This is a genomic window from Modestobacter sp. VKM Ac-2983 (assembly GCF_026967885.1).
In the GTDB taxonomy this organism is placed as follows: Bacteria; Actinomycetota; Actinomycetes; order Mycobacteriales; family Geodermatophilaceae; genus Modestobacter.
Map to the genome: position 1 here is coordinate 1 of NZ_JAPVBK010000003.1, position 113681 is coordinate 113681.

General features: G+C 73.8%; 106 protein-coding genes and 1 pseudogene (1 of these 107 running past the window's edge). 43 read left to right on the forward strand and 64 right to left on the reverse strand.

The window, feature by feature from the left end; translation table 11 throughout:
* Positions 1–467 precede the first annotated feature (467 nt).
* The 8 genes from O2W18_RS11825 (at position 468) to O2W18_RS11860 (ending at position 6895) form a co-directional block, all read left to right on the forward strand.
* Positions 468–2027 (forward strand): methyl-accepting chemotaxis protein, encoded by a 1560-nt coding sequence (locus tag O2W18_RS11825; RefSeq protein WP_442929145.1) that lies wholly within the window; start codon positions 468–470, stop codon positions 2025–2027.
* 153 nt (positions 2028–2180) lie between these two features.
* Complete coding sequence (locus tag O2W18_RS11830) at positions 2181–3089, forward strand: hypothetical protein (RefSeq protein WP_269187725.1); 909 nt, start codon at positions 2181–2183, stop codon at positions 3087–3089.
* A gap of 109 nt (positions 3090–3198) precedes the next feature.
* Positions 3199–4338: a protein-glutamate methylesterase/protein-glutamine glutaminase gene (locus O2W18_RS11835; protein WP_269187726.1), complete on the forward strand. Its 1140-nt coding sequence runs from the start codon at positions 3199–3201 to the stop codon at positions 4336–4338.
* Positions 4335–5159, forward strand: a complete 825-nt coding sequence (locus tag O2W18_RS11840; protein WP_269187727.1) for a CheR family methyltransferase — start codon at positions 4335–4337, stop codon at positions 5157–5159. Before O2W18_RS11835 ends, O2W18_RS11840 begins: the two co-directional genes overlap by 4 nt.
* A 2-nt stretch (positions 5160–5161) precedes the next feature.
* Entirely contained in the window at positions 5162–5557 is a 396-nt protein-coding gene (locus O2W18_RS11845) for a response regulator (protein ID WP_269187728.1), read from the forward strand.
* Positions 5554–6054 carry a chemotaxis protein CheX gene (locus tag O2W18_RS11850; protein ID WP_269187729.1) on the forward strand — a complete coding sequence of 167 codons (501 nt, stop codon included), beginning with the start codon at positions 5554–5556 and terminating at the stop codon, positions 6052–6054. The genes O2W18_RS11845 and O2W18_RS11850 overlap by 4 nt, the downstream gene beginning before the upstream one ends.
* On the forward strand, positions 6051–6413 hold the full coding sequence (locus tag O2W18_RS11855) for a response regulator (RefSeq protein WP_269170007.1): 363 nt from the start codon (positions 6051–6053) through the stop codon (positions 6411–6413). The genes O2W18_RS11850 and O2W18_RS11855 overlap by 4 nt, the downstream gene beginning before the upstream one ends.
* The gene (locus O2W18_RS11860; protein ID WP_269187730.1) at positions 6410–6895 is read left to right on the forward strand and encodes a hypothetical protein; all 486 of its coding nucleotides are present in this window, start codon (positions 6410–6412) and stop codon (positions 6893–6895) included. Before O2W18_RS11855 ends, O2W18_RS11860 begins: the two co-directional genes overlap by 4 nt.
* Before the next feature lie 88 nt (positions 6896–6983).
* Here the strand turns inward: O2W18_RS11860 and O2W18_RS11865 are convergent, their stop codons facing one another.
* Together O2W18_RS11865 and O2W18_RS11870 are read right to left on the reverse strand one after the other, a co-directional pair.
* Positions 6984–7685 (reverse strand): response regulator, encoded by a 702-nt coding sequence (locus O2W18_RS11865; protein WP_269187731.1) that lies wholly within the window; start codon positions 7683–7685, stop codon positions 6984–6986.
* A complete protein-coding gene (locus O2W18_RS11870; protein ID WP_269187732.1) occupies positions 7682–9346 on the reverse strand; it encodes a sensor histidine kinase in 1665 nt (554 codons plus the stop codon). Before O2W18_RS11870 ends, O2W18_RS11865 begins: the two co-directional genes overlap by 4 nt.
* 155 nt (positions 9347–9501) lie before the next feature.
* Here O2W18_RS11870 and O2W18_RS11875 point away from each other — a divergent pair, with 155 nt between their 5' ends.
* Positions 9502–10929, forward strand: a complete 1428-nt coding sequence (locus tag O2W18_RS11875) for a cation:dicarboxylate symporter family transporter (RefSeq protein ID WP_269187733.1) — start codon at positions 9502–9504, stop codon at positions 10927–10929.
* Between the two features lie 63 nt (positions 10930–10992).
* Here O2W18_RS11875 and O2W18_RS11880 read toward each other — a convergent pair whose 3' ends face one another.
* The 3 genes from O2W18_RS11880 to O2W18_RS11890 all read right to left on the reverse strand — a co-directional run bounded on the left by O2W18_RS11880 (position 10993) and on the right by O2W18_RS11890 (position 14103).
* Entirely contained in the window at positions 10993–11928 is a 936-nt protein-coding gene (locus O2W18_RS11880) for an alpha/beta fold hydrolase (protein ID WP_269187734.1), read from the reverse strand.
* Between the two features lie 59 nt (positions 11929–11987).
* A complete protein-coding gene (locus O2W18_RS11885; RefSeq protein WP_269187735.1) occupies positions 11988–13178 on the reverse strand; it encodes an ATP-binding protein in 1191 nt (396 codons plus the stop codon).
* A gap of 193 nt (positions 13179–13371) precedes the next feature.
* Positions 13372–14103 carry a TVP38/TMEM64 family protein gene (locus O2W18_RS11890; RefSeq protein ID WP_269187736.1) on the reverse strand — a complete coding sequence of 244 codons (732 nt, stop codon included), beginning with the start codon at positions 14101–14103 and terminating at the stop codon, positions 13372–13374.
* 297 nt (positions 14104–14400) lie between these two features.
* On the opposite strand from O2W18_RS11890, the gene O2W18_RS11895 reads away from it, so the two are divergent.
* The 3 genes from O2W18_RS11895 to O2W18_RS11905 all read left to right on the forward strand — a co-directional run bounded on the left by O2W18_RS11895 (position 14401) and on the right by O2W18_RS11905 (position 20355).
* A complete protein-coding gene (locus O2W18_RS11895; protein WP_269187737.1) occupies positions 14401–14790 on the forward strand; it encodes a phage holin family protein in 390 nt (129 codons plus the stop codon).
* An 11-nt stretch (positions 14791–14801) separates the two neighbouring features.
* Positions 14802–19832 carry an NAD-glutamate dehydrogenase gene (locus O2W18_RS11900; protein WP_269187738.1) on the forward strand — a complete coding sequence of 1677 codons (5031 nt, stop codon included), beginning with the start codon at positions 14802–14804 and terminating at the stop codon, positions 19830–19832.
* A 70-nt stretch (positions 19833–19902) separates the two neighbouring features.
* Positions 19903–20355 (forward strand): PGPGW domain-containing protein, encoded by a 453-nt coding sequence (locus tag O2W18_RS11905; protein WP_269187739.1) that lies wholly within the window; start codon positions 19903–19905, stop codon positions 20353–20355.
* A gap of 100 nt (positions 20356–20455) precedes the next feature.
* Here O2W18_RS11905 and O2W18_RS11910 read toward each other — a convergent pair whose 3' ends face one another.
* Together O2W18_RS11910 and yaaA are read right to left on the reverse strand one after the other, a co-directional pair.
* A complete protein-coding gene (locus O2W18_RS11910) occupies positions 20456–21874 on the reverse strand; it encodes an amidase (protein ID WP_269187740.1) in 1419 nt (472 codons plus the stop codon).
* 42 nt (positions 21875–21916) lie between these two features.
* Positions 21917–22675, reverse strand: coding sequence for a peroxide stress protein YaaA (gene yaaA, locus O2W18_RS11915; RefSeq protein WP_269187741.1), 759 nt, complete (start codon positions 22673–22675; stop codon positions 21917–21919).
* Between the two features lie 129 nt (positions 22676–22804).
* On the opposite strand from yaaA, the gene O2W18_RS11920 reads away from it, so the two are divergent.
* Positions 22805–23656: a PP2C family protein-serine/threonine phosphatase gene (locus O2W18_RS11920; protein ID WP_269187742.1), complete on the forward strand. Its 852-nt coding sequence runs from the start codon at positions 22805–22807 to the stop codon at positions 23654–23656.
* Position 23657: 1 nt separating this feature from the next.
* Here O2W18_RS11920 and O2W18_RS21630 read toward each other — a convergent pair whose 3' ends face one another.
* From O2W18_RS21630 to O2W18_RS11940, 4 genes are all read right to left on the reverse strand, one after another.
* Positions 23658–24008 (reverse strand): spore photoproduct lyase family protein, encoded by a 351-nt coding sequence (locus O2W18_RS21630; RefSeq protein WP_331254079.1) that lies wholly within the window; start codon positions 24006–24008, stop codon positions 23658–23660.
* A complete protein-coding gene (locus tag O2W18_RS11930) occupies positions 23977–25428 on the reverse strand; it encodes an HNH endonuclease signature motif containing protein (RefSeq protein WP_269187744.1) in 1452 nt (483 codons plus the stop codon). The genes O2W18_RS21630 and O2W18_RS11930 overlap by 32 nt, the downstream gene beginning before the upstream one ends.
* Before the next feature lie 184 nt (positions 25429–25612).
* The gene (locus O2W18_RS11935) at positions 25613–26416 is read right to left on the reverse strand and encodes an exodeoxyribonuclease III (RefSeq protein WP_269187745.1); all 804 of its coding nucleotides are present in this window, start codon (positions 26414–26416) and stop codon (positions 25613–25615) included.
* Positions 26417–26444: 28 nt separating this feature from the next.
* Entirely contained in the window at positions 26445–27407 is a 963-nt protein-coding gene (locus O2W18_RS11940) for an acyl-ACP desaturase (protein WP_269170020.1), read from the reverse strand.
* A 244-nt stretch (positions 27408–27651) separates the two neighbouring features.
* Between O2W18_RS11940 and O2W18_RS11945 the strand changes: the two genes are divergently transcribed.
* On the forward strand, positions 27652–29244 hold the full coding sequence (locus tag O2W18_RS11945; protein WP_269187746.1) for an LCP family protein: 1593 nt from the start codon (positions 27652–27654) through the stop codon (positions 29242–29244).
* A gap of 5 nt (positions 29245–29249) precedes the next feature.
* Here the strand turns inward: O2W18_RS11945 and O2W18_RS11950 are convergent, their stop codons facing one another.
* Genes O2W18_RS11950 through O2W18_RS11965 form a run of 4 tightly spaced genes read right to left on the reverse strand, consistent with a single transcriptional unit; the run spans position 29250 to position 33239 of the window.
* On the reverse strand, positions 29250–29882 hold the full coding sequence (locus O2W18_RS11950) for a LutC/YkgG family protein (RefSeq protein ID WP_269187747.1): 633 nt from the start codon (positions 29880–29882) through the stop codon (positions 29250–29252).
* Positions 29883–29937: 55 nt separating this feature from the next.
* Complete coding sequence (locus O2W18_RS11955; protein WP_269187748.1) at positions 29938–31419, reverse strand: LutB/LldF family L-lactate oxidation iron-sulfur protein; 1482 nt, start codon at positions 31417–31419, stop codon at positions 29938–29940.
* Positions 31416–32189 carry a (Fe-S)-binding protein gene (locus O2W18_RS11960; protein ID WP_269187749.1) on the reverse strand — a complete coding sequence of 258 codons (774 nt, stop codon included), beginning with the start codon at positions 32187–32189 and terminating at the stop codon, positions 31416–31418. The genes O2W18_RS11955 and O2W18_RS11960 overlap by 4 nt, the downstream gene beginning before the upstream one ends.
* Positions 32190–32204: 15 nt before the next feature.
* The gene (locus tag O2W18_RS11965; RefSeq protein ID WP_269188650.1) at positions 32205–33239 is read right to left on the reverse strand and encodes a LacI family DNA-binding transcriptional regulator; all 1035 of its coding nucleotides are present in this window, start codon (positions 33237–33239) and stop codon (positions 32205–32207) included.
* A 99-nt stretch (positions 33240–33338) separates the two neighbouring features.
* Between O2W18_RS11965 and O2W18_RS11970 the strand changes: the two genes are divergently transcribed.
* Genes O2W18_RS11970 through O2W18_RS11985 form a run of 4 tightly spaced genes read left to right on the forward strand, consistent with a single transcriptional unit; the run spans position 33339 to position 38424 of the window.
* A complete protein-coding gene (locus O2W18_RS11970) occupies positions 33339–33698 on the forward strand; it encodes an L-rhamnose mutarotase (protein WP_269187750.1) in 360 nt (119 codons plus the stop codon).
* Positions 33695–34864: an L-rhamnose isomerase gene (gene rhaI, locus O2W18_RS11975; protein ID WP_269187751.1), complete on the forward strand. Its 1170-nt coding sequence runs from the start codon at positions 33695–33697 to the stop codon at positions 34862–34864. The genes O2W18_RS11970 and rhaI overlap by 4 nt, the downstream gene beginning before the upstream one ends.
* Before the next feature lie 19 nt (positions 34865–34883).
* Positions 34884–36920: a bifunctional aldolase/short-chain dehydrogenase gene (locus O2W18_RS11980; protein WP_269187752.1), complete on the forward strand. Its 2037-nt coding sequence runs from the start codon at positions 34884–34886 to the stop codon at positions 36918–36920.
* A 22-nt stretch (positions 36921–36942) separates the two neighbouring features.
* Complete coding sequence (locus O2W18_RS11985; RefSeq protein ID WP_269187753.1) at positions 36943–38424, forward strand: rhamnulokinase; 1482 nt, start codon at positions 36943–36945, stop codon at positions 38422–38424.
* A 14-nt stretch (positions 38425–38438) separates the two neighbouring features.
* On the opposite strand, the gene O2W18_RS11990 is transcribed toward O2W18_RS11985, so the two are convergent.
* From O2W18_RS11990 to O2W18_RS12050, 13 genes are all read right to left on the reverse strand, one after another.
* Complete coding sequence (locus tag O2W18_RS11990) at positions 38439–39326, reverse strand: sugar phosphate isomerase/epimerase family protein (RefSeq protein ID WP_269187754.1); 888 nt, start codon at positions 39324–39326, stop codon at positions 38439–38441.
* 62 nt (positions 39327–39388) lie between these two features.
* Positions 39389–40501 (reverse strand): ABC transporter permease, encoded by a 1113-nt coding sequence (locus tag O2W18_RS11995; protein ID WP_269187755.1) that lies wholly within the window; start codon positions 40499–40501, stop codon positions 39389–39391.
* A complete protein-coding gene (locus O2W18_RS12000) occupies positions 40498–41544 on the reverse strand; it encodes an ABC transporter permease (protein WP_269187756.1) in 1047 nt (348 codons plus the stop codon). Before O2W18_RS12000 ends, O2W18_RS11995 begins: the two co-directional genes overlap by 4 nt.
* Positions 41541–43094, reverse strand: coding sequence for a sugar ABC transporter ATP-binding protein (locus O2W18_RS12005; protein WP_269187757.1), 1554 nt, complete (start codon positions 43092–43094; stop codon positions 41541–41543). The genes O2W18_RS12000 and O2W18_RS12005 overlap by 4 nt, the downstream gene beginning before the upstream one ends.
* A gap of 87 nt (positions 43095–43181) precedes the next feature.
* Entirely contained in the window at positions 43182–44222 is a 1041-nt protein-coding gene (locus O2W18_RS12010; RefSeq protein ID WP_269187758.1) for an autoinducer 2 ABC transporter substrate-binding protein, read from the reverse strand.
* 134 nt (positions 44223–44356) lie between these two features.
* Positions 44357–45133, reverse strand: coding sequence for a DeoR/GlpR family DNA-binding transcription regulator (locus O2W18_RS12015; RefSeq protein WP_269187759.1), 777 nt, complete (start codon positions 45131–45133; stop codon positions 44357–44359).
* Positions 45134–45335: 202 nt separating this feature from the next.
* Positions 45336–46328 (reverse strand): Bug family tripartite tricarboxylate transporter substrate binding protein, encoded by a 993-nt coding sequence (locus O2W18_RS12020; protein WP_269187760.1) that lies wholly within the window; start codon positions 46326–46328, stop codon positions 45336–45338.
* A 28-nt stretch (positions 46329–46356) separates the two neighbouring features.
* A complete protein-coding gene (locus tag O2W18_RS12025; protein ID WP_269187761.1) occupies positions 46357–47025 on the reverse strand; it encodes a 3-oxoacid CoA-transferase subunit B in 669 nt (222 codons plus the stop codon).
* A complete protein-coding gene (locus O2W18_RS12030; RefSeq protein ID WP_269170042.1) occupies positions 47022–47690 on the reverse strand; it encodes a 3-oxoacid CoA-transferase subunit A in 669 nt (222 codons plus the stop codon). Before O2W18_RS12030 ends, O2W18_RS12025 begins: the two co-directional genes overlap by 4 nt.
* Entirely contained in the window at positions 47687–49366 is a 1680-nt protein-coding gene (locus tag O2W18_RS12035) for a thiamine pyrophosphate-binding protein (protein WP_269187762.1), read from the reverse strand. The genes O2W18_RS12030 and O2W18_RS12035 overlap by 4 nt, the downstream gene beginning before the upstream one ends.
* Complete coding sequence (locus O2W18_RS12040; RefSeq protein WP_269187763.1) at positions 49350–50333, reverse strand: Bug family tripartite tricarboxylate transporter substrate binding protein; 984 nt, start codon at positions 50331–50333, stop codon at positions 49350–49352. The genes O2W18_RS12035 and O2W18_RS12040 overlap by 17 nt, the downstream gene beginning before the upstream one ends.
* Positions 50330–51961: a tripartite tricarboxylate transporter permease gene (locus O2W18_RS12045; RefSeq protein ID WP_269187764.1), complete on the reverse strand. Its 1632-nt coding sequence runs from the start codon at positions 51959–51961 to the stop codon at positions 50330–50332. Before O2W18_RS12045 ends, O2W18_RS12040 begins: the two co-directional genes overlap by 4 nt.
* A 1-nt stretch (position 51962) precedes the next feature.
* Complete coding sequence (locus tag O2W18_RS12050; RefSeq protein ID WP_269187765.1) at positions 51963–52475, reverse strand: tripartite tricarboxylate transporter TctB family protein; 513 nt, start codon at positions 52473–52475, stop codon at positions 51963–51965.
* A 124-nt stretch (positions 52476–52599) separates the two neighbouring features.
* Here O2W18_RS12050 and O2W18_RS12055 point away from each other — a divergent pair, with 124 nt between their 5' ends.
* The gene (locus tag O2W18_RS12055) at positions 52600–53508 is read left to right on the forward strand and encodes a LysR family transcriptional regulator (RefSeq protein WP_269187766.1); all 909 of its coding nucleotides are present in this window, start codon (positions 52600–52602) and stop codon (positions 53506–53508) included.
* Between the two features lie 43 nt (positions 53509–53551).
* On the opposite strand, the gene O2W18_RS12060 is transcribed toward O2W18_RS12055, so the two are convergent.
* Positions 53552–54556 carry a tripartite tricarboxylate transporter substrate binding protein gene (locus tag O2W18_RS12060; RefSeq protein WP_269187767.1) on the reverse strand — a complete coding sequence of 335 codons (1005 nt, stop codon included), beginning with the start codon at positions 54554–54556 and terminating at the stop codon, positions 53552–53554.
* A gap of 172 nt (positions 54557–54728) precedes the next feature.
* Here O2W18_RS12060 and O2W18_RS12065 point away from each other — a divergent pair, with 172 nt between their 5' ends.
* Positions 54729–56294 (forward strand): aldehyde dehydrogenase family protein, encoded by a 1566-nt coding sequence (locus tag O2W18_RS12065; RefSeq protein WP_269187768.1) that lies wholly within the window; start codon positions 54729–54731, stop codon positions 56292–56294.
* 17 nt (positions 56295–56311) lie between these two features.
* Here the strand turns inward: O2W18_RS12065 and O2W18_RS12070 are convergent, their stop codons facing one another.
* Positions 56312–57313 carry a LacI family DNA-binding transcriptional regulator gene (locus O2W18_RS12070; RefSeq protein ID WP_269187769.1) on the reverse strand — a complete coding sequence of 334 codons (1002 nt, stop codon included), beginning with the start codon at positions 57311–57313 and terminating at the stop codon, positions 56312–56314.
* Between the two features lie 77 nt (positions 57314–57390).
* Between O2W18_RS12070 and O2W18_RS12075 the strand changes: the two genes are divergently transcribed.
* Positions 57391–57588, forward strand: coding sequence for a hypothetical protein (locus O2W18_RS12075; RefSeq protein WP_269187770.1), 198 nt, complete (start codon positions 57391–57393; stop codon positions 57586–57588).
* 65 nt (positions 57589–57653) lie between these two features.
* Here the strand turns inward: O2W18_RS12075 and O2W18_RS12080 are convergent, their stop codons facing one another.
* Together O2W18_RS12080 and O2W18_RS12085 are read right to left on the reverse strand one after the other, a co-directional pair.
* The gene (locus tag O2W18_RS12080) at positions 57654–59000 is read right to left on the reverse strand and encodes a hypothetical protein (protein ID WP_269187771.1); all 1347 of its coding nucleotides are present in this window, start codon (positions 58998–59000) and stop codon (positions 57654–57656) included.
* A 1-nt stretch (position 59001) separates the two neighbouring features.
* Positions 59002–59502, reverse strand: a complete 501-nt coding sequence (locus O2W18_RS12085; protein ID WP_269187772.1) for a SigE family RNA polymerase sigma factor — start codon at positions 59500–59502, stop codon at positions 59002–59004.
* Between the two features lie 139 nt (positions 59503–59641).
* Between O2W18_RS12085 and O2W18_RS12090 the strand changes: the two genes are divergently transcribed.
* On the forward strand, positions 59642–59842 hold the full coding sequence (locus O2W18_RS12090; RefSeq protein ID WP_164700673.1) for a hypothetical protein: 201 nt from the start codon (positions 59642–59644) through the stop codon (positions 59840–59842).
* A 371-nt stretch (positions 59843–60213) separates the two neighbouring features.
* Here O2W18_RS12090 and O2W18_RS12095 read toward each other — a convergent pair whose 3' ends face one another.
* The 3 genes from O2W18_RS12095 to O2W18_RS12105 all read right to left on the reverse strand — a co-directional run bounded on the left by O2W18_RS12095 (position 60214) and on the right by O2W18_RS12105 (position 63792).
* The gene (locus O2W18_RS12095; RefSeq protein WP_269187773.1) at positions 60214–61425 is read right to left on the reverse strand and encodes an acyl-CoA dehydrogenase family protein; all 1212 of its coding nucleotides are present in this window, start codon (positions 61423–61425) and stop codon (positions 60214–60216) included.
* A gap of 133 nt (positions 61426–61558) precedes the next feature.
* On the reverse strand, positions 61559–62020 hold the full coding sequence (locus O2W18_RS12100; protein ID WP_269187774.1) for a DUF4383 domain-containing protein: 462 nt from the start codon (positions 62018–62020) through the stop codon (positions 61559–61561).
* 122 nt (positions 62021–62142) lie between these two features.
* Positions 62143–63792, reverse strand: coding sequence for a carbamoyltransferase family protein (locus O2W18_RS12105; RefSeq protein ID WP_269187775.1), 1650 nt, complete (start codon positions 63790–63792; stop codon positions 62143–62145).
* Between the two features lie 180 nt (positions 63793–63972).
* Here O2W18_RS12105 and O2W18_RS12110 point away from each other — a divergent pair, with 180 nt between their 5' ends.
* Together O2W18_RS12110 and O2W18_RS12115 are read left to right on the forward strand one after the other, a co-directional pair.
* Positions 63973–64623 carry a flagellar brake protein gene (locus tag O2W18_RS12110; protein ID WP_269187776.1) on the forward strand — a complete coding sequence of 217 codons (651 nt, stop codon included), beginning with the start codon at positions 63973–63975 and terminating at the stop codon, positions 64621–64623.
* A gap of 63 nt (positions 64624–64686) precedes the next feature.
* Positions 64687–67551 (forward strand): PAS domain S-box protein, encoded by a 2865-nt coding sequence (locus O2W18_RS12115; protein WP_269187777.1) that lies wholly within the window; start codon positions 64687–64689, stop codon positions 67549–67551.
* Here O2W18_RS12115 and O2W18_RS12120 read toward each other — a convergent pair.
* From O2W18_RS12120 to O2W18_RS12130, 3 genes are all read right to left on the reverse strand, one after another.
* On the reverse strand, positions 67548–69260 hold the full coding sequence (locus tag O2W18_RS12120) for a RecQ family ATP-dependent DNA helicase (RefSeq protein ID WP_269187778.1): 1713 nt from the start codon (positions 69258–69260) through the stop codon (positions 67548–67550). The genes O2W18_RS12115 and O2W18_RS12120 overlap by 4 nt on opposite strands.
* 103 nt (positions 69261–69363) lie before the next feature.
* A complete protein-coding gene (locus tag O2W18_RS12125; RefSeq protein WP_269187779.1) occupies positions 69364–70737 on the reverse strand; it encodes a phospholipid carrier-dependent glycosyltransferase in 1374 nt (457 codons plus the stop codon).
* 109 nt (positions 70738–70846) lie between these two features.
* The gene (locus tag O2W18_RS12130) at positions 70847–71131 is read right to left on the reverse strand and encodes a hypothetical protein (RefSeq protein WP_269187780.1); all 285 of its coding nucleotides are present in this window, start codon (positions 71129–71131) and stop codon (positions 70847–70849) included.
* A gap of 210 nt (positions 71132–71341) precedes the next feature.
* On the opposite strand from O2W18_RS12130, the gene O2W18_RS12135 reads away from it, so the two are divergent.
* From O2W18_RS12135 to O2W18_RS21755, 6 genes and pseudogenes are all read left to right on the forward strand, one after another.
* Positions 71342–72121 (forward strand): polyprenol monophosphomannose synthase, encoded by a 780-nt coding sequence (locus tag O2W18_RS12135; RefSeq protein ID WP_269187781.1) that lies wholly within the window; start codon positions 71342–71344, stop codon positions 72119–72121.
* Positions 72122–72191: 70 nt separating this feature from the next.
* On the forward strand, positions 72192–72584 hold the full coding sequence (locus O2W18_RS12140) for a TOBE domain-containing protein (RefSeq protein ID WP_269187782.1): 393 nt from the start codon (positions 72192–72194) through the stop codon (positions 72582–72584).
* On the forward strand, positions 72581–73342 hold the full coding sequence (gene modA / locus O2W18_RS12145) for a molybdate ABC transporter substrate-binding protein (RefSeq protein WP_269187783.1): 762 nt from the start codon (positions 72581–72583) through the stop codon (positions 73340–73342). The genes O2W18_RS12140 and modA overlap by 4 nt, the downstream gene beginning before the upstream one ends.
* Positions 73343–73395: 53 nt before the next feature.
* The gene (locus O2W18_RS12150) at positions 73396–74175 is read left to right on the forward strand and encodes an ABC transporter permease (protein ID WP_269187784.1); all 780 of its coding nucleotides are present in this window, start codon (positions 73396–73398) and stop codon (positions 74173–74175) included.
* Positions 74176–74222: 47 nt separating this feature from the next.
* A pseudogene (locus tag O2W18_RS21750) lies at positions 74223–74645 on the forward strand (ATP-binding cassette domain-containing protein); the annotation flags it as partial.
* A gap of 120 nt (positions 74646–74765) precedes the next feature.
* Entirely contained in the window at positions 74766–75221 is a 456-nt protein-coding gene (locus tag O2W18_RS21755; RefSeq protein WP_442929146.1) for a TOBE domain-containing protein, read from the forward strand.
* 10 nt (positions 75222–75231) lie between these two features.
* On the opposite strand, the gene O2W18_RS12160 is transcribed toward O2W18_RS21755, so the two are convergent.
* Entirely contained in the window at positions 75232–76431 is a 1200-nt protein-coding gene (locus O2W18_RS12160) for an epoxide hydrolase family protein (protein ID WP_269187786.1), read from the reverse strand.
* A 91-nt stretch (positions 76432–76522) separates the two neighbouring features.
* Between O2W18_RS12160 and O2W18_RS12165 the strand changes: the two genes are divergently transcribed.
* From O2W18_RS12165 to O2W18_RS12180, 4 genes are all read left to right on the forward strand, one after another.
* Positions 76523–77029, forward strand: a complete 507-nt coding sequence (locus O2W18_RS12165) for a MarR family winged helix-turn-helix transcriptional regulator (protein WP_269187787.1) — start codon at positions 76523–76525, stop codon at positions 77027–77029.
* Entirely contained in the window at positions 77026–77604 is a 579-nt protein-coding gene (locus O2W18_RS12170; protein ID WP_269187788.1) for a nucleotidyltransferase family protein, read from the forward strand. Before O2W18_RS12165 ends, O2W18_RS12170 begins: the two co-directional genes overlap by 4 nt.
* 85 nt (positions 77605–77689) lie before the next feature.
* The gene (locus tag O2W18_RS12175) at positions 77690–78109 is read left to right on the forward strand and encodes a molybdenum cofactor biosynthesis protein MoaE (protein ID WP_269187789.1); all 420 of its coding nucleotides are present in this window, start codon (positions 77690–77692) and stop codon (positions 78107–78109) included.
* A gap of 135 nt (positions 78110–78244) precedes the next feature.
* Complete coding sequence (locus tag O2W18_RS12180; protein ID WP_269187790.1) at positions 78245–79834, forward strand: SpoIIE family protein phosphatase; 1590 nt, start codon at positions 78245–78247, stop codon at positions 79832–79834.
* Between the two features lie 19 nt (positions 79835–79853).
* Here O2W18_RS12180 and O2W18_RS12185 read toward each other — a convergent pair whose 3' ends face one another.
* The 3 genes from O2W18_RS12185 to moaA are packed head-to-tail and all read right to left on the reverse strand — an operon-like array spanning position 79854 to position 81370.
* On the reverse strand, positions 79854–80057 hold the full coding sequence (locus O2W18_RS12185; RefSeq protein WP_269187791.1) for a hypothetical protein: 204 nt from the start codon (positions 80055–80057) through the stop codon (positions 79854–79856).
* A 10-nt stretch (positions 80058–80067) separates the two neighbouring features.
* Positions 80068–80319 (reverse strand): MoaD/ThiS family protein, encoded by a 252-nt coding sequence (locus O2W18_RS12190; protein WP_269187792.1) that lies wholly within the window; start codon positions 80317–80319, stop codon positions 80068–80070.
* Between the two features lies 1 nt (position 80320).
* Positions 80321–81370: a GTP 3',8-cyclase MoaA gene (gene moaA, locus O2W18_RS12195; protein ID WP_269187793.1), complete on the reverse strand. Its 1050-nt coding sequence runs from the start codon at positions 81368–81370 to the stop codon at positions 80321–80323.
* A 149-nt stretch (positions 81371–81519) separates the two neighbouring features.
* Between moaA and O2W18_RS12200 the strand changes: the two genes are divergently transcribed.
* From O2W18_RS12200 to O2W18_RS12215, 4 genes are all read left to right on the forward strand, one after another.
* Complete coding sequence (locus O2W18_RS12200) at positions 81520–82761, forward strand: MFS transporter (protein WP_269187794.1); 1242 nt, start codon at positions 81520–81522, stop codon at positions 82759–82761.
* Between the two features lie 70 nt (positions 82762–82831).
* Positions 82832–84454 carry a peptide chain release factor 3 gene (locus tag O2W18_RS12205; RefSeq protein ID WP_269187795.1) on the forward strand — a complete coding sequence of 541 codons (1623 nt, stop codon included), beginning with the start codon at positions 82832–82834 and terminating at the stop codon, positions 84452–84454.
* A 17-nt stretch (positions 84455–84471) separates the two neighbouring features.
* Complete coding sequence (locus O2W18_RS12210) at positions 84472–85359, forward strand: tryptophan 2,3-dioxygenase (RefSeq protein WP_269187796.1); 888 nt, start codon at positions 84472–84474, stop codon at positions 85357–85359.
* 132 nt (positions 85360–85491) lie between these two features.
* On the forward strand, positions 85492–86334 hold the full coding sequence (locus O2W18_RS12215; protein WP_269187797.1) for an aldo/keto reductase: 843 nt from the start codon (positions 85492–85494) through the stop codon (positions 86332–86334).
* A 168-nt stretch (positions 86335–86502) separates the two neighbouring features.
* Here the strand turns inward: O2W18_RS12215 and O2W18_RS12220 are convergent, their stop codons facing one another.
* The 3 genes from O2W18_RS12220 to O2W18_RS12230 form a co-directional block, all read right to left on the reverse strand.
* The gene (locus tag O2W18_RS12220) at positions 86503–86886 is read right to left on the reverse strand and encodes a GntR family transcriptional regulator (RefSeq protein ID WP_269187798.1); all 384 of its coding nucleotides are present in this window, start codon (positions 86884–86886) and stop codon (positions 86503–86505) included.
* A gap of 5 nt (positions 86887–86891) precedes the next feature.
* Positions 86892–87764 carry a hypothetical protein gene (locus tag O2W18_RS12225; protein WP_269187799.1) on the reverse strand — a complete coding sequence of 291 codons (873 nt, stop codon included), beginning with the start codon at positions 87762–87764 and terminating at the stop codon, positions 86892–86894.
* Positions 87765–87845: 81 nt separating this feature from the next.
* Positions 87846–88655 carry a DUF3097 domain-containing protein gene (locus O2W18_RS12230; protein ID WP_269170081.1) on the reverse strand — a complete coding sequence of 270 codons (810 nt, stop codon included), beginning with the start codon at positions 88653–88655 and terminating at the stop codon, positions 87846–87848.
* 268 nt (positions 88656–88923) lie between these two features.
* Between O2W18_RS12230 and O2W18_RS12235 the strand changes: the two genes are divergently transcribed.
* Positions 88924–89709 (forward strand): PRC and DUF2382 domain-containing protein, encoded by a 786-nt coding sequence (locus O2W18_RS12235; RefSeq protein ID WP_269187800.1) that lies wholly within the window; start codon positions 88924–88926, stop codon positions 89707–89709.
* 144 nt (positions 89710–89853) lie between these two features.
* Here the strand turns inward: O2W18_RS12235 and ppk2 are convergent, their stop codons facing one another.
* The 12 genes from ppk2 to O2W18_RS12295 form a co-directional block, all read right to left on the reverse strand.
* Entirely contained in the window at positions 89854–90843 is a 990-nt protein-coding gene (gene ppk2, locus O2W18_RS12240; RefSeq protein ID WP_269187801.1) for a polyphosphate kinase 2, read from the reverse strand.
* Positions 90844–90932: 89 nt separating this feature from the next.
* Positions 90933–92135 carry a glycosyltransferase family 4 protein gene (locus tag O2W18_RS12245; protein ID WP_269187802.1) on the reverse strand — a complete coding sequence of 401 codons (1203 nt, stop codon included), beginning with the start codon at positions 92133–92135 and terminating at the stop codon, positions 90933–90935.
* Positions 92128–92994 (reverse strand): lysophospholipid acyltransferase family protein, encoded by an 867-nt coding sequence (locus O2W18_RS12250; RefSeq protein ID WP_269187803.1) that lies wholly within the window; start codon positions 92992–92994, stop codon positions 92128–92130. Before O2W18_RS12250 ends, O2W18_RS12245 begins: the two co-directional genes overlap by 8 nt.
* 305 nt (positions 92995–93299) lie before the next feature.
* Positions 93300–93947 carry an FMN-dependent NADH-azoreductase gene (locus O2W18_RS12255; protein WP_269187804.1) on the reverse strand — a complete coding sequence of 216 codons (648 nt, stop codon included), beginning with the start codon at positions 93945–93947 and terminating at the stop codon, positions 93300–93302.
* A gap of 110 nt (positions 93948–94057) precedes the next feature.
* The gene (locus O2W18_RS12260) at positions 94058–94444 is read right to left on the reverse strand and encodes a YchJ family protein (protein ID WP_269187805.1); all 387 of its coding nucleotides are present in this window, start codon (positions 94442–94444) and stop codon (positions 94058–94060) included.
* A 72-nt stretch (positions 94445–94516) separates the two neighbouring features.
* Positions 94517–95965 carry an argininosuccinate synthase gene (argG, locus tag O2W18_RS12265; protein WP_269187806.1) on the reverse strand — a complete coding sequence of 483 codons (1449 nt, stop codon included), beginning with the start codon at positions 95963–95965 and terminating at the stop codon, positions 94517–94519.
* A gap of 64 nt (positions 95966–96029) precedes the next feature.
* Positions 96030–96401 carry a MerR family transcriptional regulator gene (locus O2W18_RS12270; RefSeq protein WP_269187807.1) on the reverse strand — a complete coding sequence of 124 codons (372 nt, stop codon included), beginning with the start codon at positions 96399–96401 and terminating at the stop codon, positions 96030–96032.
* A gap of 19 nt (positions 96402–96420) precedes the next feature.
* Entirely contained in the window at positions 96421–97902 is a 1482-nt protein-coding gene (locus O2W18_RS12275) for a SulP family inorganic anion transporter (RefSeq protein WP_269187808.1), read from the reverse strand.
* A gap of 246 nt (positions 97903–98148) precedes the next feature.
* The gene (locus tag O2W18_RS12280) at positions 98149–99492 is read right to left on the reverse strand and encodes an MFS transporter (protein ID WP_269187809.1); all 1344 of its coding nucleotides are present in this window, start codon (positions 99490–99492) and stop codon (positions 98149–98151) included.
* 191 nt (positions 99493–99683) lie between these two features.
* Positions 99684–101333: a peptide chain release factor 3 gene (locus O2W18_RS12285; protein ID WP_269187810.1), complete on the reverse strand. Its 1650-nt coding sequence runs from the start codon at positions 101331–101333 to the stop codon at positions 99684–99686.
* Entirely contained in the window at positions 101330–101752 is a 423-nt protein-coding gene (locus O2W18_RS12290) for a MerR family transcriptional regulator (RefSeq protein WP_269187811.1), read from the reverse strand. Before O2W18_RS12290 ends, O2W18_RS12285 begins: the two co-directional genes overlap by 4 nt.
* 174 nt (positions 101753–101926) lie before the next feature.
* The gene (locus O2W18_RS12295; RefSeq protein WP_269187812.1) at positions 101927–103417 is read right to left on the reverse strand and encodes a SulP family inorganic anion transporter; all 1491 of its coding nucleotides are present in this window, start codon (positions 103415–103417) and stop codon (positions 101927–101929) included.
* Positions 103418–103816: 399 nt separating this feature from the next.
* Here O2W18_RS12295 and O2W18_RS12300 point away from each other — a divergent pair, with 399 nt between their 5' ends.
* Genes O2W18_RS12300 through O2W18_RS12310 form a run of 3 tightly spaced genes read left to right on the forward strand, consistent with a single transcriptional unit; the run spans position 103817 to position 105322 of the window.
* Positions 103817–104155, forward strand: a complete 339-nt coding sequence (locus O2W18_RS12300; RefSeq protein WP_269187813.1) for a hypothetical protein — start codon at positions 103817–103819, stop codon at positions 104153–104155.
* 31 nt (positions 104156–104186) lie between these two features.
* Positions 104187–104585: a hypothetical protein gene (locus O2W18_RS12305; RefSeq protein ID WP_269187814.1), complete on the forward strand. Its 399-nt coding sequence runs from the start codon at positions 104187–104189 to the stop codon at positions 104583–104585.
* Entirely contained in the window at positions 104582–105322 is a 741-nt protein-coding gene (locus O2W18_RS12310; RefSeq protein WP_269187815.1) for a GGDEF domain-containing protein, read from the forward strand. Before O2W18_RS12305 ends, O2W18_RS12310 begins: the two co-directional genes overlap by 4 nt.
* A gap of 50 nt (positions 105323–105372) precedes the next feature.
* On the opposite strand, the gene O2W18_RS12315 is transcribed toward O2W18_RS12310, so the two are convergent.
* Positions 105373–107058 carry a ribonuclease J gene (locus O2W18_RS12315; protein WP_269187816.1) on the reverse strand — a complete coding sequence of 562 codons (1686 nt, stop codon included), beginning with the start codon at positions 107056–107058 and terminating at the stop codon, positions 105373–105375.
* A gap of 150 nt (positions 107059–107208) precedes the next feature.
* On the opposite strand from O2W18_RS12315, the gene O2W18_RS12320 reads away from it, so the two are divergent.
* Positions 107209–107400, forward strand: coding sequence for a hypothetical protein (locus tag O2W18_RS12320; protein ID WP_269157842.1), 192 nt, complete (start codon positions 107209–107211; stop codon positions 107398–107400).
* Between the two features lie 6 nt (positions 107401–107406).
* On the opposite strand, the gene O2W18_RS12325 is transcribed toward O2W18_RS12320, so the two are convergent.
* From O2W18_RS12325 to O2W18_RS12350, 6 genes are all read right to left on the reverse strand, one after another.
* Positions 107407–108765: a glucose-6-phosphate dehydrogenase gene (locus O2W18_RS12325; RefSeq protein WP_269187817.1), complete on the reverse strand. Its 1359-nt coding sequence runs from the start codon at positions 108763–108765 to the stop codon at positions 107407–107409.
* 94 nt (positions 108766–108859) lie between these two features.
* Complete coding sequence (locus tag O2W18_RS12330; protein WP_269187818.1) at positions 108860–109552, reverse strand: ABC transporter ATP-binding protein; 693 nt, start codon at positions 109550–109552, stop codon at positions 108860–108862.
* Positions 109546–110541: an ABC transporter ATP-binding protein gene (locus O2W18_RS12335; protein ID WP_269187819.1), complete on the reverse strand. Its 996-nt coding sequence runs from the start codon at positions 110539–110541 to the stop codon at positions 109546–109548. The genes O2W18_RS12330 and O2W18_RS12335 overlap by 7 nt, the downstream gene beginning before the upstream one ends.
* On the reverse strand, positions 110538–111359 hold the full coding sequence (locus tag O2W18_RS12340) for an ABC transporter permease (RefSeq protein ID WP_269187820.1): 822 nt from the start codon (positions 111357–111359) through the stop codon (positions 110538–110540). The genes O2W18_RS12335 and O2W18_RS12340 overlap by 4 nt, the downstream gene beginning before the upstream one ends.
* Entirely contained in the window at positions 111352–112401 is a 1050-nt protein-coding gene (locus O2W18_RS12345; protein WP_269187821.1) for an ABC transporter permease, read from the reverse strand. The genes O2W18_RS12340 and O2W18_RS12345 overlap by 8 nt, the downstream gene beginning before the upstream one ends.
* Positions 112398–113681: the 3' portion of an ABC transporter substrate-binding protein gene (locus O2W18_RS12350; RefSeq protein WP_269187822.1), read on the reverse strand. It continues 306 nt past the right edge of the window; 1284 of the gene's 1590 nt are visible here — the last part of the coding sequence; its start codon lies beyond the right edge, outside the window — the gene reads right to left on this strand; its stop codon occupies positions 112398–112400. The genes O2W18_RS12345 and O2W18_RS12350 overlap by 4 nt, the downstream gene beginning before the upstream one ends.

The following is a 113681-nucleotide window of genomic DNA, read 5'->3' on the forward strand; positions in this document are numbered from 1 at the left end:
ACCGGGGTCTCGGCGGCGGCCACCTCCACCACGCAGGCGCTGGGGCAGACCCGGCAGGCCGTCGACGAGCTCTCCCGCATGGCGAGTGACCTGCGGGGGAGCGTGTCCCGCTTCAGCTTCTGATCCGCCGCTCCACCGATCAGCAGGGCCGCACGGACTTCGGGTCCGTGCGGCCCTGCTGCGTTCCCGGCCCCGGTCACCCGTGCGGCATGTCGACTCCTCGTCCCTGGTCGACGGTCATCGGCCTTTCTGCAGGTCAGTGGCGCGACACGCCACGGTGATCAGCGCCTGGGGCGATCGTGGGCCCGACGATCTGCCGGACGAGACCGAGTCACATGCGCCCCACGGGGCCCACGCGTGACCGGCCGCCACGTCACCGACCGACGGACCGGTCGGACCAGCTCGAGCCCAGGAGGCCCTTCGTGAGCGCACAACCCGTCCTCGGCCGGTTCCGGCTGCACGGGATCATGGCCAAGATCGTCGCCGCCGTGGGTCTGGCCGTCGCCGTCGCCGTCGGGGTCGGCCTGGTGGGGCTGGGCAGCCTGGGGGAGTCGGCGGACACCACCGAGGCCATGTACCAGGACGAGCTGGTCGGCACCGTCGACGTCGAGGCCGTGCGGGGCGAGCTCTACGCGCTGCGGCTGTCGGCCGTGAACTACGCCGTCGCGACCGACCCGATGGAGAAGCAGGGCTACATGGGCGACCGGCAGGCCGCCTACCAGGGCCTGGCCAGGGCGGCGTCGCACTACCTGGCGACGCACCCGACCGCCCGGAGCCGCGAGCTGATCGACCACGCGCTGGCCGAGGTGAACGAGTTCAAGGCCGTGATGCCCGGTCTCGACGAGCTGGCCGACGCGGGTGACCTGGGGGTGTGGTCCCAGGCCCGCTCCACGCAGGCCGACCCGATCGCCGAGTCCATCCTGGCCGACCTGGACGAGCTCGCGACGCTGCGCCAGGAGAACGCGGCAGCGAGCGCGGCCGACGCGCGGGCCTCCTTCCAGGAGACGCGCTGGGTGCTGATCGGCGTGATCGTGGCCGGAGCCGCCGCGGCACTGGCGATCGGGGTGCTGGTGGCCCGCCGGATCACGGCCGGACTGCGCCGGGTGCAGCACGCCGCCGAGGGCCTCGCGGCCGGCGACCTGACCCGCAGCGCCGACGTGACCTCCCGGGACGAGGTGGGCCGGACGGCGGTGGCGCTGGACGGCGCGATGACCCAGCTGCGGTCGGTGATGGCCTCGGTGGTCGCGTCGGCTGATGCGGTGGCGGCCTCGTCGGAAGAGCTGTCGGCGTCCTCGGCGCAGATCTCGTCCTCGGCGGAGGAGACCTCGGCGCAGTCCGGGGTGGTCTCGGCGGCGGCGGAGGAGGTCAGTCGGAACGTGGCGACGGTGGCTGCGGGTGCCGAGCAGATGGGGGCGTCGATCCGGGAGATCTCCCAGAACGCGAACGAGGCGGCTCGGGTGGCGGCGTCGGCGGTGAGCGAGGCGGAGGCGACGACGGCGACGATCACGAAGCTGGGGATCTCCTCCAAGGAGATCGGGGCGGTGGTGAAGACGATCACCTCGATCGCGGAGCAGACGAACCTGCTGGCGCTGAACGCCACGATCGAGGCGGCGCGGGCCGGTGAGGCGGGCAAGGGGTTCGCGGTGGTCGCGAACGAGGTGAAGGAGCTGGCGCAGGAGACGGCGCGGGCCACGGAGGACATCGCCCGGCGGGTGGAGGCGATCCAGGGCGACACCGGCAAGGCGATCGAGGCCATCGGTGGGATCAGTGCGGTGATCGGGTCGATCAACGACTTCCAGCTGACCATCGCCAGTGCGGTGGAGGAGCAGACGGCGACGACGAACGAGATGTCCCGGTCGGTGCAGGAGGCCGCCGGCGGCTCCACCGAGATCGCCACCAACATCACCGGGGTCTCGGCGGCGGCCAGCTCGACGACCCAGGCGCTGGGGCAGACCCGGCAGGCCGTGGACGAGCTGTCCCGGATGGCCAGCGACCTGCGGGGGAGCGTGGCCCGCTTCACGTACTGAGGAACGTGTTTGAGCAGAGCGTGACGGGGCACTGACCGTGCGGCAGCAACGCGCGGAGGTTGCCTGCTCGCTGTCCTGCGAGCGGGTGATCTCCGCGTGGCGCTGTGGCCCGGGCTGCCAGCACGATGGCCTGACCACTTCCCTGGAGGCGACGTGCCCTACTCCCTGGTCAGCGCTGCGACGCTCGGCTTCGACCTCGTCCGTCTGCCCGCCGGTGGCCAGGTCGCCGACGTCCTGGTGACCGGCATCGGTGCCGATGCCGCCACCCTGCACCGGATCGCCGCGGCACACCCCGCCGCCGGCCGCCCCGACGACGAGCGCGCGGCCCTCGCCGTCCGCGCCCGCCGGGCCCACGAGCTGGCCGCCGGCGGCGTCCCCCAGCTGCGGGACCTGACCGCCCCGGCCGGCGAGGACCGGTCCGCCCGCCTGGTCGCCCTGCTGGAACGCGGCACGATCGGCAACACCCCCGCCCTGGAGCGGCTGGTGCGCGACGACGTCCTCGGCCCGGAGCACCCCGTCGTGGCCGACCTCGACCCGGCGGTGACGACCCAGGCCGCCGACGTGCTGGCCGATGCCGCCACCGGCTGGTGGGCCTCGGACGCACTCGACGCACCGACCCGGGCCGAGCTCACCGGCCCGTTCGCGACCGCGACCGCCTGGGAGCCCGGTCCGCGACCGGACCTCGGGCCGGCCGCTCCCGGTGTCGCTGCCTTCTTCGAGGAGCTGCGCGGGCTGGACGAGCCCGGTCGCCGGCGGTGGCGGCTGGCCGTCGACGCCGGGCGCGCCCAGCGCCGTCCCTGGGCCGCGGCGATGCACGGCGCCGCCTGGGCCGCGCACGTCTCCGGCCGCACCCGCACCCTGGCCGCCGTCCAGCTCATGACCGTCGGGGTCTTCGCCGACGCCGGCTTCTCCCCCCGGGACGGCGCCGAGGGCGTCTGGAACGCACTGGCCGGCTGCGTGCAGGGCCTGGCGATGGCCGACCTGCTGGACGAGGAGTCCCTCGCCGTGCTGGGTGGCCCGTGGGCCGCGGTGACCGGGAGGTCCCTCCCCCTCGAGGGGTGAATCCCGCTCGATCTGCAGGACGCGTCTGAATCCGCTCAAGCCCCGGCACGGGATGCCGATACAGGTCTGGAGCGGCCCACCGGCCGGCACATCGGCTGCGGGGGAACGCGTGGAACAGATCAGGGTGATGGTCGTCGACGACTCCGTCGTCGTCCGCAAGATCGTGACGGACGTGCTGTCCGAGGACCCGATGATCACCGTCGTCGGCACGGCGCCGAACGGCCGGCTGGCCGTGGCCAAGCTCGAGCAGCTCAAGCCCGACCTGGTCACGATGGACATCGAGATGCCGGAGATGAACGGCATCGAGGCGGTGCGCGCCATCCGCAGCCGGGCCGGCGGTCAGACGTACAGCCGGGTCCCGATCATCATGTTCAGCACGCTGACCGAGCGCGGCGCCTCCGCGACCCTGGACGCGCTGTCCGCCGGTGCCAACGAGTACGTGACCAAGCCGGCCAACGTCGGCAGCGTCGCCCAGTCGATGGAGAGCGTGCGTCAGCAGCTCATCCCCAAGATCAAGGCCCTGACCGGCCGGCCGCAGACCAGCGGCCCCGCGGCCGCCCCGGTCGCCGCGCCGGTCGCCGTCCGTCCGCCGGTGGCGCGCACCAGCGCCCCCAAGGAGCCGGCCGTCCTCGTGATCGGTTCCTCCACCGGGGGCCCCGAGGCGCTGACCAAGGTGCTGCCGCTGCTGCCCGCGTCCCTCCCGGTGCCCGTGCTGCTGGTGCAGCACATGCCCCCCGTCTTCACCCGCCAGTTCGCCCAGCGGCTGGACCGGCTGTGCCCGCTCACCGTGGTCGAGGCCACCGACGGCAGCCCGCTCGTGCCCGGCACCGTGCACATCGCCCCCGGTGACTTCCACCTGACCGTGGGCACCAGTGGCGCCAACAAGCGGACGGCGCTGAACCAGGCACCGCCGGAGAACTTCTGCCGGCCGGCCGTCGACGTCCTCTTCCGTTCGGCCGTGGCCGCCTACGGCGGCGCCGTGCTCGGCGTCGTGCTCACCGGCATGGGCTCGGACGGGCGCATCGGCGCCGGCCAGATCCGGGATGCCGGCGGCATGGTCGTCGCCCAGGACCAGGCCACCTCGGTGGTCTGGGGGATGCCCGGTGCGGTCGCCCAGGCCGGCTTCGCCGACGAGGTGCTGCCACTGGGCCGGGTCGCCGAGGCGATCGTCCGGCTCCTCCCGACCCCACGTCCGGCCGCCAGCTTCGCCGCTGCCCGGGCCGCTGCCCCGATGGGAGGCCGACGATGACCCTCACCGCCACGAGCTTCGACTGGGTGCGCCAGCTGGTGCACCGCGAGAGCGCGATCGTCCTGCAGCCCGGCAAGGAGTACCTGGTCGAGGCCCGGCTGCTGCCGATGGCCCAGCAGCGCGGCATGTCCGGGGTGAGCGAGCTCGTCGAGTCCGTCCGCAACCGGCCGGACCCGGCGACCACCCGGCGGATCGTCGAGGCGCTCACCACGAACGAGACCTCCTGGTTCCGTGACGGTGACCCGTTCACCGCGCTGACCAGCACCGTCCTGCCGCAGCTGCTGGCCGCCCGCCGGCCCGACGAGCGGCTGCAGATCTGGTCGGCGGCCTGCTCCAGCGGGCAGGAGGCCTACACGATCGCCATGCTGCTGGCCGACGCGCTGCCCAACGCCCCCACCCGGGTGTCGATCACCGCGACCGACCTCTCCCAGCAGATGGTGGAGCGCACCCGCGCCGGCCGATTCAGCCAGCTGGAGGTCAACCGGGGCCTGCCCGCCACGATGCTGGTGCGGCACTTCACCCGCAGCGGCAACGAGTGGGAGATCGCCCCGGCGCTGCGCCGGATGATCACCGCGAGCGAGTGCAACCTCGCCGCCCCGCTGCCCCGGATGGGCCCGTTCGACGTGGTCTACCTGCGCAACGTCCTCATCTACTTCGACCTGCCCACCAAGCAGGCGATCCTGACTCGGGTCCGTCAGCTCATGCGCCCCGACGGGTGGCTGTTCCTGGGTGCCGCGGAGACCACGCTCGGGGTCGACGACAACTGGGAGCGGGTCGTCCTCGGCCGCGGCTCCGCCTACCGCCCGCGAAAGGGAGCCTGACCGTGCGAGCTCTGGTGATCGACGATTCCCGCGCCATGCGGCGCATCGTCGGCAGCATCCTCAAGGACTTCGGCTTCGAGGTGCGTGAGGCCGGCGACGGCCAGCAGGCCCTCGACGCGCTGCACGAGGGGCAGGCCGAGGGCTGGGTCCCGGACCTCTGCTGCATCGACTGGAACATGCCGGTGATGGACGGGCTCCAGTTCGTGATGGCCACCCGCGCCAACCCGGCCTTCCGCCAGGTGACGCTGATGATGGTCACCACGGAGAGCGAGACCGGCCAGATCGTCAAGGCGCTGGCCGCCGGCGCACACGAGTACCTGATCAAGCCGTTCACCGCCGACGCGCTCCGCGACAAGCTGGCGCTGCTCGGCCTGCTCCCCGAGGGGGTGTCCGCGTGACCCTGCAGGAAGCCCAGCCGATCACCGCGCTGCTGGACCCGGAGACGGTGCAGAGCATCGCCGACGAGATCTGGCCGGCGCTCGTCGGTGACGGCGAGGCGTTCGTCCCCGTCCCGGTCGCACCGCCGGCCGAGGTGGTCAGCGCGTGGGTGACGATCAGCGGCCCGTGGAACGGCGCCGTCGTCCTCACCTGTGCGCCGGCCACCGCCGAGGCGCTCGCCGAGAGCGTCCTGATGACCCGGCCGCCCACGGTCGTGGACGACGAGGACGTCGCCGACGCGCTCGGCGAACTCGCCAACGTGCTGGGCGGCAACATCAAGTCCGTCCTGCCGGGGCCCTCGAGCCTCGGCCTCCCCCAGATCGGTTCCGCGCCCACCACCGGGCGGCTGGACGACGTCTGCCGCGTCAACGGTCAGTGGCGCGGACAGAGCCTGACCATCACCGTGCAGGGCGCCACCGAGGCGCTGCACCCGAGCGGAACTGAGGTGCCGCAGTGAAGATCCTGGTGACCGACGACAGCCGTGTCATGCGGCAGATCGTGATCCGCACCCTCCGTCAGGCGGGCTACGACGACCACGACATCGTCGAGGCCGTCGACGGACGCGACGCGTTCGAGAAGGTCGGGTCGGAGAAGCCCGACCTGGTCCTCTCGGACTGGAACATGCCCGAGATGACCGGCATCGAGTGCCTGGAGGCGCTGCGCGCCTCCGGTTCGCAGGTCGCCTTCGGCTTCGTGACCTCGGAGGGCTCGCCGGAGATGCGGGAGAAGGCGGCCAACGCCGGCGCCCTCTTCCTCATCGCCAAGCCGTTCAACGAGGACACGTTCAAGGACGCCCTGGACGGGGTGATCGCATGACCGCCCCCGCACCGGCGCTGCTGCCCAACCCCAAGGCCGTCCGCGACCTGCTGGAGGGGCTCTTCGGCAAGGACGTGACCGTCGCCCCGGGCGATCCGGTGTCGCTCAACGACAAGCCGGCCGTCGCCGTCTACGTGGACCCGACGATGGCGACCACCGCCCTCTGCCTGGTCGACATCCGGCTCGCCGCCTGGCTCGCCGGGGCCCTGGCCCTGCTGCCCAAGGGCGGGCTCGAGGACGCCATCGACGAGGGCGAGCTCTCCGAGATGCACCTGGAGGTCGTCTACGAGGTGGTGAACGTCGCCGCCGCGCTGTTCAACGGCGGGGGCGTCAACCACTCGAAGCTGCACAAGGTGCACGCACCGGGGGACCCGATCCCGGGGGACATCGCCGGCCTGGCCGCGGCGTTCAACCGGATCGACCTCAAGGTCGACGTCGCCGGCTACGGCTCGGGCAACATGTCCATCGTGATGGCGCACTGAGCGCCACGAACCACCAGCAGGACCCAGCGACCAGGGGAGCGGGACCGGTGCGAGCGCGCCGGACCCGCTCCCCTGGTCGCGTCTGCGTTCAGCGCCAGCGGTAGCCGACCTCCGGGCGCCCCGCCGACCCGTAGCGCGGGCTGCGGGTGACCAGCCCGGCCTCGGCGAGGTACTCGAGGTACCGGCGGGCGGTGATCCGCGACGCGCCGATCCGCTCGGCGGTCTCCGCGGCCGACAGCCCCTCGGCGGCGGACGTCCCCGCGGGGGAGCGGAGCGCGGTGACCACCGCCTCCAGGGTCTCCGGGGCCATCCCCTTGGGCAGCGGTGCCGGGCCCGACGCGCGGACCGCGCCGAGCACCCGGTCCACGTCGTCCTGGCCGCGGACGTCCCCGCTGCCGGCCAGCCGGGCCCGGTGGTCGGCGTAGGCGGTCAGCCGGTCGCGCAGCGCCGGGTAGGTGAACGGCTTGAGCAGGTAGCCGACCACCCCGGCCGACACCGCGGCCCGCACGGTGGCCAGCTCCCGGGCCGAGGTGACGGCCAGGACGTCGACGTCCTGGCCGGCGGCCCGCAGCCAGCGGACGACGTCCGTGCCGTGCGTGTCGGGCAGGTTCATGTCCAGCAGCACCAGGTCCACCCGGTGCCGGGCCAGGGCCTCCCGGGCGTGCGCCCCACTGGCGGCCACCGCCACGGTGGTGAACCCGGGGGTGCGGTCGACGTAGCGGCGGTGCGCCTCGGCGGCGATCGGCTCGTCCTCCACCACGAGCACCCGGACCGGCTGCGGCCCGCTCATCGCTGGGGCGCCTCCGCCCGCGTCTGGCCCCGTGCCTCCGCCCGCAGCGGCACGGTGACGGTGAACTCCGCCCCCGGACCGGGCCGGACGCCCACCGTGCCGCCGTGCCGGCGGACCGTCTGCGCCACCAGGGCCAGCCCGAGCCCGCGGCCGAGCCCCTGGCCGAGGCCGTCCTCGTGGCCGGCCGGGGCCGCCTTGGTGCTCCAGCCCTGGTCGAAGACGCGGTGCACGTGCTCCTCGGTCACGCCCGGTCCGGTGTCCTCGACCCGGATCTCCAGCGTGTCCCCCTCCGCCCGCAGCAGCAGGTGCACCTCGTGCGGCGGGGGACCGTCCAGCGCGGCGTCCACGGCGTTGTCGACCAGGTTGCCGACGATGGTGACCAGGTCGCCACCGGGCAGCCCGGTGGCGCCCACCGTCGACTCGGGGTCGATCACCAGGGCCACCCCGCGCTCGTGCGCCATCGCGGCCTTGCCCAGCAGCAGCGCCGCGAGCACCGGCTCCTCGACGGCGGTGACCACCTCGTCGGTGAGCCGCTGGGCCACGGCCAGCTCCGCGGTGGCGAAGTCGATCGCCTCCTGGGTGCGTCCCAGCTCCACCAGGGAGACCGTCGTGTGCAGCCGGTTGGCCGCCTCGTGCGACTGGGCCCGCAGCGACCGCGCGAACGCCCGGACGCTGTCCAGCTCCCCGGTCAGCGCCTGCAGCTCGGTGTGGTCCCGCAGGGTGACCACGGTGCCCGCCGACCGACCGCCCTGCGTGGCCGGTGCCTGGTTCACCACCAGCACTCGGGAGGGGGTGACCTGGACGGCGTCCACGGTGCGCTGCTGCCCGGTGAGGACCGCGGTGAGCTCGGCCGGCAGGCCCAGGTCGGTGACGTGCCGGCCGGCCGGGTCGTCGGGCAGGTCCAGCAGCCGGCGGGCCTCGTCGTTGGCCAGCTGCACCCGGCACCCGCCGTCCACGAGGAGCAGGCCCTCCCGGACGGCGTGCAGGACGGCGTCGTGGTACTCCAGCATCCGGGCCAGCGGCGCGGCGCCCAGGCCGTGCGTCTGCCGCCGCAGCCGGCGGCTGATCGCCCAGCTGCCCAGTCCGCCGACCGCCAGGGTGGCCAGCGCGGTCAGCCCGATGCCGGGCAGCGCCGCGGCCAGGTCGTCGCCGATGGCGGAGACGGTGATGCCGGCCGAGACGAGGGCGACCACCTCACCGCCGGCGTCCAGCACCGGCCCGGTGGCGCGCACCGAGGGCCCGAGGGTGCCGGTGTAGGTCTCGGTGAACGTCCGCCCGGCCAGCGCCGGGGCGATGGTGCCGCGGAACGGCCGGCCGATCTCCGCCAGGTCGGGGTGGGTGTAGCGGGTGCGGTCGGGGGCCATGACGGTGATGAACGAGGTGCCGGTGTCGGCCCGGATCCGCTCGACGTAGGGCTCCAGCACGGCGGTCGGGTCCGCCCCGGTGACGGCGGCCAGCACCAGCGGTGAGTTGGCCAGGCTCTCCACGATGCCGATCACCTCGGCCTCGGCGGTCTCCCGGACCGCGGACCGGGCCTGGGCGTAGGCCACCACGCTGGCCACCAGCACCACGATCGCCACGACGGTGGCCTGCAGGACCAGCAGGTCCCGCGCCAGGCTGCCGCGGTCCCGGCGTCTGCCCGGGACGGCTGGAGGGTGCACGCGCCGAGTGTCCACCGCCGCAGCGGGATCCGGTGAACGCTATGAACACATGGGTGACCGGCGTCACGGCGGGCGCGAGGGTGCTGACGTCGCCCGGTCCGGGTGACCTGATCCGGAGGCCAGGAGCCCCGGCCTCCGACTCCGCAGGAGCAGTCATGGCCACAGGTGCCGCACCCCCGACCGAGACGACCGCGCCCAGACGGCGCGACCGCACGCACTGGCTCTACATCGCGGTGATCGCCGCGGTGGTGCTGGGCATCACGGTCGGCTTCGTCTTCCCCGACTTCGCGACCGACCTGAAGTGGCTGGGGACCGCCTTCGTCGGCCTGATCCGGATGCTGATCGCGCCGGTCATCTTCTGCACGATCGTGCTGGGCATCGGAGCGATCCGGCAGGCGGCCAAGGTCGGCCGGATCGGCGGCCTCGCGCTGAGCTACTTCCTGCTGATGTCCACCGTCGCCCTGGCGATCGGCCTGGTCGTCGGCAACATCGTGCACCCCGGCGGCGGCCTGGAGCTCTCCGACGAACTGCGCGGTCAGGGCTCGGAGCTGGCCGCGGACGCGGAGGAGAGCGGCGGCACGGTCGACTTCCTGCTGGGGCTCATCCCCGAGACCCTGGTGTCGGCGCTGACCGACGGCTCGGTGCTGCAGGCGCTGCTGGTCGCCCTGCTGGTGGGCTTCGCGATCCAGGCCATGGGACCCAGCGGTGCGCCGCTGCTGCGCGGCATCGGCCACTTCCAGAAGCTGGTCTTCCGGGTGCTCGCGATGATCATGTGGGTCGCGCCGATCGGCGCCTTCGGTGCCATCGCCGCCGTGGTCGGCGAGACCGGGATCGATGCGCTGAAGAGCCTCGCGGTGATCATGCTGTCCTTCTACGCCACCTGCGCGCTCTTCGTCTTCGGCATCCTCGGCGTGCTGCTGCGGCTGGTCACCGGGATCAACGTGTTCGCCCTGTTCAAGTACCTGGGCCGGGAGTTCCTGCTGATCGTCTCCACGTCGTCGTCGGAGACGGCGCTGCCGCGGCTGATCGCCAAGATGGAGCACGCCGGGGTCTCCCAGCCCGTCGCCGGGATCGTGGTGCCGACCGGGTACTCGTTCAACCTCGACGGCACCGCGATCTACCTGACGATGGCCTCGCTGTTCATCGCCGAGGCGCTCGGTGACCCGCTGTCGGTCGGTGAGCAGATCGGGCTGCTCGCCTTCATGATCGTGGCCTCCAAGGGCGCGGCCGGCGTGACCGGTGCCGGACTGGCCACCCTCGCCGGCGGCCTGGCCGCGCACCGGCCGGAGCTGCTGGACGGCGTCGGCCTGATCGTCGGCATCGACCGGTTCATGTCCGAGGCCCGCGCGGTCACCAACTTCGCCGGCAACGCGATCGCCTGCATGCTGGTGGCGACCTGGACCAAGGAGCTGGACCGCGAGCAGCTGGACGCCGCGCTGTCGGGCCGGAGCCCGTTCGACGAGGCATCGATGCTGGACGACCACGGGTCCACCCCCGAGCCGGCCGCGGTCACCAACGCCGGCCCGGGGCAGCGGGACGCCGACGCCGGGCTGCGGGACCTCGCCGACCGCTCGGTGCGCTGACCTCCGCACGCTGACCGCGACAGGAGCCGGCCCGCCTCACAGCGGTGCCGGCTCCTGTGCGTCTCAGCGGCCGCGCACGGCCGCCTCGCGGACCGCGTCGGTGATCGCCCGGACGCCCTCCTCGGCCCACAGCACCGAGTCGTGGTCGGTGTCGGGGACCTCGCGGGCGGTGACGTGGGCCTCGCCGAGCTGCATCGGCTCCAGCCGCACCTCGTCATAGAGGCCGGGCACCTCACCCTGCATGCCCCGGGTCGCCCACAGCAGGGTCGCCGGCACCGGGAGGTCGGTGGTGGCCTCGAGCACCACCTGGTTGCGGAGCATGTCCGCGCCGTCGACCCGGACCGCCTCGTGCGCCACCGCGCTGCGCAGTTCCGGCGGGGTGCCGGTGAGGTCGCGGACGAAGAACGCCGACGCCGGCGGGTGGTCGACCCACCGGCCGATCGTCGGGTGCCCGGACCAGAACTCCCGGACGGCCGGCAGGTCGGGGAAGGTCCGGTCCAGCCGGTCCAGGCTCGCCCCGAGGAACGCGCCGAGCATCGAGTCGGTGTCCGCGGCCGGCGGGACGGCGAAGGGCAGGCCCCCGTCGACCAGCACCAGCCCGTGCACCATGTCCCGGGCCACCCCGGTGGTGGCCAGGGCGGCCACGAACCCGCCCATCGAGTGGCCGACGAGCACGGCGGCGTCGGCACCGGCCTGGGAGTCGGCGCCGAACCGGTCGAGCAGCGCGGCGATGTCCGCGGCGTGGACCGACAGGCCGTAGGGGCCGGGGAGCCCGGCGCTGCCGGCGCGGCCCCGCAGGTCGGGCGCGACCACCTCGCACTCGCCGGCCAGGGCGGCCGCGACCGGGCCCCAGACCGCGGCGTTCCCGGTGATCCCGTGCACCAGCACGACCAGCGGTGCTCCGGGGGCGTCGGCGGCCCAGTACAGGGCGGCGAGCTCGCCGCCCTCGACGGGGACGGTGATCTCCTCGGGGGAGCGGGCGTCGGCAGGAGTGCTCACCCGGCCACCCTGCCGTCCCGGCGGGGAGGTTGCACGTGGAACACGACCCGATCGGGTGCTCAGTCGGTGGCGTGGCGGAGCAGGTAGCGGCCGAAGTGCGGAACGGTGAAGGCGATCTGGCCGCGCTCGGCGGAGTAGACCAGGCCCTTCTTGATCAGCGAGTCCCGGGCGGGGGAGAGGGAGGCCGGCTTGCGGCCCAGCGAGACCGCGACGTCGGAGGTGCCCACCGCGGCACCGCTCGGCCCGCCGAGCTCGGCCATGGCGTGCATGTACTCGCGCTCGGCCGGGGTGGCCCGGTCGTAGCGGGAGCCGAAGAAGCCCACCGCGAGCTCGGCCTCGGCGGCCGGTGCGGCCATCGCGACGTCGTCGGCGGTGATGGGGGAGGCCGCGGCGACGTCCCAGGTGACCTTGCCGTAGGCCTGCACGAAGTAGGGGTAGCCGTCGGCGGCGGCGTAGAGGGCGTCCAGGGCGGCGGTGTCGAACTCGACGTCCTCCCGCTCGGCCGGGGCCAGCAGCGCCCGGTCGGCGGCGTCCCGGTCCAGCCGATCGATCCGCAGGTAGCGGAAGAGCCGCTCCGAGTAGCTCTTGGAGGCGCTCAGCACCGCGGGCAGGTGAGGGAGACCGGCGCCGACGACGATCAGCGGCGAGCCCTGCTGGGAGAGCTCGTGGCACGCGGCGCAGATCGCCGAGACGTCGTCGGTCTGCACGTCCTGCATCTCGTCGATGAACAGCGCCACGCCCTTGCCGACGTCGGCGGCGAGGCCGGCCACGTCGCTGAGCAGCTCGACCAGGTCGATCTCCATGTCCCCGGAGTCGGCGCGCCCGGTGCTGGCCGGCACGTCGATGCCCGGCTGCCAGCGGTCACGCACCTTCGCGTCTGCGGGTGCCTGGCGCTGGGCGAAGGCCTTGAGGGTGCCCAGGACGGCGTCGGTGGACTCCTGGTCGGGGTGTCGGAGCTCCCGGAGCGCCATGTGCAACGCGGCCGACAGCGGCCGACGCAGCGACTGGTCCGGGCGGGCCTCGATCTTCCCGGTGCCCCAGCCGCGGGTGATCGCCGCGGAGCGCAGCTGGTTCAGCAGCACGGTCTTGCCGACGCCGCGCAACCCGGTGAGCACCAGTGAGCGTTCCGGCCGGCCGCGGGCGATCCGCTCCAGGACGACGTCGAAAGCGGAGAGCTCGGTGTCCCGGCCGGCCAGCTCGGGCGGGCGCTGCCCGGCGCCGGGGGCGTACGGGTTCCGCACGGGGTCCATGTCGAGCACCCTATGCCGTTGTCTTGCCACAGCGGTAGAAACCGTTAGACGACGGCATCGACCGCCGTCTCGACCCGCGTCTGCCGCTGTCTAGTGCCAACGATAGACGGGCAGATACAGCGCCAGAGGGCGTCCTCGACGGGTGTCACGCTACCACGCCGTTCGAACGTGCGTTCGAATCGGAGGACCGGCGTCAGGCCTCGGGCTGCGGGGCACCCGCCGCCCGGCGGCGACCGCGGACCACACCGATCGCCACCAGGGCCAGCGTGAGTGGCACCAGGCTCGCCAGCAGCGGGACCCCGCCGTCCCGGTCGGTCGAGCCGACGGTCGCCCCGATGGTCACGTGCAGCACGGTGCCCGGCACCAGCCCCAGTGCACTGCCGGCCAGGTGGTCCCGCCACCGCATGCCGGACAGGCCGGCGGCATAGCTGACCACGGTGAACGGCGCGATCGGCGTCAGCCGGCCGATCACCACCGCGAGGAACCCGCGCTCGGACAGCCGGGCGTCGACGCGCGCCAGGCGGGGCCCGGCCAGCCGGGTGACCGCCTCCCGGCCGAGCCGGCGGGCGACCAGGAAGCCGGCGGCGGCGCCGAGGACGCCGCTGGTCAGCGCCAGCGCGAGCCCGCCCCAGAACCCGGCGAGGACGCCGGCCAGCAGGGAGAGCGCCGTGCGGGGCACCGGCGCCAGCGTGGCCAGCGCCAGGCCCACCACGAGGGCGGCCCAGCCGAGGGGGCCGGCGTCGCGGAGCCAGTCGCGGAGGGTGGCCACCTCAGGGAGGTCGGCCGTGAGAGCGACGGCGCAGCCGCCGGCGATCAGGGCGACCAGGAGCAGGGCGCGGCGCGCGGTCCGGGCGGGCAGGCGGCGCGACCCAGGACCCGGTCGGCGGGGCGCCGGGGCTGGGTCCTGCGTCGGCGTACTGGTCACGGCCGCAGTCTCCCAGCGCAGCGCCCCGCCGGGAGCCGACTCCCGACGGGGCGCGCGATGACCGATCCGGGCGGGCGCCTCTCGGCGAGTGGTCGCACGAGGCGACGAGGGGGGTGGAGCCCGGGGGTCCGACCGGACCGGTATCCATCACAACGTCCGGCGCGCTCGATCGTTCCCCACTGGATGGCGTGACATGCACCGCGGTCAGGATCGTCTACCGACGTCTAGCCGCGGCGCGAGAGTCGGTCATACGGCGCGATCCCACGGAACGTCATCGCTGGGCGCTACCGTGCCGCCGTGGCCACGATCGGGAAGTTCGCCGTCCGCGTCGTCGTGCTGGCGGCGATCATCTACGCCGTGACCCGGCTGGTCGACGGGATCCAGGTGATCGGCAACGCCGACGGCTTCTTCGGCGAGACCGGCACCTACCTCTGGGTCGCGCTGCTGTTCGCGCTGGTCAACTCCATCATCGGGCCGATCGTGCGATTGCTGGCGCTGCCGTTCGTGATCCTCACCCTCGGCCTGTTCCTGCTGGTCATCAACGCGGCGATGCTCGGCCTCACCGCGGTGCTGTCCGACCGGTTCACCGTGGACGGCTTCCTCGCCGCCCTGTTCGGCGGGTTCCTCATCGCCCTCTTCAGCTGGATCGCCGAGCTGGTGCTGCCCTTGAAGGTGCGCGGCCACTAGCGTCGGTGAGCATGGCTCGTCTCGGTTCGGAGTCCGATCGGTCCGCACGCACCCCGGCCGGTCCGGGGGGTGACCGCCCCCCGGTCGCCCCGGGTGGCGAGAGCGGTGACGGCAGCGTCGACGGCCTGGTCGACACCCGGGTCGACACCCGGGTCGACATGGCCTCGTTCGAGGCGGCGCAGGAGGAGAAGCGCCGGCTGTTGGACCAGGCAGCCACCGCCGCCGGCGAGCTGCTGACCGCCCAGGGCGCCCTCCCGGCCGGCGTGGAGCCGGCCGACGCCCCGGTGCTGCTGCACCGTTTCTACGCCGGAGAGCCGGCCGCCGAGGTGGTCGGCCACGACCCCGTCGAGCTGGCCGCCCTCGCGCTCGGGCACCTCCGGCTGGCGGCCTCCCGCCGGCCCGGCACCCCGGTCGTCGACGTCCACCGCACCGACGGCGGGCGGGCCGTGCTCCGGGTGGTCGTCGACGACATGCCGTTCCTCGTCGACTCCGTCAGCGCCGAGGTGACCCGGCAGGGCATCGCCCCCGACCACGTCGTGCACCCCGTCGTGGTCGTCCGCCGGGACGCCGACGGAGAGCTGGTCGCCTTCTGCGACAGCGCCGACGCGGCCACCTGCGGGGCCGACGCCATCGCCGAGTCCTGGATGTCCGTCGTGCTGTCCGGGCAGGTCGACGAGGAGGCCGCCGCCGACCTGCTGGCCGGGATCGGTGCCGTGCTGGACGACGTCCGCGGGGCACACACCGACGCCGCGGCCCTGGCCGGGCGGGCCGGGGAGATCGCCGACGCGCTGGACCGGTTGCCGTCCCCCGCGGACGCCGGCCACCCCGCCGACGACCCGGCCGAGGCCGCGGCGCTGCTCCGCTGGCTGACCGGTGGCAACTTCCTCTTCCTCGGCGCCCGCACCGTCGAGCTGGTCGGTGACGCCGCGGAGCCGGCGGTCGAGGTGGTCGCCGGCTCCGAGCTCGGGGTGCTGCGCAGCTCCCCGGCGCGCGCCACCTCGGTGGCGCCGGCCGGGCTGGCCGCGCCGGGTGCGGGTGCTGCTCGTCGGGTCCGGATCACCAAGGGCGACGCCCGCTCCACGGTCCAGCGCCCGGCCTGGTTGGACCTGGTGGTCGTCGACCTGCCCAGCGACTCACCGGGCAGCCGCGGCCGCCAGCACCTGCTCGTGGGCCTGTTCCCGAACGAGGCCTACACCAGCAGCGTCCGGGAGGTGCCGCTCGTCCGGCGCACCGCCGACGCCGTCCTGGCACGCTCCGGGGTGCCCGCCGACAGCCACTCGGGCAAGCAGCTGCTCGACGTCCTGGAGACCTACCCGCGCGACGAGCTGCTGCAGGTCGACGTCGACGAGCTGCTCCCGGTGGCGCTGGCCGTGCTGCACCTGCGCGAACGCCGGCAGACCCGGTTGTTCCTGCGCCGGGACCCGTTCGGCCGGTTCTTCTCCGCCCTCGTCTACCTCCCCCGCGACCGGTACACCACGCAGGTCCGGCTGACCATGCAACGGCTGCTGCTGGAGCACCTGGGTGGCACCCACGTGGAGTTCACCGTCCGGTCCAGCGAGTCGGTGCTCACCCGCCTGCACTTCATCGTCCGGGTGCCGGTGAGCCGCCGGGGCGGCCCGTCGCTGCCCGACGTCGACGTCCCGGCGCTGGAGCAGGCCCTGGCGGCGGCCGCCCGCAGCTGGACCGACGACCTGACCGCCGCCCTCGTCGGTCGGCACGGCGACGACGCCCCCCGGCTGCTGGCCCGGGTCGCCGACGCCTTCCCGGCGGCCTACCAGGAGGAGTTCCCGGCCCAGGTGGCCGTGGAGGACCTGGCCCGGCTGGACCGGCTGGCCCCCGGCGGGCTGGACCTGCGGCTGCGCGCACCGGCCGGGCCGGAGGGGGAGCGCCGGCTGACCGTGTACCGGGTGGGGGAGCGGCTGCTGCTGTCCGACGTGCTGCCGGTGCTGCAGCACATGGGCGTCGACGTGCTGGACGAGCGGCCGTACGAGGTGGACCGGATCGGCGCTCCGATGGCCTGGGTGTACGACTTCGGCCTGGCCTCGCCGACCACCGAGGTGCCCTTCGCCGGCACGCTGCCCGAGCGGTTCACCGACGCGATCACCGCCGTTTGGGCGGGCCGGGCGGAGGACGACGCGCTGAACTCCCTCGTCCTGCTGGCCGGGCTGACCTGGCGGCAGGTGGCCGTGCTCCGTGCCTACGTGCAGTGGCTGCGCCAGGGTGGGCTGCCCTTCGGCCAGTCCTACGTGCAGGAGACCCTCGCCGCGCACCCAGGGATCGTGGCCCGGCTCATCGCGCTGTTCGAGACCCGGTTCCACCCCGACCGCTCGGCCGGCCGCGAGGCGCGCACCACCGCCCTGGTCGAGTCGCTGACCGCGGCGATCGGCGAGGTGGCCTCACTGGACGCCGACCGGGTGCTGTCCTCGCTGTTGGCCGCCGTCCGGGCGACCCTGCGGACGACGGCCTACACGGCCGGCGTCTTCACCGACGGTGCCCCGCTGGCGCTCAAGCTCGACCCCTCCGCCGTCCCGGACCTGCCCGAGCCCCGCCCGGCGCGGGAGGTGTGGGTCAGCTCGCCGCAGGTGCTCGGGGTGCACCTGCGCTTCGGTGCGGTCGCCCGCGGCGGGCTGCGCTGGAGCGACCGGCGCGAGGACCTGCGCACCGAGGTGCTGGGGCTGGTCAAGGCGCAGACGGTGAAGAACACCGTGATCGTGCCGACCGGGGCCAAGGGCGGCTTCGTGGTGCTGCGCGGCCCCGGTGAGGGCGCCCCCCGCGACGAGGTCCTCGCCGAGGGCAAGGCCCGCTACACCCAGTTCATCGGCGCGCTGCTGGCCCTCACCGACAACATGGTCGACGGCGCCGTCGTCCCGCCGGAGCGGGTCGTCCGGCACGACGGCGACGACACGTACCTGGTGGTCGCCGCCGACAAGGGGACGGCGACCTTCTCCGACCTGGCCAACTCGGTGGCGATCGAGCGTGGGTTCTGGCTGGGCGACGCGTTCGCCTCCGGCGGCTCGGTCGGCTACGACCACAAGGCGATGGGCATCACCGCCCGCGGCGCGTGGGAGTCGGTCACCCGGCACTTCCGCGAGCTCGGCGTCGACGTGCAGAACCAGGAGGTCACCGTCGTCGGCATCGGCGACATGTCCGGTGACGTCTTCGGCAACGGCATGCTGCTGTCCGAGCACCTCCAGCTGGTGGCCGCCTTCGACCACCGGCACGTCTTCGTGGACCCGACCCCGGACGCCGCCGTGTCCCTCGCCGAGCGCCGGCGGCTGTTCCAGCTGCCGCGCTCCTCCTGGGCCGACTACGACCGCTCACTGATCAGCCCCGGCGGGGGCGTGTGGCCCCGGACGGCGAAGTCCGTGCCGGTGTCCGCGCCGATGCGCGCGGCGCTGGGGCTGGCCGACGACGTGGACGCGCTGAGCCCGCCCGAGCTGGTGCGCGCAGTCCTGCTGGCCCCGGTCGACCTGCTGTTCAACGGCGGGATCGGCACGTACGTGAAGGCCGCCGGGGAGAGCGCGCTGGACGTGGGGGACAAGGCCAACGACGCGGTGCGGGTCGACGGCGGCCAGCTGCGGGTCCGGGTGGTCGGCGAGGGCGGGAACCTGGGCCTGACCCAGCGGGGACGGATCGAGTACGCGTTGACCGGTGGGCGGGTGAACACCGACGCGATCGACAACTCCGCCGGTGTCGACACCTCCGACCACGAGGTCAACATCAAGATCGCGCTGAACCGGGTGGTGGACGACGGACGGCTGGACCGGGACGGCCGGGCCCGCCTGCTGGAGGCGATGACCGACGAGGTCGCCGCGGCGGTCATCGGGGACAACTACGCGCAGAACGCCGCGCTGGCCTCCGAGAGCGCCGCGAGCCGCGGCCTCCTCGACGCCCACCAGCGGTACCTGCGCGCGCTGGAGCGCACCGGCCGGCTCGACCGCGCGGTGGAGGCGCTGCCCGGCGACCGGGCGATCGCCGAGCGTCGCCGCGACGGTCAGGCGCTGACCGCTCCCGAGCTCTCCGTGCTGCTGGCCTACGCCAAGATCGAGGCGGGCGATGCGGTCCTGGACTCGGGACTGCCCGACGACCCGGCGCTGGCCGACCTGCTCCAGGACTACTTCCCCACCGAGCTGCGCGCCCGCTTCCCCGCCGCGCTGGACAGCCACCCGCTGCGCCGGGAGATCGTCGCCACGGTGCTGAGCAACCGGGCGGTCAACACCGCCGGGGTCACCGGGCTGTTCCGGCTCGGCGAGGAGACCGGCGCGCCGGTCGCGGCCGTGGTGCGGGCGCACACCGTCGCCCGGGCGGTCTTCGACGTCGACCGGCTGTGGGACGCCCCGCGGGACCTGGACAACCGGGTGCCGGCCGCCACCCAGGTGCGGCTGCGCACCGAGGCCACCCGGCTGGCCGAGCGGACCACCCGCTGGCTGCTCCGGATCCCGGAGCTCACCGCGGAGCCGGCGGCCACGCTGACCCCGGTGATCGAGCGGTTCGCCGGGCCGGTCGCCGAGGTGTGCGCCGGCCTGCCCGGCTGGCTGCTGGGGGCCGACGCCGAGGCCTACGCGGAGCGCGCCGCGGAGCTCCGGGCCGCCGGCGTCGCGCCGGAACTGGCCGCCGAGGTCGCCGCGGCGCCGCTGCTGCCGACTGCGTTGGACCTCGCGGTGGTCGCGGAGGACACCGGTGCGCCCATCGCGCTGGCGGCGCAGGTGTCCCAGTGCCTGGCCGAGCGGCTGGGCCTCGTGCCGCTGCGCGAGCTGGTGATCGGGCTGCCCCGGGACCGGCGCTGGCCGTCGATGGCGCGGGCGAGCCTGCGCGACGACCTGGCCACCGAGCAGGCGACGCTCACCGGCGACGTGCTGGGCCTGCGGCGCGCCGACGGCGAGGCCGCGCCCGAGCTGGTCGAGCGGTGGGTCGACGCCTGGGACATCGCCCAGCAGCGGGCCGCGGCCCAGCTCGCGGACCTGGCCAGCGGTGACCGGCACGAGCTGGCAGAGCTGCTGGTCGCCGTCCGCACGCTGCGAGGGCTGCGCCGGCGCCGCTGAATCCCGCCGGATCCGTGCGACACGCCGGGGGAGCGGAGTGCGCAGCGGATCGATGGGGCACAACCGACCCGTGAAGACCGTCGTGATCGCCGCCCTCGGCGGACTGCTGACCCTCGCCGGCATCGCGCTGCTGGTGCTGCCCGGCCCCGGGTTCGTGCTCGTCGCTGCCGGGCTCGCGGTGCTGGCCACCCGGTTCACCTGGGCGAAGAAGCCGCTGGACTACGCCCAGGACAAGGCCGTGGCGGGCGTCGAGGAGGTCGGCCGCAGCCCGTGGCGGGCCGTCGGCGCCGTCCTCGCCGCCGTCGCCCTGGTCGCCGTCGGGGCGCTGGTGCTCGCCGGGGCGGAGCTCCCGTTCACCAACGCCTTCACCGCTCTCGTCCTGGTGATCTCCGGGCTGTTCCTCGTCGGCACGGTGGTCTTCGCCCGCCGGCACGAGAAGGTCATGGTCGCCCGGGCCCACCGCCCGGCCGGGGTCGCCGGCGCCGACGGTGCCTACCGCGTGGCCCCGTCGAACCAGGACTGACCTCCGGCAGCGTCTCGCTCGAGGGTGAGCCGCTCCAGCGGACGTCGAGCCGCGCCGTGGCACGGCTCAACGTCAGGCCGCCCGGCTCGACCCGCGCGGGTCAGAGCTCCGGACGGCGCCGGCCGAAGCCGGTGGCCTGCTCGAATGCGTGCCCGACCTCCAGCACCCGCCGGTCGGCCCGGGGTGCGCCGATGACCTGTAGACCCACCGGCAGCCCGTCCGGGGTGAAGCCGCCGGGCACCGACAGGGCGGGGCACCCGGTGGCCGAGATCAGCGTGCAGGAGCGCATCCAGCCCAGGTAGTCCTCCTGCGGGACGCCGGCGACCTCGGTCGGGTACTCCTGCTCGACCGGGAACGGCAGCACCTGGGTGGTCGGGGCGAGCAGCACGTCGAAGCGCTCGAAGAACGCGACGACCCGCTCGAAGAGGGCCGTGTGCGCGACCTCCGCGCGGCCGACGTCGGCGCCGGTCAGCGCTGCACCCCGGGCGGCGTTCCAGCGGATCGTCTCCTTCACCTGGTCCGGGTGCTCCCGCACGAGGGCGCCGAAGCTCGCCTCGAACAGCCAGGCCCGCAGCACGCCGAATGCCTCGTCGGCGCCGGCCAGGTCCGGACAGTCCTCCTCGACGGTGGCGCCGAGGTCGCGGAACACCCCGAGCTGGTCCATGAGCACCGCGGTGATCGCCGGGTCGACCGGCACCTGGCCGCCCAGGTCGGGGGCCCAGGCGACGCGCAGGCCGGTCAGCTCGGTCGGCAGCGGTGCGGCGAACGGCGCGCCGGGGTCGGTCAGCGAGATCGGCACCCGCGCGTCCGGGCCGGCCAGCGCGGACAGCCCCAGCGCGACGTCGCCGACGGTGCGGCCCATCGGCCCCTGCACCGACAGCTGTGACCAGCCGATCGCCGTCGGGTGGCTGGGCACCCGGCCGGGCGTGGGCCGCAGGCCGACGACGTTGCAGAACGCCGCCGGGTTGCGCAGCGAGCCGCCCATGTCGCTGCCCTCGGCGATCGGCACCAGCCCCGCGGCCAGCGCCGCGGCCGCGCCACCGGAGGAACCGCCGGCGGACAGCCCGTGCCGGTAGGGGTTGTGGGTGGCGCCGAACAGGGTGTTGAAGGTGTGCGAGCCGGCCGCGAACTCGGGCACGTTCGTCTTGCCGACCCGGATCGCGCCGGCCGCCTTCAGCCGGGCGACGACCAGTTCGTCGCGCGCCGGCACCGTCTCGGCGTGCAGCGGTGAGCCCCAGGTGGTGCGCATTCCCCCGGTGGCGTGGGTGTCCTTGTGCGCGACCGGCAGACCGTGCAGCGGGCCGACCGGCTCACCGGCGGCGAGCCGGGCGTCGGCGGCGTCGGCCGCGGCCCGGGCGCCCTCGGCGTCCAGCGTGACGATCGCGTTGAGCTCCGGGTTCAGCCGCTCGATCCGGTCGAGGTGGGCGTCCATCAGCTCCCGGGCGGAGATCTCCCGGTCGCGGACCAGCGCGACCAGTTCGGTCGCCGGACGGGTGCACAGCTCGTCGAGGTCGCTCACCCCGGCGACCGTACTGGGTCTCTCAGCGCTGAGGAACCTCGGTCAGCGAGTCACCGCTGCTGCCGGGACGACGAGGGTCAGCTCGGTGCGGCCGTCGTGTTCCACGTGCAACCCCGCCCGGCGCAGCAGGGCGCGCAGCCGGACGACGGAATCCGGCTCGGCCGTGGTGCTGGCCAGCAGCCGCGCCAGCCGGCCCTTGTGCGCCTTGTTGAAGTGGCTGACCACCGCCCGGGTGCCGTCGGGGCGCTCGCTGAGCACCTGCACGGTGACCGCGCCCGGGACGGGGGCCAGCTCGGCGTAGGCCCCGGAGCGCAGGTCGACCACCAGGTCGTCGACGCCGGTCAGCACGTCGGTGAGCACCGGCTTCCACAGCGACCGCAGCGTCGGCAGCCCGGGCAGCGAGCTCCCCGCGGAGAGCCGGTAGGCGGGGACGGGGTCGTCGGCGCGCAGCAGCCCGAAGAGCGCCGACCCCACCGCCAGCCGCCCGGCGGCCCGGCGGCGTTGCGCCCGGGTGAGGGACCTGACGTCCAGGGCGTCGTAGAGGACGCCGGTGTAGCGCTCGATCGCCGGCATCGTCGGACTGGTGCGCAGCGCGGCGTTGCGGGCGATCTCGCCGTCCTGGGCGGGGGAGAGGCCGAGCGCCGCCCGGGCGGCCGGGACGTCGCCGGCGAGCGACACCACCGCGGTCACCAGTTGTTCGCGCAGGGGGTTCAGCTCCGGGGTGCCCAGGGCACTCAGGTCCAGCGGGGCGCCGTCCCCGCCGGGGTGCTTGGTCTCCGACGGCGGCAGCAGGACGAGCACGAGGACGAACGGTAGGTGACCGCGCCCGCCGTGTTCGTGGGCGCCCCCGGGTCGCGTGATCTACCGTTCGGCGACCGCTGCGTTCGCGGTGCAGGCCGGTCGGTCGGTGAGGACAGGAGGTGACGGCAGGTGCTCGTGCTCGACAGCGCTGCCGTCTCCACCCGTGGCCCCCGCCCGGACAACCAGGACTCCGCGGTCGCCGGTCCCCAGCTGATCGCCATCGCCGACGGGGTGGGCGGCAACGTCGGCGGCGCGGTCGCCTCCTCACTGGTGGTCAACTGGCTGGCCCCGCTGGCCACCGGCAGCACCGGCGAGGGCGCGGACGACCCGGTGCGGATCGTGGCCAGCGCGAACGAACGGATCCGGGCCGCCTACACCGAGCGCCCGCGGCTGCGGACGATGGCGACCACGATGACCGTGCTGCACGTCGACGCCGAGGGGCTGGCCCTGCTGCACATCGGCGACTCCCGCGGCTACCTGCTCCAGGACGGCGAGCTGCAGCAGGTCAGCACCGACCACACCCTGGTCCAGGCGCTGATCGACGCCGGCTCGCTCACGCCGGCCGAGGCGAAGGTGCACCCGCAGCGGTCAGCGGTCTACGCCGCCCTGCACGGCGCGGACGACGACGTCGCCGCGGTCGACGTGCTGCGGCTGGACGCGCGCGCCGGTGACCGGGTGATGGTCTGCTCCGACGGGCTGTCCGACGTCGTCCCGCCGGCGGTGCTGTGCGACCTGCTGGCCGCGGAGGGCACGCCCGCCGAGGCCGCCGCGCGCCTCCGGGACGCCGCGCTGGCCGGGCCGCCCACCGACAACATCACGGTCGTCGTCGCCGACGTCCTGGAGGCCGGGCCCGACGGCGGCCCGGTCCGGGTGTGCACGTTCGGCGCCGCCACCGAGCTCCGCGAGGAGACCGCCGAGGCGCTCGAGGCGGTCTGGCCCGGCCCGGTGCCGGTCGGCCTGGTCCAGCACCGCCCCCGCTGACTCAGGTCCGGTAGAGCAACCGGGCGCCGGACAGCCGATCGGCGATCGCGTCGGTGAACCAGCTCCGCAGCTCGGTCATGGTGTCCCGCGGTTGGACGTGCGTGACCGCCCCGTACTTCCCGCACTTGGTGGTCCGGGCGTCCTCGTCCATCTCCAGCTTCGTGCGCGGGTACCAGTCGGTCAGTGTGGCCTTGCTGCCCGGCGTGAACAGGTGGGTGATGCACTCGACGGTGAGGTCGGTGTCGGCGGGGAGCTGGCGGGGGCGGTGCGCGCGGTGGGCATCGCCTGGTGCAACGGCCCCCGGACGGCCGTCCTTGCGCTCAGGCGGCGCGTCGCCGGACGAGGTCGCGATGTGCCATGAGTGCCCAGACGACGTGCTGGAGGTCCATCCGCTCGCCGTCGGAGGGGAGGGCCGCGGGCAGCAGGTGCAGGGGCGGGAGCAGTGACGCCAGCCCATGGGTGGCGGTCCCGCGGAACCGCTCCCCGGTGTCGGACCACGGCCGCCCGCCGTCCGGGGCCACGGCGACCAGCCGGCCGCCGCGCCGGCTGAGCACCAGGTCGTGGTCGTGGACCAGCCCGTGGTCGACGTCGCAGAGCAGGACGAGGTTCGAGACGTCGGTGCGGCCGCCGTGCAGCCAGTGCCGCAGGTGGTGAGCATGCAGGCGTTCCGGCCGCGTCTCCTCGCAGCCCGGTCGCGCACAGCCGCCGTCGCGCAGCAGCAGTGCGCGGCGCTGGGCGCGGGTGGCGTATCGCCGCGACCGGCCCTGGGCCAGCACCTCGGGGCCGTCGGTGACGATCGCGGTGACGGCCGCGTCGCAGGCCAGCCGACGCGCCTGCGCAGGCGTGAGGGCCGGACCGCCTTCCAGCGCGGCCCGCCCGGCGGCCTCGTCGTCGGCGAGCACCGAGGCGTCCACGACGACGACCACCTCACGACGGGGCGGGTCCCCGGCGCGGCGGTCGGCGTCGGCCGCCGCCGCGGCCAGCTGTGTCATCGCCCGGCAGCGGCGCGCGGTGGTCACCGCCAGCGGCTCCCGTTCGTCCTCGGCCGAGGCATCTCCGGCGGCACGTCCTGCCACGGCGGGGACGCCGGTGGGGGCCGCCTCGTCGTCCCCAGCCGGTTCGGGACCGCCGACCAGGGCGGCCTGGGCGCGGCGACGGGCGGCCCGTTCCCGGCGGGCGTCCCGTTCGGCGAGTGACTCGATCGCGGCGAGGAACTCGGCGCCCTGCTCGGCTTCCATCCGCACCTGCACCGAGACCATCCCGTCGTCCTCGACCCACCAGGAGAACCGTCGCCGGTCGGCGACCCGGCCCGCGTCGACGTCGTCGGCCCGGCGCCAGGCCCGCACGGTGCGCTCCACCTGGGAGGCGGTGGCGTGCCGGGCGAACTCGACGAGCTCTGCCTCGGTGCCGGGTTCGGCGACCCTGGTCAGCGCGCGCACCTTCGAGTAGGAGAGCTCACCGGCGGAGAAGGCGGCGCTGGTGAGGGGCAGCCCACGCAGTGCCCGCGCCACCCGGACGTGCTGCCGGGCCGTCCCCGGCGTCAGCGAGCACTTCCAGGCCAGCCAGTGCGCACACGAGGTGATGCCGACGCCTCCCCAGCCCTCCCGCTCGTCGAACTCGGCGACCAATCGCAACCAGGACGCCGTGGCCGCCGCCAGCTGCACCGCACCCGCGCAGATCCGGTCACCCAGTGAGTCGAGGGGCTCGATCGGCTCGGTGACGGAAGGGGCGACGACGGGCAGCGGCAGGGGAGGGACCAGTGCATCGATCATGTGTTCGAACGTAGTGGAGACCGCTGACAGGAACCGCCGCTCAGTCGCGCCGGACGGTTCCGCGGAACCGTCTCGGCAGGCCCGCTGGACCATCGGCCCTGCCGCCTGCCGCCTGCCGCCTGCCGCCTGCCGCCTGCTGCCTTCGCCGACGCCGGCACGGGCGCCGGACCGCGAGTGTGCTGGGTCAGTCGGCCAGGTCGACGACGACCGGGGCGTGGTCGCTGGCGCCCTTGCCCTTGCGCTCCTCGCGGTCGATCCGGGCGCCGGTGACCCGCTGGGCCAGCGCCGGCGAGCCGAGCACGAAGTCGATGCGCATGCCCTCGCGGCGGGGGAAGCGCAGCTGCGTGTAGTCCCAGTAGGTGTAGACCCCGGGCCCGGGCGTGTACGGCCGGACGACGTCGGTGAAGCCGGCCTCGACCACGCCCTGGAACGCCGACCGCTCCGGCTCGGAGACGTGCGTGGAGTGGCTGAACAGCGAGATGTCCCAGACGTCGTCGTCCTGCGGGGCGATGTTCCAGTCGCCGACCAGCGCGACCTGCGCCTCGGCGTCCTCGGTGAGCCACCCGCCGGCGTGCACCCGCAGCGCCTCCAGCCACTCGAGCTTGTACTGCAGGTGCGGGTCGGTCAGCGTGCGGCCGTTGGGCACGTACAGGCTCCACGCCCGGACCCCGCCGCAGACGGCGCCGAGCGCCCGGGCCTCCTGGGCGGGCTCGATGCCCTCCTTGGACGACCATGAGGGCATGCCGGGGAAGCCGACCTGGACGTCGCTGAGCCCGACCCGGGAGAGCAGCGCGACACCGTTCCACTGCGAGTGGCCGACGTGCGCGACGTCGTAGCCCAGCGCCCGGAACCGCTCCTCCGGGAACTGCTCGTCCTTGCACTTGGTCTCCTGCAGCGCCAGGACGTCGACGTCACTGCGCTGCAGGAAGGCCTCCACCCGGTCGACTCGGCTGCGGATGGAGTTGACGTTCCAGGTGGCCAGGCGCACGGGTACCGAGCCTAGGCCGCGACCCTCCTCAGGCTTGCGGGAGCGGGGTGAGCGGGGTGTCCTGGCGGGCCTGCACGCGGGCGCGCATCCGGTCCCGGCTCTCCACGAACTTGGTGGCCTGGGCATCCAGGCCGACCAGGAACTGGGCGAGCTCCTCGCGGGCCTGCTCGCCCTCGGGGCCGAGGTTGGTGCGCTCGAACACCTTCCACGCGCGCAGCACGGGCTGGATGACCTCGTCGTGGTGCAGCCGCAGGTCGTAGATGCCGGCCTTGGCGATGAGCACGGAGTTCTTGCGGAAGCCGGCCATGGTGGCGCCGGGCATCTCGAAGCGCATCACCTCGTCGGCGACCGCCCGCATGGTCTTGTCGGGCTCGATCTCGAACGCCGCGGAGACGATGTTCCGGTAGAAGACCATGTGCAGGTTCTCGTCCTTGGCGATCCGGGCGAGGAGCTGGTCGGCGATCGGGTCGCCGGTGGCCTTGCCGGTGTTGCGGTGGCTCACCCGGGTGGCGAGCTCCTGGAACGAGACGTAGGCGACCGCCTCGAGCGGGGTCTTGTCCCCGGAGTCGTAGCCGGAGGTCATGTAGTCCATCCGGGCCCGCTCGAGCTCGACGGGGTCGACCCCGCGGGTGACGACGAGGTAGTCGCGGAGCGCGACGCCGTGCCGGTTCTCCTCCGCCGTCCAGCGGCCGACCCACGTGCCCCAGGCGCCGTCGCGGCCGAACCGGGTGGCGATCTCCCGGTGGTAGCTGGGGAGGTTGTCCTCGGTGAGCAGGTTGGTGAACATCGCCGCCTTGGCGGTCTCGTCCAGCCGGGACTGCTCCGGCGACCAGTCCTCGCCGCCGAGGAAGGCGAAGTCCCGCCCCTGCGACCAGGGGACGTAGTCGTGCGGGTGCCATTCCTGCGCCAGTCCGATGTGGCGGTTCAGGTTCTCCTCCACCACCGGCTCGAGCTCGCTGAGCAGTGCTGCCTCGCGCGACGTGTGGGACACGATCGACCTCCTCGGTCCGTACCTACGGTGTCGTGATCTACGCCGACCGTGCCGACGGGCGGCGGCCGACCGCGGCTGCGTCTGACCCTTCCGTACCCGGGGGGAGCCAGGCCAGACATCGGGGTGTGACCGGCGACACGACCCGCTCTTCCGGGGGTGGAGCCGTCCGCCGGGCCCGTGATCCGAGGCCGAAACGGTGCGATCATGGCCGGATGACCGGATCCGCGATGCACGGGGCAGCCGCGTGAGCGACGACTCAGCGACCCAGCAGGGCGGGCGGCGCGGCAGGCGGAGAGGTCCACACACCGTCCGGGGTTTCGGCCCGGCCCTGCTGCTCACCGTGGTCGGTGCCCTGGTGCCCGGCTCTGCCTTCCTGGCCACCGGGCGGCGCCGGCTCGGTGCTCTCGTCGTCGTCGTCTTCATGGTGCTGCTCGGTGGGGTGGCCTACCTGGCCACCACGGGCCTGCGCGACGTGATCGCGGTGGCCGTCGACTCCGCGGCCCTGCGGTGGGTGATCGGCGGCATCGTCGCCCTCGCGGTGGCCTGGCTGCTCGTCGTGCTGGTCGGTTACGCCCTGCTGTTGCCACGCCGCACCCGCGCATGGCAGCAGGTGGTCGGCGCGGTCGTCGTCCTGACCCTGTGCGCGGGGGTGGTCGTGCCCGCCGTGTGGGCCGTGCGGATCGCCGACGCCCAGGCCCAGCTGCTCGACAACGTGTTCGCCGACCGGGACAGCGCCACGGTCACCGACCCCACCGACGACCCCGACCCGTTCGGTGACCGGGAGGAGGTCAACTTCCTGCTGCTGGGCGGGGACGGCGGCGAGGGCCGCGAGGGCGTGCGCACCGACACCGTGATCGTCGCCAACGTGCAGACCGACACCGGGGCCACCACGCTGTTCAGCCTGCCCCGCAACCTGCAGGAGCTGCCCTTCCCGGAGGACAGCCCGTTGGCCGAGGTGTGGCCCGACGGGTTCGACGTCGGCAGTGAGAGCGAGAGCCTGCTCAACGCCGTCTACCGGAACGGGCCGGCGTGGTACCCGGGCATCCTCGGGGAGACCGACGACCCGGGTGCGGACATGCTCAAGCTCGGCGTCGGTGAGGCCCTCGGCCTGGAGATCGACTACTTCGTGCTGGTCAACCTGGACGGCTTCAGCCGGCTGGTCGACGCGCTCGGTGGCATCGACGTGAACGTCAACTACTACGTGCCGGTCGGTGGCGAGCCCTCGCTCGGGATCCTGCCGGACGACTACATCGAGCCGGGACCGGAGCAGCACATGGACGGCGCCCGTGCCCTCGACTTCGCCCGCGGCCGGTTCGGTCTCTCCGACTACCAGCGGATGGACCGCCAGCGCTGCGTGATCGGCGAGATCGTCGAGGCGGCCGACCCGATGACGCTGCTCAGCCGGTTCCAGCAGCTGGCCGCCACGACCCAGGACATCGTGTCCACCGACGTCCCGCAGTCCCGGCTGGACGACCTCGTCGACCTGGCGTTCGAGGTGAAGGACGCCGAGATCCGCAGCATCGTGTTCGACGACACGGTGATCGACCCGGCCTACCCGGACTACGACCAGATCCGCGCTCTGGTGCAGCAGGCGCTGGACGGGCCGCCGGGCACCCCGTCCGCGGACACCTCATCCACCCCGGCCGAGAGCACACCGGCCGAGGAGGACGCGACCGACGACGGGGCTGCGCCGTCCCCCACGTCGTCGGCCGGCGCGACCGGTGCCCCGCCGGCAGAGCCGGACCCGGCCGCCGAGGTCGGTGACGCCTGCGCCTACGACCCGGCGCAGGCGCAGGCCGCCCGCGCGGAGGGGGAGCCCCCCACCCGCAACGGCTGACGCCGTCAGCCCGCCAGCACCACCAGGAGCGTGCGCGGGCCGTGCACGCCCTCGACCCGCTGCAGCTCGATGTCGCTGGTCGCCGAGGGGCCGCTGACCATCGTGAGCGGCCGCAGCGGGTCGAGGCGGGCCAGCCCCTCGGGCACGCTACCCACGACCTGGCCGGCGGTCACCACGCAGACCAGGCAGTCCGGCAGCAGCGACAGCGCCCGCCGTCCGCAGGCCGGTGAGCCGTCGAGCACCAGGGTGCCGGTCTCGGCGATCGCCACGGCCACCGCGGTGACCGAGGCGGCCCGGTCGGCGAGCTGCACCGCGGGGCGGTCGTCGTCGACGTCGCAGCCGGCCGGCCACCAGTCCTCGGCCAGCCCGGGGGCGACGACGACGTCGCCGGCCGACCACCCGCTGCCGAGTCCCTGGTCCAGGGCGGCCCGCACGGTGGCGCCGACCTCGGCCGGGGCGCAGCGCAGCACCGTGGCCCGGTAGTCCTCCACCCGGTCGACCAGCAGCTCCAGCAGCGCCGGGTCGCCCGCCGGGCGGCCGTCGGTGAGCCGGTAGTCGCGGACCACCTCCTCAGGGGGCGTCCGGTCCGCCCCCAGGGCCTGGCGCACCCGGGACAGCACCTCCTCGCGTGCGCTCACCGTCGTCCTCCTGTCGTGTTGCACGTGGAACGTCGGCACGTGGCGCCCTGCCCGGTCACGACCCGTGCTCCCGCACCCACGACTCCACGAAGGTCTCCCGCGGCGGGGTGGGCAGGTCGCGGCTGCGCGTCCAGCCGGAGATCGGCGGCGGCAGCGCGTTGGGCAGCGTGGGCTTCCCGCGGGCGATCAGCCGGCCGAGCCGGGACGCCCGCTGGGCCAGGTGCCACAGCCGCGGGTGGGACATGACCTTCGCCAGGCCACGGAAGGCGACCGCCTCCGCCGTCGGCCGCTCCTGGGCCTCGACGTGCTCGGCGCGCAGGTGCACCAGGATCGACGGGATGTCGATCGCCACCGGGCAGACGTCGTAGCAGGCGCCGCAGAGCGAGGAGGCGAACGGCAGGGAGGCGTTGTCCTCCACCCCGGTCAGCATCGGCGAGAGCACCGCACCGATCGGCCCCGGGTACACCGAGCCGTAGGAGTGCCCGCCGGCCCGCTCGTAGACGGGGCAGACGTTCAGGCAGGCCGAGCAGCGGATGCAGTGCAGCGCCTCGCGGCCCACCTCGTCGGCGAGCACCGCGGTGCGGCCGTTGTCCAGCAGCACCAGGTGGAACTCCTGCGGCCCGTCGCCGGGGGCCACGCCGGCCCAGGTCGAGGTGTAGGGGTTCATCCGCTCGCCGGTGGAGGAGCGCGGCAGCAGCTGCAGGAAGACCTCGAGGTCGCGCCACGTCGGCACCACCTTCTCGATGCCCATGACGGTGATCAGAGTCTCCGGCAGGGTCAGGCACATCCGCCCGTTGCCCTCGCTCTCGACCACGGTGAGCGTGCCGGTCTCGGCGACGGCGAAGTTCGCGCCGCTCACCGCCACCCGGGCACGCAGGAACCGTTCGCGCAGGTGGGTGCGGGCGGCCATCGCCAGCTGGCGGGGGTCGTCGGTGAGGTCGGGGTCGACGCCGGGGATGGTGCGGGCGAAGATCTCCCGGATCTCGGCCCGGTTCTTGTGGATCGCCGGCACCAGGATGTGCGACGGCTTGTCCTCCCCCAGCTGCACGATCAGCTCGGCCAGGTCGGTCTCGAAGACGTCGAGCCCGGCCGCCTCCAGCGCCTCGTTCAGGCCGATCTCCTGGGTGGCCATCGACTTGACCTTGACCACCTCGGAGGTGCCGGTGGCCTGCACCAGCCGGGTGACGATCTCGTTGGCCTCGTTCGCGTCCCGGGCCCAGTGGACGACGCCGCCGCGGGCGGTCACCTGGCGCTCGAGCTCCTCCAGGTGGTCGTCGAGCCGGGCCATCGTGGCGGCCTTCAGCGCCCGGCCGGCCTCGCGCAGCTGCGCCCAGTCGGGCAGCTCGTCGACCACCTTGGCCCGCTTGCCGCGGATCGTGCTGGTGGCGTGGCCGAGGTTGGCCCGCAGCTGACCGTCGCGCAGCGCGCCCCGGGCGGCGTCCGGGAAGGACTGGTCGCCGCGCAGGTGGCCCACGCCGCGAGGGGCGGTGGGCAGGCCGAGGAACGTCGGCGCCTTCGGGGGGACGGTGGCGGTCATGCGGACACCGCCGGGGCGGTGTGCTGGTCGGGGGTCACGGTTTCCTCCGTCGAGGCGAGGATCTCGGCCAGGTGCACCGTGCGGGTGCCGGCCTGGAGCCGGGAGAGGCCGCCGCCGATGTGCATCAGGCAGGACGCGTCCCCGGCGGTGCAGACCTCGGCGTGCGTACCGAGGACGTTGGCCATCTTGTCGGTGAGCATCGCGGTCGAGGTGTCGGCGTTCTTCACCGCGAACGTGCCGCCGAAGCCGCAACACTGCTCGGCGTCGGGCAGCTCGACCAGCTCCAGCCCGCGCACCGCCCGCAGCAGCTGGTAGGGCCGGTCGCCCACCTGCAGCAGCCGCAGCGAGTGACAGGTCGGGTGGTAGGTGACCCGGTGCGGGTAGTAGGCACCGACGTCGGTCACCCCCAGCACGTCGACCAGGAACTGGGACAGCTCGTAGGTGCGCCCGGCCAGCTCCTCCGCCTCGTCGGCCAGCCGGTGCTCGCCGGCCCGGCGGGCGACCGCGGCCTGCTGGTGGTGGATGGAGGCCACGCAGGACCCCGACGGGGCCACGATCGCCTCCGCGCCGGCGAAGGCCCGCACGTGGTTGGCGACGATCGGCACCGCCTCCCGGCGGTAGCCGGTGTTGACGTGCATCTGCCCGCAGCAGGACTGCCCCGGCGGGACGACGACCTCGTGCCCCAGTCGTTGCAGCAGCGTGGCGGTGGCCCGGGCCACCGAGGGGGTCAGGGTGTCCACCAGGCAGGTGGCGAAGAGCGCGACCTTCACGGGCGGCTCCTCCTCTCAGCTCGCGACGGTCGGGCGGAGTCGCCGGACCATGCTGGACTCGCGGACGACGAGCATCGGCTCGAAGACGGGTTGGTCGTGCTGGTGGCTCTCGGCCGCAGCCTCGTCCAGCAACAGCTCCGCTGCGCGGCGGCCCAGTTCCTGGCGGGGCTTGCGGACCGAGGTCAGCGGAACGGCGGCGGCTGCGGCGTAGTCGATGTCGTCGTAGCCGACGATGGCGAAGTCGTCGGGCACGCGGACCTGGTGGCGCACCATCTCCTGGAGCACCCCCATCGCCAGCAGGTCGTTCGCGCAGACGGCGGCGGTCGGGCGCTGCCCGGCCGGCAGCCCGATGATGCGGGACGCGGCCTCGCGGCCACCTGCGACGGTGAGCGTCTCGGGGGTGATCACAGCGAGCGCGGCGTCGGACCCGGTGCCCTCGCGGACGGCGGCGACGACCCCCTGGTACCGCTCCTGGAGCTGGGGCAGCCCCCCGGGGCTGCCGATGAAGGCGATCCGGCGGTGCCCGCGCTCGAGCAGGTGATCGGCGGCCAGTCGGCCGCCGAGGACGTCGTCGACGGCCACGGCGCACTGGTCGGGGCCGGGGGCGCGGCGGTCGAGCAGCACGACCGGGACGCCGCGCTGCCGGAGCGTCTCGATCTGCGGGGAGAGCTCCGCGGTCGGGGTGAGGACGACGCCCCGCACCCGTTGCTCGGTGAGCACGTCCAGGTGGGCGGCCTCCTTGGCCGGCCGGCCGTCGGAGTTGCAGAGGATCACCGACAGCCCCTGCGCGTTGGCGACCTCCTCGACCCCGCGGGCGACGTCGGTGAAGAACGGGTTGGCGATGTCCAGCACGACCAGCCCGATGGTGCGGCTGCGGCCGGCCCGGAGGTGGCGGGCCGACTCGTTGCGCACGAAGCCCAGTGCGGTGATCGCGCTCAGCACGCGTTCCCGGGTCCTGGGGCTGACCGTGTCGGGCCGGTTGAGGACGTTGCTGACCGTGCCGACCGAGACGCCGGCGTGGACGGCGACGTCCCGGATGCTGGCGGTCAGCGCTGCCCCCTCGGTTCCCGGTCGGCCCGTTGACCGCTCGCACGCAGCATCTTACTGTGGCCCACAGCACCTTGTGAATCGTTTCAGCGAGGAGGGCTCGTGCCCCGCGTCTGCTTCACCCTCCAGGTCCGGCCCGACCGGCTCGACGAGTACCGCGAGCGGCACGCCGCCGTCTGGCCGGAGATGCTCCGCGCGCTCCGCGACGCCGGCTGGCGCGACTACCAGCTCTTCCTGCGCGCGGACGGGCTGCTCGTCGGCACCGTCGTCACCGACGACCTCGACGCCGCCCAGGCCGCCGTCGACGCCGCGGAGGTCAGCGCCCGCTGGGAGGCCGAGATGGCCCCCTTCTTCGAGACCGGGGACGGCCGCGGCAAGGCCACGCTCGACCTCGTCTTCGACCTCGACGCCCAGCTGCGGGCCGCCGGGGAGCACACCACCACGAACGGAGAGACCCCGTGACCGACCTGCGCGCCCAGGCGCTGGCCGCCCTGGCCACCCAGACCATCGAGCTGCCCTCGTGGGCGTTCGGCAACGCCGGTACCCGGTTCAAGGTGTTCAGCACCCCCGGCGTCCCGCGCGACCCGTTCGAGAAGATCAGCGACGCCGCCGTCGTCAACCGGTACACCGGGGCCGCCCCCCGGGTCTCGCTGCACGTCCCGTGGGACCTGGTCGACGACTTCGGCAAGCTCGCCCAGCACGCCACCGACGAGGGCGTCTCGATCGGCGCGATCAACTCGAACCTGTTCCAGGCCGACGAGTACAAGCTCGGGTCGCTCACCCACGCCGACCCCGCGGTGCGGGCCAAGGCCGTGGCCCACCACGTGCAGTGCATCGACGTCATGCGGGCCACCGGCTCCACCGACCTGAAGATCTGGCTGCCCGACGGCACCAACTACCCGGGCCAGGACGACATCCGCGACCGGCAGGACCGGCTGGCCGAGTCGCTGCAGCAGATCTACGCCGAGCTGGACCCCGAGCACCGGCTGATCCTGGAGTACAAGTTCTACGAGCCGTACTTCTACACGATGGACATCCCCGACTGGGGCACCTCGCTGCTGCACTGCCTGGCCCTCGGCGAGCAGGCGAAGGTCGTGCTGGACACCGGCCACCACGCGCCGAACACCAACATCGAGTTCATCGTCGCCCAGCTGCTGCGCATCGGCCGGCTCGGCGCCTTCGACTTCAACTCCCGCTTCTACGGCGACGACGACCTGATCGTGGGCGCGGCCGACCCGTTCCAGCTGTTCCGGATCATGAACGAGATCGTCCGGGCCGACGCGCTCCTCCCCGACTCCGGCGTCAACTTCATGCTCGACCAGTGCCACAACATCGAGCCGAAGATCCCCGGCCAGATCCGCTCGGTGATGAACGTCCAGGAGGCCACCGCCAAGGCGCTGCTGGTCGACCGCGAGGCGCTGCGGGCGGCCCAGCAGTCCGGTGACGTGCTCGGCGCGAACGGTGCGCTGATGGACGCCTACAACACCGACGTCCGCCCGCTGCTCGCGCAGCTGCGCGAGTCGAAGGGCCTGCCCGCCGACCCCTACCGGGCCTACGCCGCCTCCGGGCACCAGGAGCAGATCGCCACCGAGCGCGTCGGAGGCCAGCAGGCCTCCTGGGGCGCCTGAAGAACTGGAGGACGACGAGATGACGAACCCCGTGGTCAGTGACCTGCTCGCCCGCAGCAACCGCCTCGGCGCGGACCCGCGGAACACCAATTACGCCGGCGGCAACACCTCCGCCGCCGGCACCGACACCGACCCGGTCACCGGGCAACCGGTCGAGCTGCTCTGGGTGAAGGGCTCCGGCGGCGACCTCGGCACCCTCACCGAGCCCGGCCTGGCGGTGCTCCGGCTGGACCGGCTGCGCTCGCTGGTCGACGTCTACCCCGGCGTCGACCGCGAGGACGAGATGGTCGCCGCGTTCGACTACTGCCTGCACGGCCGGGGCGGCGCCGCGCCGTCCATCGACACCGCGATGCACGGCCTGGTCCGGGCCGCGCACGTCGACCACCTGCACCCGGACTCCGGCATCGCGCTGGCCACCGCAGCCGACGGCGAGGCGCTGACGGCTGAGTGCTTCGGCGACCGCGTGGTCTGGGTGCCGTGGCGCCGTCCCGGCTTCCAGCTCGGCCTGGACATCGCCGAGATCGCCGAGAAGAACCCCCAGGCCATCGGCGCCGTCCTGGGCGGGCACGGCATCACCGCCTGGGCGGACACCAGTGAGCAGTGCGAGGCCAACTCGCTGGAGATCATCCGGACGGCGGAGCGGTTCCTCGCCGAGCGCGGCCGGCCGCAGCCCTTCGGTGCGCCGCTGCCCGGGTACGAGGCGCTGCCGGAGGTCGAGCGCCGGGCCAAGGCGGCTGCCCTCTTCCCGGTGGTCCGCGGCCTGGCGAGCACCGACAAGCCGCAGGTCGGGCACCTCACCGACTCCGACGTCGTGCTGGACTTCCTCGCCTCCGCCGAACACCCGCGGCTGGCCGCGCTGGGCACCTCCTGCCCCGACCACTTCCTGCGCACCAAGGTGCGCCCGCTGGTGGTCGACCTGCCGGCGTCCGCCCCGGTGGAGGACGTCGTGACCCGGCTCAAGGAGCTGCACGAGGCCTACCGCGCCGACTACGCGGCCTACTACTCCCGGCACGCGAGCCCGGACTCCCCGCCGATGCGCGGCGCGGACCCGGCGATCGTGCTGGTGCCCGGCGTCGGCATGTTCAGCTTCGGGGCGAACAAGCAGACCGCCCGGGTCGCCGGTGAGTTCTACGTCAACGCGATCAACGTGATGCGCGGCGCCGAGTCGGTCTCCACGTACGCGCCGATCGACGAGAGCGAGAAGTTCCGGATCGAGTACTGGGCGCTGGAGGAGGCCAAGCTCGCCCGGATGCCGAGGCCCAAGCCGCTGGCCACCCGGGTCGCGCTGGTCACCGGCGCGGCGAGCGGGATCGGCAAGGCGATCGCCCAGCGGCTGGCCGCCGAGGGCGCGTGCGTCGTCGTCGCCGACCTGGACCTGGCGAAGGCCTCCGACGCCGCTGCGGAGATCGGCTCGGCCGACGTCGCGGTGGGCGTGGCGGCCGACGTCAGCGACGCCGAGGCGGTGGCCGCGGCGTTCCGCGCGGCCGTGCTCGCCTTCGGTGGGGTCGACCTGGTGGTCAACAACGCCGGGCTGTCGATCTCCAAGCCGCTGCTGGAGACCACCGAGCAGGACTGGGACCTGCAGCACGACGTGATGGCGAAGGGCTCGTTCCTGGTCTCCCGCGAGGCGGCCCGGATCATGATCGAGCAGGGCATGGGCGGCGACGTCGTCTACATCTCCAGCAAGAACGCGGTCTTCGCCGGCCCGAGCAACATCGCCTACTCCTCGACCAAGGCCGACCAGGCCCACCAGGTGCGGCTGCTGGCAGCCGAGCTCGGCGAGCACCAGATCCGGGTCAACGGGATCAACCCCGACGGCGTCGTCCGCGGGTCGGGGATCTTCGCCGGCGGCTGGGGCGCCAAGCGGGCCGCGGTCTACGGCGTCCCGGAGGAGGAGCTGGGCAAGTACTACGCCCAGCGCACCCTGCTCAAGCGCGAGGTGCTGCCCGACCACGTCGCCGACGCCGTCTTCGCGCTGACCGGTGGCGAGCTCACCCGGACGACCGGACTGCACGTCCCGGTCGACTCCGGGGTCGCCGCCGCCTTCCTCCGCTGACGTGGGGGCCAATATCGCGACTTTGGCCCCCAGGGAGCTGACGCTCGCCGCTGTCGACCTGGGGGCCTCCAGTGGCCGGGTGATGACGGCGCGGGTCGGCCCCGGGCGGTTGGAGCTGCACGAGGTCAACCGGTTCGCCAACCGGCCGGTCCGGGTCGCCGGCACGTTGCACTGGGACGTCCTGGCGCTCTACGCCGGGGTGCTCGACGGCCTGCGGGCCGCCGGCCGGGACGTCGGGCCGCTGGACGGCGTGGGCATCGACAGCTGGGCGGTCGACGTCGGGCTGCTCGACGCCGACGGGGCGCTGCTGGGCAACCCGGTGCACTACCGGGACGCCCGGCACGCCACCGCCGTCCCCGGGGTGCACGAGCTGGTGTCGCCGGCCGAGCTCTACCGGGTCAACGGCCTGCAGCACCTGCCGTTCAACACGGTCTTCCAGCTCGCGGCGATGCGGCCGCTGGCCGGGTTCGGGCTGGCCCGGCGGGCGCTGCTGGTCCCCGATCTGCTGGCGTACTGGCTCACCGGGGCCGTCGGGGCCGAGCTCACCAACGCGTCCACCACCGGGCTGCTGGACGCCACGACCCGGCAGTGGTCGACCGACCTCATCGACCGGCTCCGCCTACCGCACGAGCTGTTCCCGCCGTTGCGGCAGCCCGGGGACCGGCTCGGCGAACTCACCGGCGAGGTGCTCGCCGAGACCGGGCTGACCGGGCCGGTCCCGGTGACGGCGGTCGGCTCGCACGACACCGCGTCGGCGGTGGTCGGCGTCCCGGCGGCGTCCGACCGGTTCGCCTACGTCTCGTGCGGCACCTGGTCGCTGGTCGGCGTCGAGCTCGACGCCCCGGTGCTCACCGACGCCAGCCGGGCGGCCGGGTTCACCAACGAGCTCGGGGTGGACGGAACGGTCCGTTACCTGCGCAACGTGATGGGGCTGTGGTTGCTCCAGGAGTCGCTGCGCAGCTGGCAGTCGGCCGGGCTGCCGGCCGACCTCACCGAACTGCTGCACGCCGCGGCCCGGGAGCCGGCGTTCGGCGCGGTCGTCGACTGCGACGACGACCGTTTCCTGCCCCCCGGCGACATGCCCGCCCGGATCGCGGAGGTCTGCCGGGAGACCGGGCAGACGCCGCCGCAGAGCCAGGCGGCCACCGTCCGCTGCATCCTGGACAGCCTGGCGCTGGCCTACCGGCGCACGGTGCGCCAGGCGGCCGAGCTCTCCGGTCGCCAGGTGGACGTCGTCCACCTGGTCGGCGGCGGCGCTCGGAACACACTGCTCTGCCAGCTCACCGCCGACGCCTGCGGGCTGCCGGTGCTGGCCGGCCCGGTCGAGGCGGCGGCGCTGGGCAACGTTCTGGTCCAGGCCCGCGCCGGGGGCGCCCTCAGCGGGGGGCTCGCCGAGCTCCGGACGCTGCTGCGGGCCACCCAGCAGGTCGTCCGGCACGACCCCACCCCGTGCCAGGAGGCCGCGTGGCAGGCCGCGGAGGACCGGGTCCGGCAGACCCGCTGATCCGTGCACCTGCCTCAGCCCGGTGCGCCCCGCCGCGCCGCCGCCCTGGCCAGCCCGGCCTTGGTGAACGCCAGTGCGTCCCGGGCCAGGGCGTGGTTGTCCGTCCACAGGTTGCGCCAGATCGCCAGGTCGTTGGAGAGCGTCCGGTGCACGACCTCGGAGGAGAAGGACTCGAAGGTGGCGATCCCCTCGTAGCCCACCTCGTCGAGCGCGCCGAAGAACTCCGTCCACGGGATGGACCCGGTGCCCAGGGCGCCCCGGTGGGACTCCCCGATGTGGACGTAGCCCAGCCGCCCGGCCGCCGAAGCCGCCCGCACGGCATCGGCGAACGAGTGCTCCTCGATGTTCATGTGGTACGTGTCCAGGTGCGCCATCACGTTGGGCCGGTCGACCACGGCGATGAAGTCGAGCGTCTCCTGGGTGGTGTTGATGACGTTGGTCTCGTACCGGTTGCAGAACTCCAGGGCGAGGGTGATCCCGGACTCCGCTGCCTTGTCCGCCAGCCAGGCGATCGCCTCCTGGGAGTTGGCGCGGCCGCGTTCGGTCGCCGGGGCGTCGTACTTGCCCAGCTTGGAGTAGAGCACCCCGCAGAGGGTGGTGCCGCCGCTGTCGCGGAGGACGCCCAGCGCGGCGGCCAGCCGCTCCCGGCCCCGGGCCACCACCTCCGGGTCCTCGCTGGACACGTCGGTGTCCGCGCTCAGCCCCAGCGAGGCGCTCACCTGCAGCCCGTGCTCCTGCAGCAGCTCGGCGGTCATGTCCGCGTCGAACCCGGTGGGGTCGATCGGGGCGATCTCGATCAGGTCGTAGCCGGCCTCCGCGGTGGCGGCGATGGCCCGGCGCGCCTCCTCGCGCGTCCAGCTGCCGGTCCAGACCAGGGCGTGCACGCCGTGGGTCACGGTCATGGGGTCCTCTCTCCGCGCCCCGGTCCGGGGCACTGTCAGGTGACGTTCCGTCGGCGGGTCCGCTAGGAGGTCCCGCCGTAGCGCCGGTTGGCGAACCCGTTGAGCAGGGCGGCGAAGACGAGCACGAAGCCCAGGGCGAACAGCTGGAACTGGGTACCGGCGTTGCCCGGGACGGCGAGCAGGATCCCGGCGTTGAGCCACACGATCAGCAGCGTGGCCAGCACCACCCCGGCGACCCGGCCGATGCCGCCGGTGATCGCGACCCCGCCGAGGACGGCGATGGTGATGGCCGGCAGGGCCATGCCGTTGCCGGCCACGCCGGCGTCCGGCCGGGCCGAGGCGAACTGGGCCACGGTGTAGACGGCCACCAGCCCGGACAGCGCGCCGGCCCCGACGTAGGCCAGGAAGCGGGTGCGGCGGACGTCGATCCCGGTCCACTCGGCCGCCACGTCGTTGGTGCCGATCGCGTAGAGCCGGCGGCCGTAGGTGGTGCGGGCCATCACCAGCCAGATCACGACCACCGCCGGGATCAGGTACGTGAACACCCCGAGTGGGACCGCCGGCACGGCGTCGGGCAGGAACGGGACCTCCACCGCCCGGGCGGTGGAGTAGAGCTCCTGGATGGGCCGGGCGTTGATCGGCTGCTGGTCGTTGATCACCAGGGCCAACGAGCTGAACGCGTAGTAGGTGGCCAGGGTGGTGATCAGCGCCGGGAAGCCCAGGTAGGCGACGAGGACGCCGTTGAGCGCGCCGCACAGTGCGCCGAACGCCACGGCGAGCACCAGCGCCGGGAACAGCGACCAGCCCCACTGGCCGTAGGCGAAGCCGAAGACCATCCCGGTCAGGGAGACGATGGCGCCGACCGACAGGTCGATGCCGCCCCGGCCGGAGGTGATCACCAGCAGCTCGGCCAGCCCGAGCAGCACCAGCGGCACGGCGTTGATCAGCGTCGCCGCCAGGTAGGAGCTGTCGTATGGCGCGCTGAGGTAGTTGTTGCCGCTCAGCGTCATCATCGTGATCAGCACGGCGGCGAGCAGGACGACGAGCAGCGCGATGCGCTGGGTCAGCAGGATCCGCAGCAACCGGGCGGGCAGGCTCTCCGGCCGGTCGGTGGCTGCGCCGGGCTGCTGCTTCTCCGGTGCCGGTGCCGGGGGAGGGGTGGTCGAGGTGGTCATGAGGCGCTCCTGGTGCGCTGCCGGAGCAGGTCGGCTCCGACGGCGACGATGATGAACAGCCCGACGAACAGCGAGGACAGCTGCGTGGGCCAGCCGAGCTGGGTGACCCCGGTGGCCACGGTCTGGACGAGCAGCGCGCCGAGCACGGTGCCCAGCACGGAGCCGCGGCCGCCGGTGATCGAGGTCCCGCCGATCACCACTGCGGCGATCACCGCCAGCTCCAGGCCGGACCCGACGTTCGCGGCCAGGCTGGAGGTGCCCTGTGCGAGCACGAAGCAGGCCGCGAGGCCGGCGAGCAGGCCGGTGACCACGTAGGCCGACAGCACCCGGGCGCGGACCGCGACGCCGGCCAGCCGGGCGGCGTTCGCGTCGCCGCCGACGGCGTAGAAGTGCCGGCCACCCGCGGTGTGCCGCAGGTACCACCACGCCAGCGCGGCGATCACGATGGTGATCAGGAAGGCGTGCGGGATGCCGAGGGTGCGGCCGGCGTCCCCGCGGCCGAAGAAGTTGAGCGTGCGGGGGATGCCCTCGACGGTCGAGGAGCCGAAGATCTGCAGCCCGACGAAGCGGAACAGGTTCAGCGTGCCGAAGGTGATGATGATCGCGTGCACCCGGCCGTAGGCGATCAGCACGCCGTTGACCAGGCCGAGCACGCCGCCGACCGCGATGGACAGCGGGACCGCCAGCACCAGCGGCAGACCGGTGTCCACCATGGTCTGGGCGGTGATCACCGAGGCGACCATGACGATGCTGCCGACCGAGACGTCGATCCCGCCGGTGATGATCACGATCGTCATGCCGATGCCGATGAGCGCGATCGGGGTGGTGGCCACCAGCAGCGGGACGATCGAACCGGCGGTGAAGAAGGCCGGTGTCGCCAGGCTCAGCACCAGCCAGAGCAGCGCGATGACGGCGATCAGGACCGTCTCCTGGCTGGTGACCGGCGGCGGTAGCACCCGGTTGCGCCCCCGGCCGGGTCCGCCGCCGCCGGAGACGGCGGTGCTCCCGGCTCCTCCGGACGGGGTGAGCGTCGAGTTGCTCATGCGGGTACTCCGCTCTGGTCGGGCCGGGCCTCGGCGGCGGGCCCGGACTCGTCGCCTGCGGCGGCGGTGAGCACGTCGACCTGGTCGGCGTTGGGGCCGAACTCCACCGTGGTGGTGCCGGCGCGGACCACCTGGATGCGGTCGGCGATCCGGATCGCCTCCAGCAGGTCGGAGGTGACGATCAGGACGGCCACGCCGTCGTCGGCGAGCTGGGTGATCAGCCGGTGGATCTCCTCCTTGGCGCCGACGTCCACCCCCTGGGTCGGCTCGGCGAGCACCAGCACCTGGGGCTTGTCGACCAGCTGACGGGCCAGCACGACCTTCTGGGCGTTGCCGCCGGAGAGCGCCGCGACCGGCGTCCGCTCGCTGGGCGTCTTCACCGCGAGCCGGTCGATCATCGACCGGGCGACGTCGGTCTCCCGGCGGCGGTCCAGCCACACCCCGAACCGGGACAGCAGACCCAGGTGGCCGGCGGAGATGTTGAAGGAGATGGGCTGGAAGGAGAACAGCCCCTGCTCCTTGCGGTTCGCCGGCAGCAGGGCGATGCCCAGGTCCTTCGCCTCGCGCGGGGAGCGCGGGCGCACCTCGGTGCCGTCGACCAGGATCGCGCCGTCGGTGGCCCGGTCCATGCCGTAGACCGTGGCGCCGATCTCCGCGACGCCGGAGCCGACCAGCCCGTAGAGGGCGACGATCTCCCCGGCCCGCACCTGCAGGTCGACGTCGTGGAACCGGCCGGTCAGCCCCAGGCCGCGCAGCTCCAGGCGGGGGTCGCCGGTGCCGGCGTCGCGTTCGGGGCGCTCGTCCTCGATGGCCCCACCCACCATCATCTCCACGATCTGCCGGACCGAGAGGTCGCCGATCGGGTGCGTCCCGATGGTGCGGCCGTCCCGCATCACCGTCACCTCGTCGGCGATCCGGAACAGCTCGTCCAGCCGGTGGGAGATGTAGATGATCGCGACGCCGGCCTCGGTGAGCCGGCGGATCACCCCGAACAGCACGTCGACCTCGCGATCGGTCAGGATCGCCGAGGGCTCGTCCAGGATCAGCACCCGGGCCTCGCCGGCCAGCGCCTTGGCGATGTAGACCTGCTGCTTCTGGGCGATGGAGTGCGTGCCGACGGCGGTGGTCGCGTGCCCGGCGGGCAGGCCGATCAGCTCCAGCAGCTCGGTGACCCGGGCGTTCTGCGCCGCCCAGTCCACCCGCCCGCCCCGGGTGATCTCCCGGCCCAGGAAGACGTTCTCCGCGACGGTGAGCTCGTCGAACAGCTGGGGTTCCTGGTAGACGGTGGCGATCCCCAGGGCCATCGCGTCGGTGGTCGAGGTGATCGACACCTGGTCCCCGTCGAACTCGATGGTGCCGGCGTCGGCACGTTCGGCCCCCGCGAGGATCTTGATCAGCGTCGACTTCCCGGCCCCGTTCTCACCGACCAGGGCGTGCACGGTGCCCGGCTGGACGACCATGTCGGCGTGCTCGATGGCGTGGACGGCGCCGAACCGCTTGGCGATGCCGTGGACCGCCAGCCGCGGCGGGGTCGGGCTCTGTTCGGTCATGATCTGGCGACCTCCGTGGTGGGTGCGCCCGGGGTGCGGGAGACGGGCGGCCGGGCCGGCCCGTCCCCCGCGCGGAGCCCGGAGGGATCAGTAGTCGTACTCGCCGACGTTGTCGGCGGTCAGGACCAGCGGGTCACCGAGCAGCAGCACGTTGCTCTCCTCGTCGTAGCTGACGCCGTCGAGGCCGGCCACGTCCGGGGACGCCGAGAGGTCCTCGCCCGCTGCCAGCTGGGTGCCGGCCCAGGCGGTCAGCGCGCCCAGCGCCTCGACGTCCCAGAGCACGCTGGCTGCGGCCGAGCCGTCCTCCAGGTAGGGCGCCATCGAGTTCGGCGTCCCCAGCCCGACGGTCTGGACCTGGCCGATCTTCCCGGCGTCCCGGACCGCCTGGGCGACACCCGGCGCCGACGAGGTGCACTCCCCGACCAGACCGGTCAGCGACGGGTCGGAGTTCATCAGGTCGGTGGCCATCTGGGTGGCCACGGTCTGGTCCTCACCGGCGTAGACGACATCGGTGATCTCCGCGTCGGGGTACTCGGAGGCCGTGTACTCCCGCTGGACCTCGATCCAGGAGTTGAGGTTCTCCGCGGTCTCACCGCAGGAGACGATCGCGTAGCGCCCCGAGCCGCCCATGGCCTCCATGAGCTGGTCGGTCAGGGTCTGGCCGATGCCCTCGGTGGAGGCCTGGCTGACGAAGACCTCGCGGACGGAGTCGGGGGCGTCGGTGTCGGTGGTGGCCACCGCGATCCCCGCGTCGGCGGCCTGCTGGAGAAGCGGGGCCATCGAGTCGGGGTCGTTGGGGGCCACGAACAGCACGTCGACGCCCTGCTGGATGTAGGAGCGCACGATGTCGGCCTGGGCAGCGGCGTCGGCCTCGACCGGGCCCTGGTAGAGCCACTCGCACCCGAGCTCCTCGCAGGCCTGCTGCCCGCCGGTGTTCATCGCCTCGAAGTAGGGGATGCCCTGCAGCTTCGGCACGAAGGCGATCGTGGGCTGGTCGCCGCCGCCGCCGCCGCTGTCGCCGCCGCTGTCGCTGGTGGCGGAGCCACCGCTGCCCTCCCCGCAGCCGGCGAGCACCAGCGATGCCGCGGCGAGTCCGGCCGCGAGGGTCGTGTACCGGTGTGCTCTCATGCTCACTCCTTGGTGCGGCGGGCGTACCCGCAGTGGACCTCCCCGGGGTTCGGGGACGGGTTCCGGGCGGTGCCGGGGACGGGACGGGCCGGGCTTACCGGTGTCCCCCCGGTCGCCGGTTTCGGTCGGCCGGCTCACGAGGCGTCGTCCAGGCCGACGACGTGCACCCGGGTGCCGGCGGCGGAGATCGACGCAGCGGCCGCCGGGTCCACCCCGGAGTCGGTGTAGACGGCGGTGAGCCGCTCGATGGGGACGCAGGGGTGGATGGAGAAGCTGCCGAACTTCGACGAGTCGATCAGGCCGTAGACCTCGCGGCAGGCGTTGGCCAAGTACTTCTTCGCCTGCGCCTCCTCCCCGGCCAGGTCGAGCAGCCCGTGGTGCGCGGTGATGCTGTGCGCACCGAGGAACCCGCGGTCGATCGGGCCGCGGCCGACGAGCACGTCGCCCACCAGCCCGACCAGGGAGCGCGCCGAGCGCCGCACCACCCCGCCGGGCAGGAGCACGTTCGCGTCGGTGCGCTCGCACAGCAGGGTGGCGATCGGCAGGCTGTTGGTCACCACGACCAGGCCGCGCCGGTCCAGCAGCTGGCCGGCCAGGTAGTGGCAGGTGGTCGAGGAATCCAGGGCGATGACGTCGCCGTCGCGGACCAGTGGGGCGACGGCGTAGGCGATCGCCTCCTTCTCCGTCCGGTGGTGCCGGAGCCGGGTGTCGAAGGTGCCCTCGTCGGCCGGCCGGCTGGCGACGGCACCGCCGCGGACGCGCCGCAGCGCCGAGCGCTGCTCGAGCGACTCGAGGTCCTTGCGGATCGTGACCGTGGAGACCCCGAGCTGGCTGGCGAGGGTCCGGACGAGGACCCGGCCATCGGACTCGAGCCGGGACAGGATCGCCTCGGAGCGGGTGATCTCGTCCATCGGGCCCTGCCCTCCGCCGACCGCAGTGTCAGATGAGGTGGGTCACTCTGTGACCCACGTCTCGGACCTAAGCGGAAGGGCAAGGGAGGGACAAAGCACGAAAAGGTAACGAAGGCCCCGACGTTGCCAATCGAAACCAGCGCACTTGTCGATCATCACCGTGCGCGACGAAACCGCCACGCGACCGGGTCCTGCGCCCGACTCAGCCGCCGAGGATGGGCTCGTAGACCTCCTGGGTGCGGTCGAGCAGCTGCTGGAACTCCTCGGCACCCTGGAACTCCTCCGGCACGTAGTCCGCGCCGATCTGCTCCACGACCGCCGGGTCCTCGGACGCCGTCCGCAGCGCGTCCTCCAGCTCGGTGACGATCTCCTCGGGCAGCTCGTCGGGCCCGATGAGGCCGAACGTCGACCCGGCCAGCGTCAGCTCCGGGAAGCCGGACTCGGCCAGGGTGGGGGTGTCCGGCAGCCAGGGCAGCGGCTCGGCGGAGGAGACCGCCAGCGGGCGGAACTGGCCGGCGTCGATGTTCGCGGTCACGTCGGAGGAGGCGTTGATCAGCACCGCGTCGACGTTGCCGCCCAGCAGGGCGGTGGTCATCTCCGCGTTGCCGTTGAACGGCACGGCGGTGACCTCGACGTCGTACTCGTCGGCCAGCCGCTGCAGCTCGATCGCCTGGGGGGTGGAGGCGCCGGGGGTCCCGACGTTCAGCGTGCCGGGCTGCTCCTGCGCCGCGGTGAAGAACTCCTCGGCGGTGGCGTACGGCGAGTCGGCGCCCACGGCGAGCACGGACGGCACCTCGGTGAGCACCCCGATCGGCGTCACGTCGTCCTTGGTGTAGCCGACCTCGTTGGCCAGCGGTGTCACCACCAGGGTGCCGGCGGTGGCCAGGGAGAGGGTGTGGCCGTCGGGGTCGGCGCCGATCAGCTCCTGGGTCGCGAGCGCACCCGACCCGCCGGGCAGGTTCTCCACCACCACGGTCTGCCCCAGCTGCTCCTCCAGGGAGGCGCCGTAGGCGCGGGCGGCCAGGTCCGTGGGCCCGCCCGCCCCGTAGGGCACCAGCAGCCGGATCTCCTCGGTCGGGTACTCCGCGGCCGGCTCGGCCGAGCCGGACGTCGTCTCCTCCGTCCCGCCGCAGGCGGTGAGCAGGCCGAGGGCGGTGCAGGCGGCGAGCGCGCGGGTGGTGCGGGACAGGGGCATCGTTGCCTCCGGGATCGGGTCGGACCGGTCAGTGCGGGTCGAGCTCGCCGACGTCGTCGGCGAAGGTGAGCCGGGCAGCGGTGAGCGACTGGAGCTCCGCGCGGGTGAGCCCCGGGGCCATCTCCTGGACGACCAGCCCGTCGGGGCCGACGTCGAGGACCGCCAGGTCGGTGTAGACCCGGTCCACCACCCGGGCGGCGGTGAGCGGGTAGGTGCACCGGGGCAGCAGCTTGGGCCGGCCGTCCCGGGTGGTGTGCGTCGTCATCACCAGCACCCGCTTGGCGCCCACGGCCAGGTCCATCGCCCCGCCGACGGCGGGCGGCATGGTGGCCAGGTCGGTGATCCAGTTGGCCAGGTCGCCGGTCTCGGAGACCTGGAAGGCGCCGAGCACGGAGATGTCGATGTGCCCGCCGCGCATCATCACGAAGGCGTCGGTGTGGTGGAAGTAGCAACCGCCGGGCAGCAGCGTCACCGGCTGCTTGCCGGCGTTGATCAGCTCCCGGTCCTCCTCGCCGGGTGCCGGGGCCGGTCCCATCCCGAGGATCCCGTTCTCGCTGTGGTAGACGATCTCCTTGTCCGGGCCGACCACGTCACCGACCAGGATCGGCATGCCGATGCCCAGGTTGACGTAGGAGCCGTCCGGGATGTCCCGGGCCACCCGCCGGGCCACGGACACGTCGCTCAGCGGGCTGATCACGACGCCGCCACCCGGACCACCCGGTCGACGAAGACGCCGGGGGTGACCACCGCCTCGGGGTCCAGGTCGCCCAGCTCGACGAACTCCTCGACCTGCACCACCGTGAGCGCCGCCGCGGTGGCCATCGTGGGGCCGTAGTTGCGCGCCGCCGTCCGGTAGACGAGGTTGCCCCACCGGTCGGCCCGGTGCGCCTTGATCAGCGCGACGTCGCCGGGCAGCGGGTGCTCGAACACGTGCGGACGGCCACCGATGGTGCGCACCTCCTTGCCCTCGGCCAGCAGGGTGTCCGCGCCGGTCGGGGTGAAGAACCCGCCCAGCCCGGCGCCGGCGGCGCGCATCCGCTCGCTCAGCGTGCCCTGCGGCACCAGCTCCAGGCCGATCTCCCCGGCCCGCCACCGCTCCTCGAACCAGACCGAGCCCATCGACCGGGGGTAGGAGCAGACGACCGTCCGCACCCGGCGTTCCCGGATCAGCGCGGCGACGTCGCTCTCCCCCGCCCCGGCGTTGTTGGTGACCACGGTCAGGTCGCGGGCACCGTGGTCGAGCAGGGCGTGCACCAGCTCCACCGGGACGCCGGAGTCCCCGAAGCCCCCGATCAGCACCGTGGCGCCGTCGGAGATCCCGGCGACCGCGTCGGCGAGGGTCGCCACCCGCTTGTCGATCATCGCGGCCCCTGCCGGCGGTACCAGCGCGGCGAGGTCGACGGCGGCGGGGTGAGGGCCGCCCGCACCACCAGCACGTTCGGGCCGGTGGCGCCCAGCGCCGCGGTCAGCCGGTCCTCGAACCCCGGCCCGAAGCCGTCGACTGCGTCCGCCGGGACGCCGAAGGAGCGGGCCAGGGCGACGAAGTCGGGGGTGGCCAGGTCCACGCCGCGGGTCGGGGCCCCGCTGTGCACCTGGTCGAAGCGGAGCATCCCGTAGCCGCCGTCGTCGACGATCACCACGGTCAGCGGCGGCTGCTCCTGCGCGACCGCGGCCAGCTCGCCGCAGGCGAAGAGGAAACCGCCGTCGCCGACCAGGGCCAGGGCCCTGCCCTGCCCGGCCAGCGCAGCGCCGAGCGCCGCGGGGAAGGCGTAGCCGAGCGTGCCCCAGCCCATCGGGAAGGCGAACCGGCGCGGCCCGGGGACCCGGCCGAACGCCGCGACCCAGTACCCGGCGATGCACATGTCGGCCAGCAGCAGGCCGTCCGGTGCCACCCGGGCCAGCACGTCGAGCAGCTGGGCGGCCTGCGGGTCCTCGGACTCCACCAGCGCGCGGACCCGGTCACCCAGGCCGGCCAGCCGCTCCCGGAGCTCGGGGAGGCCGTCGCGTGGCGGGGTGCCGGCGAGGAGCCGGCCGACCACCGCGGCGGCGTCCCCGACCAAGGTCAGGTCGGCCGGGTAGTTCTTGTTCGCGTCGGCGGCGTCGACGTTCACCGCGAGCAGGGTGGCCGGCTGGGGCATCGCCCAGTTCTGGGTGGTCATCCCGTCGAGGTCGCTACCGACGGCGATCACCAGGTCGGCGTCGTCCCACAGCGCCCCGATCTCGGGCACGTGCGCCGGCCCGGGGACCAGGCACGGATGGTCGGGCGGGAGCACCCCACGGCCGTTGTAGGTGGTGACCACCGGTGCCGCGAGCTGCTCGGCGAGCCGGCCCAGCACCTCCCCGGCGCCGCTGCGCAGCGCACCGCCGCCGGCCCAGATCAGCGGGCGCCGGGCCGCGGTCAGGAGCTCCACCGCGCGGGCGACGTCGGCCTCCGGCGCAGTGGCCGGCGGCGGGACGTCCGGGGCGGTCGGCCGGGCGCCGTCCACCGGCTGGCTGAGCAGGTCGGTCGGCACCCCCAGGTAGACCGGCCCGGTGGCGGCGGTCAGGGCGACGGCGCCGGCCCGCACCGCCTGCTCGCCCAGCCGGCCGGCCGAGTCGCAGGTGACCGTGAGCTTGGTGACCGGGGCGAACATCGCGCCCTGGTCCCGGGTCTCGTGCAGCACACCGCGGTGCACGCCGGGGCGGCGCAGCGTGGTGGGGATGTCGGTGGCGACCACCAGCACCGGGGCGCCCGACGCCATCGCCTCGCCGGTGGCGCCCAGGGTGTTGGCCGCCCCCGGGCCGGTCGTGACGACGGCGACGCCCAGCCGTCCGGTGGCGCGGGCGTAGCCGTCGGCGGCGTAGACCGCGGTCTGCTCGTGCCGCACCCCGACCAGCCGCAGCCCCGCGGCGGCGGCTGCCTCCCAGATCGCCAGGTTGTGCACCCCGGGCAGGCCGAAGGCGATCTCCACGCCCAGCTCCTGCAGGGCGGCGACCAGGTCGTCGGCGCCGGTCCGCACGCCGGTCGCGGTTGCGGTCGCCTCAGTCGCCGAGGACATCGCCGAAGGTCTCCTCCGTCTCGACGAACAGCTCGCCCAGGCCGTCGGCGCCGATGAACTCCTGGGGCACGTACCGCTCGTCCAGCGACTCGACGACCTGCGGGTCCTCGGTGGCGCTGCGCAGCGTGTCCTCCAGCGTCTGCACGACCTCCTCCGGCGTGCCGGCCGGGGCGATGACCCCGAAGGTCGTGGTGCTCTGCACCAGCTCGGGGTAGCCGAGCTCGACGAAGGTGGGGGCGTCCACGTAGGGCAGCGGCTCGGGACTGCCGACGGCCAGCACCCGCAGGTCGCCGGACTCGATCGCGGGCAGGATGTCCTGGGACAGGTTGGCGAAGCCGGCGGTGACGTTCTCCCCCAGCAGTGCGGTCTGCACCTCGGCGTTGCCGTTGAACGGGACGACGGTGAGCGGGACGTCGTAGAGCTCGGTGATCCGCTGGGTCTCCGCGGCGTGGGTGTTGGTGGCCCCGGGCGTGCCGACGGTGACGGCCTGCGGGTCCTCCCTCGCGGCGTCGAAGAGGTCCTCCAGCGACTGGTACGGCGAGTCGGCCGGCACGAGGATCCCCGAGGGCACCTGGGTGACCACGCCGACCGGCGCGAAGTCCTCCCGGGTGTAGCCGACCTCGTTGGTCAGGTAGTTGAGCACCGCCGTGGGCAGCGCCGTCATCGACAGCGTGTAGCCGTCGGCCTCGGCGTTGATGAGCTGCTGGTAGGCGGTCGCCCCCGAGGCCCCCGGCGCGTTCTCCACGACGACGGGCTGGTCGAGCTCGCTCTCCATGTGCGCCGCCAGCGCTCGGGCGGCGATGTCGGTCGGGCCGCCGGCGGTGTAGGGCACCAGCAACCGGATGTCCTCGGTCGGGTAGTCCTCCGCCGCCCCGGCGGCCTCGGTGGTCTCCTCCTCCGTGCCTCCGCAGCCGGTCAGGGCGACGCCGGTGACGAGCAGGACGGCGAGGGTGCGGCGCGTGGTCATCGTTCTCCTGGGGTGGTGGAGGTGGAGCCCGAGGGCTCGTCGGTGGTCGAGTCGGCGCCGGGGCTGCCCTCGGCGGCGACCTGCCGGTCGGCGTCCGGGCTGGTCTCGTCGGTCTCGTCGACGTCGGCGGGGTCGACCCGGCCGAAGACCGCCTTGCGCCGCCGGCTGGTGATCGCGCTGACGATGATGATCAGCGCCATGAAGGCGAACATGCCGCCGGAGATCGGGCGGGTGACGAAGATGTCGAAGCTGCCGCCGGAGAGCAGCATCGACTGCCGGAAGGCCCGCTCGAGGATCGACCCGAGCACGAAGGCGAGCACCAGCGGACCCGGCTCGAAGCCGGTCTTCTTCATCAGCCAGCCGATGACGCCGAAGCCCAGCACGACCCACATGTCGAAGACGTTGTTGTTGACCGAGAAGACGCCGGCCATGGTGACCAGCAGGGCGAACGCGGCGAGGATGCCGGCCCGCACCCGGAGCATCTGGACGAAGAACCCGACCAGCGGGATGTTCAGCGCCAGCAGCATCAGGTTGCCGATGACCATCGAGGCGATGACGCCCCAGAAGATCTCCGGCTCCTGCTCGATCAGCTGCGGCCCCGGGGTGATGTCGTTCACCAGCAGGGCGCCGAAGATCAGCGCCAGCACCACGTTCGGCGGGATGCCGAGGGTGAGCAGCGGGATGAACGCCGAGGTGGAGGAGGCGTTGTTCGCCGTCTCCGGGCCGGCGACCCCCTCGATGGCGCCCTTGCCGAAGCGGCTGGGGTCCTTGGCCCGGCGCTTCTCCATGGCGTAGGAGGCCAGCGAGGAGACCACCCCGCCGCCGCCGGGCAACACCCCGATCGCGAAGCCGAGCAGTGAGCCGCGGCCGATCGCGCCGGAGGAGTCGCGGAAGTCCTTCTTGGTCGGCCAGATGCCCTTGATCTTCGAGGTGACCGCCTGGACCTTGTCGGTGCGCTCCAGGCTGTGCAGGATCTCCCCGACGCCGAACAGGCCCATCGCCACCGCGACGAAGTCCAGGCCGTTGAAGAGCGCGACCTCCCCGAAGGTGAAGCGCGCGGTGCCGGTGATCGGGTCCAGGCCGATCGTGGCCAGCAGCAGCCCCAGGGCGGCCATGCACATGCTCTTCAGCACCGAGCCGGTGCCCAGGTAGGTGACCAGGAGGATGCCCAGCACGGTCAGCGCGACGTACTCCGGCGGCCCGAAGGAGACCGCCAGCTGGGCCAGCGGCGGCGCCAGCAGGATCATCCCGATCACCGAGACCGTGCCGCCGATGTAGGACCCGACGGCGGCGATGCCGAGCGCCGGCCCGGCCCGGCCCTGCCTGGCCATCTGGTAGCCGTCGAAGGTGGTCACCACCGACGCCGCCTCGCCGGGCAGCCGCAGCAGCACCGAGGTGATCGTGCCGCCGTACATCGAGCCGTAGTAGATGCCGGCCAGCAGGATCACCGCGGTCACCGGCTCGACCGTGTAGGTGATCGGCAGCAGCAGGGCGATCGTCGCCGTCGGCCCGAGGCCCGGCAGCACCCCGATGACAGTGCCGATCAGCACGCCGAAGAACACGTACAGCAGGTTGGTCGGGGTCAGGGCGACGGAGAAGCCCGTGACGATGCCGCTCCAGCTGTCCACGTCAGCCCCCGATCACGGCGTCGACGAGGCCGTCGGGGAAGGGCACCCCGAGCAGCTCCACGAACAGCAGGTACATCACGGCCGTGCCGCCGACGGCCAGCCCCAGCGTCCAGCGCCAGGACTCACCCCCGAAGACCTTCAGCCACAGCACCAGCATCAGGAACGCCGAGACGACGAAGCCGAAGGCCTGGAACAGCAGGATGAAGACCCCGAGGCTGACCAGGCCGGCCATGATCCGCACCGTGCCGCGGGTCCACCGCTCGTAGTCCTCGGCCGGGTCGAGGAGGACCAGCACGGCCGCGGTACCGGTGAGCAGCAGCGAGACGATGAAGGGCCACAGCCCCGGCCCCGGTGCGGTCAGCTCGCCCAGGCCCAGCCCGCGGGAGCCGAAGACCGCGACGACCCCGAGGACCAGGAGCAGCAGCGGCGCGATCCGGTGGAGCTGCCGCCACCGGTGCCCCCGGTCCGCGGTCCCCTCGGTCGGGGCGCCGGACGCCGATGTCGAGCCGTGCACGTGCTCACCTCGTCCTCGTTGACGCCGCGTGTGAGCCAGGACACTAGGGCCGGCTTTGAGAGTGGTCCAATACGGAATGACCCGCTGATCCATAGCGGCTGTGCATGAGTGGTGGAGGAGTCCGATGGAGCTGCGACACCTGCGCGCGTTCGCCGCGGTGGCCGAGGAACTGCACTTCGGGCGGGCGGCGCTCCGGCTGCACGCCGCCCAGCCGGCGCTCAGCCAGCAGATCAAGCACCTCGAGCAGGACGTCGGCACGCTGCTGCTGGAGCGGACCACCCGGCAGGTGCGGCTGACCGCGGCGGGCGTCGTCTTCCTGGAGCACGTGCACCGGGTGCTGGCCGAGGTCGACCGGGCCCGGGAGTCGGTGCTGGCCACGGAGCGGGGCGCCCGCGGCGAGATCCGGGTCGGGGTGACCGGGGCGATCACCTGGCGGCTGCTCCCCCGGATGGCCCGTGCCTACCGGCAGCGCTACCCCCTGGTGCGGCTGGACCTGCACCCGGCGGTGTTCAGCGGCACCCAGGTCAGCTCGCTGCTGGACGGGCGGATCGACGTCGGGTTCCTCCGGGCACCGGTGCCCGACGGGCCGCTGGCCAGCCGGGTCATCCTCAACGAGCCGCTGATGGCCGTGCTGCCGTTGGACCACCCGCTCGCCGGCGCGGACGCGGTGGACCTGGCGGACCTGTCCGGCGAGCCCTTCGTCACCTACCCCTCGCGGCACGGCTCGGCGCTGCGGGACGCGGCGGTGCACGCCTGCTTCTCCGCCGGGTTCACCCCGCGGGTGGTCCAGGAGGCCCCGGACACGCACACCGTGGTCGCCCTGGTCGGCGCCGCGGTCGGCGTCACGCTGATGCCCGCCTCGGCCGAGCGGCTCCAGCTGGAGGGCGTGGTCTTCCGCCCGATCGCCGGCGGGGTCGACGTGCGGGTGCCGATCGCGCTGGCCTGGCGACGGGCGGACCCCTCCCCGGTGCTGGCCGGGTTCCTGGCCACCGCCGAGGAGGTGCTGCCCAGCCCGCCACCCGGCGATCGGTGACCGGCGCCGTCCCCAGGTGCGGACGGGCGCCGGCCACCGGGGCTCACTCCTGCAGGATCGGGCCGTACGTCTCGACGATCTCGTCGATCCGGTCGGCGAAGGCGTCCGTGCCGATGAACTCGTCGGGCACGTACTCCTCGCCGAGCTGCTCCATCACCTCGGGCTGCTCGAGGCAGTCGTTGACCGTCGTCTCCAGGGTGGTGACGACGTCCTCGGGAGTGCCGGCCGGGGCTGCGAGGCCGAACACCGACACGCTGTTGGTCAGCTCCGGGAAGCCCGACTCGGCGAGCGTGGGCACGCCCTCCAGGTAGTCGACCTGCTCGGGAGGGCTCACCGCCAGCGGCACGAACTCACCGGCCTCGACGTTCGCCAGCACGTCCTCCGAGGCGTTGATGAAGACGGCGTCCACGTTGCCGCCGAGCAGGGCGGTGGTCATCTCGGCGTTGCCGGTGAACGGCACCGCGGTCAGCTGGACGTCGTACTCCTCGGCCAGCCGCTGCAGCTCCATCGCCTGGGACGTCGTCGCCCCCGGGACGCCGACGTTCAGCTGGCCGGGGTTCTCCTCGGCGGCCTGGAAGAACGCCTCGGCGTCGGCGTACTCGGAGTCCGACCCGACCGCGAGGACGGAGGGGATCTCGGTGACGGCGGCGATCGGGACGTAGTCCTCGTTGGTGTAGCCGACGTCCTGCTGGAGCGGGTTGGTCGCGGTGGCCGGGACGGCGATCAGCGACAGGCTGTAGCCGTCGTTGCCACCGGCCAGCATCGCCTGCATGCCGAGCGACCCGGAGGCGCCGGGACGGTTCTCCACGACGACGGTCTGGCCGAACTCCGTGGACAGGCAGTCGCCGATCGTCCGTGCGGCCAGGTCGGTCGGGCCGCCCGCGGCGTAGGGCACGTAGAGGGTGATGTCGTCGGTCGGGTAGTCCGCCGCTGCGGCGTCGTCCCCGCCACCTCCCGTCGCGGGCTCGTCCTCGGTGCCGCCGCAGCCGGCCAGGGTGAGTGCGGAAGCGGCGAGGAGTGCGGGAAGGGTGAGCCGGCGTCGTTGCATCGGTTACCTCCGTCGTGTTCGAGGGCGCGTGTCCCAGGGCAGTGGCCTGGCTCACTGTGCCCTGACTCACCGGGGGTCGCCCGGCCGCTGGATCACGGTCGGGCAACGATCCCGAGGCCCCTGTGAGCCAGTTCACTCGCCAGACGTCCAAGACGACTGGCAGAGTGCCTCCATGGCTGCCGCGTCGTCGCCCCCTGCCCTGCACGTCAAGCCCGGGACCGAATGGGCCGCGGTCCTCGGTCGTGCCGCGGAGCTGGCACCCGAGGCGTTCGGCACCGACCGGTTGCACAACCTGGTGGACGGCGCCTGGCGGCCGATCGGCAACCCCGAGCCGCTGGTCACCCCGGTCGACGGCACCAAGCTCATCGGCCTCCCCCGGCTGTCGGCCGGAGAGGCGCAGCACGCCGTGCTGGCCGCCGCCGCTGCGCACCGGGAGTGGGCGCAGACGCCGCTGGCCGAGCGCAAGGCCCGGGTCGCCGCGGCCGTCGACTCGATGGCCGCGGCCCGTGACGAGCTGGCCCTGCTGCTGGCCTGGGAGATCGGCAAGCCGTGGAAGCTGGCCTGCGCCGACGTCGACCGGGCGCTGGACGGCGTGCGCTGGTACGTCGAGGAGATCGACACCATGCTCGGCGACCGCGCCCCGCTGGCCGGGCCGGTCTCCAACATCGCCAGCTGGAACTACCCGATGTCGGTGCTGGTGCACGCCGAGCTCGTGCAGCTGCTGGCCGGCAACGCCGTGCTGGCCAAGACACCGTCGCAGGGCGGCGCGGCCTGCCTGACCCTGGCCCACGCGCTGATGGCCCGCGCGGGGCTGCCGGTCACGCTGCTCTCCGGTGGTGGCGCGGAGCTGTCGTCGGTGCTGGTGCGCTCCCCGGAGATCGGCGCGCTGGCCTTCGTGGGCGGCCGGTCCAACGGCGGCAAGGTCGCCGCCGACCTGCTGGACACCGGCAAGCGGCACATGCTCGAGCAGGAGGGCCTCAACGCCTGGGGGATCTGGGAGTTCTCCGACTGGACCGGGCTGGCCGCCCACCTGAAGAAGGGCTTCGAGTACGGCAAGCAGCGGTGCACCGCCTACCCGCGCTACGTCGTCCAGCGGGAGCTCGTCGACCAGTTCCTGGCGACCTACCTGCCGCTGGTGCAGTCGCTGCGGTTCGGGCACCCGCTGGCCGTCGAGGCCGACGGCGACGACCTCCCCACCCTGGACTTCGGCCCGGTGATCAGCGCGGCCAAGGCTCAGGAGCTGGGCCGCCAGGTGGACGACGCGATGCACCGCGGCGCCGTCCCGCTGTACCGGGGCAGCGTCGCCGACGGCCGGTTCATCACCGGGCAGGACACCTCGGCCTACGTGGCACCGGCGGCGCTGCTCTCCCCGGCCGGCGCCAGCTCCCTCATGCACGCCGAGCCGTTCGGTCCGATCGACACGATCGTCGTCGTCGACTCCGAGGCGGAGCTGCTGGCCCAGATGAACGCCTCCAACGGCGCGCTGGTCGCCAGCCTGGCCTGTGACGACGAGGACAAGGCCCGCCGGCTGGCCCGGGAGGTGCAGGCGTTCAAGGTCGGGATCAACAAGCCCCGCTCCCGCGGTGACCGGGCCGAGCCGTTCGGTGGCCGGGGCGCGTCCTGGCTGGGCTGCTTCGTCGGCGGCGAGCTGCTGGTCCAGGCGGTCACCCAGGGTGCGGAGAACGAGCTGCTCTACGGCAACTTCCCCGAGCACTCGCGCTACCCCGCAGCCATCTGACCACCCGTCGAGCCGGGTCAGGCGCTCTGTCGGACCACCAGCTCGGACGGGAACAGCGTGACCGGGGTGCGGTCCCGGTCGAGCAGGGTGGCCGCCGCCCGGGCGGCGATCTGCTCGACCGGGTGGGTCGCCGTGGTCAGCGCCGGCCCGCTGAAGGCGGCGAGCGGCAGGTCGTCGAAGCCGGTGACGGCGACGTCGTCCGGCACCCGGCGCCCCAGCGCCTGGACCGCCTGGATCGCGCCGAACGCGGTCTCGTCGCAGATCGCGTACAGGGCGTCGGTGTCCGGCCAGCGGCGCAGCGCCTCGGCGGCGCCCAGCCGGCCGCTCTCGGTGGTGAAGTCCCCGGCCAGCACCCGTTCGGGCAGACCTGCGGCGTGCACCGCCGCCCGGTACGCGGCGACCGGGCGGTCCGCGCAGGGCAGCCACGGCGGCCCGGCCAGCATCGCGATGCGCCGGCGGCCCGACCGGAGCAGGTGCGCGGTGAGCGCCGTCGTGGCAGCGCCGGTGTCGACGTCGACCAGGGGGACGGCGGAGGAGCCCGCGCCGATGGAGACCACCCGCCCGGCCAGCCGGGGTGGCACGGCGGCGAGCACCCGGCGGGTGGTGTCGACCAGCACGACCCCGGCAACGGAGCGGTCGCGGGCGAGCGCCTCGAGGGCGGGCTCCGGTGCGCCCAGTGGCAGCCACTGCAGCGCGACCCCCAGCCCCTCGCCGGCGCACCGCTGCGCGGTGGAGCCGACCACCCGCGACACGTACTGGCAGTCGACGAGGTCGGTGGGGGACGCGCTGGTCACCGCCACCACGAGCCTGGTGCCCCGGCCGTGGACCAGCGCCCGGGCCACCGGGTCGGCGGTGTAGCCCAGCCGCTCGGCCGCGGCACGTACCCGCTGCCCGGCGTCGGCAGAGAACGGCCCGGAGCCGGTGAGCACCCGGGAGACCGTGGCCCGGGAGACCCCGGCCGCCCGGGCCACGTGCTCGATGGTGACCGCGGGCCGGTGGTCCTGACGCATGCCGTCCATCCCATCACCGGCCGGTCGGCGTCGGGGGGATCAGCGCACTGGAACCGCTCTCAGCCGGGTCTGAGAGGGTCGGCGGCATGACGTCACCGGAGCCGCGCGCCCCTCGACAGCGGCTGATCGGCCTCTTCCTGCTGGGGGTCGCCGCCGTCCTCCTGGTCTCCTCGGTCACCTGGTTCGGCAGTGACCGCTCGGGGATCGGCATCGCCCAGGTGGTGGTGGGGCTGGTGCTGGCGGCGGTGGGCGGCCTCGTGGTGCGTCGGGCGCAGCCGCGCTGACCCCCGCCGTCCCCGCGCCTCGGCGGCCAGCTGCCGCATCGCGGTGACCGACGCCGGCTCCCCGGTCACCGGCCGAGCTCGCTGACCGGGACCTCGGTGAGGAGGGTGCCGTCCGCGGCCAGGAATCGGACCGTCAGCGGCCCGACGCCGGCGCTGCCCACCCCGCTCCCGGCGGTGAGCGGCAGGGTGGCGAGCAGCGATGCCTCGCCATCCCGCACCTCCGCGACGGCGGCGTCCGCCGGTCCCTGGACCGCGACGTCCCCGTCCAGCCGCACGGCCAGCACCTGGTCGGTCAGCGGTGTCCCGGCCGGCTGCGGGTCGTCGGTCGAGATCGAGCTGGTCGTCGACCCGTCGGTCTGTCGCTGGGTGGTGCCCACCACCAGCACCGTCGCGCCGGAGCGGAACGTGACGCCGGCCAGCACCATCTCCCCGCGGCCGTCCGCGGTCGGCCCCGCGGCGAGCAGCACCGTGCTCGCGCCCTCCAGGCCGGGACCGTAGGCACTGAGCGGGAGCTGCAGGGTGTTCTGCACGGTCTCCTCGGAGATTCGTGAGCCCACCTCCCGCGGGTCGGCGATCCCCTCGATCGGGGCCCGGGCCGCGGCCTCGGCGCGGTCGCTGAGCACGTAGCTCATCGCCTCGATCTCCTGACCGTCCCGCGAGACGACGACCTGCAGGCTGTGCGCCGATGCGCGCGGGTCGTTGATCACCCCGGCGGCCACGCCGTCCACCCCGGGCAGCTGCCGCCGGTCCACCTGCTCCTCACCGGCCGCGGTCACGGTGGTGCCGGCCAGGTACTCGACGGTGTCGCCGGGGAGGCCCACCACGACGAGGACGCCGGACGACCCGCCCTCCAGGAGGTCGACGAACGCCAGTGGCTGGTTGCGGACCAGCCGCTGGACGCCGGTCGCCTGGGTCAGTTCGCCGGGCTCCGCGCCGGCCGGGCCGGTGAACCAGGTACCGCTGAGCCGGCCGTCCGCCTGGCCCAGCACGAAGGCGATCCGCAGCCCGGCCTCGTCGCCGGCCCAGGCCACCCGGTGACTGTCCACGGGCGGGGGGGCCTCCGGGTCGAACTCGTCGGTCCGCCACGGCAGCGCGGCCATCGCCTGCAGCCAGGCGTCGTCGCCGGCGAGCGGCCCGCGGACCGGCACGTCGTAGAGGCTCCGGGTCGTCACAGCCCCCGACGGTGCGGCCACGTCGTCCGCGGTGCCGACCGCCGGGAGCAGCCCGCGCAGGACCGGCACCGAGCCGAACACCAGCACCACGGCCAGCCCGACGCCGACCACGGCCGCCTGCTGACGGCGCTGCCGCCGGTGCCGCGCCCGGGTGCGCTCGGCCAGGTCCCCGGGGGCACGGGGGACCGGGCGGGTGGCGAGGTGCGACCGGAGCTCGGTCTCGACGTCGATCAGGTCCATCTCAGCGCTCCTCGAGGGCACGGGCGGGCAGGACGGCGCGCAAGCGGGCGAGGCCGCGGGTGGTCTGGCTCTTCACGGTGTTGACCGAGCAGCCCAGCGCGGCCGCGGTGGCGGCCTCGCCGAGGTCCTCGCCGTAGCGGAGGACCAGGACCGCGCGCATCCGCGGCGGCAGGGTGGCCAGCGCCGTTGCCATGGCGTCCCGCTCGGCGAACACGTCGGTCTGGTCGGGCTCGGGGGCGTCGAACGCCGGGAGGGAGACGATCTCCTGCGTGGTGCGCCGGCGGCGCCAGCTCGCGGCGCTGGTCACCAGGACCTTGCGCACGTATGGGTAGGCGTCCGCGCCGGAGATCCGGCCCCAGTGCCGGTAGGCCTTGAGCAGGGCGGTCTGCAGCAGGTCCTCGGCGTGCCCGCGGTCGGCGGTCAGCAGGAACCCGACCCGGAGCAGGTCGTCGGAGCGCGCGGCGACGAACGCCTCGAACGCTGCTTCGTGCTCGGCTCTCACCAGATCCCCCTGTCGTCACTCCCTAGGACGCGATGAGCACGGTCGGAAGGGCGTCTCCGTGACCTGATCGTGATCATCTGGCGCTCTCGGCGGACACCCGGCACTGTGACTCACGACACGTCGAGCAGTGGAGGTGGCCGTGCAGATCAGCAGGGAGCAGTTGGTCCAGGTGCTGCGCACCGAAGGGGACAACGACACCGCGGACAAGGTGGAGGGAGACCTGCCGGAGCAGATCGACACCGACCGGGACGGCGACGCGCTGGCCGCGGCGGGGCTCGACCGCACCCAGTTGATGGCCAAGCTGGCCGGCGGCTCGTTCGGGGGCACGCTGGCCCCCTGACGCCTCGGCGCGCGCTGCTGCGCCGCTCCAGGGCGATGGCCTGGTGCACGAACTCGGGGACGACGTCGGCCTCCTCCGCGGTGGGGGTGGCGACGAACTCCAGCGAGCGGACCGTGCGGCCGGTGCCGCGGAGCAGCCCGTTGGGGTCGGGCAGCTGGGTGCCGCGCTCGAAGACGAGGGTCACCCCGGTGTCGCGGGGGAACAGGCCACAGACGAAACCGGCCTGCGGGTGGCGGTAGTTGATGCTGTGCCAGCCCGTCCGCACCCGCTCCTGGAGCTCCGGGTCCGCCGTCCGGAGCAGGTGGCGCAGGCCGAGCGTGGCCCCCGCCCACCGACGGTCCTGGGTGTGCCAGGACCGTCGGTGGGTGCGGCTACCCGGCGAAGGGCCGCTCGCGGGCCAGCTCCTCCTTGGCGACCCCGCGGATGTGCACCGCGTCCGGGCCGTCGACGATCCGCAGTGTGCGGGCGCTGGCGTAGAACCGGGCCAGCACGGTGTCGCCGCTGACCCCGGCGCCGCCGTGCAGCTGGATCGCGCGGTCGATGACGTCGAGGGCCACCCGCGGGGCGGCGACCTTGATCGCGGAGATCTCGGTGCGGGCGCCCTTGGCGCCGAACCGGTCGATCAGGTCGGCGGTCTGCAGCACGTAGAGCCGGGCCTGGTCGATCTCGATCCGGGAGAGCGCGATCGACTCCCGCACGGTGCCCTGCTCCGCGAGCGGCCGGCCGAAGGCGACCCGGGACTTCGCCCGCTCCACCATCAGCGCCAGCGCCCGCTCGGCCATGCCGATGGCGCGCATGCAGTGGTGGATGCGGCCGGGGCCGAGCCGGGCCTGGGCGATCATGAAGCCGTCGCCCTCGCCGGAGAGGATGTTGCCCACCGGCACCCGGACGTCGGTGAACCGCAGCTCCGAATGGCCGTGCTGGTCCTGGTACCCGAACACCGGCAGGTGCCGGACGATCTCCAGCCCCGGGGTGTCGCGCGGCACCAGCACCATCGACTGCTGGCGGTGCGGCGGGCCGTCCGGGTCGGTCTTGCCCATCAGGATGAAGATCTCGCACCGCTCGTCCGCGGCGCCGCTGGTCCACCACTTGCGGCCGTTGATGACGTACTCGTCGCCGTCCCGGACGATCGAGGTCTGGATGTTGCGGGCATCGGAGCTGGCGACGTCCGGCTCGGTCATGGCGAAACCGGAGCGGATCTCGCCCTCCAGCAGCGGGGTGAGCCAGCGGGCCTTCTGCTCCTCGGTGCCGAAGAGCATGAGGGTCTCCATGTTCCCGGTGTCCGGGGCCCCGCAGTTGGTCGCCTCCGGCGCGATCGTCGGCGACCAGCCCATGATCTCGGCGATGGAGGCGTACTCGAGGTTGGTCATGCCGCCGAGCTCGTGGTGGAAGAGGTTCCACAGGCCGCGCTTACGCGCCTCGGCCTTGAGGTCCTCCAGGACCGGCGGGTGGGCGTGGTCGTCGTGGCCGCGCGCGGCGCGCCATTCCTCGTACACGGGCTCAGCGGGGAAGACCTGCTCCCGCATGAAGTCCCACATCCGGCCACTGACGTCCTCGGCCTTGGCGGAGAGGGTGAAGTCCATGGACGGACGTTAGCGCCGGACGTGACGCAGGACGCACCGGGGTCTGGCACCCGGTGCCAGACACGCGACCGCCCGGACACCGGGGTGGTGTCCGGGCGGTCGTGGTGGCGCCGGGGTGCGAGTTCGCCCGACGTCAGCGACGCAGGGACTGGTCCGATCCGCGCGTGCTGTCGACGGTCTTCACCGGGCCCAGGGCGATGGCCAGGCCGGCGATGACGCTGGCCAGGTGCAGCCAGTTGTCCGCCCAGTTGATGCTCAGGAAGTTGAGGTCGTCGTCCCCGCCCGCGGCGAAGAGGCCGTAGACGAAGGCGGCGCCGTAACCGACGGCCAGCAGCCAGCCGTACACCCGGGCGGTGCTCAGCTTGCTGGCCAGCGCGATGCCGGCCAGGCCGATGACCAGGTGCACGATGTTGTGCAGCGGGTTGATGCCGAAGCCGATGATCGTCTCGTCGGTGTGCTCGGCGAAGTCGTCGAAGCCGGTGATGAAGAAGCCGACGATCCCGACGAGCGTGTAGACGACACCGATCGCCATGGCGAGCATCTGCGGCCAGGTCATCCCTCGGCGGGCGGCGCCGGGCGAGTCTGCGTTGGACATGGGTGCCTCCGTGTTGTCTCCGCCCGCCAGGTGCTCAGCGGGCCTGCACAGCCAGTTCCCAGACTCGCGGCACGAAAACGGCCGCCACCCGAACGGGTGGCGGCCGTTGCCGAAACGTCACATCAGGCCGGGCGGGGTGTCGCCTTCGGCCGCCGGACGACGAAGGGGCCGATCGCGAGCAGGTCCACCGGCGCCGAGCCGAAGCACTCCAGCGCGTCCCGCGGGTCGTCGACCATCGGCCGGCCGGCGGTGTTCAGGCTCGTGTTCACCACCACCGGCAGGCCGGTGCGCCGCTCGAACGCCGAGATCATCCGGTGCACCAGCGGGGACTCCGCCGGGTCGATGGTCTGGATCCGCGCCGTCCCGTCGACGTGGGTGACCGTGGGGATGCGCTCCCGCCACTCGGGGGCCACGTCGTGCACGAAGAGCATGTACGGCGAGGGGATCGGCCCGCGGCTGAAGATCTCCGGCGCCCGCTCCAGCAGCACCATGGGGGCCACCGGGCGGAACTGCTCCCGGCCCTTGACGTCGTTCATCCGCTCCAGGTTGGCCTCGAAGCCGGGGTGGGCCATGAGCGAGCGGTGGCCCAGGGCGCGCGGGCCGTACTCGCTGCGGCCCTGGAACCAGGCGACGATGCCGTTGTCGGCCAGCACCTCGGCCACGGTCTCGGCGACGTCGTCCGGGCGCTCGTAGTCGATCGCCGCGGTGATCAGGACCTGCTCGATCTCGTCGTCGGACCAGCCCCGCCCGAGCGCGGCGCCGGGCATCGGCTGGGTGTCCTCGCCCAGCTCGCGGGCCACGTGCAGGGCGGCACCCAGCGCCGTCCCGGAGTCCCCAGCGGCCGGCTGCACCCACACCTGCTCGAACGGGCTCTCGGCCAGGATCCGGGTGTTGGCCACGCAGTTGAGCGCGGTGCCGCCGGCCAGGGTGAGGGTCTTCTCGCCGGTCTGCTCGTGCACCCAGCGGGCCAGGTCGATCAGCACCTCCTCCAGCCGCTGCTGGACGCTGGCGGCCAGGTCGGCGTGGTCGGAGGTCCACTGGTCGCCCTTGCCCAGGCGCGGGGCGAACTCGGTGTAGTCGATCGGCTCGGTGCGGAAGCCGCCGTCGTCGGTCGCCCGGATCAGCTCGGTCAGGTCGCCGACGAACCGCGGCTTGCCGTAGCTGGCCATCGCCATGACCTTGAACTCGTCGGAGCTGCGCAGGAAGCCCAGGTGGTCGGTGAGGTCCTCGTACATCAGGCCCAGGGAGTGCGGCAGCGCCTGACCGGCGAGCACCTCGAGCTGGCCGTCGACGTAGCGGCCCGCCAGGTGGCTGTGCGCCTCACCGCGGCCGTCGAGCACCAGGACCGCGTTGTCCCGCTGGGGGGCGCCCAGGCCGGCCGAGGCCGCGTGCGCCACGTGGTGCTTCACGAAGCGGACCTTCGCGGGGTCGAGCCCGGGCAGGGCGTGCGCCAGGAAGTCCGGGGCCATCTCCGCGTACTTCTTGCGCATGACGTCGCCGTCGTCGAACAGCCCGGAGTCCTCGGGAGTGCCCATCAGCGCGGGGTCGAAGGAGTAGGCGACCGCGTCCAGCTCCTCGGGGCGGATGCCGGCCTCGCGCAGGCACCAGGCCGCGGACAGCTCGGGCAGCTCCCAGGCGCTCCAGGGCAGCGGGCGCTTGCCGTGCTTGCGTCGGCTGAACCGCTCCTCCTCCGCCGCAGCGACGACCTTCCCGTCGACGACCAGCGCCGCCGACGGATCGTGGTAGATCGCGTTGATGCCCAGGACCTTCACGCGTGCACTCCTCCCGGCCGGGCTCCAGCGGCCCGGTCCCCGTTCATGATCACGCCGAAGTCCGGTCGCCGCACGGTGAGCCGCCCGGATCACGTCCCCGGTGGTCGAGGTGGGGCGGCGACCTGCCGATGTGCTGACCGAGGCCCGAGCGGACGGCCTCCGGAGCGCGGAGGAGACGCGATGACGACAGCTGGCTCAGGGAGCGACCTCCCCGAGACGAACACGGTCGTGGACCTGGAGCTGGCAGCGCACGCCTCCCCCCTGGTCAGCTGGGTCCGGGAGAGCAGCTCGGAGCAGCTGGTGCTGGTGGCCGGCCAGGACGACGAACGTCGACCGGTGCGGCCGGCCGCGAACGAGGCGCTGACCGTCGTCTGGAAGGGGGCGGACGGGCTCCGGGCGCTGCCGGTGGAGTTCCTGGCGGTCCGCCTGGGCGGTCCCGAACCGCTGTGGGAGGTCCGGCCGACGGGGCCGACCGTGCGGGCCCAGCGCCGTGACGCGGTGCGGAGCCCGCTGGTCCTCCCGGTGTGCGTGACCCTCCCCGGGGGAAAGCTCACCGGCGCGACCCTCGACCTGAGCGAGGGCGGCTGCCGCTGCGCCGTCGAGTCGCGCGCCGGCGTGCGGATCGAGGTGGGCACCGTCGTGCCGGTGGCCCTGGAGCTGGGCGGGGAGCTGATCCGGACCGAGGCCGAGGTCGTGCGCACACTGCCGCTGGCCGGTGAGCGCACCCAGCTGTCCCTGCGGTTCATCGGGCTCGGCGAGCGGCATGAGGACCGCATCCGGGCGCTCGTGTTCGCCGAGCTGCGCGAGCGCCGGAGGCGCGGCCTCCTCTGACCAGGGGGCGGGGTCCTCGAGACCAGGCTCCAGGAACACCCCTGCCGCGCCGATGGGGACCGGGTGCCTCTCTCTCCGGTCCTCTCCGCTCCGCTCGTCCCCGGCGGCGCGGACCTGCTGAAGGCCCACGGCCTGCCCGAACACGCCCCGGTCGAGCAGCTGCAGGCCCTCACCCGGGTGGCCGCAGCACTGTGTGGCACGCCCACGGCCGTGGTGAACCTGCTCGACGAGAGCTTCCAGCACCAGGTCGGTGAGGTCGGCTTCGCCGGCAGGTCCACCGACGTCGCCGACTCGATGTGCGTCGTCGGCCTGCGCGAGCCGGGCCTGCGCCACGTCCCGGACGCGACCCAGGAGCCGGCCTTCGCCGGCAACCCGTGGGTCGACGGCCGGATCGCGGACCTCCGCTTCTACGCCTCGGCGCCGATCGTGCTCACCGGGGGCGGGGTCATCGGTTCGCTCTGCGTCTTCGCCGACGAGCCCGGGTGCCTGCGCCCGGCCCAGCTGGACGCGCTGGCCGACCTCGCCCGGCAGGCCGCCGTCCTCATCGAACAGGCGCACCAGGCGCGGGAGTCGGCCGGGCAGGCAGCGCTCTTCCGGCTCGTGGCCGAGGGGTCGGCCGACGTGCTGTGCCGCCACTCGCCGGACGGCACCGTCCACTACGTGTCGCCGTCGCTGCGGAACGTGCTCGGCCACGAGCCGGTCGCCGGTGGTCGCGTCGCCGACCTCTTGCGCATCGAGCCCGACGACCTGCCGGACGTGCAGGACGCCGCCCGGCGTGTCCTGACCGGGGGGCGCAGCTCCGCAGTGCTCTTCCGGGCCAGGCACGCGGACCGGTCGGTGCGCTGGCTGGAGGCGCGGCTGGCGCCGATCCGGGACGACCACGGCACCGTGCTCGAGGTGCACTCGGCCGCCCGGGACGTCACCGAGCGGGTGCGCGCGGCCCAGGAGCTCGCCCAGGTCGCCGAGCAGGCAGCAGGCCTCGTGGAGACGTGCGCCGATGCGCTGGTCTCCGTCGACGAGCACGACACCGTGGTCGACTGGAACCCCGCGGCCGCAGCGACGTTCGGCTGGTCGCGCGAGGAGGCGATCGGCCGGGAACTGTCCGACCTCATCGTCCCGGCCGAGCTGCGTCCGCAGCACCGCGCCGGCATGGCCCGGCTGCGTGAGGGCGGGGAGGCCCGGATCCTCGGTCAGCAGGTGCAGGTGACCGGCCAGCGGCGGGACGGCAGCCAGTTGCCCGTCGAGCTGACGCTGTGGCGCAGCCGCGGGCGGGACGGTTGGCGCTACAACGCGTTCCTGCGGGACGTCACCGACCGGGTCGCGGGCGAGGCGGCGCTCAGCGCGGCCCGGGACGACGCCGAGCGGCGAGCGGCGCTGACCACGGCGATCCTGCAGACCATCGACGTGGGCGTCGTCGCCTGTGACGCCCAGGGTCGGCTGACCGCCTTCAACCGCGCCGCGCACCAGCTGCACGGCCGGACCGAGGAGCCCGGTGTCGACCCCGCGGAGTGGGCTGCCCGCCACGATCTGCGGGCCGAGGACGGCGAGACGGTGCTCGCCGTGGACCAGGTGCCGCTGAACCGGGCGCTGGCCGGGGAGGAGGTGCGCGACGTCCCCATGGTCATCGCCCCGGAGGGGATGGCGCCGCGCACCGTGTCGGTGGACGGCCGGGTCATGCACGACAGCGGCGGGCGACTGCTCGGCGCGGTCGTGGCGCTCAAGGACGTCACCCAGGCGCGTGCGCATGCGCAGGAGCTGACCGAGGCACGCGACCTGGCACTGGCCAGCACGCGGGCCAAGACGGCCTTCCTCGCTGCGGCGAGCCACGAGATCCGCACCCCGCTCAACGGCGTGCTGGGCACCCTGGAGCTGCTCGAGCTGGAGCGGCTGACGGCCCGGCAGGCCGAGTACGTGGCCGTGGCACGCCGCTCCGGCGAGGCGCTGTTGCGGCTGCTCAACGACGTCCTGGACCTGTCCAAGGCCGAGACCACCGCCGTCGACCTGGCCAGTGAGGACTTCAGCCCCGCCGCCGTGGCCCGTGACGTGACCGCGGCGATGACCCCGGTGGCCGCCCGCAAGGGACTGTCGGTCGTCCTGGACGCGCCCACCGACGAGCTCCTCGTGGGTGACCCGGGCCGGCTGCGTCAGGTGCTCATGAACCTGGTCGGGAACGCGGTCAAGTTCACCGCCCACGGACAGGTCGTCGTGGCGGTCGAGCTCAGTGCGGCCGGTGCGGGGCTCGTGCAGCTCCGTCTCTCGGTGCGCGACACCGGCGCGGGCATGTGCGCCGAGGAGCTGGCCGGTCTGTTCCAGCCGTTCTCCCAGGGCGCCCAGGGTCAGCGCTACGGCGGCACCGGGCTGGGGCTGGCCCTCAGCCAGCAGCTGGTCGAGCTCATGGGCGGCCGGGTCGACGTGCAGAGCACGCCCGGCAGCGGTTCGCTGTTCGTCGTCGTGGCCGACCTGCCCCGCGCCCGGACCGTGTCCGCGCCGACGGTGGAGACGTCCGCGGCAGGTGCGGCGCCGCCCCCTGCCGACGAGGGACGGCCGGGTGGGGCGCGGCCACCCAGGGTGCTGATCGCCGACGACAGCGAGGTCAACCTCATGGTCGCCGCTGCCCTGCTGGGCAGTGCCGGGGCCGAGGTGGTCACCGTCGAGGACGGCGACGAGGCCGTCGCGGCCGTCCAGCGGGAGCGCTTCGACCTGGTCCTGCTGGACAACCAGATGCCGCGGATGTCCGGTGTGGAGGCAGCCTCGGCCATCCGTGCGCTGCCCGGCCCGGCTGGTGCGACCAGGCTCGTGGCGCTGACCGCGAGCACCGGCGAGGACCAGCGTGCCGCGTTCGCCGCGGCAGGAGTCCAGGGCTTCCTGACCAAGCCGGTGCGGCTGGCGGACTTCCGCCGGCTGCTGGAGGAGGCGGCTGCGGACTAGGCCCGGGCGAGCAGCTGGTGGTCCAGGACGGTCTGCAGGGCGAGGGTCTTGTAGCCGACCGCCTCGAACAGGACGACGACGCGGTCGTCCTCGTGCCGCATGACGACGCCGGGGCCCCACTCGGTGTGCTCGACGGGCAGGTCGACCGGGAACGGGTGGTGTTCGTCGGCGGTCTGCTGCTGCTGGGAGAGCCCGGCGCTGCAGTTGTCGCAGTTGCCGCAGGGCTCGTCGAGCTGCTCGCCGAAGTAGCCGAGCAGGAACTGCCGCCGGCAGCCGGTGGTCTCGGCGTAGCCGCGCATCATCTCCACCCGGCTCTCGTCCACCCGCACGTGGTGCTCGGCGAGCTCCCGGGCGGCAGCGGCGGCCTCCCCGGCGGGCGGGGCGTCCGGGGCCGGTGACGCCGTCCCCTCGTCGTCCACGACGACGGCGCCCGCCTGCTCCAGCAGGTTGAGGTCGCGCACCAGCGGGGTCGCGGCGCGGCCGGTCTCCGCCCGCAGGTCGCGGACGTCCACGCCGTCCATCCCTGCCGCCGTCCCGGCCTGCACCAGCCCGGCGACCTGCTGCAGCTCCTCCTCCGCCGGTGCGCCGGCCGCGAAGAACCGGCGCAGTCCCAGGTCCTCCTGCCGGTACACCAGCACCGCCACCGCCGGCTCGCCGTCGCGACCGGCCCGGCCGATCTCCTGGTAGTAGCTGTCGATCGAGTCGGCCGGCTCGGCGTGCACGACGAACCGGGTCTCCGGCTTGTCGATGCCCATGCCGAAGGCGGTGGTCGCGACGACGATGTCCAGCTCGTCGGCCATGAACTGCCGCTGCACCTCCTCACGGTCGCCCTTCCTCAACCCGGCGTGGTAGGCCCGCGCACGGACCCCGCGCTCGGCGAGGGCGTCGGCGAGCTCCTCGGTGCTCCGCCGGGTGGCGCTGTAGACGATCCCGCTCCCTCGCCCGGTCAGCTCGACCACCCGGTCCAGGACGGCGGTGTGCTTGGCGTGCGCGTCGGCCCGCTGCTCGACCTCCAACCGGATCTCCGGCCGGTCGAAGCCGGCGACGACGACCTCCGGCTCGGTCATCTCCAGCCGCTCGACGATCTCCGCCCGCACGGGTGGCGCGGCGGTCGCGGTCAGGGCCAGCACGGTCGGGTGCCCCAGCTGCTGGACCACCCCGCCCAGCCGCAGGTAGTCGGGGCGGAAGTCGTGCCCCCAGGCGGAGACGCAGTGCGCCTCGTCGACGACGAACAGCGCCGGGGCCGCCGTCCGCAGCGCCGCCACGACCTCCGGCTTGGCCAGCTGCTCCGGGGCGAGGAAGCAGTAGCGGACCGTTCCGTCACGCACGCCGTCCAGCACCGCCTGGTGCTCCAGTGCAGGCAGGCTGGAGTTGAGCACCGCCGCCCGGCCGACCCGCTCCTCACCCAGCTCCGCCAGGCGCTGCACCTGGTCGCGCTGCAGCGCGATGAGCGGTGAGACGATCACGACCGGGCCGTCGAGCAGCAGCCCCGTGACGGTGTAGACGGCGGACTTGCCGGCCCCCGAGGGCAGCACGGCGAGGGTGTCGCGACCGGCTGCGACCGCCTTCATCGCCTCCTCCTGGCCGGCCCGGAACTCCTCGAACCCGAGCACCTCCCGGGCGGTCTCCCGGATCCGCCGGGTGCGGACGGAGGGGGAGCCACCGGCGGTGGTCTTCGGGTCGGCGGCGCGCTGGTCGGTCTGGGTCACCGACCGCGACTTCCCGACCCCCGAGATCGACAAACGACCCGCAGGCCGGGCGCGGGGCCGCTGCCGTGGACGGCTCGGCATCGTCACTCCCCCGGAGCCGAGCTCAGTCCCAGGAGTCGAGCCAGAAGCGCAGGTCCAGGCTGTCGGACTCCAGCGGGATCCCCAGCCAGACCGGGGCGAAGAAGGCGAACCCGGCGGCGGAGAGGGCGAGCACCACACCGCCGGCCAGCCGCGGTCGGCGGGTCGCCTGCACGGCACGGACCAGGCCCAGGGCGATGAACGGCACCACGGGGACCAGGTAGAAGAAGTAGCCGGGCTTGTTCGCGGCCAGCCAGGGAGCCCACAGCAGCAGCAGCGGGACCAGGACGGTGGTCGCGACGCGGTCCCGGCGGGCGACCGCGCGCCAGATCAGCACCGGGTAGGCCAGCAGCGCCGGCCACCACAGGCCGGGGTTGCCGAGCATGACGATGCGCGCCCGGGTGTCCGGCGGCACCTCGCACTCGTCGGCCTCCTGCTGCGCGGTCGTACAGCTCTCTGCGTAGACCAGCACCGGCCGCTCCAGCCAGGGCCAGCCCAGCGGGCTCGACCGGTACGGGTGGCTGGCCTCCAGGCCGAGGTGGTAGTCGACCAGGTCGACCTGGCTCTGCGCCCACGTCTGCAGCCGGTCGCCCGGTGAGGTGCCGCAGTCCCCGGCCTCGCAGGCCTGCTGCGCGGCGTGGCTCTCGGGGTAGTTGGCGAACCAGCCCGCGAAGCTGGCGACGTAGACGGCGGCGGGGATCATCAGCAGGCTCAGCACCGCCCCGCCGGTGACCGCACCGGCGCGGCGCGCGGCCGCGCGGAAGGTCTCGCCCCGGCCGCTGAGCTCGGTGCCGAGTACCAGCAGACCGGCGACACCGACGGCGATCAGGCCGGTCCACTTGGTGGCCACCGCGAGCCCGAGCGTGAGCCCGGCCAGCCAGCGGTACCGGGAGCCCAGGAAGGACCGGCGCAGCGCCTCACCGGCCGCGCGGGTCCGGGTGCGCGCATCCCGGTCCAGCAGGACCAGCCAGAACGTGGCGATGACGAACAGGCCCAGGGCCGCGTCGAGCATGGCGATCCGGCTGGACGTCACCGCGAGGCCGTCCAGGGTGACGAGCACGGCGGCGAGCGCAGCCGGGGCGGTGCGGCGGAACAGCCGGAGCCCGCTCAGGTAGGTGAGCAGCACCGTCAGCGAGCCGGCGGCGGCCATGCCGACCCGCCAGCCGAAGGGGGTGGAGCCGAACAGCTCCATGCCGGCGGCGATCACCCACTTGCCCATGGGTGGGTGGGCCGGGCGGCCCTCCTCGACGCCCCGGACCAGGTAGTCGGAGGCGTCGACGGCGTAGTACTTCTCGTCGAAGTAGAGACGGTCCGGGTCGCCGAGGTCCCAGAACCGGATGGCGGCGGCCAGGCCCAGCAGCGCCAGCGGCACGCCCCACCGCACGACCCCCGGGGGCACGCGCCGGACCGACGACGGACGGTGCCCGGAGGCACCGCCCGTCTCTCGCTGCGCGACCGTGGATGCGGTTGCGCTCACTGGTCGCGTGCCCCAGTGGTCAGTCGGGGACTCAGCCCTCGGTCTCGGTGACGTCGACGTCGAACTCGGTCTCGGTCTCGACCTCGAGCTCGGTCTCGGTCTCGACGACCTCTTCCTCGACCTCGGTCTCGGTCTCGGTCGGCTCGAGGGTCTCGGTGACCTCGGTCTCGACCTCCTCGGTCTCGGTGAGCTCCTCGGTCTCGGTGACCTGGACGGTGCCGTCGTCGTCTGCGTTCTCGCCGGCGCAGCCGGCGGCACCGAAGATGAGCAGGCCGGAGAAGGTGGCGGCAGAGGCGCCGCGGACGAGCTTGTTCATGGGGTGCTCCTGTGTTCGGGGGAAGCGGTCGGGCAAAGGCATGTCCGCATATCGCCGCCCTCACACACCGAATGGGCATAACGATCAGGTCACAGCAGGTGAATCGTCCCTTGTGCACAAATCGCACAACGATCCGGTAACGGCGAGTGTCGCCCTAATGATGTTGAAGAACGGGGTGTCCCGGAGGTCGGGACTGGTAATGGCGGGACGATGAACCCTCCGTCCGTGTGCGTCTGCGTCCCCACCTACCAGGAGCGGGAGAGCCTCCCGCGCACGCTCGACGGAATCCTGCATGCGGTCCCGGACGCCCACGTCCTGGTGATCGACGACAACAGCCCCGACGGCACCGGCGAGCTCGCCGACCGGCTGGCCGCCGAGGACCCGCGGGTGCACGTGCTGCACCGTCCGGGCAAGGAGGGGCTGGGGCCGGCCTACATCGCCGGCTTCCGCTGGGCGCTGGCCGAGGGCTTCGACGTGGTGGCGCAGATGGACGCCGACGGGTCGCACCGCCCCGAGGACCTGCCCCGCCTGCTGGCGGCACTGAGCGGAGCCGACGCCGTGCTCGGCTCCCGGTGGGTGCCCGGCGGTGCCGTGGCCGACTGGCCGCACAGCCGTGAGCTGCTGAGCCGCACCGCCAACCGCTACGTGCGGGCCGTGCTGCGGCTGCCGGTGGGCGACGCGACCGGGGGCTTCCGGGCGTTCCGTCGGCACACCCTGGAGCGCCTGGACCTCGACGGCGTGCAGAGCCAGGGCTACTGCTTCCAGATCGACATGACCCGCCAGGTGTGGGAGCGCGGACTGCGCCTGGTCGAGGTGCCGATCCTGTTCGTGAACCGGGAGTTCGGCGAGAGCAAGATGAGCTCGCGGATCATCCGCGAGGCGCTGGTCCGGGTCACCGCCTGGTCGCTGACCTCCCGTCGGCCGGCCGCCACGTCGGTACGGCCGGCGAGCAGCGGTGCGAAGCGACTGGCCCACCGGATCGCTGCCTGACGAACCCTGGTCCGCGCATGCGGATGGTTGACCCGTTGTGCGCCCTCAGGTGCGGAACTAGAGTGCTCCTGTGTCCGCCTCCTACCGGATCGCCGAGGCCGCTGCGCTGCTCGGCGTGAGTGACGACACGGTCCGGCGCTGGATCGACAGCAACCGGCTGCCCGCCACCCGTGGCGAGGGCCCGGCGCAGGTCGACGGCGTGGCGCTGGCCCGGGTGGCGACCGAGCTGCACGAGGCGCCTCAGCCGGGGGCCACCCGCTCGTCCTCGGCCCGCAACCGGCTCACCGGGATCGTCACCCGGGTGGTCCGCGACACCGTGATGGCGCAGGTGGAGATCCAGGCAGGGCCGTTCCGGGTGGTGTCGCTGATGTCCCGGGAGGCCGCCGACGAGCTGGGCCTGGAGCCCGGCGTCCAGGCGGTGGCAACGGTGAAGGCGACCCAGGTCAGCGTGGACGTGCCGTGAGGCGGTCGGCGGCCGGTGCGCTGCTGCTGGCCCTCGCTGGTTGCGGGGTCGACGACGGCGGGCGGTCGATCGAGACCGATGGCGAGCTGGGCGGCACCCTCACCGTCTTCGCGGCGGCCTCGCTGACCGACGTCTTCACCGACCTCGGCGACCAGCTGGAGGCCGACCACCCGGGCCTGGACGTGCAGTTCACCTTCGCCGGCAGCTCCGCGCTGGCGACCCAGGTGGCCCAGGGTGCGCCGGCCGACGTCCTCGCCTCGGCCGACGAGGAGCAGCTGGCCGCCGTCGCCGACCTCGGTGCCGGTGCCCCCGCCGTCTTCGCGGAGAACACGCTGGTCATCGCCGTCCCGGCGGGCAACCCGGCCGACGTGACCGGCCTGGCCGACCTCGCCGACCCGGGGCGGACCATCGCCCTGTGCGCCGCCGAGGTGCCGTGCGGCGCGGCCGCCGCGCGGGTGTTCGACGCCGCCGGCCTCACCCCCGCGCCGGACACCCTGGAGCAGGACGTCCGTGCGGCGCTGACGAAGGTGCAGCTCGGTGAGGTCGACGCGGCGCTGGTCTACGCCACCGACGTCGCTGCGGCCGGCTCCACGGTGGAGGGCATCGAGGTCCCCGAGGCCGCCGACGTGGTCAACCGCTACCCGCTGATGGTGCTCGAGGCCGCCCCGAACCCACCGGCGGCAGCGGCGTTCGCCGACCTGGTGCGCTCGGACGCCGGCCGGCAGGCTCTCGCCGCCGCCGGCTTCCGCCTCCCGTGACCCACCCGATCCCACCAAAATGGCCATTTTGGTGGCGGAGACGGGGCGGCGGGGTGCCGGCGCCGCTGCTGGTGCCGGCGCTGCTCGGGGTGGCGTTCCTGGTGCTGCCGCTGCTCGGGCTGCTGGTGCGGGCGCCGTGGTCGGAGATCGGCCCGCAGCTCGCCCGCCCGGGCGTCGGCGAGGCGCTGCGGTTGTCGCTGGTCTCGGCCACGCTCGCCACCGGCGTCTCGCTGGTCCTCGGCGTCCCGCTCGCCTGGGTGCTGGCCCGGTCGCAGCTGCGCGGCCGGTCGGTGCTGCGGGCGCTGGTCACCGTGCCGCTGGTGCTGCCGCCGGTGGTCGGTGGGGTCGCGCTCTTCCTGGTGCTGGGCCGGCAGGGGATCGTGGGCCGCTGGCTGTTCGAGGCCACCGGCTTCTCCCTGCCGTTCACCACCGCGGCGGTCGTCATCGCCGAGGCGTTCGTGGCGATGCCGTTCCTGGTGATCAGCGTGGAGGGCGCGCTGCGCGCCGCCGACGCCCGGTTCGAGGACGCCGCCGCCACGCTCGGCGCCGACCGGTGGACGACGTTCCGCCGGGTCACCCTCCCCCTGGTCGCACCGGGGGTCGCTGCGGGGGCGGTGCTCTGCTGGGCGCGGGCGCTGGGGGAGTTCGGCGCCACGATCACCTTCGCCGGCAACTTCCCGGGGACGACGCAGACCATGCCGCTGGCGGTCTACCTGACCCTGCAGCGCGACCCAGAGGCGGCGATCGTGCTGAGCCTGGTGCTGCTCGGCGTCTCGCTGGCCACCCTGCTGCTGCTGCGCGACCGCTGGCTCGGCCGGGGCACGGTCGCGTGAGCCTGGACGCGCACGTCGTCGTCCGGCGCGGGGCCCTCGAGCTGGACGTGCAGCTGGCCGTGGCCGACGGCGAGGTGCTCGCCGTCCTGGGGCCGAACGGGGCCGGGAAGTCCACCGTCCTGCGGGTGCTCGCCGGGCTGCTGCCTCCCGACGGGGGGCGGGTCGTCGTCGACGGCGACCAGGTCTGGGACTCCCCCGAGGAGCACCGGCCAGCGCACGAGCGGTCGCTGGGCATGGTGTTCCAGGACCACCTGCTGTTCCCGCACCTCTCCGTCACCGACAACGTCGCATTCGGGCTGCGCACCCGCGGCGTCCGCCGGGCCGACGCGCGGGCGACCGCCGGGGAGTGGCTGGCCCGGGTCGGCCTCACCGGGCTCGGGGACCGCCGTCCCGGGCAGCTGTCCGGCGGGCAGGCGCAGCGGGCGGCGCTGGCCCGGGCGCTGGTGGGGGAGCCGCGGGTGCTCCTGCTGGACGAGCCGCTGTCGGCGCTGGACGCCCGCACCCGGCTCACCGTGCGGGCCGAACTGCACCGGCACCTCGCCGACTACGCCGGCAGCGCCGTCCTGGTCACCCACGACCCGGTCGACGCGATGGCGCTGGCCACCCGGGTGGTGGTCGTCGAGGACGGCCGGGTGGTGCAGGCCGGCACCCCGGCGGAGGTCGCCCGGCGTCCACGCACCGACTACGTGGCCCGGCTGGTCGGTCTGGTCCTGCTGGCCGGCACGGCTGCGGGGACGACGGTCGAGCTGGACGGCGGCGGCACGGTCGCCGTGGCCGAGGACGTCGCCGGCCCGGTGTTCGTCGCCGTCCGGCCGGAGTCGGTGGCGCTCTACCTGTCCCGGCCCGCCGGGAGCCCGCGCAACGTGTGGCCGCTGCGGCTGGTCACGGCCACCCCGCACGGTTCGGTGGTGCGCTGCGACCTGGCCGGGGAGGTGGCGCTGACCGCCGACGTCACCGCCACCTCCTTCGCCGAGCTCGGGCTGGCGCCCGGCGCCGGGGTCTGGGCCTCGGTCAAGGCCTCCGAGGTCGCCGTCTACCCCCGGTGACCGGCCCAGCTCAGCGCAGCCGCCGGAACGTCGTCCGGATCTCCTCGACCAGCAGCTCCGGCTGCTCCAGCACGGCGAAGTGCCCGCCGGCGGCGACCTGGTCGAAGTGCAGCAGGTCGGTGTAGCGGCGCTCGACCCAGCGGCGGGACTTGCGCACGTACTCCCCCGGCATGATCGTGATCCCGGTCGGGAGGTCGATGGGCGCCGCGCCGGCCGGCGGCCCCCAGTGCCCCTGGCTCAGCTCCCAGTACATCCGGGCGGAGGACGCCGCGGTGCCGGTCAGCCAGTACAGCATCACGTCGTCGATCATCTCGTCGACGTCGAACACCGCCTCGGCGTCCCCGTGTGCGCCGCCGACGTCCTGGAACATCGCGTAGATCCACGAGGCGAGCCCGACCGGCGAGTCCGACAGGGCGTAGCCGATCGTCTGCGGCCGGGTGGACATCTGCTTGGCGTAGCCGGACAGCACCTCGTCGTAGTAGCGGGCCTCGGTGAGCATCTGCTGCTCCTCCGGCGTCGCCTCGGCCATCTCCTGCGGGGTGGGCCAGAACATGGCCATGTTCAGGTGCATGCCGGCCAGCCCGGTGGGCGTGGTGGCCGTCAGCGCGGCCATCTCCTCGGTGACCCCGGCGCCGAGGTCACCGCCCTGGGCGACGAAGCGGTCGTAGCCCAGTCGGGCCATCAGCGTGACCCAGGCGCGGGCCGTGCGCGGCAGGTCCCAGCCGGTGGTGGTGGGCCGCCCGGAGAAGCCGAAGCCGGGCAGGCTCGGGATCACCAGCGAGAAGGCGTCCTCGGCGCGGCCGCCGTGCGCCACCGGGTCGGTCAGCGGCCCGATCACCGTGCGGAACTCCAGGACCGAGCCGGGCCAGCCGTGGGTCATGACCATCGGCATCGCGTCCGGCTCCGGTGAACGGATGTGCAGGAAGTGCACGTCCAGCCCGTCGATGGTGGTCACGAACTGGTCCCAGCCGTTGAGCAGCGCCTCGGTGGCCCGCCAGTCGTAGCCGGTGCGCCAGCGCTCGACCAGGGCCTGGACCTTGGCCAGCTGCGGGCCCTGGCTGGTGTCGGGGACGGTCTCGGCGTCCGGCCACCGGGTGGCGGCCAGCCGCTGCTGCAGGTCGTCGAGCTGGGTCTGCGGCACGTCGATGGTGAACGGGCGGACCGCATCGGTGGCGGTCGTGTCGTGGCTGGGGTGCGTCGTCGTGCTCATGCTCGGCTGCCTCACGGTCGTCGGTCGATCAGATCGTCTGCGGATTAGATGATCTGTTGGACGGACGGTAGCACCCACGTACGATGTGGCGGTGACGCGCAGTCGAGAGCCGGTGGACCCGGCCGCCCCTGGGCTGGAGGACGAGCTGGGGTGGTCGCTGCACCGGGTGGCCACGGCCTTCCGGCAGACCGCCCTCACCGCGGTCGACGACCTGCCCGGCGGCCCGCGCGGCTACCAGGTGCTCGTCGCCGTGCACGCCGGGCCGCCGTCCTCCCAGCTCGCGCTGGCCCAGCGGCTGGCCATCGACAAGACGGCGATGACCTACCTGGTCGACGAGCTCCAGGACGCCGGGCTGGTCACCCGCCGGCCCGACCCCGCCGACCGGCGGGTGCGCCAGGTCGTGGTCACCCCCGAGGGGCGCGCGGCGCTGGACCGGTCCCGGTCCGCGCTGCGGGCGGTGGAGGGCCGGCTCCTCGGCGACCTCGACGCCGACGAGAGCGCCCAGCTGCGGCGCCTGCTGGCCCGGGTGGCGCACGCCAGCGACCAGGTGGAGCCCTGCCTGACCAGCGAGCAGGTCCGCTCGGGGGTCGCCGGATGACCTCCGACGCACCCGTGGCCGGGCTGGTGCTCGCCGCCGGCGGTGGCCGCCGGTACGGCATGCCGAAGGCGCTGGTCGAGTACGAGGGCAGCCTGCTGGTCGAGCGTGCGGTCCGGACGGCGGCTGCGGTCTGTGACCCGGTGCTCGTCGTGCTCGGCGCCCAGGCGGTCGACGTCTGGCGCACCGCCGACCTGACCGGCGCCACCGTGCTGGCCAACCGCGACTGGGAGAGCGGCATGGCCTCCAGCCTGCGCACCGGCCTGGACGGGCTGCGCGGCTGGCCCGGGCGAGTCGATGCCGTGCTGGTGCAGCTGGTGGACATGCCGGGGATGACGCCGGCCGCACTGGTCCGGCTGGCCGAGCACGCCGCTCCGGACGCCCTCGCCGTCGCCACCTACGACGGCGTCCGCAGCCACCCGGTGCTGCTGGGTCGCGACCACTGGGCCGGGGTGGCCGGGACGGCGACCGGGGACGAGGGGGCCCGGGCCTACCTGGCCGCCCGCGAGGTCACCGAGGTCGACTGCACCGGCCTGGCCGACCCCACCGACCTGGACGTCCCGCCGACCCAGGCATAGGAAGCTCTACACCCGGTTCCACGCCCGATACCGGGTGGAAAGCCTCCTGTGCCTGGGCAGTGGCAGCGCGGGTACCTTCGCCGCCGTGGAGACGATCCTGGCCCGGGTGACCGAGGAGCCGCTGTCGGTCGCCGAGCACGAGGCGGCGGTGGCGGACGAGGCGGCCGGTGCGGTGGTCTCGTTCGCCGGCGTGGTCCGTGACCACGACGGTGGCCGCTCGGTCGCCGAGCTGGAGTACACCGGGCACCCGACCGCCGCTGAGCTCATCGCCGAGATCGCCGCCGAGTTCGCCGCCCGTCCGGAGGTGCAGGCCGTCGCCGTCTCCCACCGGATCGGGCTGCTGGGCATCGGCGACGTCGCGCTGGCCTGCGCGGTCAGCGCCGCCCACCGGGGCCAGGCGTTCACCGCATGCGCAGAGCTCGTCGACGAGGTGAAGGCCCGGCTGCCGATCTGGAAGCGGCAGGTCTTCTCCGACGGTGCGGAGGAGTGGGTCGCCTGCCCGTGACGGGTGGGCCGCCTGTGACGCCGTGTTTGCCCTGCGGGCCGTCGGCGTGGCATAAACTCACCGACTCGACTCCAGCCCAGGGGCGAGTGCTCCTCCGGTGTACCGCGGGTGGCGGAATGACCGGGAGGTCCCCACATGCCCTGGCGGGCTGGCGAACTGATCGTCGAGGCGATGCCCTCGGGTTTCCTGTCGCTGGACGGCGACTGGCGGATCACCTACGTGAACCAGGCCGGCGTGACCATCCTCGGCCTGCCCCGCGAGCAGCTGATCGGCACGGACTTCTGGGAGACGTTCCCGGCCAACCGGGACAACGAGTTCGGCCGGGCGTACCGGCGCGCCGTCGCCACGGGTGAACCGGTCAGCGTCGAGGGCTTCTACCCGCAGCCGCTGAACCGCTGGTTCGAGGTGCAGGCGATCCCGGCCGAGGGCGGCCTGCTCTGCTACTTCTCCGACGTCACCGACCGTCGCGCCAGCCGGGAGCGGCTGGCGATGCTGGCCCGGGTGAGCGCCGAGCTGGCCGGCACCCTGGACGTCGACTCCGCGGCCAGCCGCATCCCGCGGCTGATCGTCCCGGTGCTGGGCGACTGGTGCGTGCTGACCGTGCTGGACGACGACGGCCGCCCCCGGGACGTCGGCTGGTGGCACGTCGACCCCGCCCGCCGTCCGCTGGTGGAGCGGTACGCCGCCGTGCGGCTGAGCTCGATGCCGGTGACCTCGCCCGTGGTGCGGGCGCTGCTCGGCGAGACCGTGATCGCCGCCGCCGGTGACGTGGCCGCCCTGATGCCCGAGGGTCAGGCCCGGGACCTGCTGGGGCTGCTCGGGCCGCACTCCGGGGTGACCCTGCCGCTGCGCGGCCGGGGGCGGACGCTGGGTGCGCTGACGCTGTACTTCGACGGCGACCGGGTGATGGACGAGTCCGAGCTGGCCACCGCGCAGGAGGTCGCCGACCGGGCCGGCCTCGCGTTGGACAACGTGCGGCTGTTCTCCCAGCAGCGCCAGCTGGCCGAGGAGCTGCAGCGCAGCCTGCTCACCGGGGCCTTCACCCACGACCAGGCCGAGGTGGTCGTCCGGTACACCCCGGCGGCCGAGGCGGCCCGGGTGGGCGGGGACTGGTACGACGCCTTCCTGCAGCCCTGCGGGGCGACGATGCTGGTCATCGGCGACGTCGTCGGGCACGACACCGCTGCGGCCGCGGCGATGGGCCAGCTGCGCTCGCTGCTGCGCGGCATCGCGACCTACAGCGACGCCGGCCCGGGGGAGGTGCTGCGCGGCCTCGACGCGTCGATGGCCCAGCTGGAGGTCGGCACCTATGCCACCGCGGCGGTGGCGCGGTTCGAGCAGACCCCCGACGAACTGGCCCGCGGCGTCACCCGGATGCGCTGGAGCAACGCCGGGCACCTGCCGCCGCTCGTGATCAACCCCGACGGCACGCTCGCCGCCCTGGCCGACTGGCGGGGCGAGCTGCTGCTCGGCGTCGACGCCGAGACCACCCGCGGGGAGTCGGTGGTCACGCTGGACGGCGGGACGACGGTGCTGCTGTTCACCGACGGGCTCATCGAGAGCCGCGGCGGCGACCTGGACCAGGGGATGGCCCGGCTGCGGAAAGCGGCCGCAGAGCTCGCCGGGCGGTCACTGGACGAGCTCTGCGACGAGCTGCTCGACCGGCTCGTGCACGGTCAGCCCGAGGACGACGTCGCCCTGGTCGCGATCCGCCTGCGCGGGTGATCCCGGCGCGCCCGCGGCGTCAGTGCGCGCCGGCGCCGGCCAGTCCGTCGTCGTCCCGGCGGTCGCGGTCGCGGTCGGCGCGCTCCTCCTCGGCCTCGGCCTCCAGGCGGCGGGCCTCGCCGTCGATGGTGGCAGCGGCGTCGCCGTGCGACTCGCCGTAGACCTGCTCGGCGCGGCCCAGCAGCTCCTCGGCCTTCGCCTTGGCCTTGTCGAACACGCTCATCGGGGGCTCCTCATCCGCCGGCGAAGGGAGGCAGGACGTCCACCACCGTGCCGGGCGTGAGCACCAACGCGCGGTCCCGGGTGGAGGTTCCGTCGACCAGGAAGGAGCAGGCGGTCAGCACCCGCTCCAGCCGCTCGCCGTGCGCGTCGGCGAGCTGACCGACGAGCTCGGCCAGCGTGCCGGCCTGCCGCGTCTCGGTGTCGACGCCGACGGCGGCGCGGGCGCCGGCGAAGTAGCGCACCGTCACGGTGGGTGCGGTCATCTCAGCCCCCGATCGCGGACATGGGACGGGTGGGCTGCAGGAAGCTCGGGTCGTCGATGCCGTGCCCGGGGAGCTTGGACAGCGTCGCGATCCGCCAGCGGTCGGCGATCTCGGCATCGTCGGCGCCGGTGCGCAGGGCGCTGCGCAGGTCGGACTCCTCGCGGGCGAACAGGCAGTTGCGGATCTGCCCGTCGGCGGTGAGCCGGGTCCGGTCGCAGGCGCCGCAGAACGAGCGGGTCACCGAGGCGATGACGCCGACGGTCAGCCCGGTGTCGTCGACCAGCCACCGCTCGGCCGGTGCAGCGCCGCGCTCCTCGACGTCCGGCGTGAGCGTGTGCGCGGCGGTGAGCCGGGCCAGGATGTCCTCCGCGGTCACCATCTCACCGCGGGTCCAGGCGTGGTGGGCGTCCAGCGGCATCTGCTCGATGAAGCGCAGCTCGTAGCCGTGCTCCAGGCAGTAGTCCAGCAGCGGGACGGCGTCGTCCTCGTTGATCCCGCGCAGCAGGACGGCGTTGACCTTGACCGGTGTCAGGCCGGCGTCCCGGGCGGCCTGCATGCCGGCGAGGACGTCGGGCAGCCGGTCGCGGTGGGTGATCTGCTTGAAGCGCTCCCGGTCCAGGGTGTCCAGGCTGACGTTGATCCGGTCCAGGCCGGCCGCCGCGAGCGCCGGGGCCATCCGGGACAGCCCGATCGCGTTGGTGGTCAGGCTGACCTCCGGGCGCGGGCGCAGCGCCGTGGTCGCCGCGACGATGCCGGGCAGCCCGGGCCGCAGCAGCGGCTCGCCGCCGGTGAACCGGACCTCCTGGATGCCCAGGTGCTCCACGCCGATCCGGACCAGCCGGACGACCTCGTCGTCGGTCAGCTGCTCGACCTTGGGCAGCCACTGGAGCCCCTCGGGCGGCATGCAGTAGTTGCAGCGCAGGTTGCACCGGTCGGTCAGCGAGACCCGCAGGTCGGTGGCGGTGCGCCCGTGCCGGTCGACGAGCCCGCCGCTGCCCGGGGTCACCGTCGGGCGCACCCGCGGGTCGGGTAGGGGGCTGGGAGTCGTCACGGCCCGAATGTAGTGCGGGAACGGCACGCGGGCGCGGTCACGGTGAGCGCGATCGTGACCGGCGGACGGCTGCTACGTTCGCGGGGCCACCCGAGGGTCCGGCGGGCATCCCCGCACTCGCCTGTGGCCAGGAAGCGCGAGAAGCAGCTGTGTCTCCCCGCACCGTCTTCAGTCCCTACGCCCGGCTGTTCACCGTCCCCGGCGCCCGGGCCTTCTCCCTCGCCGGCTGGTTCGCCCGCGTGCCGATGGCCACCGTGGGCCTCGGCTCGGTGCTGCTCGTCCAGGCGGAGTCGGGAAGCTACGCCCTCGCCGGTGCCGTCGCCGGCACGCTGTCGCTCGCCTTCGCCGTGGCCAGCCCGCAGTGGGCCCGGGTGATGGACCGCTACGGGCAGAGCCTCGTGCTCCGCTGGACGGCGCTGGCCTACCTCGTGCTGGGGCTGTCGTTCGTCGCGGTGGTGCTGGCCGGTGCCCCGGTCTGGACGTGGTTCGCCCTCGCCGTGCTGAGCGGGGCGAGCGGCACCAGCATCGGCTCGGTGGTGCGCAGTCGCTGGGCGCACGCGCTGGACGACCCGGCCCAGCGGCAGACCGCCTTCGCCTTCGAGTCGGTCGCCGACGAGATCGTGTTCGTCACCGCGCCGCCGCTGGTCACCTTCCTGGCCGCGCTGGTCTCCCCGCCCGCCGGCTTCGTGACCGGGCTGCTGATCGGCGTCATCGGCGGCCTGGTGATGTCCCGGCTGGAGGCGACCGCGCCGCCGGTCGCCCCCCGGGTGGCCGGGCAGCGGCACGTGCGGATCCGGGTGCTCACCGCCGGGCTGGTCGCCGTCGCCGTCACCTACCTGGCGATGGGCACGGTCTTCGGCGCGATGGACGTCGTCGTCGTCGGCTTCGCCGACGCGGAGGGCCGGCCGGCGATGGCCGGGGTGGCGCTGTCGGCGTACGCCGCGGGCAGCCTGGTCGCCGGGCTCGTCTACGGCGTGGCCCGGCTGCCCGGCACGCTGGTCACCCGGTTCCTCGGCTGCGCGCTGCTGTTCGCCGTCGCCGCCCAGACGCTCTACCTGGTCAGCTCCCTGACGCTGCTGATCGCGCTGGCGTTCCTGGCCGGCCTCACGATCGCCCCGGTGCTGGTCGCCGGGATGTCGCTGGTGGAGTCCCGGGTGCCCCGGGCGGCGCTCACCGAGAGCCTGACCTGGACCTCGACCGGCCTCACCGTGGGGGTCACCGCCGGCTCCGCGCTGGCCGGCACGGCGGTCGACCGGTGGGGGGCGGAGGCGGCCTTCGCCGTCCCGGCCCTGGGCGCCGCGCTCACCGGGGTGCTCGGGGTGGCCGCGTGGGCGGTGCTCCGCCGTCCGGACCAGGTGTTCGCCGAGGTGGCACCGGCCACCTCGCACTGACCACACCCGCTGGCCCGCCGCCGTACATTGGACAGACCGTCCGCGCCACCCGAGGAGACCCGGCACCACGATGAGCACCGTCCCGAGCACGGAGCTCCGTCCCGACGCCGCGACCGGTGAGGTGCTGGCGCAGGCCTCCCGGCGGCGGACGTTCGCGGTGATCAGCCACCCCGATGCGGGGAAGTCGACGTTGACCGAGGCCCTGGCGTTGCACGCGCGGGTGATCGGGCAGGCCGGTGCGGTGCACGGCAAGGCCGGGCGGCGGGGCACGGTGTCGGACTGGATGGACATGGAGAAGGCCCGCGGCATCTCCATCACGTCGGCGGCACTGCAGTTCGAGTACCGCGACGCGGTGGTGAACCTGCTGGACACCCCGGGGCACGCGGACTTCTCCGAGGACACCTACCGGGTGCTGACCGCGGTGGACGCCGCGGTGATGCTGATCGATGCCGCGAAGGGCCTGGAGGCCCAGACGATGAAGCTGTTCGCGGTGTGCCGGCACCGCGGCATCCCGGTGATCACCGTGGTCAACAAGTGGGACCGGCCGGGCAAGGACGCCCTGGAGCTGATGGACGAGGTCGCCCAGCGCACCGGCCTGGAGCCCACCCCGCTGACCTGGCCGGTGGGCATCTCCGGGGACTTCCGCGGCGTGCTGGACCGCCGCGACGGCACCTACCGCCGGTTCACCCGCACCGCCGGCGGAGCCACCATCGCCCCCGAGGAGACCCTGACCGCCGCCGCCGCCGAAGCCCGCGAGGGAATCGACTGGACCAGGGCGGTCGAGGAGAACGAGCTGCTGGACGCCACCGAGGCCGACCACGACCAGCAGCGGTTCCTGGACGGTGAGACGACGCCGGTCATCTTCGCGTCCGCGGTCTCGAACTTCGGTGTCGGTGCGCTGCTGGACGTGCTGGTCGACCTGGCGCCCGCGCCCGCCCCGCGGCCCGATGCCGACGGTGCCCTGCGACCCGTCGAGGCGTCGTTCAGCGCGTTCGTGTTCAAGGTGCAGTCGGGCATGGACGCCGCCCACCGCGACCGGCTGGCCTACATCCGGATCGCCTCCGGGGTGTTCGAGCGGGGCATGGTGGTCACCCACGCCACCACCGGCCGGCCGTTCGCCACCAAGTACGCCCAGCACGTGTTCGGCCGCGAGCGGGAGAGCGTCGACACCGCCTACCCCGGCGACGTCGTCGGCCTGGTCAACGCGAACGCGCTGCACGTCGGTGACACCCTGTACGCCGGCACGAAGGTCACCTTCCCGCCGCTGACCACCTTCGCCCCGGAGCACTTCGCGGTGATGCGCGGCAAGGACACCGCCAAGTTCAAGCAGTTCCGCCGCGGCGTCGGTCAGCTCGGTTCCGAGGGCGTGGCCCAGGTGCTGCGCTCGGACCGCCGCGGCGACCAGGCCCCCGTGCTGGCCGTCGTCGGCCCCATGCAGTTCGAGGTGGCCGCGCACCGGATGGCCCAGGAGTTCGGCGCGCCGGTCGAGCTGGACCACCTGCCGTACCAGGTCGCGGTGCGCACCGACGCCGCCTCCGCCCCGGCGGTCGCCGCGGCCCGCGGGGTCGAGGTCTTCGAGCGTGAGGACGGCGAGCTGCTGGCGCTGTTCATGGACAAGTGGGACCTGCGCTCGCTCCAGCAGCGCAGCCCGGAGCTGACGCTGGAGCCGATGGTGGCCGCACAGCTGAGCTGAGGCGGGAGACTGTCGCGGTGACCACGCGACAGTCCCCCAGCCGCCCGGCCCCACTGGACGCCGGCACCCGGGCCGCCCGGGCCGTCGGCAACGCCGGCCAGCCCACCGTCGAGTTCGCCGAGGCGACCCCGTACGAGCAGTACGTGGGCGTGCGCCAGCTGCAGGCGCTGGTCCGGCCGGTGACCGAGCACCCGGCCGAGCCCGCGTTCCTGGTGGTCACCCAGGTGATGGAGCTGTGGTTCACGCTGCTGCGCCGGGAGTGGGAGCTGGCCCAGCGGCAGCTGCGGGACGACGACCTGGACGCCGCGATCGGCTCGATCCGCCGGTCGGTGCACCACCTGCGGTCGCTGGACGCCAGCTGGGGCTCGCTGCTCTGGCTGACCCCCGCGGAGTTCAACGGCTTCCGTGACCAGCTGGGTGAGGCGTCGGGCTTCCAGTCCTACGAGTACCGGCACGTGGAGTTCCTGCTCGGGCTCAAGGCGGAGTCCGTCGTCCGGCCGCACCGCGGGCTGCCGGTGGTGCACGCGGACCTCCAGCGCGCACTCGCCGCGCCGTCCCTGGAGGACGACGTCCTGGCGTACCTGGCCCGCCGCGGCCTGCCGGTGCCGGAGACCGTGCTGGTGCGGGACCGGACGGTGACGCACGAGCCCGATCCCGCGGTCACGGCGCTGTGGGCCGAGGTCTACACCGACCCGCGGCCGGGCAACGAGCTGTTCACCCTGGGCGAGGCGCTCACCGACGTCGCCGAGGTGTTCACCACCTGGCGGCAGCGGCACGTCACCGCCGTCCGCCGGGCGATGGGCGCCAAGCCCGGCAGCGGCGGTTCGGCCGGGCTGGCCTGGCTGGAGCGCAGCGCCGCACGGGTGGTCTTCCCCGACCTGTGGGAGGCGCGCACCGTCGTCTGAGCCGCATTCCCGGCCCGCCGGTGAGATCTGTCGCGGGTAGCCGGCGGCGGCTGGGGTAGAGGAGAGCCAGGCCGGTCGCGCACCAGCAGGTCGCGCGCCGCCCCCATCCGTTCGACGCTTGGAGGACCCCCCATGGCCACCGTGCCCACGATCGCCCTGAACAACGGCGTGCAGATCCCGCAGCTGGGCTTCGGCGTCTTCCAGATCAAGCCCGAGGACACCGTCGAGGCCACTCGCACGGCCCTCGAGGTCGGCTACCGGCACATCGACACCGCCGAGATGTACGGCAACGAGGCCGAGGTCGGCGAGGCCGTGCGGCAGTCCGGCATCCCGCGCGAGGAGGTCTTCGTGACCTCCAAGCTCAACAACGGCTTCCACGCCCGTGAGGACGCGCTCAAGGCGTTCGACCAGACGCTGGCGGAGCTGCAGTTCGACTACCTGGACCTGTTCCTGATCCACTGGCCGCTGCCGGGCATCGAGGTCGACTACGTCGAGACCTGGAAGGCCATGGAGGAGATCTACCGCTCCGGCCGGGCCAAGTCGATCGGCGTCTCGAACTTCAACCCGCACCACCTGCGCAAGCTCTTCGCCGACAGCGAGGTGCGCCCGGTGGTGAACCAGATCGAGGTGCACCCGTACTTCGCGCAGAACGACGTGCGGGCGTTCAACGCCGACCACGAGATCCGCACCGAGGCCTGGGCCCCGATCGCGCAGGGCAAGGTGCTCGACGACGAGGTGCTCAACCGGATCGGCGAGAGCCACGGCAAGACCGCAGCCCAGGCTGCGCTGCGGTGGCACGTCCAGCGCGGCGACATCATCTTCCCGAAGTCGGTCACCCGCAGCCGGGTCGAGCAGAACTTCGACCTCTTCGACTTCGAGCTCTCCCAGGCAGAGATGGCGGAGATCGACGGACTCGACCGCGCGGACGGCCGCAACGGCCCGAACCCGGACGAGTTCAACTACATCCCCAGCTGAGGAAGGACCCCCTCGCCCCCCACCACTCGCGAGCTCGTGGCGGGACCCTGCGAGGGGGCCGTTCCAGCACCTCGCCTGCGGCCGTCGTCCTTTCGGGGACGGCGGCCGTCGGCCTGTCCGGGGCCATGCACGGTGTTCGGAACGCGGGCAGAGCCGGCAGGAACAGGCTCAGCGGGGGGCGGCGGCGAGCAGGGCGGCCCGGACGGCGGCGAGCACGGCCTCAGGGTCCACGCCGTCCTCCTGGGCGGTGCGGGCCAGCTCGGCCGCCAGCGCACGCACCCGCTGTTCCGCCGGTGCGGGGACCGCCGCCCCACCGGTGACCACGGTGCCGGTGCGCCGGCGGCTGGCCACCAGCCCGGCGGCCTCCAGCTCGGCGTACGCCCGGGCCACCGTGCCGGTGGCCACCCCGAGGTCGGCGGCGAGCGCCCGCATGGTGGGCAACCGGGCACCCTCGGCGAGCACCCCGCTGTGCACGTAGGTCGCGATCTGGCTGCGGATCTGCTCGTACGGCGGGGTGGCCGCGCGCACGTCGACGGTGAGGTGGAGGGCCACGGCGCTCAGCGCGCCGGCACGGTCGGCGAGTCCACCGGCACCCCGGGCGCGCGGATGCACAGCACGACGAGGCCGGCGAGCATCGTGAGCAGGCCGGGCAGGGCGCCGGCCCACCCCGGCAACGGCAGCGCGCCGACGTTGGACACCGCCATCCCGCCGACCAGCAACAGGCCCCCGATCGCGACCAGGGTGGCCGCGACGGCTCCGCGGAGCACCCGGTACGCCGATGCGCGGCGCAGTGCGGTCTCGATCCGCTCGTCCTCGGTGGCGACGGCAGGCCGGTTCGCGACGACCCACAGCGCCGCAACGGTGACGGCCGCGAGGACGAGGAGGCCGACGACGGCGGGGCGACCGTAGAAGTGGCCGGGGAACGGGCTGGCCGTCGACACGACCGGGTCGCCGGCCCGGATCGACGCATGGGTGATGCGCCGCCCGCTCTCGTCAGCCAGGAGGGCGCCGCCGGCGAGCACTGCAACCGACAGTGCGATCGCGACGGCCGCCGTCCGGACCAGCCAGCGGGGCGCGGCGTCCAGCAGGCCCCGGCGGACCAGCCGGGCCCGGCGCACCTGGCCCTGCGGACGGGGCCAGGTCAGCTCACCGGCGGCCAGGACGACGGTGTGCGCCACACCGAAGACGATGGGCACCAGCAGGCCCGTGACGCCCAGGCCCCCGGGCGCACTGTTCCCCAGCTCGCTGACCGCGGTGGCCAGGGCGGCGGCGGCCCCGAGCGCCACGGCTGCCACGGAGGCCAGCCGCGCGTGCCGACGGGCCGCGGCCACGGAGGCCTCCCGACTGGGCGGCGACCGGCGCACGATGCCCACGGCGAGCGCAACCGCCCCGGCCAGCGCCAGGACGGTGAGCAAGGGGACCAGCGCCACGACGTCCTCCATCAGTCATTGAATCAAGTGATTGACACAATGACGGACGGCAAGGTCCCCCGCAAGAGGGCGGACCTGGTCTCAGTCGGTGGTGACGAAGTCGATGAGCTCCTCGACCCGGCCGATCAGCGTCGGCTCCAGGTCGGTCCACACCTTCACCCGGGCCAGGATGCGCTGCGCCCAGACGTAGCCGGTGTCGTCCTCCCAGCCCAGCCGCCGGCAGACGCCGGTCTTCCAGTCCTCACCCCGGGGCACCGTCGGCCAGGCCTGGATGCCGACCACCGAGGGCTTCACCGCCTGCCAGATGTCGATGAACGGGTGGCCGACGACCAGCGCGTGGTCGCCGGTGATCTGAGCGGCGATCCGGGACTCCTTGGAGCCGGTCACCAGGTGGTCGACGAGCACGCCCAGCCGCCGTCCCGACGACGGGCGGAACTCCTTGACGATGCCGGGCAGGTCGTCGACTCCGTGCAGCGGCTCCACGACGACGCCCTCGATCCGCAGGTCGTGGCCCCAGACCTTCTCCACCAGCTCGGCGTCGTGCTTGCCCTCGACGTAGATCCGCCCCTCACGGGCGACCCGGGCGCGGGCGCCGACCACGTAGGTCGAGCCCGACGCGCTGCGCTGCGGGCCGGAAGGCGCGTTCTGCTTCGGCCGCACCAGCACGACCGGGCGGCCGTCGACCCAGAAGCCGGGACCGAGCGGGTAGGCGCGCACCTTGCCGAACCGGTCCTCGAGGTGGACGACGTCCTTCTCGCACCGCACGACGGCGCCGACGAACCCGCTGCTGGGGTCCTCGACGACGACGTCCTTGAGCGCCTCGACCTGGGGCGAGGGCTTCTTCTGGGTGCGCGGGTGGACCAGGTTGTCGTAGGGCGAACGTGGAGGCACCCGCCCATGCTCGGCGCGCTCACCGCTCGATCGAGGTGCGACACGCCCGGTGTGTGCGGTTCCCGCAGGCCTCCGGCGTGTCGGATCCGTGGTGCGTCGCGCAGGGGAACCGACGTCGACCTGCGAAGACGCCGCCCGTGGTCGGCGGTGGGGCGGCGACACGCCCTACCACGTCGCTGAATCGATCGGGTGATCGCTGTTTTGCCGGCCTCCTGGCGGGCAGTGCAGAGAGCGAGACAGCACGCCCCCGAACGAAGGAGCGGAACACATGATCGGCACCGAGACCCTCGACCGCGTCATCGGCGCAGACGTCATCGACGCCGATGGCAACAAGATCGGTACGGCCTCTGAGGTGTTCCTCGACGACCAGTCGGGTGCTCCCGAGTGGGTGACCGTGAAGACGGGCATGTTCGGCACCAAGGAGTCGTTCGTCCCGATCCGGGACGCGGACCTGACCGGCGACGGCCTGCGTGTCCCGGTGAGCAAGAGCGCGGTGAAGGACGCCCCGCGCATCGACTCCGACGGCCACCTCTCCCCGGCCGAGGAGACCGAGCTCTACCGGCACTACAACATGACCGAGAACGCCGTCGCCACCGAGACCCCGGTCGTGGCCGAGACCGCTGCGCCGGTCGCCACCGAGACCGCGACCCCCGCCGGCCACGACACCTCCGGCCCCAACACCGACGACGCGATGACCCTCTCCGAGGAGCGGCTCCGGGTCGGCACCCGCAACGAGGGCGAGCGCAAGGCCCGTCTGCGCAAGTACGTGGTGACCGAGAACGTGTCCGAGACCGTCCCCGTGACCCACGAGGAGGTCCGGGTCTCCCGGGAGCCCATCACCGAGGCGAACGCGGGCAAGGCCATGGACGGCCCCGCCATCAGCGAAGAAGAGCACGAGGTCACCCTCACCTCCACGACCCCCGTGGTGGAGAAGGAGGCCGTTCCGGTCGAGCGTGTGCGCCTGGAGAAGGACACCGTGACCGAGAACGTCCAGGTCGACGAGTCGCTCCGCAAGGAGCAGGTCGAGACCGAGGGCATCGACAAGAACCGCTGACCAGGCGCTTCTAGGCGCGGGCCCCGCCCGCGCCGCTGCACGACCCAGGACCAGCACGACGCCCGCCCCGATCCTCCGGGGCGGGCGTCCTGCCGTTCCGGAGGGGGCGCCACCTGCGCGCGACGCCTGCCGGCGCCGCCGCGGTCAGCTGTGTTCGGGCGGCAGGCTCTCCCCGGGCCGGGGCATGACCGGCGCGCCGGCCTCCTCCTCGAGGACCTCTGCGGCCGAGCCCACGATCAGCGGGTCCGGCGTGCCGACGGCGGCCGGGTCCTTGCCGGTGTAGTCGAACCGGGCCAGCACGTGCCGCATCGCCTCCAGCCGGGCACGCTTCTTGTCGTTGCTCTTGATCACCGTCCACGGGGCATGGCCGGTGTCGGTGTGCAGGAACATCGCCTCCTTGGCCTCGGTGTAGGCCTCCCACTTGTCCAGCGAGGCCAGGTCGGTGGGGGAGAGCTTCCACTGCCGCACCGGGTCGATCTGGCGCACGATGAACCGGCTGCGCTGCTCCCCGCGGGTGACCGAGAACCAGAACTTGACCAGCTGGATGTCGCTCTCGACGAGCATCCGCTCGAACTCCGGCGCCTGGCGCATGAAGAGCAGGTAGTCATCGGCCGTCGTGTAGCCCATCACCCGCTCGACGCCGGCGCGGTTGTACCAGGATCGGTCGAACATGACCATCTCGCCGGCGGCGGGCAGGTGCTGCACGTAGCGCTGGAAGTACCACTGGGTCTTCTCCCGCTCCGACGGCTTGTCCAGCGCGATCACCGTCGACCCGCGCGGGTTGAGGTGCTCGGTGAACCGCTTGATGGTGCCGCCCTTGCCGGCGGCGTCGCGGCCCTCGAACACCAGCACCAGCTTCTGGCCGGTGCCCTTCACCCAGCCCTGCAGCTTCAGCAGCTCGATCTGCAGCTGCCGCTTCACGATCTCGTACTCCCGGCGCTCCATGCGCTCGCTGTACGGGTAGCCCTCGCGCCAGGTGTCGACCCGGTTGCCCTCGGGGTCGAAGAGCTCGCGGTCGTCGTCCCAGTCCTCGTCGGAATGGGTGTCCGGCAGGGCGTTGAGCCGCCACCGGGACAGGTCGAGGACGGGCGAGCTCGTGCCCTCGGGGGCGCGGTCGCGGATCTGGTGGGTCACGTCGTCTCCGGTCTCCGGGTGCAGGTGCCACGTACCAGGTGCTGGCGCCGATCCTGCCCGGCTGCGGCTCGGCCCGCCCGCTCCGGGGGTCAGTGGACGCCGGCCGTCGTGCGTACGTGCTGGAGGTGGCCGATCAGCTGATCGCCGATCCGGCCCCAGGTCCGCGCCTCCACCGAGGGTCGGGCCCGTGTCGCGGCGGCGCGGAGCGCGGCCCGGTCGTCCCGCAGCCCGGCGACCATCGCGGCCAGCAGGTGGGGGTCCTCCCCGGCCCAGAGCCAGCCGTTCTGCCCGTGCCGCACCAGGTCCAGCGGACCGCCCGAGGCGGCGACGAGCGCTGGGACGCCCGCGGCCAGGGCCTCCTGCACCGCCTGGCAGAACGTCTCGTCCGCCCCGGGGTGCACGAGGAGGTCCAGCGAGGCGACGAGGGCGCCGAGCCCCGCACCGCCGAGCTGGCCGAGGAAGTGGGCCCGCGGCAGCCGGCGGGCCAGCTGCCGGCGCTGCGGGCCGTCGCCGGCCACGACCAGCCGGACCCCGGGCAGCTCGCTGAGCGGCGCCAGCAGCTCCAGTCGCTTCTCCACCGCCAGCCGGGCGACCACGCCCACCAGCAGCTCCCCGTTCGGCGCCAGCTCGTGGCGGAGGCGGGGGTCGCAGTGCCAGGGGGCGAACTGCTCGAGGTCGACGCCCCGGGGCCACAGCCTGACCGGGCTGATCCCGTGCCGGGCCAGCATCGCCAGCGTGGCCGTGGAAGGAGCCAGCGTCAGGTCGGCGGTCTCGTGCACCTGGCGCAGGTACCGCCAGGCCGCCGCCGGGCCGCCGGGCAGCCGGTAGCGCTCGGCGTAGGCGGCCAGGTCGGTCTGGAAGACGGCGACCGAGGGGACCCCCAGCGTGCGCGCGGCCCGGGCAGCAGCCAGGCCGAGCACGGCGGGGGAGGCGAGGTGGACGACGTCGGGGGTCAGCCGGCCCAGCACCCGGGTCAGGTCGCCGACCGGGCGTGCGACGGAGAGCTGCCGGTAGCCGGGCAGGCGCATCGACGGCACGGTCGCGACCTCCACCCAGGCGCCGCAGCGGGACTCGTAGCCCGAGCCGGAGGGGGCGACCACCACCGGGTCGTGGCCCCGGACGGCGAGGTGGTCGACCAGTCGCAGGACCGAGTTGACCACGCCGTTGACCGCGGGCAGGAACGTCTCGGCGACCACGGCGACCCGCATGCCCACGCCGCCGGGCGGCGGCGGGGCCACGACCGGCTCCGACCGGACGACGTCCTGGACCGCGTGCAGCGCCTCCTCAGGCAACGCGCGCTGCGCCGGGGTGGGTCGGGATGACCGAGGGCCGGCGGACCGGCTTCCGGCGGGCCGGCACCCGGGGCCGCCGGGGGTGGGCGGCCACCACGGGTGGCCGGACCTCGGTGACGGCTGCGACGGCGTACTCGGCGAGCGCGGCGAGTTCCCGGCGGTCGGCGCCGGCCGGGTCGAGCGCCGGCAGCAGGTGCACCTCCACCACGAGGCCGCGCACGGTGACCACCCGGGCGATGCTGCGCCACAGCGGCTCGTCGCCCAGGAAGCCGGCGACCGCGGTGGAGGCCTGCCCGTGGACCCGGTACCGGACGGCGACCGGGCAGACCGGGGCGGCGGCGTCCACGGCGGCCTGGAAGAACGCCGGGCGGAAGCGGCCGAGCTCGACCCCGCACGCCGTCGTCCCCTCGGGGTGGACGGTCACCGCCGTGCCGGACCGCAGCAGCCCGGCGACCTGGGCGACCGTGCCGGGGAGCGCCCGGATGCGTGCCCGGTCGACCAGCACGACGCCGGCCCGCCGGGCCAGTCCGCCGAGGACCGGCCAGTCGCCCACCGCGCGCCGGGCGACGGGCACCCCCGGCACCACGGTCAGCATCGCCAGGTCGTCGATCCAGGAGACGTGGTTCCCGACCACGAGGTGTCCCGGGCCGCGCCCGGCACCTGCCCGCGGCCAGGCCACCGCCGGTGCGGTGACCTCGACCCGCACCCCGGCGGCGGTGAGCAACCTCGCCGCGGCGCACACGACCAGCCGTCGCCGTCCCCGCGCGCCGGTCCACGGCGCACGCAGAGCGGCGACCCCGGTCCCGGCCAGCGCACCGCTCAGTCGGAGCCAGCGGCGCCGCCGGGTCGCGGCGTCCACGGTCGGCACCGGGTCGGCCGTGCAGGCTGTCGTGCAGCCGGAGACCGGCACCCAGCTCATCGGTCGCCGCCGGGGACGCCGACGCGGTGGGGGGTGCAGCTGCGGCAGGACACCGGCAGGGGCGTGCTCGACGCTGTGGTCCCAGCTGCGGTCACGGGCGACACCTCGGGTGTCGGGAGGCCCCTGGACGAGGCCCGGACGCCGCCAGCGTCAGCGGTGGAGGTGTCCGGCGGGTGACCGGTCCCTGGCGTGCCCCCGTCGGACGGGCGAATCCCGTCCCGGCCGGCCGCGCACGGGAGGACCGCTCAGGGGGTGAGGCGCTCGGCCAGCTCCTGGGCGAAGCTGCGGGCGGCGTCTGCCTCGGCGGCGGCGCGATCGCGCAGGTCGGCCATCGCCGGGACGCGGTCGGCCAGGGTCAGCTGCAGGGTGATGACCGAGACGGTCATGCCGAACGAGCGCCCGAGCACGAGCTCCAGGGGCGGCACGGTGTGGTCCCAGCTGGCCTGCTCGCCCCCGGCGTCGTAGCTCGCTCCCCGACTGGAGACGATGACGGCGTTCCGCCCGGCCAGCGGGCGGGCCTCGAAGTCGCCGAACGGCACGGTCGCGCCGAGCACGTGCACGTGGTCGACCCAGGCCTTGAGGGTGGACGGCAGCGACCAGTTGTACATCGGGGCGCCGACCAGCAGGACGTCGGCGGCCAGCAGCTCGTCCAGGTAGACCTGCTGCTGCGCCTCGGCGGCCGGGTCGACCACCTCCTCGGCCGTGCGCAGCCGGGGCGCCCAGTGCAGGGCGGCGTCGGGCAGGTGTGGCGGTGGGTCGGCCTGCAGGTCCCGGGAGGTCACGGTGAACTCCGCGCCGCGGGCCTGCCAGCCCTGGACGAAGGCGGCGGTGACCCCACGGGAGGCTGAGCTGCGCGGATCGGCGGACGAGTCGAGGTGCAGCAGGTGCGGCATCGGGGCCTCCCGGGGGACTGGGATGGGTGGGGTCGCCGGGACCCACCCAAGCAGTGCCGGCCGCCGGGACGTCGGTCGGGGCGGATGTTCCACGTGGAGCATCCGCCAGCTCAGCCCAGCGACACCCCGTCGACGTACCGCCACTGCCCGTTCTGGCGGGCGAACCGGCTCAGCTCGTGCTGGACCCCGGGCACCCCGCCGGTGCGGTGGTGGGCCCGGAACTCCACCGTGCCCTCCGGTGCCAGGAGGGCGCCGCCGCTCGCGGCCAGCACCTCCAGCCCGGTCCAGCGCACCGCCGGGTCGAGCTCGAGGCTGTCGGGCCGGGTGGTGGAGTGCCAGGTGCTCAGCAGGTACCCGGCGTCGCCGACGGCGAAGGCGCTGTAGCGGGAGCGCATCAGCTGTTCGGGCGTCGCCGCGGTCGCCGCCCCCGCGTGCAGCCGGCCGCAGCACTCGTCGTAGGGCAGGGGGGTTCCGCACGGGCAGCGGTGGGAGGGCACGGCCCGAGTCTCCCAGGCGCCGTCCCTGACCCGGGTGTGCCAGGACGACGCCCGGGACCGGTCGGTGCCGGGTCAGTCGGTGCCGGCCTCCATCGCCGCCCGGTCCAGCAGCTCGTCGTGCTCGGAGACCTGACCGCGGGAGGCGATCGCCTCCGCGCCGCCCTGCACGCTGGCGTCGATCAGGCCGGTCGCCGCGGCCTGTGCCGCACCGATGGACGTCGGGGTGGCGCCGCCGACCATGCCCATCCGGGCGTACTGCTCCAGCTTGGCGCGCGAGTCGGCGATGTCCAGGTTGCGCATGGTCAGCTGGCCGATCCGGTCGACCGGCCCGAAGGCGGAGTCCTGGGTGCGCTCCATGGACAGCTTGTCCGGGTGGTAGCTGAAGGCCGGCCCGGAGGTGTCCAGCACCGAGTAGTCCTCGCCGCGCCGCAGCCGCAGGGTGACCTCGCCGCTGACGGCCATGCCGACCCAGCGCTGCAGCGACTCGCGCAGCATCATCGCCTGCGGGTCCAGCCAGCGGCCCTCGTACATCAGCCGGCCCAGCCGGCGGCCCTCGCTGTGGTAGTTGGCCAGGGTGTCCTCGTTGTGGATGGCGTTGACCAGCCGCTCGTAGGCGATGTGCAGCAGGGCCATCCCCGGCGCCTCGTAGATGCCGCGGCTCTTGGCCTCGATGATCCGGTTCTCGATCTGGTCGGACATCCCCAGGCCGTGCCGGCCACCGATCGCGTTGGCCTCCAGCACCAGGTCGACCGGGGTGGCGAACTCCTTGCCGTCGATCGTCACCGGTCGGCCGTACTCGAAGCCGATCGTGACGTCCTCGGTGGGGATCTCGACCGCCGGGTCCCAGAACTTCACGCCCATGATCGGCTCGACGGTCTCGATGCCGGTGTCCAGGTGCTCGAGGGTCTTCGCCTCGTGCGTCGCGCCCCAGATGTTGGCGTCGGTGGAGTAGGCCTTCTCCGCGCTGTCCCGGTAGGGCAGGCCGTGTGCGACCAGCCACTCGGACATCTCTTTGCGGCCGCCGAGCTCGGTGACGAAGTCGGCGTCCAGCCACGGCTTGTAAATCCGCAGCGAGGGGTTGGCCAGCAGGCCGTAGCGGTAGAACCGCTCGATGTCGTTGCCCTTGTAGGTCGACCCGTCGCCCCAGATCTGGACGCCGTCGGCCAGCATCGCCCGCACCAGGAGCGTGCCGGTGACCGCCCGGCCGAGCGGGGTGGTGTTGAAGTAGCTGCGGCCGCCGGAGCGGATGTGGAAGGCCCCGCAGGTCAGCGCCGCGAGCCCCTCCTCGACCAGGGCGGACCGGCAGTCGACGAGCCGGGCCAGCTCGGCACCGTAGGCGCTGGCCCGGCCGGGCACCGAACCGATGTCGGGCTCGTCGGCCTGGCCGATGTCCGCGGTGTAGGTGCAGGGGACGGCGCCCTTGTCGCGCATCCAGGCCACCGCGACCGAGGTGTCGAGGCCGCCGGAGAAGGCGATGCCGACGCGTTCGCCGACGGGCAGGGACGTGAGCACCTTGGACATGGACACAAGTATGCATTCGCATGTATGACCATGCAAAGCCGGGTCGGGTGACCTGGCTCCCGTCCTAGCCGTGGGCCTCCAGTCGGTCGGCCAGCGTGCCGGCGAACCCCTCGGCGACGGCCAGCTGGTCGCGCAGCGCGGCCACCCGGGCCACCGCCGCCTCGTGGAACTCCTGCAGCCGGGCCAGCAGCTGCTCGCGGTCACCGGTGGCCTGCTCCAGGTCGTGGAGCAGGGTGAGCAGCTCCTGCATCTCCTCCAGCGAGAAGCCCAGTGGCTTCATCCGCTTGATCACCTCGAAGCGGGCGACGTCGGCCTCGCTGTAGAGCCGGAAGCCCCCCTCGGTCCGGCTCGTGGGGACGACGAGCCCGTTCTCCTCGTAGAACCGGATGGTGCGCAGGCTCAGCCCGATCCGCTCGGCGACCTGGCCGATCTGCATCAGCTCGCCGCGCCCCACCTCAGTGCCCCCCGGCGAGCTGGCCGGTGTGCCGCGCGAAGCGGTCGGCCGAGTGCTCGTTCAGGCCCACGATCTGCACGTTCTTGCCGCGCGTCTCGTACTTGTGGGTGATCGCGTCCAGCGTGGCGACGGTCGAGGCGTCCCAGACCTGCGCGCCGGACAGGTCGATGACCACGTGGGCGGGGTCGTCGGCGTAGTCGAACTGCTGGTACAGGTCGTTGCTGGAGGCGAAGAACAGGGCCCCGTGGACGGCGTAGTGGCGCGTCGTCCCGTCCGGGCTCATCGTGCTGGTGACCTCGACGAGGTGGGCGACCCGGCGGGCGAAGAGCACACAGGCGACGAGCACGCCGGTGCCGACCCCGATGGCGAGGTTGTGGGTCCACAGGGTGACCGCGACGGTGGAGAGCATCACGATCGTCTCGCTGCGGGGCATCCGGTGGATGGTGCGCAGGCTGTGCCAGTCGAAGGTGGCGATCGCCACGAAGATCATCACGGCCACCAGTGCGGCCATCGGGATGATCGCGACGACGTCGCCGAGGACGACGACCAGGATCAGCAGGAACACCCCGGACAGGAAGGTCGACAGCCGGGTTCGCGCACCGGACCGGATGTTGATCATCGTCTGGCCGATCATGGCGCAGCCGCCCATGCCGCCGAAGAACCCCGTGACGATGTTGGCCACCCCCTGGCCCCAGGACTCGCGGGTCTTGTCCGAGTGGGTGTCGGTCAGGTCGTCGACCAGCTTGGCCGTCAGCAGGGACTCCATCAACCCGACGAACGCCACGCCGAGGGCGTAGGGGGCGATGATGCTCAGCGTCTCCCAGGTGAACGGCAGGTCCGGGATGCCGAAGAACGGCAGGCTGTCGGGCAGCTCGCCCTGGTCGCCCACGTTCGGGACGGTCAGGCCGACCGCGACGGTCAGCCCGGTGAGCACCACGATCGACACCAGCGGAGCAGGGACGGCGGAGCTCAGCCGGGGGAGCAGGAAGATGATCGCCAGGCCCGCGGCCACCATCGGGTAGACCAGCCAGGACACGTCGACCAGGTACGGCAGCTGGGCGGTGAAGATCAGGATGGCCAGCGCGTTGACGAAGCCGATCATCACGCTGCGCGGGACGAAGCGCATCAACCGGGCGAAGCCGGCCAGGCCCAGCAGCACCTGGAACACCCCGCCGAGGACGACCGCGGCCAGCAGGTACTCCAAGCCGTGGTCACGCACCAGCGGGGCGACGACCAGCGCGATCGCCCCGGTGGCGGCGCTGATCATCGCCGGACGGCCACCCGTGAAGGCGATCACCACCGCCATCGTGAACGAGGCGAAGAGCCCGACCCGGGGGTCGACGCCGGCGATGATGGAGAAGCTGATCGCCTCGGGGATCAGCGCCAGGGCCACCACGAGGCCGGCGAGCACCTCGGTGCGGGCCACCTTCGGCGCGAGCCAGGCCGGCCGGCGCGGTGTGGAGAGCGTGGTCGAGGAGGACATGCCACCGTCTTCGGGTCGTGCGCCGTCAGGCGCGGGGAGTCCGCGCGAGCGCGTGCCTACGAGGGGTGGTGCGACGGTGCACCGGGGCGGGGCGGCGGAGGGGGCCGGCCGGGCTGCGAGGGACCCGGGCGCGGGCTCCGCCGTGCGAACGCCCCGGACAATCTAACCCTGACGTGAGGTAGTTGTTCGGTCACCACGACGGGTGGTTGGTCACAGAGATCGTCGGCCGGGATCTGCGGCGCGCAGTCAGCCCGTCTCTGCCTGCGGCCGGCCCGCGACGGTGGGCGTGCACCCGGCGCCCTCGGGGACGTCCGGCGGGTCCTCGACCGGGGGGAGAGGGTCCACCGTGGGTGCGGCGTCCACCGGCGGTGCAGGGCTGCCCTCCGGCGCGGGCAGCGACGACGTGGGGAGCGTCGGCGTGGGGAGCACCAGGGCTGCCAGCGCGACGAACAGCGGGACGGCCGCGCCGCCGAGGAGCGCCGCGCCGTACCCGCCGGTGAGGTCGTGCACCACCGCGAAGGCGACCGGCCCGAAGGCGGTGGAGCCCACGCTCACCGCCGCGACGACGCCGCGGATGGCGCCGAGGTGGGTGGTGCCGTAGTAGCGCGGGAAGGCGCCCGCCTCCAGGGTGCGGATCGCGCCACCGGAGGCGCCGATGAGGACCCCGAACGCGATCGCCGACCAGCCCGGGTCGACCGTCGTCCCCCACAGCAGGCCGGTGGTGAGGGTGAGCATGCAGGCGCTGGTCAGCCACCGGCTGCTGACCCGGTCGACGAGGGCGCCGATGGCCAGCGTGGCGAGCAGGGAGGCCACCGTCTGCGGGAGGAAGTTCGCGGCGGCCGCACCCGCGCTCAGGCCCCGCTCACCGAGCAGGTCGATCTGGTGGAAGGCGACGGCGGTGGAGAGCATCCCCGAGACGGCGACCCCTGAGACGACCACCCAGAAGAACGGCGTCCGGACCGCCTCGCCGAGCGTCCGGCCCACCGGTGCAGCCGGTGGCGTCTCCTCGGTGACCTGCTCGCCGTCCGGGCGCTGGCCGAGGGACGCCGGGTCGTCGCGCACCCCGAACAACGCCAGCGGGACGACGATCAGCCACACGGCCACGCCCTCGACCACCCACGCGGTCCGCCAGCTGGTGGCGGAGATCAGCGCCTCCAGGCCGATCGGCGCCAGGGAGATGCAGGCTGCGCCGATCGCGGAGACGAGGCCGAGAGCCAGCCCCCGGCGCCGGGTGAACCAGACGGCGACCGCGGTCGTCGCGGTGAGGCCCAGGGCGCCCTGGCCGGCCATCCGCACGCCGACGAAGCCCGCGGTCAGACCGACCAGGCCGGAGACCGCGGCCAGACCGAGCAGTACGGTGCCGAAGACCGCGCCGATCACGGCCATGGTGGCCCGGGTGCCGAACCGGTCCAGCGCCCGCCCGACCAGGGGCATCGCCGCAGCGCCGATGAGCGTGCCGATGAGGTAGGCGGTGGAGATCGCCGACCGGCTGATGCCCAGCTCCTCGGTCATCGGGTCGATGAACGCGGAGATCGCCGCGGTCTGACCGGGCGCGGTGGCCGCCAGGGCCAGCGCCGAGAAGCCCACCATGTGCCAGCCGTAGAACCCCTCGGGCCCTCGCGGGCCGCCTCGGGGGCTGCTGGTCGTGGGCGGGTTGCGGTCGGGAGCCGAGCGGGACGTGGGAGTGCCTCTCCTGGTGGGTCTGCGGCTCGTGAGGGGTCTGGGGCGCAGACAGGGCAGGCGTCGTCGGCTGCTCGTGGACGGGTGTCGCGGTGGCGGAGTCAGTCGAGCTGTGCGGCCACCATCGGTTCGAGGGCGAGCTCGGGGCTGCGCTGCTGGAGCGAGCGCAGGTCCCACTTGTCCCGGAACAGTGCCAGCAGCTCACCGTTCCCGCGCGCCAGCACCTCCACGCCGCGTGCTGCCCCGACAGCAGCCGCAGAGGCGGCGTCGGTGCGCACGGCGACCGTGTAGGGCAGCGGTTCCAGCGCGACGGGGGAGTGGAACTCGTGCTCCATCCGGTGGGTGGCCACCTCGAACTGCATCGGGCCGACGACGGCGAGCACGGGCGCCTGGTCGCCGCGGCGGTCCGAGCGCAGGACCTGCACCACCCCCTCGGACTCCAACTGGTCGATGCCCCGCCGGAACTGCTTGTGCCGGCCGGTGTCCATCGCCCGGGCGACGGCGAAGTGCTCCGGGGCGAAGGTGGACAGCGGCGGGTAGGTGACCGGGGCGGCCGCGTAGAGCGTGTCCCCGACGCCGAGGGCGGCGGCGTTGACCAGGCCGACGACGTCGCCGGGGTAGGCCACGTCGATGCTCTCCCGCTCCTGGCCGAACACGTGCTGGGCGTACTTGGTGGCGAAGGGGCGTCCGGTCGTGCTGTTGGTGACCACCATGCCGCGCTCGAAGACGCCGGAGGCGATCCGGATGTAGGCGAGCCGGTCGCGGTGGGCGGCGTCCATGCCGGACTGCACCTTGAACACGAACGCGCTGAACGGGTCGGTCAGCGCACGCGGCCTGCCCTCGGCGTCGGGCCGGTCCGCCGGCGCGGGGGCCAGGTCGACGAGCGTGTCCAGCAACGCCGCGACGCCGAAGTTGGAGATCGCCGAGGCGAAGAGCACCGGGGTGCTGTAGCCGGCCAGGAAGGTCTCCTGGTCGTGGTCGGCGCCGCTGGCCCCCAGCAGGTTCACCTCCTCCTGGGCGCGGGTCCAGTCGATTCCCTCGCGGGCTTCGGCGGCGGCGGCGGTCAGGGTCTCCTCGGGGGCGATGGTGGCTCCGCCGGCGGTGCGGGTGAACCGGCGGTAGGTGCCGTCGCGGCGGTCCAGCACGCCGCGGAAGTCCCCGGAGATGCCGACCGGCCAGGTCAGCGGGGTGGGCTCCAGGCCGGTGCGCTGGGCGACCTCGTCCATCAGCTCCAGGGCGTCCTTGCCGGGGCGGTCCCACTTGTTGACCACGGTGATCACCGGGATGCCGCGGTGCCGGCACACCGCGAACAGCTTCATCGTCTGGGCCTCCAGGCCCTTCGCGGCATCGATCAGCATCACCGCGGCGTCCACGGCGGTCAGCACCCGGTAGGTGTCCTCGGAGAAGTCCGCGTGCCCCGGGGTGTCCAGCAGGTTGACCACCGCGTCGCGGTACTCGAACTGCAGTGCCGCCGACGTGATGGAGATGCCGCGGGCCTTCTCCATGTCCATCCAGTCCGACACCGTTCCCCGCCGCCCGGCCTTGCCGTGCACCGCACCGGCCTGCCCGATCACCCGCGCGTGCAACGCCAGGGCCTCGGTCAACGTCGACTTCCCCGCATCGGGGTGGCTGATCACCGCGAACGTCCGCCGCCGGGAGGCCTGCGCCAGCACCTCACCGGCGGCGCCGTCTGCCGGTGCCGGGTCGGCCACCGGAAGGGGCGCCGTGGCACGGGTGGCCGTGGTGGTCATCGCCGCCTGCCCTGGGGGGCGTGCACCTGCTCGACCTCGAGGCGCAGGCTGGTCGCGAACGCCGCGGCGGAGGACCACTGGGTGTGCAGCGTGGCGACCCGCTGGTCGGCCAGTTCCCGGTACATGGCGAGGCGCTCGACGAGCTCCGGGTCCGGTGGCGTGGTCGTCCCCGGCTCCCGGTGGCGCAGGCGGTCCAGCAACTGCAGCACGTCGCGGATCTCCTCGATCGTGAAGTCCAGCGGCTTCATCCGGCGGATCACCATCAGACGGTCGACGTCGCGGTCGGTGTAGAGCCGGAAGCCGCCGCTGCTGCGCGCCGTGGGGGTGGCCAGGCCGCTCTCCTCGTAGAAGCGGATGGTGCGGACGCTGAGCCCGGTGCGCTCCGCGACCTCGCCGATCTGCATGTGCCGATCACCCATGGGGTGCCTCCGATCCAGATGTGCCGCGACAGTGGCCCCACCCGGACCCAACTCTAACGTGAAAGGAGGTTGATGGCTGTAGCGTTCGGGGTGGGGCTCCAGGGCGGCGGGGCGGCCAGCAGCCGACCGCCCCGGAGGTCGTTCGGTCGACCCCGCGCGGCGGGTCGGCCGGGGTCAGTGCGCGCCGGCCAGCTGCCCGCTGTGCCGCTCGTAGCGGGAGGCCGAGTGCCCGTTGAGGCCGATGACCTCCACCTGCTTGCCGCGAGTGGCGTACTTGTGGGTGATGGCGTCCAGGGCGGCCACCGTGGAGGCGTCCCAGACGTGGGCCTCGGAGAGGTCGATCACGACGTTCTCCGGGTCGCCGGCGTAGTCGAACTGGGTGTAGAGGTCGTTGCTCGAGGCGAAGAAGAGCGCACCGCGCACCACGTACACCCGGGTGTCGCCGTCGGGGTCGGTGACGCTGGTGACCTCGACGAGGTGGGCGACCCGGCGGGCGAACAGCACGCAGGCCACCAGCACGCCGGTGCCGACGCCGATGGCGAGGTTGTGGGTGATCAGGGTGACCGCGACGGTGGAGACCATCACGATCGTCTCGCTGCGGGGCATCGTGTGGATGGTCCGCAGGCTGTGCCAGTCGAACGTCGCGATGGCCACGAAGATCATCACGGCGACGAGGGCGGCCATCGGGATGAGCGCGACGATGTCGCCGAGGACGACGACCATGACCAGCAGGAACACCCCGGACAGGAAGGTGGACAGCCGGGTGCGGGCGCCGGACTTCACGTTGATCATCGTCTGGCCGATCATGGCGCAGCCGCCCATGCCGCCGAAGAGGCCGGAGGCGATGTTCGCGACACCCTGGCCCCAGGACTCGCGGGTCTTGTTCGACGGGGTGTCGGTGAGGTCGTCGACGAGCTTTGCCGTCATCAGCGACTCCATGAGCCCGACGAAGGCGACGCCCAGGGCGTAGGGGGCGATGATCGTCAGCGTCTCCCAGGTGAACGGCAGGTCCGGGATGCCGAAGAACGGCAGGCTGTCGGGCAGCTCCCCCTGGTCGCCGACGTTCGGCACGGTCAGGGCGGCGGCCACGGTGAGCCCGGTGAGCACCACGATCGACACCAGCGGCGCCGGGATCGCGGTCGTGAACCGCGGGAGCAGGAAGATGATCGCCAGGCCCGCGGCCACCATCGGGTAGACCAGCCAGGAGACGTCGACCAGGTACGGCAGTTGCGCGGTGAAGATCAGGATCGCCAGCGCGTTGACGAAGCCGACCATGACGCTGCGCGGGATGAACCGCATCAGCCGGGCGAACCCGGACAGGCCCAGGAGCACCTGGAAGACGCCGCCGAGGACGACGGCCGCGAGCAGGTACTCGACCCCGTACTCCAGTGCCAAGGGGGCGACCACGAGGGCGATGGCCCCGGTGGCGGCGGTGATCATCGCCGGACGGCCTCCCGTGAAGGAGATCACCACGGCCATCACGAAGGAGGAGAAGAGGCCGACGCGGGGATCGACCCCGGCCAGGATGGAGAAGCTGATCGCCTCGGGGATCAACGCCAGGGCCACGACGATCCCGGCGAGGACCTCGGTGCGCGCGACGCGCGGCGACAGCCAGGTGGGTCGGGTCAGGCGCGGCTCGGGCCGCGACAGCAGTGCAGAGGACATGCCACCGTCTTCGGGTCGTGCGCCCGCGGGCGCTGGGGGCGGCGCCGCAGGGCGCCAGGAGAGCTGGGGTCGCGCGGCGTCCGGGGACGTGCGCTTCATCGGTCCGACATCGGGGCGCGGAGCCGCCGGAGGCGGGGCCCGGAACGTCGGTGGTCCGGAATCAACGGGCCGCTGTGCCCGCCGTCGTCGGGAACAACATAACCCTCACGTCAGGGAAGTGTGTGGTGGGGTTGCTCACCGGCCTGTCGCGCCCGGAGGTGCTCGGCGCTCGCCTGTTCGCGGGGCGCACGATCCCGCCGGGGACGAGTGTGCGTCCGAGTGACGTGCACTCAACACTCACGTCAGGTTAGAGTCGAGCGCAGAGCTCCGGTGCGCAGCCCTCGACAGAGGAGGACGTCCATGCCCCTGCACATCGAGTGCCCCCACTGTGGTGAGAGGGACGACCTCGTCGGCGACCGCGGTGTCGAGGGCATCGGCATCACCTGCGGCACCTGCGGGCGCCGGTTCCTGCGTGATCGCCAGTTGCGGTGCGCGACCTGCGCCGGCACGGACCTGGTGCTGCGGCCACAGGTGCTCACCCAGTTCTCCCGAGGGACCCAGCTGTCCGTCGTCGGCTGGACCGAGACGCACTGCTGCACGGCGTGCGACGCCGAGGCGCTGCTGCGGTCCGAGCGCGCCAATGCGCCGCTGCCGGCCGAGTACCGCCCTCGTGCGGTCCGCCCTCGGTCCCGCACCTGAACCCACCCGCACCCACACCGAGGGGAACGCCATGACGACGACCCGCACCCAGGTCCTCGACCACATCGAGGCCGCATTCGGACATGGTCCGGTCACCAGCGACGAGATGCGCGAGGCCGCACTGGCGACCGGTGCCGACCCCGACCCCGACACGACCACCTCGGTCCCGGCGCCGAGCTCCGAGCTGGACGGCCTCGAGGGCCTCGCCGACCGGGCCGTCGGCATCCACCGACCCGTCGGCCGCACGAGCCGACCGGCGGCGAGCAGGCTGCGCGCGCTGCTGGCCCCCACCGCCTGTCGGACCCTCACGCCGCCGCCGATGGGGCCACAGCCCGACGCGAGCGCCCTCGCGCGCGGAACCGCCATCGGCCGGGCCGTGGCCCTTGGTCGACCGCTGGCCACGCCGCCGTCGGCCGACCGGTCCAGGTGAGCGACCACCCGCCCCGCGGCGCGGTGCGCACCGCCGGGCAGATCGTGGTGCTGACGACACTCCCGCTGCTCGCCTCGCCCCGCTCGAACGGCCGGGGTGCGGCGCGGTGGTCGACGGGGACCGCCACAGGGCGGCTCGCCGCCGTGCTGCCCGGGACGGCGGCCCTGGTGCTGCTCCACCGGCACACCCGGCGCTCCCGGAGGGTCATCGAGGAGCTCGAGCAACGCTGCCGCACCGACGCACTGACCGGACTGGGCAACCGGGGGGCCTTCGACGACGACCTGCGCGACCGCCTGCAGGGGATGGTCGGCCGTCGCCGTCACGGGGACCCGGCGGGGGTCACCCTGGTGCTGGCCGACGTCGACCACTTCAAGTCCTACAACGACCGGCACGGTCATCCCGCCGGGGACCGCGCCCTCGCTCGCGTCGCCCGGGCGCTGCAGCAGGCCTGCCGGAGCGCGGACGGCGTGCACCGTATCGGCGGTGAGGAGTTCGCCGTCGTGCTGGACGCCGATCACGCCGACAGCCTGCTGATCGCCGACCGGATCCGGCAGCTGGTGTCCGCGTCCACCGACCGGCTCACCGTCTCCATCGGCGTGGCCACCGCGCAGGACGGCGACGCCGAGGCCCTCATCGGCCAGGCCGACCGCGCTCTCTACCGGGCGAAGGCCCGCGGTCGGAACCGCATCGAGAGCCATCGCGGAGCGCACCCAGGGCTGCTCGCTCCCCTCCGCTGACGTCGCGACGGCCCGGTCCGCGTGGGCAGCGGACCGGGCCGGGCGGCGACTCAGGCGTCGATGACCACCGGGATGATCATCGGCGTGCGGCGGTGGGACCGGTTCGCCCAGTTGCTGACGGCCTTGGCGATCAGCTGCTCCAGCTGTGCGGCGTCCTTGACGCCGTCGGCCGCCGCACGGGCCAGCTCCCGCTCGATCAGCGGCACGGCCGCGTCGAAGGACTCCGCCTCGTGGACGAAACCGCGGGCGAGGAAGTCGGGGGCCTCCGCGAGCTGCCCGGTGGTGGCGTCGACGATCGCCACGACGGTGATGACGCCCTCCTCCGCCAGGGTGCGCCGGTCCTTGAGCGAGGCCTCGGTCGCCCCACCGACGGTCGAACCGTCGACGTAGACGTTGCCCGCGGGCACCTTGCCGGTGATCGAGACCCGGCCGTCGACCAGGTCGACCACGGAGCCGTCCTCGGCGATGACCACCCCGTTCGGGTGGACCCCGGTGCGGATCGCCAGGTCGGCGTTGGCCCGCAGGTGCCGCCACTCCCCGTGCACCGGCATGACGTTGCGCGGCTTGACGAGGTTGTAGCAGTACACGAGCTCGCCGGCGCTGGCGTGCCCGGAGACGTGCACCTTGGCGTTGCCCTTGTGGACGACGTTGGCGCCGATCTTGGTGAACTCGTTGATGATCCGGTAGATGGCGTTCTCGTTGCCCGGGATCAGCGAGCTGGCCAGCAGCACGGTGTCGCCCTCGGAGATCCGGATGACGTGGTCCCGGTTGGCCATCCGGGACAGCGCCGCCATCGGCTCGCCCTGCGAGCCGGTGCAGATCAGGCACACCTGGTCGGCGGGCAGCTTCTCCAGCACCTTCATGTCCACGACCAGGCCCTTGGGCACCCGCAGGTAGCCCAGGTCGCGGGCGATCCCCATGTTCCGGACCATCGACCGGCCGACGAAGGCGACCTTTCGGCCGTGCTCCTGCGCGGCGTCGAGCACCTGCTGGATGCGGTGCACGTGGCTGGCGAAGCTGGACACGATGACCCGCTTGGGGGCGGTCCGGAAGACCGTGTCGATCGCCGGGGTGAGCTCACCCTCGGACGTGGTGAAGCCGGGCACGTCGGCGTTGGTGGAGTCGGTGAGGAAGAGGTCGACCCCCTCCTCGCCGAGCCGGGCGAACCCGCGCAGGTCGGTGATCCGCTGGTCCAGGGGGAACTGGTCCATCTTGAAGTCGCCGGTGTGCAGCACCAGGCCGGCCGCGGTGCGGATCGCCACCGCGAGCGCGTCGGGGATGGAGTGGTTGACCGCCAGGAACTCCAGGTCGAAGGGGCCAAGCCGCAGCTCGTCGCCCTCCGCGACCTGCTCGGTCACCGGGGTGATCTTGTGCTCCTTGAGCTTGGCCTCGATGAAGGCCAGCGTCAGCTTCGACCCGATGACGGGGATGTCCCGCCGCTCCCGCAGCAGGTAGGGGACGCCGCCGATGTGGTCCTCGTGCCCGTGGGTCAGCACGACCGCCACCACGTCGTCCAGCCGGTCCCGGATCGAGGTGAAGTCGGGGAGGATCACGTCGATCCCGGGCTGGTGCTCCTCCGGGAACAGCACGCCGCAGTCGACGATCAGCAGCTTGCCGGCGTGCTCGAAGACGGTCATGTTGCGGCCGATCTCACCCAGACCACCCAGGGCGACGACCCGCAGGCCAGTGGGCGCCAGTGCGGGGAGCGTGCCGGGGTCGCGGCGGGAACGGCTCATGCCCTTCACGCTACGTGCGCGGGACCGGAGACCTGCTGCCGGTCCCCGTCGTGTCCGCATCCGGCCGTCTGCATCCGAGCCGGCCCCTCACGGCGAACCTGTGGTGTGGAGTCGCTCGCGAGGGACGAACACCAGTGGGTCGTCCAGCCGTTGATCGATGCCGGTCTGCAGCTCGAGGAGATCCGGTCGCTGGTGTTCGGCCTGGCGTTCCAGGGCGTCGTCGGCGAGGGGCGCGGGGTGCTGGCCTGCATCCGGGACCTCGTCGCGGACCGGCCCGCGGAGGTCCGGAGCGCCTGGGTGGAGGTGGTCCACCGGCTGTTCCAGCTGGAGCCCCCGACGTAGCGGGTCTCAGTCCGGCGCGGGGCCGGCCGACCCGGCCGGGTACTCCTGCAACGGCACCTCGCCCTTCGACCAGGCGGCGAGGACCGGCTCGACGATCCGCCAGGACTGCTCGGCCTCCACGTCGCTGATCGACAGGGTGGCGTCCCCGGCCAGCACCTCGCGGAGCAGCAGCCCGTAGGCCGACAGGTCGTTCGGGGCCAGGTCGATGTCCAGGGCGCGGCGCTCCAGGTCGAACGGCTCGCCCGCCCCGTTGAGGTTGAGCTCCAGGGTGACGTGGTCCGGGTCGAGCCCCAGCCGCAGCACGTCGGGCTGGAGCTGCTGGTCGCCGAAGGCCAGGTGCGGCACCGGCTTGAACCAGACGGCGATCTCCCGCCGGCCCGCGCCGAGCGCCTTGCCGCTGCGCAACCGGAACGGGACGCCCGCCCAGCGCCAGTTGTCGATCGTGACGGTGAACTCGGCGTGGGTCTCGGTCTCCCGCGCCGGGTCGACCCCCTCCTCGCTGGTGTAGTCGGGCAGCTCCCGGCCCTGCACCGTCCCGGCGGTGTACTTCCCGCGGACGGTGTCCCGGGCCATGTCGGCCGGGGGCCGGACCGCCCGCAGCACGTCGGCCTTGCGTGCGGACAGGCTCGGGCCGTCGACCGCGTTCGGCGGCTCCATCGCGACGATGGACAGCTGCTGGAGCAGGTGGTTCTGCAGCATGTCGCGCAGTGCGCCCGCCGTGTCGTAGTACCCGGCGCGCCCCTCGAGGCCGAGCGTCTCGTCGAAGACGATCTCCACCCGGTCGATGTGCGAGGCGTTCCAGACCGGCTCGAACAGCCGGTTGGCGAAGCGCAGCCCGAGCACGTTGAGCACGGTCTGCTTGGCCAGGAAGTGGTCGGTGCGGAAGGCGCGCTCCTCCGGGACCAGCCGGTGCAGGACGGCGTTCAGCTGCCGGGCGTCGGCCTCGTCGCGACCGAAGGGCTTCTCGACGGCGATCGTCGTCCCCTCGGGGAGCTCGACCTCGGTGAGCGCCTCCAGGGTGGGCAGGAAGACGGTGTTCGGCAGGGCGAGGTAGAGCACCGGGCGACCCGGCACCCGGGCCAGCACCTGCCGGAGGTCGTCGGGGGAGGTGACGTCACCGCGCTGGTAGCCGAGCCGGCTGACCAGCTGGTCGCGGGCCTGCTCGGGCACCTGTGCCCCGTGCTCGGCGAGCCGCTCCCCCGCCCACTCCCGGTACTCCTGCTCCGACCAGTCGTCTCGACCCACCGCCAGCACGTCGACGCCGTCGTCCAGCGCATCGGCCTGGACCAGCTGGGCCAGCCCCGGGAGCAGCAGGCGCCCGGTGAGGTCGCCCGTCCCGCCGAGCACCACGAACGTCGCCTGCATCGTCTTCCCATCCGTCGTCGAGCCGGGCCGCCGTCCGCGGCCCCACCCTCGCGCCCTGCCCAGGGCGTGCCGAGCTGAACCCCCGGGCCACGGATCAGGCCGGCCCCGCAGCTGCTGCTCCGGCTCCCAGCGCGACGACGCGGTCGGCCCAGACGTCGAGCAGGGCGTCGTCGTGGCTGATGGCGAGCACGCCGAGCCGGCCGGCGCGCACCTCGGCGCCGACCACGCCGACCAGCGCGGCCGTCGTCGAGGCGTCGAGCATCGCGGTCATCTCGTCGCAGACCAGGTACCGCGGCCCGGACGCCAGGCTGCGAGCCAGGCAGGCGCGCTGCAGCTGCCCGTCGCTCACCTCGTGCGGCCGCCGGTCGAGCAGATCCGCGGTGAGCCCCACCCGGCCGGCGAGGTCGGCGACCCGCGCCGCACGGGCCGCAGCGCCGGCCCGCCCGGCGGTCGGGAGCCCGCGCAGCCGCAGCGGCTCGGCGACCACGTCGCGCAGCCGCAGCCGGGCGTCCACCGAGCGGCGGGGCGACTGGAACACCATCCCGACGGCGGTGCGCAGCCGCGGGTCCCGGGCGTAGCGGACGCCGGAGGCGGCGACACCGTCGATCTCGACCGTGCCCCGCTGCGGAGCCAGCAGCAGCGCGGCGACGCGGGCGAGGGTGGTCTTGCCGGTACCGCTCGGGCCGGACAGGCCGACCACCTCCCCCGGGGTCACCCGCAGGTCCACGCCGCGCAGCACCGGTCGGCCGGGCTCGTAGCCGGCGTCGACGCCGGTCAGGGTCAGCACGGGGAGCCTCCCGGCGGTCGGCAGCGGGTGGCCCGGGGGCCGTCGACGTGCACGGTCCCGCCGCCGTCACAGGGTCCGCTGTCCGGACGCCGGGCGTGCCACGCGCACCCCGGCGGCAGGTCGGTCAGCGCGGGCGGGGACCCGGGGATCGGGACCAGCCCACCGGCGGGCAGCGCGCCCAGCAGGGCCCGGGTGTAGTCGTGCGCCGGGCCGGCGAGCACGGCGTCGGCCGGGCCGGTCTCGACCAGCCGGCTGGCGTACATCACCGCCAGGTCGTCGACGAGCCCGGGCGAGCGCTGGAGGGCTCCCAGGTCGTGGGTGATCAGCAGGACGGCGCACCCCGCGTCGGCCACTTCGCGCAGCAGTCGCAGGGTGCGGTCGACCAGCGGGCGGTCGAGTCCCGCGGTCGGCTCGTCGGCCAGCACCACCTCGGGGTCGCCGGCCAGCGCGAGGGCGGTGACCACCCGCTGCGCCATGCCGCCGGAGAGCTCGTGCGGGTGGCGGTCCAGGTCGGCCGGGGCCAGGCCGACCCGGAGCGCCAGCTCGTCGGCGCGCTGCCGGCGGTCCACGCCGGGGCTGAGCTCGCCGACCGTCTCCTCCAGCTGGGCCCGCACGGTCCGCACCGGCGTGAGCGCGGTCGCGGCCGACTGCGGGACGAGCGCCACCCGCCGGCCGCGGACGGTCCGGCGGAGCACCCGGCCGGGTGCGGTCAGCAGGTCGACGTCCGGACCGTCCGTGCGCAGCAGTGCCCGCCCGGTGACCACGGCATCGGCGGGCAGCAGCCGCAGCAGCGCGGCGGCCAGCACCGACTTCCCGCAGCCGCTCTCCCCGACCAGCGCGAGCACCCGGCCCGGGCGCAGCGCGAAGGAGACGTCGGTGGCGGCGTGCACGGCGCTGCCGGCCCGCCGGCTGGCACCCCGGCCGGCCCGCCGGCCGTCGGTCGGGAAGCGCACGGAGAGGTCGGCGACGGTGAGCGCGGGGGCGGTCACAGCTGGGCTCCGGCGCGCTCGGGGCGGGCGGTGCGGTCGCGCAGGGCGGCCCCGATCGCGGCCACGGCCAGGGTGGCCAGCACCAGGCCGAGCGCGGGGAAGACCAGGGTCCACCAGCCGCCGAGCAGCAGCGAGCTCCGCGCCTCCTGCAGCAGCGTGCCCAGGCTGGCCGCGTGCGGGGGCAGCCCGAGGCCGAGGAAGCTCAGCGTCGACTCGTGCCAGACCGCGTGCGGCAGCAGCAGCACGGCGGCGACCAGCGCCTGCGGCAGCGCGGCGGGCAGCAGGTGCCGGCGGACCACCCGCCAGCGGGTCGCCCCGCCGAGCAGGGCGGCGTCCACGTGCTCGCGGTCGCGCAGCGACAGCACCTCCGCCCGGACGATCCGGGCCACCTGCGTCCAGTGGGTCAGCGCGATCGAGGCGATGATCGCGACCAGGCTGCCGCGGAACAGCGCGACGAGCACGATGCCCAGCAGCAGGTGCGGCACGGCGTTCACCCCGTCGACCACCCGCATCGTCAGCCGGTCGACCCAGCCGCCGGCGGCGGCCGAGAGCGCCCCGACCAGGGCGCCGATCAGCACCGACAACAGTGCGCAGACCACGGCGATGAGCAGGGAGACCCGCAGCCCGGCGGCGGTGCGGACGAACAGGTCCCGTCCGGCGGAGTCGGTGCCGAACAGGTGTGCCCAGCTGGGTCCCTGCCGGGCGGCGGCGAAGTCGGTGACCCGGTCGTCGACCCCGGCGAGCCAGGGCACCAGCAGTGCGTAGCCGGCCAGCAGCACGACCAGGGCGACGCCGGCGCGCAGGCGGCGGTCAGCCATCTGCGGCCACCCGGGGGTCCAGCAGCACGTAGGCCACGTCGGCCAGCAGCGAGCCGAGCAGCACCGCGGCGGTGGTCAGCAGGGTCAGCACGGCCAGCAGCGGGAAGTCGAGCTCGGTGGCGGAGGTGACCACGGCCTGCGCCAGCCCCGGCCAGCTGAACACCTCCTCGACCAGCACCGCGCCGACGACCAGCTCGGGCAGTCGGGCGCCCAGCAGGGTGACGAACGGCAGCAGTGCGGTGGGCAGGGCGTGCCGCAGCACCACCGTCGACTCGGCGAGCCCCCGCGCGCGGGCGGCGAGCACCGCGTCGTCGGCGAGCGCGGCCAGCAGCGACTGGCGCACGTTGAGCAGCAGCCAGGGCAGCTGCGAGGCGGCGAGGACGGCGGCGGGCAGCACCAGGTGCCGGGCCACCTGGCCGACGGTGAGCTCGGCGCCGGCGTCGGTGAGCCCGGCGACGGGCAGCCAGGCCAGCCCGAGGGCGAACAGCGCCACCGCGCCGAGGGCGAGGACGAACGGCGGCACCGCCTGCAGCAGCAGGCAGGCCGAGGTGACCACCCGGTCGACCCAGCCGCCGCGGCGGGCGGCGCTCCAGGTGCCGAGCAGCAGCGCGGTGAGGACGGCGAGGCCCAGCGACACGCCGGTCAGCAGCAGCGTCCAGGGCAGCCGCTCGGCCAGCACCTGGGCCACCGGCTGCCCGAAGGAGCGGGACACCCCCAGGTCTCCGGTGAGCAGCCCGCCCAGCCAGTCGCCGTACTGCTGCCACCAGGGGCGCCCGGTGCCCAGCTCGTCGGCGATCCGGGCCTGGGCCTGCTCGCTCGCGGTCAGGTACCGGTCGCCCAGGTACCCGGCCAGCGGGTCGAACGGCGAGGCGGCCGCGACGGCGAACACCCCGCCGGAGACGACGACCAGCACCGGGACGACGAACAGCAGCCGGCGTCGGGCCAGCCGCCCGGCCGCCCGCCACCGCGCCCGCGGGGGCCGGGGCGCCGCGGCAGGCGGGGCGTCGTCGACCCGGAGGGCCGGGAGCTCGGTGAGTGTCACCCGTCGCGCCGCCAGTCGCGCAGGTTCCACCACGGGCCCCAGCTGACCCCGTGCGAGTGCGGCTCCAGCACCGGCTCGGTGCCGGTCCAGCCGTCGTCCTTCATCACGTAGACGTGCTCGAGGAAGACGAGCACCACCGCCGGCGGGTCGGCGACGAGCTGCCGCTGGACCTCGCGGTAGTCGGCGACCCGTTCGGCCTGGTCGGTGCTGCGGCGGGCCCGGTCCAGGGCGGCGTCCACGGTCGGGTTGCGGTAGTCGCTCGGGTTGTCGAACGGGCCGCCCACGCCGTCGGCGGTGAAGGAGGAGTGCAGGGCGGCGTACAGCTGGGTGTCCGGGTCGTAGGGGACGTCGCCGCCGCCGAGCAGCGACCCGTCGACCGGGATGCGCGGGCGGAACTGCGGCCGGTCCACCGCCTCCAGGTCCACCTCGACGCCGACGGCGAGCGCGTCGGAGGCGAAGGCCTGGGCGAGGTCCCGGCGCAGGGTGTCCTCCGGGAAGTACATGACGGTGAACTCCGCCCGCTGCCCGTCGCGCACCCGGACGCCGTCCGGGCCGGGCACCCAGCCGGCCTCGTCCAGCAGCCGCCGGGCCGCGTCCGGGTCGTGGGTGAAGACGGCCGAGGGCTCGGTGAACTCGCCGAACACCGCCGGCACGAACGTGGAAGCCGCCTCGCCATGGCCGCCGAGCACCGAGGAGACGATCGCGTCGCGGTCGACGGCGGCGTTCAGCGCCAGCCGCACGGCCGGGTCGCCGGTGACCGGGTCGCCGGCGGGGAGGGCGACCCCGCGCCAGTCGGCCGACGGGTGGCCGACCACGGTCAGCCCCTCGTCGTCGGCGAGGGTGTCGGCCAGCAGCGGCGGCAGCGTCGTCCCGTCGAACTCGCCGCTGGCCATCCGCTGCGCCCGGGTGTTGTCGTCGGGGACGTACACGACGACCAGCTCCTCGACCTCCGGGGCGCCGTCCCAGTGGCCGGCGTTGGCCCGGAAGACGGTCTGGTCGCCCTGGCGCTCGGCCAGCACGTACGGGCCGGTGCCGATCGGGGCGGTGTTCAGCGGGGAGGCCTCCGCCGGGCCCGGGGTGGCCAGCGCCTCCGCGGGTGCGATGCCGAGCAGCAGCTTGCTCGGGAAGGGCACGTAGGGGTACGCCAGCCGGAAGACGACGGTCTGCGGATCGACCGCCTCGACGCTGTCGACCATCGCGTAGTTGCCGGCGATGGGGGAGGCCGACGCCGGGTCGAGCACCGCCGCGTAGGTGGCCACGACGTCCTCGGCGTCGAAGGT

Excerpts from the sequence above, each read along its gene's own strand:
- O2W18_RS12180 (WP_269187790.1), top strand. The coding sequence starts at position 78,245 with ATGCCCTGGCGGGCTGGCGAACTGATCGTCGAGGCGATGCCCTCGGGT.
- O2W18_RS11990 (WP_269187754.1), bottom strand. The coding sequence starts at position 39,326 with ATGACCGTGACCCACGGCGTGCACGCCCTGGTCTGGACCGGCAGCTGG.
- O2W18_RS12170 (WP_269187788.1), top strand. The coding sequence starts at position 77,026 with ATGACCTCCGACGCACCCGTGGCCGGGCTGGTGCTCGCCGCCGGCGGT.
- O2W18_RS12065 (WP_269187768.1), top strand. The coding sequence starts at position 54,729 with ATGGCTGCCGCGTCGTCGCCCCCTGCCCTGCACGTCAAGCCCGGGACC.
- O2W18_RS12000 (WP_269187756.1), bottom strand. The coding sequence starts at position 41,544 with ATGAGCAACTCGACGCTCACCCCGTCCGGAGGAGCCGGGAGCACCGCC.
- O2W18_RS11885 (WP_269187735.1), bottom strand. The coding sequence starts at position 13,178 with ATGGACCCCGTGCGGAACCCGTACGCCCCCGGCGCCGGGCAGCGCCCG.
- O2W18_RS12270 (WP_269187807.1), bottom strand. The coding sequence starts at position 96,401 with ATGCAGATCGGCCAGGTCGCCGAGCGGATCGGGCTGAGCCTGCGCACC.
- O2W18_RS12010 (WP_269187758.1), bottom strand. The coding sequence starts at position 44,222 with ATGAGAGCACACCGGTACACGACCCTCGCGGCCGGACTCGCCGCGGCA.
- O2W18_RS11995 (WP_269187755.1), bottom strand. The coding sequence starts at position 40,501 with ATGACCACCTCGACCACCCCTCCCCCGGCACCGGCACCGGAGAAGCAG.
- O2W18_RS12315 (WP_269187816.1), bottom strand. The coding sequence starts at position 107,058 with ATGAGCCGTTCCCGCCGCGACCCCGGCACGCTCCCCGCACTGGCGCCC.
- O2W18_RS12300 (WP_269187813.1), top strand. The coding sequence starts at position 103,817 with ATGCCCCTGCACATCGAGTGCCCCCACTGTGGTGAGAGGGACGACCTC.
- O2W18_RS12305 (WP_269187814.1), top strand. The coding sequence starts at position 104,187 with ATGACGACGACCCGCACCCAGGTCCTCGACCACATCGAGGCCGCATTC.
- O2W18_RS12035 (WP_269187762.1), bottom strand. The coding sequence starts at position 49,366 with ATGTCCTCGGCGACTGAGGCGACCGCAACCGCGACCGGCGTGCGGACC.
- O2W18_RS11955 (WP_269187748.1), bottom strand. The coding sequence starts at position 31,419 with ATGACCGCCACCGTCCCCCCGAAGGCGCCGACGTTCCTCGGCCTGCCC.
- O2W18_RS12295 (WP_269187812.1), bottom strand. The coding sequence starts at position 103,417 with ATGTCCTCTGCACTGCTGTCGCGGCCCGAGCCGCGCCTGACCCGACCC.
- O2W18_RS11930 (WP_269187744.1), bottom strand. The coding sequence starts at position 25,428 with ATGATCGATGCACTGGTCCCTCCCCTGCCGCTGCCCGTCGTCGCCCCT.
- O2W18_RS12095 (WP_269187773.1), bottom strand. The coding sequence starts at position 61,425 with ATGGACTTCACCCTCTCCGCCAAGGCCGAGGACGTCAGTGGCCGGATG.
- O2W18_RS11875 (WP_269187733.1), top strand. The coding sequence starts at position 9,502 with ATGGCCACAGGTGCCGCACCCCCGACCGAGACGACCGCGCCCAGACGG.
- O2W18_RS12060 (WP_269187767.1), bottom strand. The coding sequence starts at position 54,556 with ATGCAACGACGCCGGCTCACCCTTCCCGCACTCCTCGCCGCTTCCGCA.
- O2W18_RS12020 (WP_269187760.1), bottom strand. The coding sequence starts at position 46,328 with ATGCCCCTGTCCCGCACCACCCGCGCGCTCGCCGCCTGCACCGCCCTC.
- O2W18_RS12235 (WP_269187800.1), top strand. The coding sequence starts at position 88,924 with ATGATCGGCACCGAGACCCTCGACCGCGTCATCGGCGCAGACGTCATC.
- O2W18_RS11840 (WP_269187727.1), top strand. The coding sequence starts at position 4,335 with ATGACCCTCACCGCCACGAGCTTCGACTGGGTGCGCCAGCTGGTGCAC.
- O2W18_RS12110 (WP_269187776.1), top strand. The coding sequence starts at position 63,973 with ATGACGACAGCTGGCTCAGGGAGCGACCTCCCCGAGACGAACACGGTC.
- O2W18_RS12325 (WP_269187817.1), bottom strand. The coding sequence starts at position 108,765 with ATGCAGGCGACGTTCGTGGTGCTCGGCGGGACGGGCGACCTCACCGGG.
- O2W18_RS12190 (WP_269187792.1), bottom strand. The coding sequence starts at position 80,319 with ATGACCGCACCCACCGTGACGGTGCGCTACTTCGCCGGCGCCCGCGCC.
- O2W18_RS12080 (WP_269187771.1), bottom strand. The coding sequence starts at position 59,000 with ATGGACCTGATCGACGTCGAGACCGAGCTCCGGTCGCACCTCGCCACC.
- O2W18_RS12340 (WP_269187820.1), bottom strand. The coding sequence starts at position 111,359 with ATGGCTGACCGCCGCCTGCGCGCCGGCGTCGCCCTGGTCGTGCTGCTG.
- O2W18_RS21755 (WP_442929146.1), top strand. The coding sequence starts at position 74,766 with ATGGCGCTGGCCACCCGGGTGGTGGTCGTCGAGGACGGCCGGGTGGTG.
- O2W18_RS12130 (WP_269187780.1), bottom strand. The coding sequence starts at position 71,131 with ATGAACAAGCTCGTCCGCGGCGCCTCTGCCGCCACCTTCTCCGGCCTG.
- O2W18_RS12255 (WP_269187804.1), bottom strand. The coding sequence starts at position 93,947 with ATGCCGCACCTGCTGCACCTCGACTCGTCCGCCGATCCGCGCAGCTCA.
- O2W18_RS12015 (WP_269187759.1), bottom strand. The coding sequence starts at position 45,133 with ATGGACGAGATCACCCGCTCCGAGGCGATCCTGTCCCGGCTCGAGTCC.
- O2W18_RS11900 (WP_269187738.1), top strand. The coding sequence starts at position 14,802 with ATGGCTCGTCTCGGTTCGGAGTCCGATCGGTCCGCACGCACCCCGGCC.
- O2W18_RS12185 (WP_269187791.1), bottom strand. The coding sequence starts at position 80,057 with ATGAGCGTGTTCGACAAGGCCAAGGCGAAGGCCGAGGAGCTGCTGGGC.
- O2W18_RS12040 (WP_269187763.1), bottom strand. The coding sequence starts at position 50,333 with ATGACCACGCGCCGCACCCTCGCCGTCCTGCTCGTCACCGGCGTCGCC.
- O2W18_RS12290 (WP_269187811.1), bottom strand. The coding sequence starts at position 101,752 with ATGGGTGATCGGCACATGCAGATCGGCGAGGTCGCGGAGCGCACCGGG.
- O2W18_RS12100 (WP_269187774.1), bottom strand. The coding sequence starts at position 62,020 with ATGTCCAACGCAGACTCGCCCGGCGCCGCCCGCCGAGGGATGACCTGG.
- O2W18_RS12005 (WP_269187757.1), bottom strand. The coding sequence starts at position 43,094 with ATGACCGAACAGAGCCCGACCCCGCCGCGGCTGGCGGTCCACGGCATC.
- O2W18_RS12075 (WP_269187770.1), top strand. The coding sequence starts at position 57,391 with ATGACGTCACCGGAGCCGCGCGCCCCTCGACAGCGGCTGATCGGCCTC.
- O2W18_RS11980 (WP_269187752.1), top strand. The coding sequence starts at position 34,884 with ATGACGAACCCCGTGGTCAGTGACCTGCTCGCCCGCAGCAACCGCCTC.
- O2W18_RS11865 (WP_269187731.1), bottom strand. The coding sequence starts at position 7,685 with ATGAGCGGGCCGCAGCCGGTCCGGGTGCTCGTGGTGGAGGACGAGCCG.
- O2W18_RS12205 (WP_269187795.1), top strand. The coding sequence starts at position 82,832 with ATGAGCACCGTCCCGAGCACGGAGCTCCGTCCCGACGCCGCGACCGGT.
- O2W18_RS12275 (WP_269187808.1), bottom strand. The coding sequence starts at position 97,902 with ATGTCCTCCTCGACCACGCTCTCCACACCGCGCCGGCCGGCCTGGCTC.
- O2W18_RS11825 (WP_442929145.1), top strand. The coding sequence starts at position 468 with ATGGCCAAGATCGTCGCCGCCGTGGGTCTGGCCGTCGCCGTCGCCGTC.
- O2W18_RS12285 (WP_269187810.1), bottom strand. The coding sequence starts at position 101,333 with ATGACCACCACGGCCACCCGTGCCACGGCGCCCCTTCCGGTGGCCGAC.
- O2W18_RS12280 (WP_269187809.1), bottom strand. The coding sequence starts at position 99,492 with ATGGTGGGCTTCTCGGCGCTGGCCCTGGCGGCCACCGCGCCCGGTCAG.
- O2W18_RS12030 (WP_269170042.1), bottom strand. The coding sequence starts at position 47,690 with ATGATCGACAAGCGGGTGGCGACCCTCGCCGACGCGGTCGCCGGGATC.
- O2W18_RS12160 (WP_269187786.1), bottom strand. The coding sequence starts at position 76,431 with ATGAGCACGACGACGCACCCCAGCCACGACACGACCGCCACCGATGCG.
- O2W18_RS12070 (WP_269187769.1), bottom strand. The coding sequence starts at position 57,313 with ATGGACGGCATGCGTCAGGACCACCGGCCCGCGGTCACCATCGAGCAC.
- O2W18_RS12135 (WP_269187781.1), top strand. The coding sequence starts at position 71,342 with ATGAACCCTCCGTCCGTGTGCGTCTGCGTCCCCACCTACCAGGAGCGG.
- O2W18_RS12055 (WP_269187766.1), top strand. The coding sequence starts at position 52,600 with ATGGAGCTGCGACACCTGCGCGCGTTCGCCGCGGTGGCCGAGGAACTG.
- O2W18_RS11860 (WP_269187730.1), top strand. The coding sequence starts at position 6,410 with ATGACCGCCCCCGCACCGGCGCTGCTGCCCAACCCCAAGGCCGTCCGC.
- argG (WP_269187806.1), bottom strand. The coding sequence starts at position 95,965 with ATGTCCAAGGTGCTCACGTCCCTGCCCGTCGGCGAACGCGTCGGCATC.
- O2W18_RS12215 (WP_269187797.1), top strand. The coding sequence starts at position 85,492 with ATGGCCACCGTGCCCACGATCGCCCTGAACAACGGCGTGCAGATCCCG.